This is a genomic window from Roseivivax jejudonensis (genome assembly GCF_900172265.1).
Classification (GTDB): Bacteria; Pseudomonadota; Alphaproteobacteria; order Rhodobacterales; family Rhodobacteraceae; genus Roseivivax; species Roseivivax jejudonensis.
On the sequence record NZ_FWFK01000009.1, the window covers coordinates 1 to 95938 of the forward strand.

A 95938-nucleotide genomic window follows, 5' to 3' on the forward strand; every position below is an offset into this window, starting at 1 on the left:
ATCGCGCCGATCGCGATGGAAGACGGCCTGCGCTTCGCCATCCGCGAAGGCGGCCGGACCGTCGGCTCGGGCGTCGTCTCGAAGATCCTCGAGTGATCGGACCGGGACGCCGACAGGCGTCCCGACCGTTTGCTCCGCCGGGTGCGCCCCCGTGGCGCACCCGTCTCATTCAAGGGTTCGACGAAGGGGCAGGGTGGTCTTGCCTCCTCCTCTCAACTCTCACTAGCCGATGAAGGCCTACGATAATGCAAAGCCAGAACATTCGGATCCGGCTCAAGGCGTTCGACTACCGCGTGCTGGACGCCAGCACGCAGGAGATCGTGAACACCGCCAAGCGGACCGGTGCCGACGTGCGCGGCCCGATCCCGCTGCCGAACAAGATCGAGCGGTTCACCGTCCTCCGCGGGCCCCACGTGAACAAGAAGTCGCGCGACCAGTGGGAGATCCGTACCCACAAGCGTCTGCTCGACATCGTCGATCCGACGCCGCAGACGGTGGACGCGCTGATGAAGCTCGACCTCGCCGCCGGCGTCGACGTCGAGATCAAGGTGTAAGGAGGGCAAGGTATGATGCGCTCTGGAATCATCGCACGGAAGGTCGGGATGACCCGGATCTTCCAGGACGACGGGAAGCAGATCCCGGTGACCGTCCTGCAACTCGACAAGCTGCAGGTCGTGGCCCAGCGGACCGTCGACGCGCATGGCTACTCGGCCGTGCAGCTCGGCACCGGCACGATCAAGGCCAAGAACGTCTCGAAGCCGATGCGCGGCCATTTCGCCGCCGCCAAGGTCGAGCCCAAGCGCAAGGTCGCGGAGTTCCGCGTCGCGCCGGAGAACCTGATCGAGATCGGTGAGGAGATCACCGCCGACCACTACTTCGAGGGCCAGTTCGTCGACGTCAGCGGCACCTCGATCGGCAAAGGCTTCGCCGGCGCCATGAAGCGGCACAACTTCGGCGGCCTGCGCGCCTCGCACGGTGTGTCGATCAGCCACCGCTCGCACGGTTCGACCGGCCAGTGCCAGGACCCCGGCAAGGTCTTCAAGGGCAAGAAGATGGCCGGCCACATGGGCGCCGTCCGCGTGACCACGCAGAACCTGCAGGTCGTGAAGACGGACGCGGATCGCGGCATCATCATGATCAAGGGTGCCGTGCCAGGCGCCAAGGGCGGCTGGGTCACCATCAAGGACGCGGTCAAGAAGCCCGTGCCCGACGGGATCATCCTGCCCGCCGCTCTGAAGTCGGCCGCCGACGAGGCCAAGCGTGCCGCCGAGGAAGCCGCGAAGGCTGCCGAAGAAGAGGCCCGCGCCGCCGAGGAGGCCCGTCTGGCCGAAGAAGCGGCGCAGCAGGAAGCCGCGCTGAAGGAAGCCGAGGCGGATATCGCCGACGAGTCGTCCGATACCGACAATTCGGACGCCGAGAAGAAGGACGGTCAGGAATGAAACTCGACGTGATCAAACTGGACGGCGGCAGCGCCGGGTCGGTGGATCTCGCGGACGAGATCTACGATCTCGAACCGCGCGCCGACATCCTGCACCGGGTCGTGCGCTGGCAGCGCAACAAGGCGATGCAGGGCACCCATTCGACGCTCGGCCGCTCGGACGTGAGCTACTCGACCAAGAAGATCTACCGCCAGAAGGGCACCGGTGGCGCTCGCCACGGCGACCGCGGCGCGCCGATCTTCCGCAAGGGTGGTATCTACAAAGGCCCGACGCCGCGCAGCCACGCGCACGAGCTGCCCAAGAAGGTGCGCCGGCTCGGGCTCATGCACGCGCTGAGCGCGAAGGCGCGCGAGGGCAACCTCGTGATCCTCGAAAGCGCGGAGACCGACGGCAAGACCAAGACGCTCGCCAAGGCCGTGAAGGATCTCGGCTGGAAGCGCGCGCTGGTCATCGACGGGGCCGAGGTGAACGACGATTTCGCCCGCGCCGCGGCGAATATCGACGGGCTCGACGTGCTGCCGTCGATGGGCGCCAACGTCTACGACATCCTCAAGCGTGACACTCTGGTGATCACCAAGGCGGGGATCGAAGCACTGGAGGCTCGTCTGAAATGAACGCGAAGGCAGAGCACTACGACGTGATCCGCAAGCCGGTCATCACCGAGAAGTCCACGATGGCGTCGGAAAACAACGCCGTGGTCTTCGAGGTGGCGATGGACTCGACCAAGCCGCAGATCCGCGACGCGGTCGAGGCGCTGTTCGGCGTAAAGGTGAAGGCGGTGAACACCGCCATCCACAAGGGCAAGGTGAAGCGCTTCCGCGGCCAGAAGGGCCGCCGCGCGGACACCAAGAAAGCCTATGTCACGCTCGTCGAGGGCAACACCATCGACGTGACAACCGGCCTCTGATAGGAGGCTGCGAATCGTGACGTGGCCCCGGGCCTGACCCCGGGGCCACGTCGCTTTTCCACCGGGCGGATCCGCCCGGCCACCACCGGGGACCTTCGGGGCCCTACATCCGACGCCGGGCGCCCGATCGAGATCGGGTCCGGCCGACACATAGGCGAGGCGCCCGCTCGGGGCGACCGCGCCGCTTGCAAAACGGAAGACAGAAAGCATGGCACTCAAGTCGTACAAGCCGACGACGCCGGGCCAGCGCGGGCTGGTGCTGATCGACCGTTCGGAGCTGTGGAAAGGACGTCCCGTCAAGGCGCTCACCGAGGGCCTGACGAAGAAGGGCGGTCGCAACAACACCGGACGGATCACCGCACGCCGCCGCGGCGGGGGCGCAAAGCGCCTTTACCGGATCGTGGACTTCAAGCGTCGCAAGTTCGACATCCAGGGCACCGTCGCCCGGATCGAATACGACCCCAACCGCACCGCCTTCATCGCGCTCGTCCAGTACGACGACGGCGAGCAGGCCTACATCCTCGCGCCCCAGCGCCTCGCCATCGGCGATCGCGTGATCTCGGGCCAGCGCGCGGACATCAAGCCGGGCAACGCGATGCCGTTTTCGGGCATGCCGATCGGCACGATCGTTCACAACATCGAGCTGAAACCCGGCAAGGGCGGCCAGATCGCGCGCGCGGCGGGCACCTACGCCCAGTTCGTCGGTCGTGACGGCGGGTACGCCCAGATCCGTCTGTCGTCGGGCGAACTGCGCATGGTCCGCCAGGAATGCATGGCGACCGTCGGCGCGGTGTCGAACCCCGACAACTCGAACCAGAACATCGGCAAGGCCGGCCGCACCCGCCACATGGGCAAGCGTCCGTCGGTCCGCGGTGTCGTGATGAACCCGATCGACCACCCGCACGGCGGTGGCGAGGGGCGCACCTCGGGCGGCCGTCACCCGGTCACGCCGTGGGGCAAGCCCACCAAGGGCGCGCGCACGCGGGATACCAACAAGGCGTCGCAGAAGCTCATCATTCGCTCGCGTCACGCTCGGAAGAAGGGTCGCTAACACATGACACGTTCCGTCTGGAAAGGTCCGTTCGTCGACGCCTACGTCCTGAAAAAGGCCGAGGCCGCGCGCGAATCGGGCCGCAACGAAGTCATCAAGATCTGGTCGCGTCGGTCGACCATCCTGCCGCAATTCGTCGGCCTGACCTTCGGCGTCTACAACGGGCACAAGCATGTGCCGGTGAACGTCTCCGAGGACATGATCGGCCAGAAGTTCGGCGAGTACTCGCCCACCCGCACCTATTACGGGCACGCGGCGGACAAGAAAGCGAAGAGGAAATAAGCCATGGGCAAGGATAAGAATCCCCGCCGCGTGGCGGACAACGAGGCGATGGCGAAGCTTCGCATGCTGCGCACCAGCCCGCAGAAGCTGAACCTCGTCGCGGCGCTCATTCGCGGCAAGAAGGTCGACAAGGCCCTGAACGACCTGACCTTCTCGAAGAAGCGTATCGCCGTCGACGTGCGCAAGTGCCTCCAGTCGGCCATCGCCAACGCCGAGAACAACCATGGTCTCGACGTGGACGAACTGGTCGTCGCCGAGGCATATGTCGGCAAGAACCTGGTGATGAAGCGCGGTCGCCCGCGGGCCCGCGGCCGGTTCGGGCGCATCATGAAGCCGTTCTCGGAAATCACCATCAAGGTGCGTCAGGTCGAGGAGCAAGCCTAATGGGTAACAAGACCAATCCGATCGGCATGCGGCTCCAGGTCAACCGCACCTGGGACAGCCGCTGGTACGCCGACACCAAGGACTACGGCAATCTGCTGCTCGAGGATCTGAAGATCCGCGAGTTCATTCACGACGAGTGCAAGCAGGCCGGCGTGGCGCGCGTGATCATCGAGCGTCCGCACAAGAAGTGCCGCGTGACCGTTCATGCCGCCCGCCCGGGCGTCATCATCGGCAAGAAGGGCGCCGACATCGAGTCGCTGCGCAAGAAGCTCGCGCGGATGACCGCCTCGGAACTGCACCTCAACATCGTCGAGGTCCGCAAGCCCGAGCTCGATGCGCGGCTCGTGGGCGAGTCGATCGCGCAGCAGCTCGAGCGCCGGGTGTCGTTCCGCCGCGCGATGAAGCGCGCGGTCCAGAACGCGATGCGCATGGGCGCCCAGGGCATCCGTGTGAACCTGTCGGGCCGCCTCGGCGGCGCCGAGATCGCCCGGACCGAATGGTACCGCGAGGGCCGCGTTCCGCTGCACACGCTGCGTGCCGATATCGATCACGCGTCGGTCGAGGCCGAGACTCCCTATGGCATCATCGGGATCAAGGTCTGGATCTTCAAAGGCGAGATCATGGAGCACGATCCCCAGGCGCGCGACCGTCGCACGCAGGAGCTCCAGGACGGACCTGCACCGCGCGGTGCCGGCGGCCGTCGCTGAGGAGGACTGAGAGATGCTTCAACCCAAACGCACGAAGTTCCGCAAGCAGCAGAAAGGCCGGATCAAGGGCGAAGCCAAGGGCGGCTCCGACCTCAACTTCGGCTCCTACGGCCTGAAAGCGACCCAGCCCGAGCGCGTCACCGCGCGCCAGATCGAGGCGGCCCGCCGTGCCATGACGCGCCACATGAAGCGTCAAGGCCGCGTCTGGATCCGCATCTTCCCCGACACGCCCGTGTCGGCGAAGCCGATCGAGGTCCGGATGGGCAAGGGCAAGGGCTCGGTCGATCGCTGGGCCTGCAAGGTCAAGCCCGGCCGGGTGATGTTCGAGATCGACGGCGTCGGCGAGGACATCGCGCGCGAGGCCCTGCGCCTCGCCTCGATGAAGCTGCCGATCAAGACCCGGATCGTGGCCCGCGAGGACTGGTGATCCGGCGCATCTGCGCCGCAGGATAATTTGGCGCCTCCCGTCGCATCCGCGGCGGGGGGCGTTTTCCGTTTCGCCGCATGGCTTTACCGATCGGAACAGGACAGGGGGGGCGGCATGGCGCTCTACCGGATGGCGTTTGCCGGACAATCGACGTTCGGGGCATTCGAGGTGGCGGCGACCGTCGCGGCCGAGGATGTCGACACAGCCGAGGCCCGGTCGCGGCTGGCGATCTATCGCGCCTGGACCGATGCCGGGCACGCGCGGAGCGGGGACGGAGCGATGCCGGACCTCGCGCTGACCGATGCCGAACGGCTGTCACTGCTGTCGCGCGCCACTGCGTCCGAGGGTGTCGGCACGTTCGACTTCCGCGGCGAGGGCCAGCCGCCGGTTTCCACCGCGCGCAGGCTTCGCTAGGAGAGGCGCGATCGCAGCTTTCGCAGGGGCCCTGCCATGTCCGATATCCGCTCGCTCTTCGCCACGCGCCTCTATCGGGCACGCCTGTCGGACCACGGCCCGTCGATCGACGCGCGGGAGCTCGAGGCGTCGTGCCTGTCCATCGCCGAGGATGACGAGGCCGGGCAGGAATGGTGCGAACGCGAAGGCTATCCCGGCTACACCTCCTACGCCTCGCTGACCGATCTGCCCTGGCGGTTCCCGATCTTCGCCGAAGTGGTGAAGGCGCTCGACGCGCATGTGGCGGCTTTCGCGCAGGACCTGCAGTTCGATCTCGGCGACAAGGGGCTCGTGCTCGAGGACATCTGGATCAACGTTCTGCCCGAGGGCGGCTCGCACGGCTCGCACATTCACCCGCATTCGGTGATATCGGGCACCACCTACGTCGCGATGCCCGAGGGAACGAGCGCGCTCAAGCTCGAGGATCCGCGCCTGCCGATGATGATGGCCGCACCGACCCGCACGCGCGACTGCCGCGACGAGCTTCGCAGCTTCGTCTACGTCGCGCCGGAGGCCGGCGACGTCCTTCTGTGGGAGAGCTGGCTGCGCCACGAAGTGCCGATGAACATGGCCGAGGAGGATCGGATCTCGGTCAGTTTCAATTACAAGTGGGAGTAGCCGCAGGGGCGTAACGGCCCGCCATTGCCGATGTCGCGGTATTCGGGGTTGCCAAACGGCAGGATCCGCTGTACGCGACGCGCTCATCCACGGACTCCACCGGAATCAGGGTGACCCTCGCATAGGGGAGGGGCTCTCCGGTGATGTTGAGAGAAAGGGGCGACATGAACGCCAGCGACCTCCGTGACAAGACCCCGGACGAACTCCGGGACCAGCTTGTCCAGCTCAAGAAAGAGGCCTTCAACCTGCGGTTCCAGCAGGCGACCGGCCAGATGGAAAGCACCTCGCGCATGCGCAGCGTCCGCCGCGACGTCGCGCGCGTGAAGACCATCCTGAACGAAAAGGCGGCCGCGGCCGCCACGACCGAGTAAGGGGACACAGAGAATGCCCAAGCGTATCCTGCAAGGCACCGTGACCTCGACCGCCAACGCCCAGACGGTGACGGTTTCGGTCGAACGCCGCTTCAAGCACCCGGTGCTTCAGAAGACGATCAAGAAATCCAAGAAGTACCGCGCCCACGATGAGGGCGACGCCTTCAACGTCGGTGATTTCGTGATGATCCGCGAATGCGCGCCCAAGTCCAAGACCAAGCGCTGGGAGGTCATGACCCCCGAGATGATCGAGGATCACGAGAAGAAGCGCGCCGAGAACGCCCAGTACGAGCGTGAGCGCTGGGAGGCCAAGCAGGCCGGAACCGAAGCCGCCCACTGAGTGGGCGCAGCCGGGGCCCGGCTCGGGCCCCGGACCAGATCAATCGAAACCCCGGAGAGTTAACCAGAACAGCTCCGGAAGGTCGGGAGAAACGCCATGATCCAGATGCAGACCAATCTGGATGTCGCTGACAATTCGGGTGCCCGAAAAGTTCAGTGCATCAAGGTCCTGGGTGGCTCCAAGCGCAAGTATGCGTCCGTGGGCGACATCATCGTCGTCTCGGTCAAGGAAGCCATCCCGCGCGGCCGCGTGAAAAAGGGCGATGTCCGCAAGGCCGTCGTCGTGCGCACCGCCAAGGAAGTCCGTCGCGAAGACGGAACCGCCATCCGCTTCGACCGCAACGCGGCGGTGATCCTCAACAATGCGGGCGAGCCGATCGGCACCCGTATCTTCGGCCCCGTGGTGCGCGAGCTCCGGGCGAAGAACTTCATGAAGATCATCTCGCTGGCTCCGGAGGTGCTCTGATGGCTGCGAAACTCAAGAAGGGCGACAAGGTCGTCGTGCTTGCCGGCAAGGACAAGGGCAAGGAAGGCACCATCACCACGGTGCTCCCCAAGGACGGCAAGGCGATCGTCGACGGCGTGAACATGGCCGTCCGTCACCAGCGCCAGACCCAGACAAATCAGGGCGGCCGTCAGCCGAAGGCGCTGCCGATCGACCTGTCGAACCTCGCGCTGCTCGACAAGAACGGCAAGCCGACCCGCGTCGGTTTCCGCGTCGAGGGCGAGAAGAAGGTGCGCTACGCCAAGACCACGGGGGACGTGATCGATGCTTGATACCGCGACCTACACCCCGCGTCTGCGTCAGCAGTTCCGCGACGACGTCAAGGCCAAGCTCAAGGAAGAGTTCGGCTACAGGAACGACATGCAGATCCCGCGGCTCGACAAGATCGTGCTGAACATCGGCTGCGGTGCCGAGGCGGTGCGTGACTCCAAGAAGGCCAAGTCGGCCCAGGAGGATCTCACCCGGATCGCGGGCCAGCATGCCGTCGTGACGAAGGCGAAGAAGTCGATCGCCGGCTTCCGCGTGCGTGAAGAGATGCCGCTCGGCGCGAAGGTCACCCTGCGGGGCGACCGGATGTACGAGTTTCTCGACCGGCTGATCACCATCGCGATGCCGCGCATCCGCGACTTCCGCGGGGTGAAGCCGAGCTTCGACGGCCGCGGCAACTTCGCGATGGGCATCAAGGAGCACATCGTCTTCCCCGAGATCGATTTCGACAAGGTCGACGAGGTCTGGGGCATGGACATCATCATCGCCACCACGGCGAAGACCGATGCCGAGGGCAAGGCGCTTCTGAAGCACTTCAACATGCCGTTCACGAGCTGAAGGAACCTAGGACATGGCAAAGAAATCCATGGTCGAACGTCAGAAGAAGCGTGAGCGGCTCGTGGCACAATACGCCGCCAAGCGCGCTTCTCTGAAAGAGATCGCAAACGACGAATCCAAGCCGATGGAAGAGCGGTTCAAGGCCCGCCTCAAACTGGCGGAGCTGCCCCGCAACTCCTCGCCCACGCGGCTCAACAACCGCTGTCAGCTGACGGGGCGTCCGCACGCCTATTACCGCAAGCTGAAGATCAGCCGGATCATGCTGCGCGACCTCGGCAACAAGGGCCAGCTTCCGGGCATGGTCAAGTCGAGCTGGTAAGGAGGGGCTGAGACATGAACGATCCGATCGGTGATATGCTCACCCGCATCCGCAACGCCGGCATGCGCGGCAAGTCGACGGTGTCGACGCCCGCGTCCAAGCTGCGCGCCTGGGTGCTCGATGTCCTCGCGGACGAAGGCTACATCCGTGGCTACGAGAAGACGACCGACAAGAACGGTCACCCCGCGCTCGAGATCTCGCTCAAGTACTACGAGGGCGAGCCGGTGATCCGCGAGCTCAAGCGCGTCTCGAAGCCCGGCCGCCGCGTCTATCTCGGTGTCCAGAACATTCCGCAGGTCCGCCAGGGTCTCGGCGTGTCGATCGTCTCCACGCCCAAGGGCGTCATGAGCGATCACGCGGCGCGCGCCCAGAACGTGGGCGGCGAAGTGCTCTGCACGGTATTCTAAGGAGGCCTGACAATGTCTCGTATTGGTAAGAAGCCGGTCGAGCTGCCCTCGGGTGTCTCCGCATCCGTGTCGGGCCAGACGATCGAGGTGAAGGGGCCGAAAGGCACCCAGAGCTTCACCGCCACCGACGACGTGACCATCGCGGTCGATGACAACCTCGTCACCGTGACGCCGCGCGGCAAGTCCAAGCGCGCGCGTCAGCAGTGGGGTATGTCCCGCACCGTGATCTCCAACCTCGTCCACGGGGTCCAGAACACCTTCAAGAAGGATCTGGAGATCCAGGGCGTCGGTTACCGGGCGCAGGTTCAGGGCAACGTCCTGAAGCTGAACCTCGGCCTGTCGCACGACGTCGACTTCCCCATTCCGGAAGGGATCACCATCACCGCGGCGAAGCCGACCGAACTCACCGTCGAGGGTCACGACCTTCAGCAGGTGGGGCAGGTGGCCTCGGACATCCGCGATTGGCGGCGCCCGGAACCCTACAAGGGCAAAGGCATCCGCTACAAGGGTGAGTACATCTTCCAGAAGGAAGGCAAGAAGAAGTAAGGACGGCGAACATGGCATACGACAAGAGAGTGCAGTTCCTGAAGCGCCGTCTGCGCGTGCGGAACAAGTTGCGCGCGGTGAACGAGGGGCGGATGCGCCTGTCGGTCCACCGCTCGAACAAGAATATCAGCGTTCAGCTGATCGACGACGTGAACGGCGTGACCGTCGCGGCGGCCTCGACGCTTGAGAAGGACCTCGGCGTCGTCGGCAAGAACAACGTCGAGGCGGCCCAGAAGGTCGGTGCGGCGATTGCCGAGCGCGCCAAGAAGGCGGGCGTCGAAGAGGCGTATTTCGACCGTGGCGGCTTTCTGTTCCACGGTCGGGTGAAGGCCGTGGCGGACGCCGCGCGCGACGCCGGCCTCAAGATCTGATGCGAGGGCGGGGGAGACCCCGCCCCGTGCATTTGGCGGTCTCGGGCCGCCGCGTCGCGGGCATCGCGCGGGGTCGTTCCCCCGGCGCCCGCAACAAGAGCAGGCGGCCCGCGCCGCCTCGATGATCGGGGGCCTGTTAATGGTCACTGCGATTGGATCAGCCGGGCGCCAGCGCCCATGACGAAAAGGATGCCTGAATGGCAGAACGTGACAACAGACGGGGCGGCCGCCGCGATCGCGACGAGGCCCCCGAATTCGCCGATCGCCTCGTTGCGATCAATCGCGTCTCGAAGACGGTGAAGGGCGGCAAGCGCTTCGGCTTTGCGGCGCTCGTCGTCGTGGGCGACCAGAAGGGCCGTGTCGGCTTCGGCAAGGGCAAGGCCAAGGAGGTCCCCGAGGCGATCCGCAAGGCGACCGAGCAGGCGAAGCGCAAGATGATGCGCGTGCCGCTGCGCGAAGGTCGGACGCTGCACCACGACATCAACGGCCGTCACGGCGCGGGCCGCGTCGTGATGCGCACCGCACCGCAGGGTACGGGTATCATCGCGGGTGGTCCGATGCGCGCCGTGTTCGAGATGCTGGGCGTCCAGGACGTCGTGGCGAAATCGAACGGGTCGCAGAACCCCTACAACATGATCCGTGCCACGCTCGAGGGCCTCTCGCGCCAGCAGAGCCCGCGCCACGTGGCGCAGCGCCGCGGCAAGAAGGTGTCCGACATCCTGCCCAAGCGGGACGAGGCTCCGGATCACGGCGACCCGCAGACCATCCTCGCCGAGGAGGCGTAATCCATGGCCAAGACCATCGTCGTGAAGCAGATCGGCTCGCCGATCCGCCGCCCCGAGATCCAGCGCAAGACGCTGATCGGCCTCGGGCTCAACAAGATGCACAAGACGCGCGAACTCGAGGATACGCCGGCGATCCGCGGCATGATCCGCAAGATCCCGCATCTCGTCGAGATCGTCGAAGAGCGCGGCTGAGGCAGCGCCCTTTCGAAGCGAACAGAAGACCCCCCGCCGGACGACCGGCGGGGGTTTTTTCGTGTCGGGGGGCGGGCGTCAGACCTGGACGCTGATCTTGCCGAAATGCGCGCCGGATTCCTCGTGCCGGAAGGCGTCGGCCAGCTCGTCGAGCGGGAAGCTGCGGTCGAGCACCGGGTGGAGGCCTGTGGTTTCCATTGCGCGGACCATGTCCTGCTGGTGGCGCCGGCTTCCGACGATGAGCCCCTGAAGACGCTGGTGCTTGGCCATCATCGCGGCTGTCGGAATCTCGCCCGTGCGCCCGGTCAGGACGCCGATCAGCGCCATGTGTCCGCCGATGCGGCAGGCCTGTATCGACTGTCCCAACGTGGCCGGGCCCCCGACCTCGATCACGTGATCGACACCGCGTCCGTCGGTGGCGTCGGCGATGGCAGCGCCCCACTCCTCGGTGTCGCGGTAATTCACGACATGGGCCGCCCCCATCTGGGTCAGCCGCTCGGCCTTGTCGGGCGACGATGTCGTGGCGAAGACCCGTGCGCCCATAGCCCTGGCGATCTGCAGCGCATAGATCGACACGCCCCCGGTGCCGAGGACGAGCACGTCGTCACCGGCCTTCAGCCCGCCATCGACCACAAGGGCGCGCCACGCCGTGAGGCCCGCGGTGGTGATGGTCGCGGCTTCCTCGTGGCTCCAGCCTGCCGGCGCACGGGTGAACGACGTGGCCGGGGCGACCACCACTTCGCGCGCGAAGCCGTCGATGCCGTCGCCGGGCGTGGTCGAAAAATCCGCGATCGGCGGCGGCCCGTCGATCCAACGCGGAAAGAAGGTCGATACGACCGCGTCGCCCACGGCGAAATCGGTCACGCCGTCGCCGATGGCTTCGACATCGCCGGCCCCGTCGGACATCGGGATGCGCCCGTCCTCGGTCGGCATGTTGCCCGAGACGACGCCGTAATCGTGGAAATTGAGCGAGGAGGCGCGGACACGAACGCGGATCTCGCCGGGGCCGGGGTCACCGGGATCCGGCGCCTCGGTCACCGACAGGCGATCGAGGCCGCCGGGCTTGGCGAGTGTCATTGTCTTCATGGAGTCCTCCGCAACTGGGCATCGTGCCGGGCGGAGGTAATCGCGGGCCGCGCGGGATCAAACGCGCGGCCCGTGACGCTGCGAAATCAGGCTGCCCGGCGCTGGCGCGAGCGACGCGGCCGACGAGCTGCGGGTTTGCCGCCGCCGCCCGGCTTGCCGCCGCCGCCGCCGCGGCGCTTTTTCGGCGCGGAGTCGCGCGGAGCGGACCAGGGTTCGCCACCGGCGACCGGAATCTCGCGGCCCATCACCTTTTCGATGTCGCGCAGCTCTCCCATCTCGGCGGGTGCGCAGAATGCGATGGCGGCGCCGTCACGCCCGGCCCGGGCGGTGCGGCCGATCCGGTGCACGTAGTTGTCCGGCACGTTGGGCAGATCGAAGTTGTAGACGTGGCGGACCTCCGGCACGTCGATACCGCGGGCGGCGACGTCCGTGGCGACCAGCACGCGCAGGTCCCCGGCGCGGAAGCCCTTGAGCGCGCGTTCGCGCTGGCCCTGGCTCTTGTTGCCGTGAACCGAGGCGGCGGCAAAGCCCGCCCGGTCGAGCGTCTTCATCAGTCGCTCGGCGCCGTGCTTGGTGCGCGCGAAGACCAGCGCCGACTCGTCGCGATGCGCGTCGAGCATGTCGATCAGGAGCGACGCCTTTTCGGCCTGCTCGACGAAATGCACGCTCTGCTCGATCTTGTCGGCGGGCTTGCCCGGGGGCGCCGTTTCGATCCGGACCGGATCGGTCAGGTATGCGCTCGCGATCTCGCCCATCAGCTTGGGCATGGTCGCGGAGAACAGCATCGTCTGACGCTCCGCCGGAAGCAGTTTCGCGATCTGGCGCAGCGCATGGATGAACCCGAGGTCGAGCATCTGGTCGGCCTCGTCGAGCACCAGGAACTCGGTGCGGTCGAGGCGGACCGACTGACGCTCGAGGTGGTCGATGAGCCGGCCCGGCGTGGCGACGAGGATGTCGCAGCCGCGCGAGAGCTTGTTGACCTGCGGATTGATCGAGGCGCCGCCGACCACAAGCTCCACGCGCACCGAGGTGCCCGCGGCGTAGGCGCGGAGGTTGTCGAGGATCTGCCGCGCAAGCTCGCGCGTCGGTGCGAGGACGAGGCCGCGCACCGTCTTGGGGGCGGGGCGTCCCTCCATCCGCATCAGCGCGGAGACGAGGGGCAGGCCGAAGGCCGCGGTCTTGCCGGTGCCGGTCTGGGCGAGGCCCATGACGTCGCGACCATTCATCGCTTCGGGGATGGCGCGGGTCTGGATCGGGGTCGGGTCGGTGATGCCCATCTCGGTGAGATTGCGGGCGAGGCGGGGCGGCAGCCCCAGCATGTCGAAATCCAAGGGATATGTCCTGTCATGGCGCGGCATGAGCCGCTCGTCGGTCGGCGCCCGCATCCCGGTCCGGGGCGGGCGGTCGCGTTCGGGTGAACCCGCCGATCGACGCGCGGCCGGATGCCGTCGCGTCGCCTGCGGGCGTCGGACCCCCGCGTGAATTGGGAACCAGGTTGAAATGTCGCGCTGCGCCCCGGGCCCGTGGCCACTTCGGGGGGCGTCGCCTGCTCACGCGGCAGGACTGGCGCATGGCGTGCAGATAGACAGGCGTCGTAGTGAAGTCAATCCGCGCCGGACGCGGGTCTTGATCCGGCCGACGGGCCATTCTATACGCGCCCGGTGATCCCGCCCGGGGTCACGACTCGTACACATGCAAAGCCGTGGTCGGCCCGCTTCCGTCGCTCGGGGGCCGCATCCGGCAAGGAGAAGCGACATGAAACTGCACGAACTGCGCGACAACGACGGCGCGGCCCGCAAGAAGAAGCGCATCGCGCGCGGCCCCGGCTCCGGCAAGGGCAAGATGGGCGGCCGCGGCATCAAGGGCCAGAAATCCCGTTCGGGCGTGGCGATCAACGGCTACGAGGGCGGCCAGATGCCGCTCTACCAGCGCCTTCCCAAGCGCGGCTTCAACAAGCCCAACCGCAAGTCCTATGCCATCGTGAACCTCGGCATGATCGCCAAGTTCGTCGAGGCGGGCAAGATCGACGCCGGCGCTCCGGTCACCGAAGAGGTGCTGGTGCAGTCGGGCCTCGTCCGCCGCAAGCTCGATGGCGTGCGCGTTCTCGCCAAGGGCGAACTGACCAAGCCGGTCAATCTCGAGGTGTCCGGCGCGTCCAAATCGGCCGTCGAGGCGGTCGAGAAGGCTGGCGGCTCGATCAAGGTGACCGCTCCGGTCACGGCGGATCAAGCGGCCGAATAAGGAGTTGTGGGGCGCGCGCGCGCCCTTTACATCTCCCCTGAGTTTTCCGGCGCCGCCCCGAGCCCGCACACGCTCGCGGGCGGCGTTCGTCTGATAAAGAAGGACGCTCCATGGCTTCCGCAGTCGAACAGATGGCCGCCAACACGAGCTGGGCAGCTCTTGGCAAGGCCACCGACCTCCGCAACCGCATTCTCTATACGCTCGCGCTGCTGTGCATCTTCCGCCTCGGGACGTTCATCCCCGTGCCCGGGATCGATGGCGTCGCGCTGCGCGAGTTCATGGAGGGCGCGGCCGCGGGCATCGGCGGAATCCTCACCATGTTCACGGGCGGGGCGCTCGGTCGGATGGGCATCTTCGCCCTCGGCATCATGCCGTACATTTCGGCCTCGATCATCGTTCAGCTGCTGGCGTCCATGGTGCCCGCTCTCGAACAGCTCAAGAAAGAGGGCGAGCAGGGGCGCAAGAAGATCAACCAGTACACGCGTTACGGCACGGTGCTGCTGGCGACGTTCCAGGCCTACGGCCTGGCGGTCAGTCTCGAGGCCGGCGATCTCGTGACCGATCCCGGCTGGTATTTCCGCGCCTCCACGGTCATCACGCTGGTCGGCGGCACGATGTTCCTGATGTGGCTGGGTGAACAGATCACCGCCCGGGGCGTCGGCAACGGCATCTCTCTGATCATTTTCGTCGGCATCATCGCCGAGGTTCCGGCGGCACTGGCCCAGTTCTTCGCCTCCGGTCGTTCGGGCGCGATCAGCCCGGCGGTGATCATCGGCGTCATCGTCATGGTCGTCGCGGTGATCATGTTCGTGGTTTTCATGGAGAGGGCGCTACGAAAGATCACCATCCAGTACCCGCGCCGCCAGGTCGGCATGAAGATGACCGAGGCACAGAACAGCCACCTGCCGGTCAAGGTGAACCCGGCGGGCGTGATCCCGGCGATCTTCGCGTCGTCGCTGCTGCTGTTGCCGACCACGATCTCGACGTTCTCGGGCTCCGAGACGGGTGTCGTGATGTCGACACTGCTTGCCTATTTCGGGCCGGGTCAGCCGCTGTACCTTCTGTTCTTCGCGGCCATGATCGTGTTCTTCGCCTACTTCTACACGTTCAACGTGTCGTTCAAGCCGGATGACGTGGCCGACAACCTGAAGAACCAGAACGGCTTCGTGCCCGGGATCCGTCCGGGCAAGCGGACCGCGGAATACCTCGAATACGTGGTGAACCGTGTTCTCGTTCTCGGGTCGGGCTATCTCGCTCTGGTCTGTCTCCTGCCGGAGATCCTGCGCAACCAGTTCGCCATCCCGTTCTACTTCGGCGGCACGTCGGTGCTGATCGTGGTGAGCGTGACCATGGACACGATCCAGCAGGTCCAGAGCCATCTGCTGGCGCATCAGTACGAAGGTCTTATTCAGAAGTCGCAACTGCGCGGCAAGGGTAAGGGCCGCAAGAAGGGGGGGCCGGCTCGGCGATGAACATCATACTTCTCGGACCGCCGGGCGCGGGGAAAGGCACGCAGGCCAAGCGCCTCGAAGAAACCCGCGGCATGATGCAACTCTCGACCGGCGACATGCTGCGCGAGGCCAAGGACTCCGGCTCCGAGATGGGCGAGAAGGTCGCTGCCATCATGGCCCGCGGGGATCTCGTGACCGACGACATCGTCATCGGCCTGATCCGTGAGAAGCTCCAGACCGAGACGGCAAACGGGTTCATCTTCGATGGCTTTCCCCGCACGCTGAAGCAGGCCGACGCGCTCGGCGAACTGCTCGACGACATGGGCCAGACACTGGACCACGTGATCGAACTGCGCGTCGATGACGATGCGCTGGTGGAGCGGATCACGGCCCGGTCGACCTGCGCCAATTGCGGCGAGGTCTACAACGACAACTCGAAGCCGATCCCGGCCGATGGCGCGTGCGAGAAATGTGGCGGCACGGAGTTCAAGCGGCGCGCGGACGACAACGCCGAGAGCCTCAAGAAGCGGCTTATGGAATATTACAAGCAGACCTCTCCGCTGGTGGGCTACTATTACGTGAAGGGTCAGTATTCTCGCGTGGACGGCCTCGCCGAGATCGAAGAGGTCCAGAAGGCGCTCGAGGAGCGGCTGGCCGGCTGACCTTCGACACATGCGGCAGGGCGAACCTTTCCTTGCCGCATGCGTTTTCCTTTGGTGGATGCAACACCGGAGGACGAGATGCGCATTATGATCCTGTCCATGGCCGTGCTTGCGATCGGCGCACTGCTGATCGCACTCAAGCCGCTGCTCGGCGGCGCCCCGATCGAGAATGCCGAGGTGCCGGGCGTGTTCCCGGAGTGGATTGCGCCGGTCGGATATTTCACCATGCTCGTCGGTGCCGCGGGCCTCTTCATCGGCTGGACGCGCGCCCGATCCGCACGCTGAAGCGGCCGAATTCGCCGGCGTGGCCGGGCCAAACAGCGGGGTGTCAAGCAGCCCTTGACGCCCCGGATGAATCGCACTACCCACCGCCATCTCTAGCAGAGAATCGCGTTTGCGGCGCGCTGTCGCGCGTGCAGCAGATCACCTGAACGACCTACGGCCCGGAGGCGCTTCGCCAAAGGGCCATATGTTGTGAAAAAAGGTTCTGGCGTTACGGAACCGCAACGAGAGGAATACCGGTTTGGCACGAATTGCCGGCGTAAACATCCCCACAGCGAAGCGCGTGCCTGTCGCGCTTACCTACATCCACGGAATCGGCCCGTCCGCCGCGAAGGCGATCTGCGATGCCGTGAACATCGACGCGGCCCGCCGCGTCAACGAGCTGAGCGACTCCGAAGTCGTCGCCATGCGCGAACATATCGACGCGAATTACACCGTCGAGGGTGACCTGCGCCGCGAGGTGCAGATCAACGTCAAGCGCCTGATGGACCTTGGCTGCTACCGCGGCCTGCGCCATCGCCGCAATCTCCCTGTGCGCGGTCAGCGCACGCATACGAATGCCCGGACCCGCAAGGGACCGGCAAAGCCGATCGCCGGCAAGAAGAAGTAAGGGAGACCGAGGCAAATGGCACGCGATACCCGTACCCGCGGAGGCAAGAAGAAGGTCTCCAAGAACATCGCCGCCGGCGTGGCGCATGTGAATTCCAGCTTCAACAACACCAAGATCCTGATCTCGGACGTGCAGGGCAACGCGATCTCGTGGTCGTCCGCAGGCACGATGGGCTTCAAGGGCTCGCGCAAGTCGACGCCCTACGCCGCCCAGCTCGCCGCCGAGGATGCCGGCAAGAAGGCCCAGGAGCACGGCATGAAGACCCTCGAGGTCGAAGTGCAGGGTCCGGGGTCCGGCCGGGAATCGGCGCTGCGCGCGCTGGCTGCCGTCGGGTTCAACATCACCGCGATCCGCGACGTGACCCCGATCGCCCACAACGGCTGCCGCCCGCCCAAGCGTCGCCGGGTCTGACAGCAGACGAAGTTCGAGCCGGGGCCGCGATTTCTCGCGGCCCCGTGCTGCCGCTTTAACCTCGGGCGTCTTCGGCCTTTAGGACATGGGGCCGGGACAGGAATGGAGGTCTGACATGATCCACAAGAATTGGGCCGAGCTGATCAAGCCCACACAGCTCGAGATCAAGCCCGGCAACGATCCGACGCGGCTCGCCACCGTCGTGGCCGAACCGCTCGAGCGCGGCTTCGGTCTGACCCTCGGCAACGCGCTGCGGCGCGTTCTGCTGTCTTCGCTGCAGGGCGCGGCGATCACGTCGGTCCAGATCGACAACGTCCTGCACGAGTTCTCGTCCGTCGCGGGCGTCCGCGAAGACGTGACTGACATCGTCCTGAACCTCAAGGGCGTGTCGCTGCGGATGGAAGTCGAAGGTCCGAAGCGGCTGTCGATCTCGGCCAAGGGCCCGGGCGTCGTTACCGCGGGCGATATCTCGGAGTCGAACGGCATCGAGATCCTGAACCGCGATCACGTGATCTGCCACCTCGACGACGGCGCCGACCTGTTCATGGAGCTGACCGTCAATACCGGCAAGGGCTACGTGTCGGCCGACAAGAACAAGCCCGAGGATGCGCCGATCGGCATGATCCCGATCGACGCCATCTACTCGCCGGTCAAGAAGGTCGCCTACGACGTTCAGCCGACCCGCGAGGGCCAGGTTCTGGACTACGACAAGCTGACCATGAAGATCGAGACGAACGGGGCGGTCACGCCGGAGGACGCGGTGGCCTACGCCGCGCGCATCCTGCAGGATCAGCTGTCGATCTTCGTCAACTTCGACGAGCCCGAGAGCGCGAGCCGCGACGATTCCGACGATGGGCTGGAGTTCAACCCGCTCCTTCTCAAGAAGGTCGACGAGCTCGAGCTGTCGGTCCGGTCGGCGAACTGCCTGAAGAACGACAACATCGTCTACATCGGCGACCTGATCCAGAAGACCGAGGCGGAGATGCTGCGCACCCCGAACTTCGGCCGCAAGTCGCTGAACGAGATCAAGGAAGTGCTGTCGGGCATGGGGCTGCACCTCGGCATGGATGTCGAGGACTGGCCGCCCGACAACATCGAGGATCTCTCGAAGAAGATGGAAGACACGTTCTGATCCATCGCCGGGGCCGCCCGGCATCGCAGCACGCGCCGCGGCCGGATCGGATCCGGCCGGGGCGACCCGCACCAGGGCAATTCCGCCCCAAGGAGAGCGGCTCTCACGCAGGGGCCGCCAGACAAAGCAAAATCTGAAGGAGACACGACATGCGTCACTCGAAGGGCTACCGCAAGCTCAACCGCACCCACGAGCACCGCAAGGCGCTGTGGGCCAACATGGCCGGCTCGCTGATCGAGCACGAGCAGATCAAGACGACCCTGCCCAAGGCGAAGGAACTTCGCCGCGTGGTCGAAAAGCTCGTCACTCTCGGCAAGCGCGGTGACCTGCACGCCCGCCGCCTCGCCGCGGCGCAGCTCAAGCAGGACATCCACGTCGCCAAGCTGTTCGAGGTTCTCGGACCCCGCTACGCCGAGCGTCAGGGCGGCTATGTCCGCGTTCTGAAGGCCGGCTTCCGTTACGGTGACATGGCGCCGATGGCGATCATCGAGTTCGTCGACCGCGACACCGAGGCGAAGGGCAAGGCCGACCGCGAACGGGTCGAGGCCGAAGACGCCGCCGACGCCTGATACGGGCGCGATCCTAGAGATTTCATGAAGGCCCCGCGGTGCACGCGGGGCTTTTTCGTTTCTGCGGGCGGCTGCGGGGGCGGCTATTCGGACCGCTCACGCCGAAGCTTCGCGAAATACTCGACGCGCTTTTTCAGATCGCGCTCGAAGCCACGCTCCACCGGCGCGTAGAACGCCGCGCGGTCCATGTCGTCGGGAAAGTAGTCCTGCCCCGAGAACCCGTCTTCGGCGTCATGGTCGTAGGCGTATCCGGATCCGTAGCCCTGATCCTTCATCAACGACGTGGGCGCATTCAGGATATGCTTCGGCGGCATCAGCGACCCGGTCGATTTCGCCGCGCGCCGCGCGGCCTTGTAGGCGGCGTAGGCGGCGTTCGATTTCGGTGCGAGAGCGAGGTAGATCACCGCCTGCGCCAGCGCGAGTTCGCCCTCCGGAGATCCCAGACGTTCGTAGGTCTGCCAGCCCTCGAGGCAGAGCCGCTGCGCTTCGGGATCGGCGAGCCCGATATCCTCGACCGCCATGCGGGTGATGCGCCGGGCGAGGTAGCGCGGATCCTCGCCCGCCTCGAGCATCCGCGCGAACCAGTAGAGGCTGGCATCCGGATCAGAGCCGCGCACCGATTTGTGCAGGGCCGAGATCAGGTTGTAGTGACCGTCGCCCGACTTGTCGTATTGCGCGGCCCGGCGCATCAGTCGCGTGCGCAACGCACCTGTGTCGAGCTCGCCATCCACGCGCCAGGCGGCCACCTGTTCCACGAGGTTGAGGAGCGCTCGCCCGTCCCCGTCGGCCATCTCCAGCAGCGCGCGGCGGGCATGTGCGTCGAGGGGCAGGGGGCGATCCATCTCGGTCTCGGCGCGCGCGGCAAGCTGCTCGAGCTCCGCGTGGCTCAAACGCTCCAGCACCAGCACCTGCGCCCGGCTCAGAAGCGCGGCATTGAGCTCGAACGACGGATTCTCGGTGGTGGCGCCCACGAGAAGGATCGTGCCGTCTTCCATGTGCGGCAGGAAGCTGTCCTGCTGCGCCTTGTTGAAGCGGTGGATCTCGTCGACGAAGAGAAGGGTGCCCTGGCCGGTGCGGCGGCGTTGCTTGGCCGCCTCGAAGACCTTCTTGAGTTCGGCCACGCCCGAGAAGATCGCGCTGATCTGCACGAAATGCAGGTCCGTCTCGTCGGCGAGGAGGCGCGCGATTGTTGTCTTTCCGACACCCGGAGGCCCCCAGAAGACGAGGCTGGACAAGGCGCCGGAGTCCAGCATCACGCCAAGCGGCCCGTCCGGGCCGATGACCTTCGTCTGGCCGATGACCTCGGACAGGCGCGTCGGCCGCAACCGGTCGGCGAGGGGTCGCGGCGCGCGGCCCTCGGGCGCAGGATCGCCCGGCGCGGGATCGAAGAGGTCGGCCATCAGAGACGGAACCGCAGCAGCCGGCGGCGCCCGTCGCGCAGGATCTCGACGGCCAGTCGTGGCGCCCCGGCGGCCAGCGCCGGGGCGACGTCGCCGGGGCCGCCGACGGCGAGCCCGTTGACCGCGCGCAGGATGTCGCCGCGCCGCAGACCGGCGCGCGCGCCCCAGGGGCCGGGATCAAGCACCGCCACCCCGTCGGTCATCAACGGCAGGTCCAACTCGGCGATCACGGCCGGATTGACGCGGGCGACCGAAAGCCCGGGCAGCACCGTTCGCTCGCCCAGCGACTGCGCCGCGCGGGGCGGCGTCTCGGGCGGGGCGGCGAGGGCCACGGTGATCTCGCGCTCTTCGCCCTGACGGACGACGGTCACGCGGCTCTCGGCGCCGATGCCGCGCACCGAGAGGTGATACAGAACCTCGGCCGGGGTGTTCACCGGCTTGTCGTCCACCGCGACGATCAACGCGCCGGGCAACAGGCCGGCGGCGGCGAAGGGGCTTTGCGGATGGACGTCGGACACCAGCACGCCCTGCGGCACACCCTGTCCGAGACTCGCCGACAGATCGGCATCGACCGGCTGTCCGGTGATCCCGGCCCAGGGCCGGGCGAACTGTTCGTGACCGGCCTCGGCCTGCGCCACGAACTGGGCGACGAGCGCGGCCGGAATCGCAAAGCCGATACCGTTCGATCCGCCCGAGCGCGACAGGATCGAGGTGTTCACCCCGATCAGACGCCCCTGCATGTCGATCAGCGCACCGCCCGAGTTGCCGGGATTGATGGGGGCATCGGTTTGGATGAAATAGCCGCGGCCGGTGCCCGTCGCGGTGCCCGACCGCGCCAGGCCCGACACGATCCCGGACGAGACCGTCTGGCCCACGCCGAACGGGTTGCCGATGGCGAGGACCAGCTCACCCACCTCGACCGCGTCGCTGTCGCGCAGCGGCAGGTGTGGCATGTCCTCGGCGCCTTCGAGACGCAGGATCGCGAGATCCGCCTCCTCGTCTCCGAGAAGCACCCGCGCGGCGTATTCGCGGCGGTCGTTCAGCACCACGCGAATATCCTCGGCCTCGCCCACCACGTGGTAGTTCGACACCACGATGCCGTCCTCCGACAGGATCACGCCCGATCCGAGAGAGTTCTGAACGCGCGGCCGCCCGCGCCCGAGATCGCGAAAGAAGTCGCCGAAGAACGGGTCGTCGGCAAAGGGAGAGCGCTGCGCGACCACGCGCCGGGCATAGATGTTGACCACGGCCGGCGCGGCTTCGCGCACGAGCGGCGCGAAGGACAGCGCGATTTCCGCGCGGCTCGACGGCACGCGCACGACCTCATCCGCCCGGACGGGCAGCGCGGCGGCGCAGAGTGCGACGAGCAGCGACAAAATGGCGTTTCGGGTCATCCGGCTTGGTCCTCCGTCTTCGATATGTCGGCCCGGGACGGCGAAGACAAGACGCCTGATCGGGGGAGGGGTGTGGCGACCGATGGAGGGCCGGGAGTGCACCGCAGCGCCGGTTTCGGCGGTATCCCGGTGCCCCGGGCAACCGCGCACGCAAACCTATGACTTCGGCCCCGGCGTTCGGTCGACAGGCGCGCCGCCGCCTATGCATTCGACGACTGACACGCCATCGACGATTGCAAACCGAAGCGCCGATGATAATGTCGCCCCGTTCGGAAAGACGAGGGAAGTCGGTGAAAGGCCGACGCTGCCCCCGCAACTGTAAGCGATGAGCAGGCTTTCGTGATGCCACTGGCCACGCGGCTGGGAAGGCGGAAGCCGTGCGATGATCCGCGAGCCAGGAGACCTGTCGCCGGACGGACCAGAAACGAGGGGCGGAGGGCCCCTGAAAAGGAGATATCATGTTTCAACGCACTCTGTTCGCGACCGCGATCGCGGCCGCGTCCGTAATGCCGGCGTTCGCACATCACGACGGCGACACGGCCAGCACCAGCGGCATCGTGGTCAGCCACGCCCACACCGTCGAGGTCAGCGCGACCGCGCATTCGATGGACGTGTTCCTGACCATCGAGAACACCTCGGACGTGGCCGTGACGCTCACCGGCGCGTCGGTCGATTTCGCGGCCGACGGCGTGTTCCAGGCGCCGTCCGTGGACGACAGCGGCAAGATGTCGGTGCGGGAGGTGACGGCGCTCGAGATCGCGCCCGGTCAGGTTCTGACCATGCAGCCGAGCGGCGTCCACGTCGTGTTTCACGACGTGAAGCGCGCCTTCGAGGCCGGCGAGCACTTCCACGCCGACCTGACCTTCGAGGACGTCGGCACGCTGGAGATCGAGGTCGAGGTCGAAGCGGGCGATCACGACCTCGAGCACGACGCCGAGACCAGCTGACCCGACAGCCCGGGGCTGTTCGACATACTGTTCTTCAAGAGGCCCGGCGCGACATCGCCGGGCCTCTTTTCGCTCGGCCGGGCGGTTCGGACCGCGGTCGGTGCCACGCGCCCTCGAGGCCCGTAGCCCGCGGATCGGTCCGCGAGACGCTTCGGGCCGATCCGCGGAACGCATCTGCCCGTTCCGTTGTGCTTCGGGGAAGGTCGATCCGGTGACCGGACTGGCGCCGCTTTCAGAGCCCGATCATCTCTGCCTGGCGCACGATCACCTCGGCTTGCTTGATCGAGGCGATGTCCACCAGGCGCCCCTTGTAGACCGTGGCGCCCTGGCCGCTCTTCGTGGCCTCTTCCATCGCCGCGAGGATCTCGCGCGCTTCGCTCACCGCGTCTTCGGTGGGCGTGAAGACCGCGTTGGCGAGGGCCACCTGCTTGGGATGGATCGCCCATTTGCCGACCATGCCGAGCGTGGCGGAGCGCAGCGCCTGCGCGCGGAAGCCCGCGTCGTCCGAGAAGTCACCGAACGGGCCGTCGACCGGCAGGACGCCATGCGTGCGGCAGGCCGCGACGATGGCCGCCTGCGCCCAGTGCCACGGATCGGCCCAGTAGTTCTGGCCGTCGCGATGCATGTAATAGTTGTCCTGCGTGCCGCCGATCCCCGTCGTCGCCATGCCCATCGATGCGGCGAAGTCGGCGGCGCCAAGGCTCATCGCCTGCAGCCTTGGCGAGGCGGCAGCGATCTCTTCGACATGGCTTATGCCGGCGGCGCTTTCGATGATGACCTCGAAGCCGAGCGGCTTCGTCCGGCCGGCGGCGCGCTCCACCGCGGTCACGAGGGCGTCGACCGCGTAGAGATCCGCCGCGCAGCCGACCTTGGGGATCATGATGAGATCGAGCCGGTCGGCACCGTTCTCGATCAGTTCGACAACATCGCGGTACCAGTAGGGGGTGTCGAGGCCGTTGATCCGCACCGACAGTGTCTTGTCGCCCCAGTCCACGTCGCCGATCGCCGCGATCACGTTCGCCCGCGCCGTGGCCTTGTCGTCGGGCGCGACCGAATCCTCGAGATCGAGGTTGATGACGTCCGCATCCGAGGCGGCCATCTTCTCGAAGATCTGCGGCCGCGAGCCGGGTCCGAAGAGCTGACAGCGGTTGAGCCGGGCGACCGGAGCGGGCTGGATGCGGAACGACATGGAACCTCGCGCAAGAATGTTTCGCAAATTGCTCCCTGACGGATAGAAGTCTGCGCGAGCGGGATCAAGCGGGTTTTCTGCACCTGCAGCATGGCCGCGTGTGGCGCCCGCGGGCGCCGGCCGCGGTGCCGTCTCGCCGGGCAAAGCGGCCTGTCAGGCGCCGAAAAGCGCCGCGAGGCGTTGGAAACCGCCGGGATTTGCGACACGTTCTGCACGATAGAACCTCGGTCTGCGCCGGGGACGACCGAACGAGGACGCCGATGATCGAGACACCGTATCTGCTTTTCCTGGGGGACGCGCCCGATCCGCTCGCCGCGAAGGTGGCGCAGGGAATCAAGGATTGGCGACCGGACAATTGTGTCGGCCAGTTCCGAATGTCGGGCTGCAAGGCCGACATGAACCTGCCCGACATGACGCTGGAGGAGGCGAAGGCGGCCGGCGCCAAGACGCTGGTGATCGGCGTCGCGAACCGCGGCGGCAAGATCTCGGCGGCCTGGAAGGAGGTGCTGATCGATGCGCTCGACCAGGGCTTCGACCTCGCCTCGGGGCTGCACAACCTGCTGCGCAACGAGACGGACCTGACGGAGAAGGCCGCGGCGACCGGCCGCGCGCTGCACGACGTGCGCATTCCCGAGGTCGAGTACCCGATCGCCAACGGCGAGAAACGGCGCGGCAAGCGGGTGCTGGCGGTCGGCACCGATTGTTCGATCGGCAAGATGTACACCGCCCTCGCGCTCGACCGCGACATGAAGGAGGCGGGGCTGAAATCGTCGTTCCGCGCGACCGGACAGACCGGCATCCTGATCACCGGCGAGGGCGTGCCGCTCGATGCCGTGGTCGCCGATTTCATGGCCGGCGCGGTCGAGTGGCTGACGCCCGACAACGACGACGACCACTGGGACGTCATCGAGGGGCAGGGGAGCCTGTTCCACGTGTCCTATTCCGGTGTGACGCTGGCCCTCATCCACGGCGGACAGCCCGACGCGCTCGTGCTCTGCCACGAGCCGACGCGCACGCATATGCGCGGTTTGCCGGGCTATGCGCTGCCCTCGCTCGAGGCGCTGCGCGACATGGCACTCGAACTCGCGCGCGTGCCCAACCCCGGCTGCCAGGTGATCGGCGTGTCGGTGAACACCGCGGCGCTCGACGATGGCGAGGCCGAAGCGTATCTGCGCCAGGTCGAGGACCGGATGGGCCTGCCGGCCGTTGATCCGTACCGCCACGGCACCGCGCCGCTGGTCGAGGCGCTGAAGGCGATGTGAGCGCGGACGCACCGGCGGCGCGCAGGATTGCGGCCGTCGTTATTCGAGTATTTTTCGCCAAGAAGAAGGACAGGGCGCATGAAAGTGGACGTGACGCGCGACGTCTTCCGGCTGGCCGAGGCGTTCACCATCTCGCGCGGGTCGCGGACCGAGGCGAAAGTGCTGACCGTGCACGTCACCGATGGCGGCGTCACCGGGCGGGGCGAATGCGTGCCCTACGCGCGCTACGACGAGACGCTGGAGAGCGTCGAGGCCGAGATCCACGCGCTGCCCGATCGGTTCGACCGCGCGGTGCTGCAGGATCTGCTGCCGGCGGGCGCGGCGCGCAACGCCGTCGATTGCGCGTTGTGGGACCTCGAGGCGAAAGCGGCGGGCACGCCCGCTTGGGCGCTTGCGGGCCTTGCGCGGCCCGGGCCGGAGATCACCGCCTTCACGCTGTCGCTGCAGGACGCCGACAAGATGCGCGCGGCGGCGGCGAAACACGCGCACCGCCCGCTTCTGAAGGTCAAGCTCGGCACGCCCGACGACATGCCGCGGCTCGAGGCGGTGCGCGCCGGCGCGCCGGCGGCACGCATCATCATCGACGCCAACGAAGGCTGGAGCGCAGAGGTCTACGCCGATCTCGCGCCGCATTTGCTGCGGCTCGGCGTCGAGCTGGTGGAGCAGCCGCTGCCCGCCGGCGACGACGAGACGCTTCGGGGCCTGGATCGCCCGGTGCCCGTCTGCGCCGACGAAAGCTGCCACGACCGCGCGTCGCTGGCGGCGCTCGAGGGCAAGTACGACATCGTCAACATCAAGCTCGACAAGACCGGCGGGCTGACCGAGGCGCTCGCGCTGCGCGCGGAGGCCGAGCGGCGGGGCTACGGCGTCTTCGTCGGGTGCATGGTGGGCTCCTCGCTGGCCATGGCGCCGGCGGTGCTGGTCGCGCAGGGCGCGGCGGTCACCGATCTCGACGGGCCGCTGCTTCTGGCCGAGGACCGCGACCCGCCGCTGCACTACGACGCGGACGGCGTGCATCCGCCCGACCCGGCGCTCTGGGGGTGAGGGCGCGCCCGCGTTTGCCGCGACAGGGGCCGGGCTTGACCGGCGCCGCGGGTTGGCGCACCTGTCACGACATCCGAACCGGAGGATCCGCACCATGACCCGTACCGTCTACGTCAACGGAGAATACCTGCCCGAGCACGAGGCGCGGGTGTCGATCTTCGACCGCGCCTTCCTCATGGCCGACGGGGTCTACGAGGTGACAAGCGTGCTTGGCGGCAAGCTGATCGATTTCGACGGCCACGCGCGGCGGCTCGAGCGTTCGCTCGGCGAACTCGAGATGAAGAGCCCGGTGACGCCGGAGCAGCTGCTCGAGATCCACCGCGAACTGGTGCGCGTGAACGAGATCGAGGACGGGCTGGTCTACCTGCAGATCACGCGGGGCGCCCCCGGCGACCGCGATTTCGCGTTTCCCGACCCGGACACCACCGACCCGACGATCGTTCTCTTCACGCAGTCGAAGCCGGGGCTGGCCGACAGCGCGGCGAGCCGCGAGGGGATCAAGGTGATCTCGATCGACGATCACCGCTGGGGCCGGCGCGACATCAAGACCGTGCAGCTTCTCTACCCGTCGATGGGCAAGATGATGGCCAAGAAGGCCGGCGCCGACGACGCCTGGATGGTCGAGGACGGCGCGGTGACCGAAGGCACGTCGAACAACGCCTACATCGTCGTCGGCAACAAGATCGTCACCCGGCAGCTGTCGACCGACATCCTGCACGGCATCACCCGTGCCGCTGTGCTGCGTTACGCGCGCGAGGCGCAGATGGAGGTCGAGGAGCGGCCGTTCACGATCGCCGAAGCGCAGTCCGCGGACGAGGCCTTCGTCACCTCGGCCTCGGCCTTCGTCATGCCGGTGGTCGAGATCGACGGCGTCGCGCTCGGCGACGGCAAACCGGGCCCGCGCGCGCGTCGTCTGCGCGAGATCTACCTCGACGAAAGCCGCAAGGCGGCGATCTGACGGGATCGGCCGGGCGGATGCCGCCCGGTTGCGCGTGCGCCTAGACCGCGCGCGACGCCGTGTCGGCGGCCGGCGCGTCGGCCGAACGGGTGAAGCCGCGAAAATAGGCGTAGACGAGCGCGGCCGCCACGGCCACGAGCGCGGATTTCGCGGCGAAGTCCGCGGTGAGACCGCCCCCGAGCGCCGCCGACAGCGCCGAGACGAGATCGCCCACAAGCGTGAGGGCTGCCACGAACATCGCCGCGTGCGCCAGCCAGTCCCGCACCGCCGAGCGCCGGAGCGACCGGTCGGCGCGCGCGGCGCGCGCCACCCGCAGGTTCAGCACCAGGAACAGGGGTGCGAAAACGGCGAGGCTCGCCACAGCCGAGCGCACCCGCCAGGTCCCGAAAGACGGTGGCGCCGAATCCTGGCCCAGCCAGCCGTCGATGAGGGCAAACCCGAGCGACAACGCCTGGACGACGGACACAGCAAGCGCCACGAACATCAGTCCGTAGACCAGCGCTTCGCGCGCCGAGACCGCCGGCCGGGGCCGTGGCACCGGCAGCGGAAAGTCACCCGCCGCCCAGTCGCCGAGCGCCTTGTCCGCCTCCGCCCGGGACCAGCCCGCGGCGGTGAGCGCGCGGGCCACCTCGGCACGCCCGTGCCCGGCCTTCAGCGCATCGGCGACGAAGGCGGCAAGCCGATCCTCGGATCGCATGTCAGCCCTTGGAACCGACGTTTTCGGAAAAGCTCTTCTCGAAGGCGGCCTGCGTGTCGGGCGACGCGTCGGTCTGGTAGTTCGCCTTCCATTCCGACATCGGCATGCCGTAGAAGATCTCGCGCGCCTGCTCCTTGTCCATGTCGATGCCGCGCGCGTTCGCGGCCTCCTGGTACCAGCGCGACAGGCAGTTCCGGCAGAAGCCGGCGAGGTTCATGATGTCGATGTTCTGTACGTCCGTCCGCTCTTCCATCAGGTGCTGGCGCAGGCGGCGGAAGGCGGCGGCCTCGAGTTCGATGCGGGTCTGGTCGTCCATGTCTGTCACCTCCGGATGCTGTCCCAGACATCGGCCTTTTGGCGGCCCGCTTCAAGACGCGGCGGGGCCGGGGCGTGGGCATCGCGGTATCGTGCCGGGAGCCGATCAGGGCTTGCCAAGCGTCCCTCGCGTCGCGCAGGCAGGAGGCAGAGAGCGGCGGGGGTCAAATCGACGGTGGCCCCGAGCCGCCGTTAGCGATAACGATGCGATCGGGGCCGGCCGGAGCCGGTGTCCGGAGACGATTGCGGGCTACGGCCGGAGAGACACGAGCGCGGCCGCGGACCGAAAAGACCGAGCGGAACGGGAGATCCCATGAGACGTATGCGAAACGTGAAGATCGTGGCCACGCTGGGCCCGGCCTCCTCGGACTACGCGACGATCCGGGCGCTGCACGAGGCCGGTGCCGACGTGTTCCGGCTCAACATGAGCCACGGCACGCACGACGAGATCGCCGCGCGCCACGCGATTATCCGGCAGGTGGAACGCGACCTCGATTCGACGATCGCGATCCTCGCCGACCTCCAGGGGCCGAAGCTGCGCGTGGGCCGCTTCGCCAACGGCGAGGAAGAGCTCGAGGAAGGCGCCGCCTTCCGGCTCGATCTCGACGATGCGCCCGGTGACGTGCACCGCGTGCACCTGCCGCATCCGGAGATCTTCGCGGTGCTCGAACCGGGCGCGGCGCTTCTCGTCAACGACGGCAAGATCCGCCTTCGGGTCGAACGCTGCGGATCCGACTTCGCCGAATGCACGGTGACGGTCGGCGGCACAATCTCCAACCGCAAGGGCGTGAACGTGCCGGACGTCGTGCTGCCGCTCGCGGCGCTATCCGACAAGGACCGCTCGGATCTCGATTTCGTCTGCGATCTGGGGGTCGACTGGCTGGCGCTGAGCTTCGTGCAGCGACCCGAGGACGTGACCGAGGCGCGCGAGCGGGCCCGCGGCCGCGCGGCGATCCTGTCGAAGATCGAGAAGCCGGCCGCGGTCAAGAGCTTCGACGCCATCCTCGCCGCGTCGGACGGGATCATGGTCGCCCGCGGCGATCTCGGGGTGGAACTGCCGGTCCAGAACGTGCCGCCGATCCAGAAGCGTCTGACACGGGCCTGCCGCGCGGCCGCCAAGCCCGTGATCGTCGCCACGCAGATGCTCGAATCGATGATCGAGAGCCCGATGCCCACGCGGGCCGAGGTGTCCGACGTCGCCACCGCGATCTACGAGGGCTCCGACGCGATCATGCTGTCGGCCGAAAGCGCCGCCGGCCAGTACCCGGTCGAGGCGGTGCGGACGATGGACAACGTCGCGCAGGAGGTCGAGGGCGACCCCAACTACCGCCAGATCATCGATGCGCAGCGCGGCGCCGAACGCGCCACGGTGGCCGACGCCATCGTCGCCGCCGCGCGCGAGATCACCGAGACCACCGACGTGAAGGCGATCTGCTGCTACACCCAGTCGGGCACGACGGCGCTCCTCGTCGCCCGCGAGCGGCCCCCGGCGCCGATCCTCGCGCTCAGCTCGGTGCAGTCCACCGCGCGGCGCCTCGCGCTCAGCTGGGGCACGAAGTGCGTCATCACGGGCGAACTCGACCGGTTCAAGTCGGCGGTGGTCAATGCCGCCCGCGCCGCGCGCAAGCTCGGCTACGCCGGAACGGAGGACCAGATCGTGGTGACCGCGGGCGTGCCGTTCAACACGACGGGCACGACGAACATTCTTCGCGTCGCGCCCTGCGACGAACGTTTGATCTACAACACCGATCCGGAGTAGCATTCGCTCGGCGCCTGGGGATCACCGGCGGCCCGTTCCGCGGGCCGCGCTCTTTTGGGGTGTGCCTCGCATGGGACCCGATCTCGCTCTGACGCTCGGCCTCGTTCTGGCCGTGTTCGCCGTGCCCTCCGTCGCTTCCGCATTGTCGGACGGGCGCAGCCCCCGCATCTCCTCTCTCGTGGTCGCGATCTCCGGCGGGCTCGTGATCTACGCGCTGCGCGCCAAGCAGGGCGGCTACACCCTGGGCGACATTCCGGACGCGATCTACCGCACGCTGTCGAGCTTCATGGGCTGACGACCCGGCGCGGCGCGCGCGGCATATGCCAGGTCGCGCACCCGATATCCGCCGCTTGCATTCCTTCGCCGTCTGCTCTATCGCGACGGCTCGCACGAACCTGCGCGCGGCCGGCCGGATCGGTATGCCGAGTCGCGCGGTTATCTCTGACCGTCAGGAGACCGAAATGCCGAAGATGAAGACCAAGTCGAGCGCCAAGAAGCGCTTCAAGGTGTCGGCGGGGGGCAAGGTCATCGCCGCCCAGGCCGGCAAGCGCCACGGCATGATCAAGCGCACCAACAAGTTCATCCGCGACGCGCGCGGCACGACCACGCTGTCGAAGCCCGACGCGAAGATCGTCAAGGGCTACATGCCCTACGACCGCTGAACGAGAAGGAGCCTGAAGCATGTCCCGTACCAAAGGCGGAACCGTCACCCACGCGCGCCACAAGAAGATCACCAAGGCGGCGAAGGGCTATTACGGCCGGCGCAAGAACACCTTCAAGGTGGCGCGCCAGGCGGTCGACAAGGCGAACCAGTACGCCACGCGCGACCGCAAGAACCGCAAGCGCAATTTCCGCGCGCTCTGGATCCAGCGCATCAACGCCGCTGTCCGCGCGCATGACGAGGCGCTGACCTATTCGCGCTTCGTCAACGGCCTGTCCAAGGCCGGGATCGAGGTGGACCGCAAGGTGCTCGCCGATCTCGCCGTGCACGAGCCCGAGGCTTTCGGCGCCATCGTCGAAAAGGCGAAAGGCGCACTCGCGGCCTGATACCACGGGTCTCGAGGCCGTCATTCGAGGGCGCGTCGCTTCCGGGCGGCGCGCCCTTCGCGTTTCCGGCACGACCCTCGGCGCGCGTGGGTCGACGCGCTTCGATCCTCCTTCATCTTGCCGAAAAACCCCGGGGGTGCGGGGGCAGAGCCCCCGCGCGTCGGTCCCGGCCCCGCGCCCGAGCCTGTCAGCGCTGCCGGATCCGCGGGTCGAGCGCGTCGCGCAGCCCGTCGCCCATGTAGTTCACGCCCAGCACCGTGAGCGAGATCGCGATGCCGGGCAGCAGCACCCGCTCGGGATACTCGACCATCCGCGGCACCGCGTCAGCGAGCATCTTGCCCCAGGTGGGGAAGTCCGAGGGAAACCCCACGCCGAGAAACGACAGGGCGCTTTCGGTGATGATCGCCGTGGCGAGGCCCAGCGTCGCCGAGACCATGATCGGCGACAGCACGTTGGGGAGGAGGTGGCGCAGCATGATCCGGCCCGGCGTCGTGCCGAGGGAGCGCGCCGCCAGCACGAACTCGCGTTCCTTCAGCGCGAGGACGTCGCCGCGAACGATGCGCGCGGTCGGCATCCACGAGGTCACGCCGATCACCGCGACGATCAGGATGAACATGCCGCCCTCCGGCCCGAAGGAGGCGCGCAGCGGTTGCCGGAACAGCGTCACCGCCACGAGCAGGAGCGGCAGGATCGGCAGCGCGAGAAAGAGGTCGGTCAGGCGCATGAGCACGCCATCGAGGCGCCGGAAAAACCCGGCGACCACCCCGATCGCCGTGCCGATCACCAGCGACAGGAGCATAGCCGCCCAGCCCACGGCGAGCGACGCGCGCCCGCCCGCGATCATCTGCGCGAGCATGTCGCGGCCCAGGTTGTCGGTCCCGAAGGGATGGGCCCAAGACACCGAGGCGTCGGCCGCCCAGAGCCCTGTCCAGATCGGCCGGAGGTTCTTGGCGCGGATGTCCAGCGTCTGCGGATCGGTGGTCCAGATCAACGGGCCGACCAGCACCGCAAGCGTGACGAAGACGAGAAAGCCGCCGCCCGCGACCGCGCCGCCGTGGCGGGCGAACTGTGCCCAGACGTCGCGCCAGCGGCCACGCGGTGGCTCGTCGGGGCCGTCGTCGCGCAACGCCTCGGTGAAGCCGGTCTCAGTCATAGCGGATCCTCGGGTCGAGCAGGCCGTAGAGGACATCGGCGATGAGGTTGAACACCACGATCAGCACCGCGAAGATGAAGGTCAGGGTCATGACCATCGGCAGGTCGTTGGCGAAGAGCGCCGTGATCAACAGCTGGCCGATCCCGTTCACCTTGAAGATCGTCTCGGTGATGATCGCGCCTCCAAAGATCGACGGCACGCCGAGCGCGATCACGGTGACCACGGGGATCATCGAGTTGCGCACCACGTGCACGCCGACGACCACCGCCTCCGGCAGCCCCTTGGCGCGGGCCGTGCGGACGTAGTCCTGACGCAGGTTGTCGAGCGTGGCCGCCCGCATGTAGCGCGCGAACTGCGCGGTGATCTGCAGCGCCAGCACCATCACCGGCATGATCATCTGGCGCAGTTGCACCACGAAGCTGTCCCAATCGGTCACCCGGTGCGTCGTATCGTAGATCGACGGCAGCCAGCCGAGCCCGACCGAGAAAATCACGATCAGCAGTGGCCCGGTGAAGAAAGGCGGGATCGAGAAGCCGACCATGGTCACGAAGGTCCCCGCCTGGTCGAACACCGAATACTGCCGATAGGCCGAGTAGATGCCGATCGGCAGCGAGATGAGGATGCCGACGACATAGGCCAGCCCGACGACCCAGAGCGTCTGCGGAAGACGCTGCAGCACGATATCGAGGACCGGCGAGCGGGTCTGCCAAGAGATCACGCGCAGCTCGCCGGAATAGAGTGCGGTGTCGGGCAGCCAGCCCAGCAGCCAGCTTTCGCGCGTCGCCCAGTCGACGAAGATCTGCGGCTCCAGAACGAAGAGCTGCCAAAGCCACTTGCCGTATTGCACGAGCGGCGGCTCGCCCAGCCCGAGCGCCTCGCGCATCTGCGCGCGCACCTCCGGCGGCACGGTCAGCGGCACCTGCGCGAGCGGATCGCCCGGCGCAAGCTGCAGCAGCATGAACACGACGAAGCTGATGAAGATCAGCGTCGGCACCGCGAGGATCAGTCGGCGGATCGTGTAGGTCAGCATCGGTGCACACCCGTGGCCGCCGACGCGGCCGCTCTGTCGCCTGGTCGGCCGTATCGCCAGGTCGCGTGCCGCCGAAACGTCCGAAGACGGCGCGGTCTCGGCGGTCCGGTGCGTTTCGACGCCTGCGCCAAGTGGTCCGCCGGCCGGCGGTGCGCATCGGCGTTGGCGCGCCGCGCGTCCGGCGGGTCCTGCACGGGGCAGGGTGCGCGCCGGATGGCCGGACCGGCCCGCTGGCCGCGGTCGCCACTCCGGGACGGCGTGATCTGCACCGGTGGCCGGCGCAGCCAGCCCGCCGGGCCGAAGGCTTTCCCCCGGGTCCGGCCAGGCAGGGCCGTCGCGGGCCCGACAGGCGACCGGAGGGGGATCAGCCCTCCTCGCGGGTCCAGTCGGCGATGTTCCACAATTCGCTGTCCCAGACGTTCAGCACGACCCCGCCGAGCGTGTTCGACTTGGCCGACACCCGACCGCGGTGCACGAGCGGCACGATGACCATCGAGTCGGCGGTGAGCATGTCGTTCAGCGTCTTGGCGATCTCCTGCCGGCGCGCGGGCTCCGCCGTCTGCGCCAGCTCGTCCAGAAGCGCGTCGTATTCCTCGCTGCAGAAGCGGTTGATGTTGGTGCCCTGCCACTGGGTATCGGGCTTGGGCTCCTCTCCGCAGCGATAGCGCGCGAGGTAGCTCTGCGGGTCGGTGCCGTCGAAGAGGTTGGCGTACATCTCCACGTCGGCATAGAACTTCTGGAACGTGTCCGGGCTGGCGGGATCCGCGCCGAAGAACACCGAGCCGTCGATGTTGCGCAGCTCCGTCTCGACCCCGATCTCGGACCACCACTGCTTGATCAGCGCCTGGAAATCCTGCCGCACCGCGTTGGTCGAGGTCTGGAAGACGAGCGACAGGCGCTCGCCGTCCTTCTCGCGCACGCCGTCGCCGTCGCTGTCGGTCCAGCCGGCCTCTTCGAGAAGCGCGCGGGCGCCCTCGATGTCCTGTTCGAGACAGGCGGTGTTGTCCGAGGCGAAGCTTTCGGGCGCGGCGACGAGGTTGCAGGTCGGGCGCCCGGCCTGGCCGTAGCCGACCTCGGTCAGAAGCTCCCGGTCGATCGCCATCGACAGAGCGCGGCGCACCGGTTCCTCGGTCAGGAAGGGATGCGGGTGCGCGACGGTCGATCGCTCGCCCTCGGGCAGGTCGGGCGACGGATCGGTCAGGTTCATCTCGATCCGCTCGACCAGTGTGCCGAACGCGGCGATGATCTCGCCCTCGCCGGATTGCGCCATCTGGTCGAGGACGTCGGGGGCGAGCTGCGTGTTCCAGGCGTAGTCGTATTCGCCGGTCTCGAGCACCGCGCGCGCCGCCGCCATCTCGTCGCCGCCGCCCTTGAAGGTGACTGTTGCGAAGGCGGGCTTCTCGGGGTCACGGTAGTTCTCGTTGGCGGCAAAGGTGATCACGTCGTTCGGTCGGAAATCGGTCACCACGAACGGTCCGGTCCCGATCGGCGCGAAGTTCTCTTCGGTGCAGGACACGGCCGCGGCGCCGAGGCAGTCCTCGAATTGCGCCTTCTGGATGATCGGTGCCTGCGCCCCGACGAAGGGACCGTACGGAAACGGCTTCGGCGCGTCGAAGGTCACACGCACGGTGTGTTCGTCGACGGCCGTGACATCGGCCACACCGTCGTAGTTCGACCGCCATGAACAGCCGCCCTCGGGCGACATGCAGAACGCGGCGCTGAACACCACGTCCTCGGCGGTCATGGGCGTGCCGTCCGACCACAGGATGTCGTCGCGCAGGGACCACGTGATCGTGGTGAGATCCTCGGAGACGCCGCCGTTCTCCAGCGTCGGGACCTCGGTCGCGAGGTAGGGCACGAGCGTCGCGGTCTCGTCGTAGCGGGCGAGCGGTTCGAGAACGAGGCTCGCGGCCTGCACGTCCTTGGTTCCGCTCGAGAGGTAGGTGTTCAGAATGGACGGGGCCTGATGGTAGAGGATACGGACCTCGCCGTCCGATCCGCGCTCCGCGGCGGCCGGGCTGGTCAGAAGCGCGCCGGCGGCGGCCCCTGCGAGAAGGGTCTTGAGCGTCATCGGGATCTCCCTGTCCGGCGGTTCATGCGCCGCCTGTCTGTTCTGGTTCCGATCGGTCGGACCCGGCGCTAGTCGCTACCGGCCCGCGGGAAGATCGAAACAGAGATTCACGAAAAAGCAAGCCTCGCGCCGCGCGTGGCGTGTTTCGGGGAACGGGCATCGGTCGCAGGCGCCCGGAAAACGGCCGCTCGCCAGCTCGGGCGTCCGACGCGGCACCGCGAGGTTTGACAGCACACGGCGTCGCTTCCTACCGTGGCACGTCTCCGTCCGGAACGCGCATGCTCGACACCTCTTCCTCCTCTGACGACGCCGTGCCCGTTGCGCGCATCGACGGGCTGCGCGTGATGTTCGCGACGCGCCGGGGCGCCATCGAGGGCGTGCGGGACGTGTCCTTCGACATCGGCGCCGGAGAAACTGTCTGCGTCGTCGGCGAAAGCGGATCGGGGAAGTCGGTTTCCGCGCTGTCTTTGATGCGACTCGTGGAATTCGGTGGCGGCGAGATCGCCGGCGGGCGCGTCCTTTTCGACCGCGGGTACGGCGCGGCGCCGGTGGACCTCGCGCAGCTCGACCAGGCGGCGATGCGCGCGATCCGGGGCGCCGAGATCGGCATGATCTTTCAGGAGCCGATGACGGCGCTGAACCCGGTCTTTACCATCGAACGGCAGCTGACCGAGGGGCTGAGACGACACGAGCGGTTGCGCCGTGGAGCGGCACGGAGCCGCGCGCTCGAGTTGCTGCGCGAGGTCCGGATCCCCGAACCCGAGCGACGGCTTACCCAGTATCCACACGAATTGTCGGGCGGCATGCGCCAGAGGGTCGTCATCGCGATGGCGCTGGCCTGTTCGCCGCGCCTGCTGATCGCCGACGAGCCGACGACGGCGCTCGACGTGACGATCCAGGCCGAGATCCTCGCCCTGATCGACCGGTTGAAGCGCGAGCGTGGCACGGCGGTCCTGTTCATCACGCACGACATGGGCGTTGTGGCCGAGATGGCCGACCGCGTGGTCGTCATGTTTCGGGGCGAGAAGGTCGAGGAGGGGCCGGTCGCGCAAATCTTCGATGACGCCGCACACCCTTATACCCGCGCGCTCCTCGCGGCGGTGCCGCGCCTGGGCGCGATGCGGGGCACGGACGCGCCGGTGCCGATGCCGCTGGTGGGCCGCGACGCCGTATCGGCCGAGCCGGTGCGCGGCACCGACACGCCGCTTCTCGAGGTGCGCGGGCTGACCACGCGGTTCCCGGTGCGCGGCGGGCTGCTCCGGCGGCGCGTCGCGCAGGTGCACGCGGTCGAGGATATCGGCTTCACGCTGAACCGCGGCCAGACGCTCAGTCTCGTGGGCGAGTCGGGTTGCGGCAAATCCACGGCGGGGCGCTCGGTCCTGCGGCTGGTGGAGCCGATGCGCGGGTCCGTCACCCTCGACGGGCAGGACGTGCTTGCGATGTCGGGGGCGGACCTGCGCCGCACCCGGGCAAGGATGCAGATGATCTTTCAGGATCCTTTCGCGTCGCTGAATCCCCAGATGCCGCTTCTCGAACAGGTGGCGGAGCCGCTCCGCAACTTCTCCTCGATGGGTGAGGCCGAGCGCGAGGCGCGCGTGGCAGAGCTCTTCGACCGGGTCGAACTGCCGCGGTCCTTCATGCGGCGCTATCCGCACGAATTGTCCGGCGGGCAGCGTCAGCGCGTGGCGATCGCGCGTGCGCTGGCGCTCGAGCCGAAGCTGATCGTCGCCGACGAGGCGGTTTCCGCGCTCGATGTAAGCGTGCAGGCGCAGGTTCTGAACCTCATGCTCGAGCTGCAGGCAGAGCTGGGTCTGTCCTACCTGTTCATCAGCCACGACATGGGCGTGGTCGAGCGCGTCAGTCACAAGGTCGCAGTCATGTATCTCGGCCGGATCGTCGAGATCGGGCCGCGCCGCGCGGTGTTCGAGGACCCGCGCCATGCCTACACCAAGGCGCTGATGGCCGCCGTCCCGGTGGCCGATCCGCGCGCACGGCGGACCCGCACGCCGTCTTTCAAGCCGATCCCGTCGCCCATCCATCCGCTCGGCCACGAACCCGGACCGGCAGAGTATGCCGAGGTTGGTCCCGGCCACTTCGTGATGGTGTCGGACAGCGGATACTGATCCGCGGCCGTTCGGCGCGGATCGTTCAGGCGGCCGGCAGGCGGCGCTCGACGATCTCGGCCCACCAGGAGCATCCCGCCGGAATGGTCTCGTCGTTGAAATCGTAGTCGGGCGAGTGGACCGACGCCGTGTCGCCATTGCCGACGAGGATGTAGGCGCCGGGCCGTTCCTCGAGCATGAAGGCGAAATCCTCGCCACCCATCACGAGATCGGCCTCCTCGCAGTCGCCGGCGACCGCGCGCGCCACGTCGGCGGCAAAGCGGGTCTGTTCGTCAGAGTTCACCATGACCGGATAGTTGCGCACGTACTCGACGCGGGCCTCGGCGCCGAAGGCGGCGGCGACGGATGTCGCGATCGCCGTCAGGCGCTCTTCGGCCAGGTCGCGCATCTCGGGCGACAGAGTGCGCACCGTGCCCCTCATGTGCACCTTCTGGGGGATCACGTTGAAGGCGTCTGACGAGGTACGGAACGACGTCACGGAGACCACGATCTGCGCGACCGGGTCGGCGTTGCGGCTTGCGATCGTCTGCAGCGCGCTGACGATCTGCGCCGCGGCGACCGTCGTGTCGATCGTCTCGTGCGGCTTGGCGGCGTGGCCGCCGCGGCCCTCGACCTCGATGTCGAACAGGTCGGTGGCGGCGAAGAACGCTCCGGGCCGGATCTGGAACTGGCCGACCGGCACGCCGGGCCAGTTGTGCATGCCGTAGACCTCCTCGATTCCCCAGCGGGTCATCAGGCCGTCCTCGCACATCTCGCGGCCGCCCCCGCCGCCCTCCTCGGCAGGCTGGAAGATGACCACCACGGTGCCGTCGAAGTTGCGGGTCTCGCACAGGTATTTCGCCGCGCCGAGCAGCATGGCGGTGTGTCCGTCATGGCCGCAGGCATGCATCGAGCCGTCGGTCTGCGACGCCCATTCCGCCCCGGTCGTCTCGTGGATCGGCAGGGCGTCCATGTCGGCGCGCAGGCCGATGGTCCGGCCCGATCCGGTCGCGCGGCCGCGGATCACGCCGACCACGCCGGTGCGCCCGATGCCCTCGGTCACCTCGTCGCACCCGAAGTCGCGCAGGCGCTGGGCCACGAGGCCGGCCGTGCGGTGCGTCTCGAACAGGATCTCGGGGTTCCGGTGCAGATCGCGCCGCCACTCGGTGATCTCGGAATGCATCTCGGCAAAGCGGTTCTTGACCGGCATGACACGGGGCTCCGGGGAAAAGGGAAGGACCGCGCAAGAGTGCACGAGCCGCGGGTCGCCCGCAAGGCGGCGGCGCCGGTCGCGTCAGTCCTCGGCGGGCGGGGTCTCCATCCCGACCTGGACCGCCGGCCGGGCGAAGAACCGCTCCAGGTATCCGGGCACGTTGGTCAAATCGTCGAACCCGACCATGTCTTTCGCGCCGTAGAAGTCGAGCGCGTTGATCCACGGCGCGATCGCGATATCGGCGATCGAGTAGGGGCCGGCGATCCATTCGCGCTTGTCGAGCTCGCAGTCGAGAACCTTGAGCAGGCGCTTGGCCTCGCCGATGTAGCGCTCGCGCGGGCGCGGATCCTCGATGTCACGGCCACCGAGCTTCACGAAGAATCCGAGCTGGCCGAACATCGGGCCGACGCCGCCCATCTGCCACATCAGCCATTGAATGACATGCGCGCGTTCGCTCGCCGTATCGCCCAGGAACCGGCCGGTCTTTTCGGCGAGATAGATCAGGATCGCCCCGGATTCGAACAGACCGAGCGGTGAGCCGTCCGGGCCGTCGGGGTCGATCAGCGCCGGGATCTTGTTGTTCGGGCTGAGAGACAGGAACTCGCGGCTCTTGACGTATTCGTCGCCGAGCGGGACGCGATGCGCCTCGTAGGGCAACTCCATTTCCTCGAGCGCGATCGACGCCTTCACGCCGTTCGGCGTCGGGAAGGCGTAGAGCTGGATGCGGTCTGGATGCGACGGCGCCCAGCGTTCGGTGATCGGAAAGGCGGACAGGTCGGCCATGATGCGGTCTCCGGGCTCAGACAGGGATGCGTTGCGGCAGAGCTAAGCCGCATCGCCGCCGCGAACAGCCGCGGCGGGCCGATTCCGCGGAGCGCGGCGGACAGGGTGTGCGAGGGCGGGCGCGGTCTGCGCCTGACCGTCGTGGCGGCGAGAGGCCCCTCGCAAGAGCGCGGCGGAAAAACTGTCCAAAACGTCATGCGGTCGTGATACCGCATATCGGCGGCGATCGGTGCCGCGGTCGCGTGAACGGTGGGAGACGCGCAATGATTCAGGAATTCCGGGACTTCATCGCCAAGGGCAACGTCATGGACATGGCCGTGGGCATCATCGTCGGCGCCGCGTTCACCGCGATCGTCACGTCGCTGGTGGCCGATCTGATCAACCCGATCATCGGGATCTTCACCGGCGGAATCGATTTCTCCGGGTGGTTCTACGTGCTGGGCGAGGCGCCCGAGGGCGGCTATGCGAGCGTCGCCGCCGCGCAGGAGGCCGGGGCGGCCGTCTTCGCCATCGGCAACTTCCTCATGGCAGTGATCAACTTCCTGATCGTGGCCTTCGTGGTCTTCATGCTGGTCAAGATGGTCAACCGCATCAAGTCGGCCGCCGAGCGCCCCGACGAGGTCGCGCCGGAGGTGGATACCGGACCCTCCGAGCTTGACGTGCTTCTGGAAATCCGCGACGCGCTGAAGCGGTCGTAGGGCCGGGCCCGGCGCCCGGGCCCCACGGCCCGGGCGCCGCGCGCCGGGACGCAGGCAGGCAGGAACGGGACCGACAGGCGCATGACACGGGCGGCCCGGTTGGCCATGATTTCGCTTCTCGTGGGGCTCTGCGTCCTGGCGCTGAAGCTTGTCGCGTGGCGGGTAACCGGATCGCTCGCCATCCTGTCGGACGCGCTGGAGAGCATCGTCAACATCGGCACCGCCGCGATGGCCCTGTGGGCGGTGCGTGTGGCCGCGCGTCCGCCGGACGCCGAGCATCCGTTCGGGCATCACAAGGCGGAGATCCTGTCGGCCACCGCCGAGGGCGTGCTGATCGTCCTCGCGGCGGTCTTCATTCTCGATGCGGTACGGACCGGGTTGGCCGAGCCCGCGATGCCGCAGGCGACATGGACCGGCCTCGGCCTCGTCGCGGTCGCCGCCGCGCTCAACGCCGGCTGGGCTCTGGTGCTCATCCGGCGGGGTCAGGCGTTGCGCGCGCCTGCGCTCGTCGCGGACGGGCGGCACCTGCTGGCCGACGTCGTCACCTCGGCCGGGGTTGTCGCCGGGGTGGCCGCAGCTCGCGCCACCGGCTGGTGGTGGCTCGACCCGCTGATCGCCGCGTGCGTCGCGTTCTACATCCTCTGGGCGGGCTGGCGCGTGATCCGGGCGTCGGCCTCCGGTCTTCTCGACGAGAGCCTGTCCGAGGCGGAGCAGGCGGCGCTGCATCGCATCATCGCCGCGCAGGGCGACGGCGCGGTCGAGGCCCACGATATCCGTACCCGCCACGCCGGACCCGCGCGGTTCGTGGAATTTCACCTCGTCGTTCCCGGCGCCATGCGGGTCGAGGACGCGCACGGCATCTGCGACCGGATCGAGGCGGGCATCCGCGAGGAGATGCCGGGCGCGCGGGTGCTGATCCATGTCGAGCCCGAGCACAAGGCACACGAGACAGGTGCGCTGGTGCTCTAGACGCCGGTCGGCACGCGACAGATGGCACAGCGAGGGGCGCTGCCCCTCGCGCTCCCCGGAGTACTTGGACCAAGAAGAAGGGCGCGGCCGGGTGGTCTTGGGGGCGTGGCGCGCCGCGCGCCGCGAAGGAACCGGGCCGAGGTGACGGGCGGGGCCGGGCCGTCCCGTGGTGGCCGCGCGGGGAGGGGCGTGGCGGAAGGTTCAGCGGGCTGTGGGTCCGGGGCGGCGTTCGGCCGCCCCGGGAGGAGGTCAGGCGGCCTTGACCACGACCTGGGGCGAGGTGACGTCGATGCCGAGCGCGCGGCCGACCGCGAAATAGGTCAGCTTGCCGGCGTGGACGTTGAGGCCGTTTAGCAGGTTCGGATCGTCGAGGCAGGCCTGCTGCCAGCCCTTGTCGGCGATCGCCAGCATGAAGGGCAGGGTGGCGTTGCCGAGTGCCAGCGTCGAGGTGCGCGCGACCGCACCCGGCATGTTGGCCACGCAGTAATGCATGATGCCGTCGACATCGTAGACCGGATCCTGGTGCGTGGTGGCGCGCGAGGTCTCGAAACAGCCGCCCTGGTCGATGGCGACGTCGACGAGGACCGCGCCGGGCTTCATGTCGGAGAGGTCGGCCCGGCTGACGAGCTTGGGCGCGGCGGCCCCGGGAATGAGCACCGCGCCCACCACCATGTCGGCGGCGCGGACCTGCTCGGCCGTGTTGGACTGGGAGGCGTAGAGCGTCTTGAACTCGCCGCGGAACATGTCGTCGAGCGCCTTGAGCCGCGGCAGCGAGCGGTCGAGGACCGTAACGTCGGCGCCCATTCCGGCGGCGACGCGCGCCGCGTGGGTGCCGACGACGCCGCCGCCGATCACCGCGACCCGTGCCGGCAGCACGCCTGGCACGCCGCCCATGAGCACCCCGCGCCCGCCATTGGCCTTCTGCAGCGTCCAGGCGCCCATCTGCGGCGCAAGCTTGCCGGCGACCTCCGACATCGGCGCGAGGAGCGGCAGGCCGCCGCGATCGTCGGTCACCGTCTCGTAGGCGATACAGGTCGCGCCGGATGCGATGAGATCGTGCGTCTGGTCGGGATCCGGGGCGAGATGCAGATAGGTGAAGAGGATCTGACCCTCGCGCAGCATGCCGCGCTCGACGGCCTGCGGTTCCTTGACCTTCACGATCATGTCGGCCTCGGCGAAGATCGCCTCGGCACTGTCGGCGATGCGTGCGCCGGCGGCCGTGTAAACGGCATCCTCGAAGCCGGCACCGGTGCCGGCGCCGGACTGCACGATGACCTCGTGGCCGTGCGCCACCGCCTCCGCGGCGGCAGCGGGTGTGACCCCGACACGGAATTCCTGCGGCTTGATCTCGGTCGGGCATCCGATCTTCATGGCGGCCTCCTCTCTGTCTGGGTCTCCATCGGCTCCTGAGGTGCAAGATGGGCGCGCACGCTTGCAATTTCACCGCAAAGACGATGCGATGTGAGCGCCCACAATGCGCGAGTCTTCGGCATCTCGTCGCAAAAACGGGAGGATGTTGCGTGAGAGGTGCGCTCGACGACACGGATCTGCGGATTCTCCGGCTGCTGCAGCGGCGCGGGCGGATCTCGAATGCCGAGCTTGCGGAGGCGGCGCACCTGTCCGCCTCGGCCTGTCACCGCCGGGTCCAGCGGCTCGAGGCGGAGGGGTTCATCGCCGGCTACGTGGCGCTTCTCGATCACCGGAAGCTGCGCCTGCCGGCGACGATCTTCGTCGAGATCACCCTGTCGGGGCAGTCCGACGATGTGCTCGACGCCTTCGAGACCGCGATCCGCCGGGTGCCCGACGTGCTCGAATGCCACCTCATGGCGGGATCGGCCGACTACCTGCTGAAGATCGTCGCGGAGGACACGGAGGACTTTGCCCGCATCCACCGCCAGTATCTGACGCGGCTGCCGCATGTCACGCGGATGCAGTCCAGTTTCGCCCTGCGCACGGTGTCCTCGACGACCGCTCTGCCGCTTTGAACTGGTCCGCGCGCGCGCCTGCGCTATGTCGTCGCAGCATCGTGACACGCAATCCGAACAAGAGCCCGCGAGAACGGGCGGTCAGGGACCGATATGCATGACAAGATGAAGCAGGAGCCGCTCCTGTTCTTTCCGAAGGTCAACCGACGCGTCTTCGGCGTTTCGGCGATCCTCATTCTCGGCTTCATCGTCCTCGGGGCGCTGTTCAGCGAGACCGCGGGCACCGTGTTCTCGACGATGCAGGGCTGGCTTGCCGGGAATTTCGGCTGGGCGATGATCCTGCTGGTCAACATCCTCCTGATCGCGGTGATCTATCTCGCGTTCGGGCGCTACGGCGACATCCGGCTGGGACGGATGAACGAGGAACCCGCCTACGAACTGTTTTCGTGGACGGCGATGCTGTTCTCGGCGGGAATCGGCATCGGGCTGATCTACTGGGGGGCCGCGGAGCCGCTCTACCACTACTTTTCGCCGCCGGTCGGCGAGCCCGAAACCGAGGCGGCAGCGCGCCAGGCGATGACGCTGTCGTTCCTGCACTGGGGATTCCACGCCTGGGCGATCTACGCGATCGTTGCGCTGAGCCTTGCCTATTTCCATTTCCGCAAGGGTCTGCCGCTGACGATCCGCTCGGCACTCTACCCGCTCCTCGGCGACCGGATCTTCGGGCCCTGGGGCGACGCGGTCGATATCCTCGCGGTCTTCGGCACCATGTTCGGCATCGTCACGTCGCTCGGTCTCGGCGCGATGCAGATCAATTCCGGGCTCGGCGAGGTCTTCGGCATCGAGCAGTCGCCGGTGGTGCAGATCCTTGTCATCGCGGGGATCACCGCGCTCGCCACGATGTCGGTCATCGCCGGCCTCAACGGCGGCATCAAGCGGCTGTCGAACCTCAACATCCTGTTGTCGATGGTCTTTCTCGCCTTCATGCTGGTCGTCGGGCCGACGCTGTTCATCTTCGACACCTACGTGCAGAGCTACGGCGCCTATGTCCGCGACCTCGTGCAATGGGGCACCTGGGCCGAAGCCTGGACCGATGGCGGCACGTGGCAGAATTCCTGGACGATCTTCTACTGGGCCTGGTGGGTCAGCTGGGCACCCTTCGTCGGCGTGTTCGTGGCGCGCATCAGCCGCGGCCGCACGATCCGAGAGTTCCTGATCGGGGTGATGCTGCTGCCGTCGTCCATCATGTTCTTCTGGTTCTGCGCGTTCGGCGGCACGGCGCTGCAGATCTCGCTCGGCGGCGATCCGGCGCTGGTCGAGGCGACGCGCGAAAGCTACGGCGACGCGATGTTCGCGCTGCTCGACTACTTCCCGGCGTCCGAGCTGATGTCTGGCTTCGCCATCGTGCTCATCGTCCTGTGGTTCGTGACCTCGTCGGACTCGGGCTCCTTCGTCATCGACATGCTCACCGCCGGCGGCGATCCCGATCCCCCGAAGGTGCAAAGGATCTTTTGGGCGGTGAGTGAAGGCGCCGTGGCGTCGGTGCTGCTGCTCGCGGGCGGATTGTCGGCGCTGCAGGCGGCGGCGGTGATCGCCGGCTTCCCCTTCGCGGTGGTGGTGTTCCTGATCCTCATCGGTCTTCTGAAGGCGCTGTCGTGGGATCCGCTGATGGTCTACCGCCACAACCAGAAATACCGCAGCGACGCCGAGGCGGATCATGCGATGCCGGACGAGCTCCCGGGCGAACTTTACGGATCGGACCCGACGCCGCCCCCGGGGGCGGAGCCGCGCCCGGCCGAGTGATCCGCGAACGCCCCGCTCCCCCGGCGGGGCGTTCGTTTTCCGAAGCGCCGACCCATCCGCCCTTGCCTTCGCCGCCTCCGCACGCGACCGTGCGGGTCCGCGCGAGGGAGGGCAGGGATGCAGAGTGACTACGTCATCGTCGGGGCCGGGACGGCGGGCTGCGTGCTGGCGCGCCGCCTCAGCGACCGCGGCCACAGCGTCACGCTGCTCGAGGCCGGAGGACGCGACAACTACCATTGGGTGCATATCCCGATGGGCTATCTCTACTGCATCGGCAATCCCCGCACCGACTGGATGTTCCGGACGGCCGAGACCCCGGGCCTCAACGGACGGTCGCTGCTCTATCCCCGCGGCCGGATCCTCGGCGGCTCGTCGGCGATCAACGGGATGCTCTACCTGCGCGGACAGGCGGCGGATTACGACGGCTGGCGGCAGCAGGGGCTGACCGGCTGGGGCTGGGACGATGTCCGGCCCTACTTCCTGCGGTCCGAGGATTATGTCGACGGCGCGTCGGACCATCACGGCGCCGGCGGGCCCTGGCGGATCGAGAACCAGCGCTTGCGCTGGGACGTGCTCGACGCTTTCGCCGACGCGGCCGAAGTCGCGGGCATCCCGCGAACGCCGGACTTCAATACCGGCGACAACGAGGGCGTGGGCTATTTCAAGGTCAGCCAGAAGCGCGGGTGGCGCGTCTCGATGGCCGGCGCGTTCCTGCGCGGCGCCGACCGGTCCCGCCTTCGGATCGAAACCGGCGCGCAGGTGCGCGAGATCCTGTTCACCGACGGCCGCGCGACGGGCGTCGCGTTCGACCGCGACGGTGCGCGCATCGAGGCGCGGGCCTCGGCGGAGGTGATTCTCGCCGCGGGGGCGGTGGGATCGCCGCACCTGCTGCAGCTTTCGGGGCTCGGGCCGGGCGAATGGCTCTCCGAACACGGTGTCGCGGTGCGCCGGGACGTTCCGGGCATCGGCCGCAATCTCCAGGATCACCTGCAACTGCGCTGTTCCTGGCGGCTCGGCGGCGGGGCGAAGACGCTGAACCAGCTGGCCGGCTCTTGGATCGGCAAGGCCCGCATCGCGCTCGAATACGCGCTCTTCCGCTCCGGTCCGATGTCGATGGCACCGTCGCAGCTCGGCGCCTTCGCGCGCTCGCGCCCCGATGTCGCCACGCCGGATCTCGAGTACCATGTCCAGCCGCTGTCGCTGCCGGCCTTCGGCGAGCCGCTCGATCCGTTCCCCGCACTCACCGCGAGCGTCTGCCACCTGCGCCCCGAAAGCCGCGGGCACGTGCGGTTGACCGCGCCGGATCCGGGCGCCGCGCCGGAAATCGCGCCGAACTACCTCTCGACCGAGGGCGACCGCGCGGTCGCGGCCGATGCGATCCGGCTCACCCGCCGGATCATGGCCGGCCGCCCCATGGCGCGTTATGTGCCCGAAGAGATCAAGCCGGGCCCGGACGCGCAGAGCCCCGAGGAGCTGGCCCGCGCGGCCGGAGACATCGGCACGACCATCTTTCATCCCGTCGGCACCGTGCGCATGGGTGCCGATCCGGCGGCGCCGCTCGATGCCCAGCTCTGCCTGCGCGGCGTTCCGGGTCTGCGCGTGGTGGATGCCAGCGTCATGCCCCGGATCACCAGCGGCAACACCAACGCGCCCACCGCGATGATTGCCGAGAAGGCCGCCGACATGATCCTCGCCGCGGCGCGCGCCTGAGGCGCGCCGCCCGATCCTTCATCTTGCCATAAACCCCGGGGGTGCGGGGGCAGAGCCCCCGCGGATCACCGCCCGGACCGGATCGCGGGGGCGATGTGCCGGCGGACCGACACGACAGGCCCCCACACGACGGGCGCGACACGACGAAACCCCGGACACGACAAACCCCCGAAGGCATCCGCCCCGGGGGTCGTCACATCTTCATACGTGTTCGAAGAGCTGCCTCAGAGGAGACCTTCGCGTTGCGCCTTCTTGCGCGCCAGCTTGCGGGCGCGGCGGATCGCTTCGGCCTTCTCGCGCGCTTTCTTCTCCGACGGCTTCTCGAAATGCTGCCGCAGCTTCATCTCGCGGAAGACGCCTTCGCGCTGGAGCTTCTTCTTCAGGGCGCGGAGCGCCTGATCGACGTTGTTGTCGCGAACACTCACCTGCATGTGGTTGTCACCACCTTTCTAGGTTGGAGTTTCAAGGAAGTGCAGGAGGTGGCCGTATACCAACTCCCCGCTAGCTTGTCCAGTATCCGGGCCGAGACCCGCCGCAGAAACGGAGTGAACCCCTCATGTCCGACGCCCAGAGCCCCGGCACCCCGGCCGGAGACCCGACCGACGCGCTGCTCGACGCCGCGCTCATGCATGTGCCCTTCGACGGCTGGACCGAGACCACGGTCCGCGCCGCGACCGAGGATGCCGGCATCGACCGCGCGGTGGCGCGCGGCCTGTTTCCGCGCGGCCCGATCGACATGCTGATGGCCTTTCACGCGCGCGGCGACCGGCGCATGGCCGAACGGGTCGCCGCCGCGTCGCTCGACGGGCTGCGCTACCGCGACAAGGTCGCGCGGGCCGTGCGCCTGCGAGTCGAGGCGCTCGAGGATCGCGAGGCGGTGCGCCGCGGAATGACGCTGTTTTCTCTGCCGATGCACGGCGCTGACGGCACCCGCGCGCTCTGGCGCACCGTCGACGCGATCTGGACCGCGCTCGGCGACGGGTCGGACGATCTCAACTGGTATACCAAGCGGGCCACGCTGTCGGGCGTCTACGGCGCGACCGTGCTCTACTGGCTGGGCGATGATTCGCCGGGCAGCCGCGACACCTGGGAATTCCTTGACCGGCGCATCGACGGCGTGATGCGCGTCGAGAAGGCCAAGGCGACGATGCGCAAGATGCCGGTCGTGGGCCAGCTCATGGGCCTGCAGGATCGCGTCGCGAGCCGGGTGAGCGCGCCTGCGCGGCGCGACGACATCCCCGGCCAGACCGACGCCGCGCGGCCGTCGGGCGGTGCGGAGTGACCCGAGCGTCGGATTGACGCCATCTCCGCCCCGGCCCATCGTGGCCGCTGGCGAGCGCGGGCGCTCGTCGGACCGGGCAGAGGAGCGGGCGATGAGCACGATGCGCGTGGTGGAGATCGAGGCGGCAGGCGGGCCCGAGGTCCTCAAGCCGGGACGCCGCGAGGTGCCGGAGCCGGGCCACGGGCAGGTCCTTCTGAAGATCGCCTATGCCGGCGTGAACCGGCCCGACGCGCTCCAGCGCGCGGGGCTTTATGCACCACCGCCCGAGGCCAGCGACCTGCCCGGTCTCGAAGCCGCCGGCGAGGTCGCGGCGATCGGACCCGGCGTGACCGAGCTCTCGGTTGGCGACGCAGTCTGCGCGCTGCTGCCCGGCGGCGGTTACGCCGAGTATGCCGTGACGCCGGCCGCGCATTGCCTGCCGGTGCCGAAGGACATGGACCTGCGCCGTGCCGCGTGCCTGCCCGAGACGTATTTCACCGTCTGGTCCAACGTCTTCCAGCGCGGCGGGCTCGAGGCCGGTGAGCGGTTTCTCTGCCATGGCGGCTCTTCGGGGATCGGGACGACGGCGATCCAGCTCGGGCGGCATTTCGGCGCACGGGTTTTCGCGACCGCCGGGTCGGCCGACAAGTGCGCGACGTGCACCGAGCTCGGCGCCGAGCGCGCGATCAATTACCGCGAGGAGGATTTCGTGGAGATCCTCCGCGAGGAAGGCGGCGCCGACCTGATTCTCGACATGGTCGGCGGCGACTACATCCCCCGCAACGTGCGCGCGCTGGCGGACGATGGCCGGCTGGTGCAGATCGCGTTCCTGTCGGGCCCGAAGGCGGAGCTGAACTTCGCGCAGGTGATGACGCGGCGGCTGACGATCACCGGCTCGACCCTGCGCCCTCAGAGCGACCTCGCCAAGGCCCGCATCGCCGAGGCGCTACGCCGGCACGTCTGGCCGCTGCTCGACGCCGGCACCGTCGGGCCGATCATGGATTCGGAGTTTCCGCTGGACGCGGCGGCCGACGCCCATGCGCGCATGGAGAGCTCGGGCCATATCGGCAAGATCGTCCTGAAGATCGACTGAGCAGTCGCGCGGCCCGCCGCCGAGAACGGGCCGCAACAGGCACCCCTGAAGGAGACACGACATGGCCAAGACCGTCATCATCGAGCAGACCGGCGGACCGGAGGTCCTGAAGGTCGTCGATCGCGACGTGGGCGCACCGGGCCCGGGCGAGATCCGGATCCGGCACGAGGCCTGCGGGCTGAACTTCATCGACACCTACCAGCGCAGCGGGCTCTACAAGCTCGACCTGCCGCACGCGCTGGGGATGGAGGCCGCCGGCATCGTAGACGCGGTGGGAGAAGGGGTCACCCACCTCGCGCCCGGAGACCGTGCCGCCTATGCCGCGATGCCCCCCGGCGCCTACGCCGAGGCGCGCGTGATGCCCGCGACGCAGGTCTGCCCGCTGCCCGAGGCGATCTCGTTCGAGGAGGGCGCCGCCATGATGCTCAAGGGGCTCACGGTGCAGTACCTCTTCCACCGCACCTCGCCGCTCGGCCCCGGCGACACGGTGTTGTTCCATGCCGCGGCCGGCGGTGTCGGCCTGATTGCCTGCCAATGGGCGCGGTCGGAGGGGATCCGCCTGATCGGCACCGCCGGCGGGCCCGAGAAGTGCCGGTTGGCCGAGGAGCACGGGGCCGAAGCCTGCATCGACTACCGGTCCGAGGACTGGGTCGCGCGGGTGCGCGAGTTGACCGACGGCAAGGGCGTGCAGGCGGTGATGGACGGCGTGGGCAAGGACACCTTCTCCGGCTCGCTCGACTGCCTCGCCCCGCTCGGAATGATGATGTCCTTCGGAAACGCGAGCGGTCCGGTGCCGCCGGTCGATATCTCGCAACTGGCGGCAAAGGGCTCGCTCAAGGTGACGCGCCCGACGCTCTTCACCCACATCGCCGATCACGCCACCTGCCAGGAGATGGGGCGCATGCTGATGGAGAAGGTCGGCGGCGGTGACGTGCGGATCCGGATCGATCAGCGCTTCGCGCTCGACGACGTGACAGAGGCGCACCGTGCGCTCGAGGCGCGCCGGACGACCGGCTCCACGATCCTGACGGTCTGAGGCTGCCCCCCCACGGCGGGCGTCGCGCTCAGCCGAGCGCGCGCCAGCCGATGTCGCGGCGGCATATACCTTCGGGCCAGTCGATCGCGTCGACGAGTGCGTAGGCCCGGGACTGCGCCTCGGCGAGCGTGGCGCCGCGCGCGGTGCAGTTCAGAACGCGCCCGCCCGCGGCGACGATCCGTCCGTCATCGCTCGCCGTGCCCGCGTGAAAGGTCATGCGGCTGCCGTCCTCGGGCAGCGCCTCCAGCCCGCCGATGACCGAGCCCTTGCGGTAGGCGCCGGGATAACCCTCGGCGGCGAGGACGACCGTCATCGCGTGATCGTCGGCCCAGTTCACCTGCGCCTCCGACAAGCGCCCCTCGGCGCAGGCATGGATCAGATCGAACGCCTGCCCGCCGAGCCGCATCATCAGGACCTGGCATTCGGGATCGCCGAAGCGGACGTTGTATTCCACCAGCCGCGGCGCCCCGTCCTCGATCATCAGGCCGACATAGAGCACGCCGCTATAGGGCATTCCGCGGCGCGCCATTTCCGCCATCGTCGGGCGCACGATCTCCTCGAGCGCGCGCGCCTCGACCTCCGGCGTCATCACCGGGGCCGGGGAATAGGCGCCCATGCCGCCGGTATTCGGCCCGGTATCGCCCTCGCCGATCCGCTTGTGATCCTGCGCGGTGCCGATCGGCAGGCAGGTCTCGCCGTCCACAAGCACGAAGAACGACGCCTCCTCGCCGGTCATGCATTCCTCGATCACCACCTCGGCACCGGCGGCGCCGAAATCGCCGCCGAACATCGCGTCGATCGCCCCGAGCGCCTCCTCGGTGGTTTCCGCGACGATCACGCCCTTGCCGGCGGCGAGCCCGTCCGCCTTGACCACGATCGGCGCGCCGGTGGCGCTCACGTGCGCGCGGGCTGCCGCGGCGTCGTCGAACCGGGCCCAGGCCGCGGTGGGCGCGCCGACCGCCGCGCAGATCTCCTTGGTAAAGGCCTTCGACGCCTCGAGCCGTGCCGCCGCCGCCGACGGCCCGAACACGAGGATCCCCGCCTCGCGCAGGCGGTCGGTAACCCCGGCGGCCAGCGGCGCCTCGGGTCCGACGATGACGAGGTCGACCGCGTGCTCTCCGGCGAATTCCGCGACCGCGCCGCCATCCTCGATGTCGAGCGTCGCGCAGGTGGCGATCCAGGCGATCCCGGCATTGCCCGGCGCCACGATCAGCTTGTCGCATTTCGGGTTCTGCAGCGTCGCCCAGGCCAGCGCGTGCTCGCGCCCGCCGCCGCCGAGAATGAGGATGTTCATGGCCTGCGTGCCCCTGTCCTGCCTGCGCCCGCCCATAGCGGCGCACCCGGTGTCGTACAAGTGTCACGGAACCGGCGCAGCCCGGCCCGGTTGCGCCTCGGAGACCGACAGGAGGGCGCGGCCATGATGGAACAGACCTATTTCGTTACCAGGACGCCGGAGATCGACGGCGTGCATTTCGTCCACAGCGACAAATGCCAGGTGTTTCCGGACATGCAGACAGAAGAACTCGGCACGTTCGAAGGCTGCGAGGCCGCGATGGACGTGGCGCGCGGACGCTACGATCCGATCAACGCCTGCGCGCTCTGCTGCCCGAAATGCTACGTCAAGCGCGGCGACGCGGACGCCGCCGCCTGAGCGCCGCTTTTCTCCGCCGCGCCGCGCCGCTAGTCTGCCGCCCGAGGCAAGCGGAGGCAGCATGAACCTGATCGAGGACGCGGACGACGGGGCGCCCGGCAACACGCCCGAGTTTTCGGTCTCCGAGATCTCGGGCGCGGTCAAGCGCGTGATCGAGGGCGAGTTCGGCCATGTCCGGATCCGCGGCGAAGTCGGGCGCGTCTCGCGCCCCCGCTCGGGCCACGTCTATCTCGATCTCAAGGATGACCGTGCGGTCATTTCCGGCGTGATGTGGAAGGGGGTCGCGGCCCGCCAGGACACGCAGCCCGAAGAGGGGCTGGAGGTCGTGGCGACCGGCCGGCTCACCACCTTTCCCGGCCAGTCCAAGTACCAGATCGTGATCGAGGAGATCCGGCCGGCGGGGCAGGGCGCGCTCATGGCGATGCTGGAAAAGCGCCGGGCCGCGCTCGCCGCCGAAGGTCTCTTCGACCCCGCGCGCAAGCGCGAACTGCCGTATCTGCCCGAGATCGTCGGCGTCGTCACCTCGCCCTCGGGCGCGGTGATGCGCGACATCCTGCACCGGCTGCGCGAACGCTTCCCGCGCAAGGTGCTGATCTGGCCGGTCGCGGTGCAGGGCGCCGCCTGCGCACCCGAGGTCGCCCGCGCCATCGAGGGGTTCAATCGCCTGACGCCCGGCGGTGCGCTGCCGCGCCCCGATGTCCTGATCGTCGCGCGGGGCGGCGGCTCGGTCGAGGATCTCTGGGGCTTCAACGAAGAGGCCGTGGTCCGCGCCGCCGCCGCCTCCGCGATCCCGCTGATCTCGGCGGTGGGCCACGAGACCGACACGACGCTGATCGATTTCGCCGCCGACCGGCGCGCGCCGACCCCCACCGCGGCGGCCGAGATCGCGGTGCCGGTCCGGCGCGATCTCCTCGCCGCGCTGTCGGATATCGGCGCGCGGATGACCCGCGCGGCCGGCTACCGGCTCGAGGTCCGCGGCCAGCGGCTGCGCGATCTTTCGCGCGCGCTGCCCCGGCCCGAGACATTGATCGAGGCCGCGCGGCAACGCCTCGACGTCGCCGGCGACCGGTTGCCCGCCGCGCTCACACGCTCGGTCCAGGCACGGCGCGTGACGCTGTCCGAACGCGCGGGCTCGCTCCGCCCGGCGGCGCTGCGGTCGCGCACCGCCGATGCGCGGCGCGGCCTCGGCGCGCTCGCACCCCGGATCGCGCCGGCGCTCGCCCGCCTCGTCGCCGCACGGCGCGAGGCGCTCGGCCGCCGCACCGACCGGCTCGACCCGCGCCCGCTTCGCACCCGCATCGCGCATCACGACGAGCGCCTCGCGGGTCTCGCGCGCCGGCTCGACGCCGCCTTCGTCGAGGCGACGGCCGCGCGCCGCACCCGGCTTGATGCGCTCGACCGCCTGCGCGAGACGCTCGGGTACCGCGAAACGCTCCGACGCGGCTACGCGGTCGTGCGCGGCGACGGCCACGTGGTCACGACGAAACCGGCCGCCGAGGCCGCGAGCGGCCTCGAGATCGAGTTTCACGACGGTCGCCTGCGGCTCGGCGGCGCCGCGCCGCGCGGCCCCTCTCGCAAGAAGGGAGCCCCCGAGCAGGGCTCCCTCTTCTGACCGGTCCGCACTCCGGTCCTTCTTCTTGGTCCAAGTACTCCCGGGGGTGTGGGGGCAGAGCCCCCACGGATCCCGCCGGGTCAGGCCGCCTCGACCTGCGTCTCCGGGCCGAACCGCCCGTAGAAGGTCTGGTTCTTCTCGGCCATTTCGCGCAAGAGCGCCGGGCACTCGAACCGGGCGCCGAACCTCTCGCTCAGCCGGTCGCAGGTCTCGGCCGCGAACGGCGCGCCGATGATGTCGAGCCAGGAGATCGGTCCGCCCGACCACGGCGCGAAGCCCCAGCCGAGGATCGCGCCCACGTCGCCCTCGCGGATGTCGAGAAGCACGTTCTCCTCGAGCGCCCGCACGGCCTCCAGCGCCTGCGCGAACAGGAGACGATGCTGCACCTCGATCAGGTCGGGCTGCGTCTCCGCGCGCGGGAAACGCGCGTCGAGGCCCTCCCAGAGACCCTGCCGCTTGCCCTTCTCGTCATAGGCGTAGAAGCCAGCATTGGCCTTGCGGCCGAGCCGGCCCTCGCTCTCCATCCAGAAGACGATCTCGTCGACCGCCTCGTCGGGATAGGCGTCGCCCATCGCCGCCTTGGTCGCGCGGGCGATCTTCGCGCCGAGGTCGATCGAGGTCTCGTCCACGAGCTGCAGCGGTCCCAGCGGCATGCCGACCTGCTTGGCCGCGTTCTCGATCAGCACCGGGTTCACGCCCTCGCCGAGCATCCGGATCCCCTCGTTGATGTAGGGGATGATGCAGCGATTGGCGTAGAAGAAGCGCGCGTCGTTGACGACGATCGGCGTCTTGCGGATCTGGCGCACGAAGTCGAGCGCCTTGGCCACCGCGCGGTCGCCCGTCTCGCGCCCCTTGATGATCTCGACCAGCATCATCTTCTCGACGGGCGAGAAGAAGTGGATGCCGATGAATTGCTCAGGCCGCTTGGACGCTTTCGCGAGGTCGCTGATCGGCAGGGTCGAGGTGTTGGTGGCGAAGATCGCATCCTCGCCCAGCACCGCCTCGACGCGCTCGGTCATGTCGGCCTTGACCTTCGGATCCTCGAAGACGGCCTCGACGATGAGGTCGCAGCCCTTCAGGTCATCGACGGATTCGGTCGGGGTGATGAGCCCCAGAACCTGCGCCTTCTTCTCTTCGGTCGCCTTCTTCTTCTTGATGCCCTCGTCCATGTATGACGCGGAATAGGCCTTGCCCTTCTCCGCTGCCGCCATGTCACGGTCGAGCAGGACGACCTCGATTCCCGCCTGGGCCGAGACGAGGGCGATGCCCGCGCCCATCATGCCGGCGCCGAGCACGCCCACGCGCTTGACCGTCTCGTCGGCCACGTCCGGGCGGTTCGCGCCCTTCTCGAGCGCGCCCTTGTTGATGAAGAGGGAGCGGATCATCGCACCCGAGGACGGGTTCATCAGCACGTGCGTGAACCAGCGCGCCTCGATCTTGAGCGCGGTGTCGAACGGCACGAGCGCGCCCTCGTAGACCGCGGACAGAAGCGCCTTGGCCGCCGGGTAGACGCCCTGGGTCTTGCCGTGCACCATCGCCGAGGCGCCGACGAAGGTCATGAAGCCCGCCGGGTGATACGGCGCGCCGCCGGGCATCTTGTAGCCCTTCTGATCCCACGGCTTGACGATGTCGGCGTCGTTGGCGCTCAGCACCCATTCCTTCGCCGCGGCGAGCGGGTCGGCGACGACCTCGTCGACGAGGCCGGCCTTCTGCGCCTTGATCGGATCGCTGAGCTTGCCTTCGAGCAGGAACGGCGAGGCCGCCATCGCCCCCATCTTGCGTACGAGGCGCGTCGTGCCGCCGCCGCCGGGGAAGATGCCGACCATGATTTCCGGCAGGCCGATCTTGGCCTTCGGATCCGGCGTCACGAAGATACGGTGGCACGCCAGCGGCAGTTCGAGCCCGATGCCGAGCGCGGTGCCGGGCAGAGCGGCCGCGATCGGCTTGCCGCCCTTCTGGGTCTTGGGATCCATCCCCGCGAGTTCGATCTTCCGCAGCACGTGGTGCAGGCCCATCACGCCGTCGAAAAGACCCCGCGCAGGCGCGTCGCCGGCGGCGTCCTTCATCGCGGCAATGGCGTTGAGGTCCATGCCGGCGGCGAAGCTGTCCTTGCCGGAGGTGATGACGATGCCCTTGACGCTCTCGTCCCCGAGCGCGTCGTCGATCAGGCCATCGAGGTGCTGTCCGGCGTCCATCGACAGCACGTTCATCGATTTTCCGGGGCAGTCCCAGGTGATCACCGCGACGCCGTCAGCGCCCTTGTCCATGGTGAAATCGGTCATAATCTCGGTCTCCCTCCGCGCGCTCACACGCGCTCGATGATGGTCGCGGCGCCCATGCCGGACGCGACGCAGAGCGTGGCGAGGCCGGTTTCCCGGTCACTGCGCTCCATCTCGTCCAGCAGCGTGCCGATGATGATCGCCCCCGACGCGCCGAGCGGGTGGCCCATGGCGATGGCGCCGCCGTTCACGTTGAGCTTGCCGTGATCGACGTCGAAGGCCTGCATGAAGCGCAGAACGACCGACGAAAACGCCTCGTTCACCTCGAAGAGGTCGATGTCGGAGATCGACATGCCGCTCTCGCGCAGGATCTTCTCGGTCGCCGGCACGGGGCCGGTCAGCATGATCGTCGGATCTGTGCCGATCTTCGCCGTCGCCTTGATCCGGGCGCGTGGCGTCAGCCCGTGCGCCTCGCCCCATTCCTTCGAGGCCACCAGCACGCCTGCGGCGCCATCGACGATGCCCGACGAGTTGCCGGCATGATGGATGTGATTGATCTTCGCCAGGTGCGGGTACTTGAGGATCGCCACCTTGTCGAAGCCGGGCATGGTCTCGCCCATGTCCTTGAAGGACGGGTTGAGCCCGCCCAGGGACTGCATGTCGGTGCCTGGGCGCATGTACTCGTCCCGCTCGAGAATCGGCAGGCCGTTCACGTCGCGCACGGTGTGGATCGATTTCTCGAACCGGCCCTCCTCCCAGGCCTGCGCGGCGCGCTTCTGGCTTTCGACGGCGAAGGCGTCGGCGTCGTCGCGGCTGATGCCGTACTCGGTCGCGATGATGTCCGCCGAAATGCCCTGCGGCACGAAATAGCTGTCCATCGCGATCGAGGGATCGACTGCGATCGCGGCACCGTCCGAGCCCATGGCGACGCGGCCCATCATCTCGACGCCGCCGGCGATGTAGGCCGCGCCCGCCCCGCCGCGCACCTGGTTGGCGGCGAGGTTCACCGCCTCCATGCCGGAGGCGCAGAAGCGGTTGATCGAAAGCCCGGGAATGCGCTCGTCCAGCATCGAGGCGAGAACGGCCGTCCGCGCGAGGCAGCCGCCCTGTTCGCCGACCTGCGTGGCGTTGCCCCAGATCACGTCCTCGACGTCGTAGCCGTCGAGATGGTTGCGCGTGGCGAGGCCGTCGAGCACCTGCGCCGAGAGCCGCGCGGCGGTCACCTCGTGCAGCGCGCCGTCCTTGCGGCCCTTGCCGCGCGGCGTGCGGATCGCGTCGTAGATATAGGCGTCGGTCATGTTGCCTCCTTGGTCGGTGCGTTCGGCGGGAAGGCCCGCGGCATGAGATCGTAGGGATGCGCCCAGCCGGGCTGTTCGGACAGCCGCGCCAGCCAGGCGTCGATATGGGGCCAGTCCGCCCGGACGAAACCGAACGGTTCTGGATAATAGAGATAGCCGCAGCAGGTCAGATCGGCGTTGGTGAGCGCGTCGCCGACGATCCAGTCGCGTCCGTCGAGATGCGCGTCGAGCACGGCATAGGCGCTGCGCAGCCGGTTCGCGGTGAAGTCGATCACCGCCGTCGGGCGCTTCTCCTCGGGCAGGAAATTCATCAGGAAACGCAGCATCCCGGCCTGGGAGCTCAGCTTGTGATTGTCCCAGAATTGCCAGCGCAGGATCTCGCGCGCCTCCTCGAGCGACGCGCCGCCGAACCGCCCGGTCCGATCGCTGAGATAGGCCTGGATCACCGCCGATTGCGTGAGGTGCGTGTCGCCGTCCACGAGCACGGGCGCTTCGCCCATTGCGTTGACGTCCCGGCGGTACGCATCGCTCCGGGTTTCGCCGTTGAAAAAGTCGATGAACTCCGGCGTCCAGTCGACCCCCTGCATCGAAAGCGCGAGCGCCGCCTTGTAGGAGTGTCCGGATTCACCGAAGCAATGCAGTCGGATCGTCATGCGACATCCTTTCCGTGGCGCGGGGCGGTGGCGACGGGAGCCTCCGGCTGGAGTATTTTCGCCAAGAAGAAGCCGCGGCGCGTCGAGCTTAGGCGCCCGTTAACCCAAATCAGGCCAGTCTGGCGCCGCGGTACAGGCTGGAGAGCCGATGACCGCCCAAGGAGAAGCCTCGCCGGCCGGCCTGCATTCCGCCTCGCGGTCGGGCCCGTCGGCGAGGTGGACCGGCTGCTGCCCGCGCTGTCAGACCAGGGTTCGATGTACGGTCCGTCTTCTTCTTGGCGAAAATACTCTCGCCGAAGGCATCCGAACGCCTGCGGAAAGCACGACGAGGGAGTGGAATGCTCCGGGGTGCCGCTGTCGCGGATCGACATAATCGACAGACTCCTCCATTCCTCTGTCACCGTTTCCGGGCATCGAGTTCCGCATTGAACAGGCGCAGCCGATGGCCCAGCGCCTCGTCGTCGGTCACGCTGTCGAAATGCTCGAACAGGAAGGACAGCGCCTCGCCCTCGTCGAGGCCGGCCTCGGCGGCGAAGCGCTTGAGGCGCCGGTAGCCGTCCTCGGTCATGGCGACCGGGAAGCGGCGGGTGAGGCGGAAACGCTTGGGCATCGGGCTCTCCTTCGGGGACGGGACCGGGCGGCGGTGCGCCGCCCGGCTCACCGTCGGATCAGAAGTGCGCCGCGTCCAGTTCCATCACCGGCGCTGCGCCGCTCTCGATGCGCTTGAGATGCATGCCGGTCGCGGGCAGCTGGCGCGCCATGTAGTAGCGGCCGGTGGCGAGCTTCGCGGCGTAGAAGTCCTTGTCCGAGGCGCCTGCATCGAGCGCGGCGCGCGCGGAGACGGCCATCTTCGTCCACATCAGCCCGAGGCAGACATGCCCGAAGAGATGCATGAAGTCATAGGACCCCGACAGCGCCGCGTTGGGGTTCTTCATGCCGTTCTGCATGAAGTACATACCGGCCGTCTGGAGATCCTTCGAGGCCGCCTTGAGCGGCTCGAGGAAGTCCCGGTCGATCGACTCGTCCCGGCCCTTCATCGCCGCGATCTCGGCCTTGATCATGTCGAAGAACGCCATGACGTGCTTGCCGCCGTCCTGCGCGAGTTTTCTGCCCACGAGGTCGAGCGCCTGCACGCCGTTGGTGCCTTCGTAGATCATGGTGATGCGCGCGTCGCGGACGAACTGTTCGAGGCCCCATTCGCGGGTGAAGCCCGAGCCGCCCAGCGTCTGTTGCGCCAGCACCGTCGTCTCGAAGCCCTTGTCGGTCAGGAAGCCCTTGATGACCGGCGTCAGGAGCGAGATCAGCCCCTCGGCATCCGCGTCTTCGTTGCGATGCGCGCGGTCGATCATCTGCGCGCCCCAGAAGACGAAGGCGCGCGCGCCCTCGACGAAGCTTTTCTGGGCCATCAGGTTCCGGCGCACGTCGGGATGCACGATGATCGGGTCGGCCGGGCCGTCGGGATTCTTCGTGCCGGTGACATCTCGCCCCTGCAGGCGGTCCTGCGCGAAGGCGAGCGCGTTCTGGTAGGCCACCGCACCCTGGGCGTAGCCTTGCAGGCCGACGCCGAGCCGCGCCTCGTTCATCATGGTGAACATGGCGCGCATGCCCTTGTGCAACTCGCCCACGAGGAAGCCACGTGCGCCGTCGTAGTTCATCACGCAGGTGGCGTTGCCGTGGATGCCCATCTTCTCCTCGAGGCCGCCGCAGCTGACCGCGTTGCGGTCGCCGAGGCTGCCGTCCTCGTTCACGAGGAACTTCGGCACGATGAAGAGCGAGATGCCCTTCACGCCGTCGGGGCCGCCCGGCACCTTGGCGAGCACGAGGTGGATGATGTTCTCGGACAGGTCGTGTTCACCGGCGGAAATCCAGATCTTGGAGCCGGTGATCGCGTAGGAGCCGTCGTCCTGCGGTTCCGCCTTGGTTCGGATCAGGCCGAGATCGGTGCCGCAATGGGGCTCCGTCAGGTTCATCGTGCCCGACCAGATGCCGTCGATCATGTTCGGCAGGTAGGTCTGTTTCTGCTGCGCCGAGCCGTGGGCATGAATTGCCGAGTAGGCGCCGTGGGTCAGGCCCTGGTACATGTTGAAGGCCATATTGGAGGACACGAACATCTCGCCCACCGCGCAGTTCAGCACGTAGGGCATGCCCTGGCCGCCGTATTCGGGATCGGCGTCGAGCCCCATCCAGCCGCCGGCGCGCATCTGCTCGTAGGCATCCTTGAAGCCCTCGGGGGTGCGCACCACGCCATTCTCGAGCGTGCAGCCCTGGCGGTCGCCGACGGGATTGAGCGGGGCGAGCACGTTCTCGGACAGCTTGCCCGCTTCCTCGAGGATCGCGGCGGTGGTGTCGGCGTCGAGATCGTCGTAGCCGGGGATGTCCTGCTCGTGAATCTTGAGAACCTCGTGCAGCACGAAGCCCATGTCCTTGGTCGGCGCGTGATAGATCGGCATGTCGGGGCTCCTCCCGTCTGGAAACTTACTCGGCGGCCTTTTTCGGCTGGTTCAGCGAAGACAGCATCTTCTCGCCCCAGCGCATCTGCTCCTCGAGCTCGGCGATCGCGGTATCGAGATCGGCGCGCTGCGATTTCAGTTCCGCAAGACGCGCCTCGGCGACCTCGTAGGTCTTGGACAGCTGCGTCGCCTGTGCATCGCCCATGTGGTAGAGGTCGAGCAGCTGGCGGATTTCCTCGAGGCTGAAGCCGAAGCGCTTGCCGCGCAGGATCAGCTTGAGCCGCGCGCGGTCGCGCTTCGTGAAGAGGCGTTTCTGGCCCTGGCGGACCGGAAAGATCAGCTCCTTAGATTCATAGAAGCGCAGCGTCCGCGGCGTCACCTCGAAAGCGTCGCACATCTCGCGGATGGTCATGGTGGTGTCGTCGGTCATACTTTTCCTGAGACTCTCGCTGGTGTCATCCGGCGGATGTGCGAGGTTCCGCGGCGTCTTACAACGGGGTTCGAGGTTGACGTAAGTTCAACGTCACGTCACTTCGCGCTTGACGTAAGATCAGCATCGGTCACGCCGGTCGCAGGGCAACTTCCTTGCGCCCGTCCGGCGGTCGCGGCCGACGCCGCGCTGCGCAAGAAAGGTGCCAAAGGGACCGGATCGCGAGACTCAGCGCGGTCGGGCCGCGACGCCTCGGCACGTGCGGGGCTCAGCCCGAGAGGGAGGCGGCGGTCTCGTCGCGCAGGGCCTTCAGCTCGTCCATGGCGGCGTCGAGCTGGCGGCGCTGGTCCTCGAGTTCGGACATCTGGCGGTCGGCGAGCTTGATCCATTCCCGCATCTGCGCCTCGGTGCCTTCCTTCTCGTAGATCAGCAGCCACTGGCGGATGTCCTCGAGCTGGAAGCCGAAACGGCGGCCGCGCATGATGAGCGTCATGCGCGCGATCTCGCGCGGGCCATAATAGCGCGCGCGGCCCTGACGTTCGGGCTGCAGCAGCTCGATATACTCGTAGTACCGCAACGTGCGCGGGGTCACGTCGAACTTCGCGCACATCTCCTTGAAGCTGAGGCGGGTGTCGGTCATCGCAGGTCCCGGGTTGCGGCTGGGGCAAAGGTAGGCGCCGCCACCACCGAGGGCAACCGCCGCGGCGCGGTCGACTTCGCCCCTGTCGCGGTGCGCGGGCCCGGTCCGTGCGCGACGGGTTGAAGCCGGCCGCACCACGGGCGCATAAAGGCGGCGTTGACCGCAGGAGCCCAATCCCCATGACCGCCGACAAGGCGCGGATCGCGCGCCAGTTCATCGAGACGATCCCGCATGCGCAGGCGCTGGGCATGACGATCACCGAGATCGGCGACGGCTTCGCGCGGATCGAGATGCCCTACGACGCGCGGCTCGTGGGCGATCCGCAGACCGGCGTGATCCACGGCGGGGCGGTCTCGGCGCTGATGGACACCGCCGGCGGTGCCGCGGTGATGAGCCATCCGGAGGCGCCGGCCGGCACGGCGACGATCGATCTCAGGATCGACTACATGCGCGCGGCGCAGCCCGGGCAGACCATCGTCGCGGAAGCCACCTGCTATCACATCACCCGCGCGGTCGCCTTCGTCCGCGCGACCGCGACCGACGAGGACACCGCGCGTCCCGTCGCGGCGGCGACCGGCGCCTTCACCGTGGAGCGCACGTCGTGAGCCGGCCCCGTCCCGAACCCGTCCAGGTGGTCAAGCAGCGCCGGGACGCCGCGCTCACTGCGCTGGCGGGCGGCGTGCCCTACATCCAGTTTCTCGGGATCCACTTCGACCGCCGCGGCGACGAGCTGACCGCCGTGCTGCCGTTCCGCGACGAACTGATCGGCAATCCGTTCCTGCCGGCGATCCACGGCGGCGTCACCGCGGCGTTCCTCGAGGTCACGGCGGTCATCTCGCTGAGCTACCTGTGGCTGTGGGAGGACGTCGAATCCGGCCGGATCGAGGTGGAGGCGCTGGAGGCCGGGCATCTGCCGCGTCTGCCCAAGACCATCGATTTCACGATCGACTACCTTCGCTCGGGCCTGCCGCGCGACGCTTATGCACGCGCGCGGATCACCCGCTCGGGCCGGCGCTACGCCAGCGTGCAGGCCGAGGCGTGGCAGGACAACCGCGACCGGCCGATGGCCGAGGCGATGGCGCATTTCCTGATGCCGCGGCGCGAGGACTGAGATGACCGACATCGCGGCGCCGCGCGATGTGACCCATGCGCGCGTCCTGCGGATCGCGCTGCCGATCGTGCTGTCGAACGCGACGATCCCGATCCTCGGCGCGGTCGACACGGCGGTCGTCGGACAGATGGGACAGGCCGCCCCGATCGGCGCGGTGGGCGTCGGCGCGGTAATCCTCTCGGCGATCTACTGGGTGTTCGGCTTCCTTCGGATGGGGACCACGGGCCTCGCGGCGCAGGCCGAGGGCGAGGGCAACCGCGCCGAGGTCGCGGCGATCCTGACACGGGTCCTGATCATCGGGCTGGGCGGCGGCGCGGCGGTGATCGTCGTGCAGCCGCTGCTCTTCGCCGGGGCGTTCCTGATCTCGCCGGCGTCGGCGGAGGTGGAGGCGCTGGCGCGCAGCTACATGGGAATCCGGATCTGGTCGGCGCCTGCGGCCATCGCGATTTACGGGATCATCGGCTGGCTCATCGCGCGCGAGCGCACCGCGGCCGTCCTGGTGCTGCAGGTCTGGATGAACGGGGTGAACGTGATCCTCGATCTGTGGTTCGTGCTCGGGCTCGGGTGGGGCGTCGACGGCGTGGCGTTCGCGACATTCCTGGCCGAGTGGTCGGGGCTGGCGATGGGGCTCTGGCTCTGCCGCGCGGCGTTCCGCGCGCCCGGATGGCGCGACCGCGCTCGCGTGCTCGACCGCGCAAAGCTGGTCCGGATGGCGAAGGTCAACTCCGACATCCTGGTCCGGTCGCTGCTGCTGCAGTCGATCTTCCTGTCCTTTATTCTCATCGCGTCGGATTTCGGCGACGTGACGCTCGCCGCGACGCAAGTGCTCGTGCAGTTCCTGCAGATCACCGCGCACGGCCTCGACGGTTTCGCCTTCGCGGCCGAGGCGATGGTGGGGCAGGCGCTTGGCGCGCGGGCGGTTGCCACGGTCCGACGCGCGGCGCTGTTGTCGTCTCTCTGGGGGCTCGTGCTCTGCGGTCTTTTGTCCGCGAGCTTCTGGGCCATCGGGCCGTGGCTGATCGATGTCATGGCGGACGTGCCCGAGGTGCAGGCAGAAGGACGCGTCTACCTGCCGTGGATCGTGGCGGTGCCGGTGATGGGCCTCGCCGCTTGGATGCTCGACGGTGTCTTCATCGGCGCGACGCGGACAGCCGACATGCGCAACATGATGATCCTGTCGGCGGCCGGCTACTACGCGGCGCTCCTCGTGCTGGTCCCGGCCTTCGGCATGCACGGGCTCTGGGCGGCGATGCACGCGTCGTTCGTCCTTCGCGCACTGACGCTCTGGGCACGCTACCCGGCGCTAGAGCGCGCAGCGGCCTGAGCGGTCAGAGCGTCTCGAGCGCGCGGGCGAAGACCGACGCTTCGACGTTGCCGCCGGAGATGGTGACGATCACCGTGTCCGCCTCGACCTCCGGCGAGAAGAGTGCGGCAGCGAGAGCGACCGCGCCGCCGGGTTCGGCGACCACCTTGAGCCGTTGGAACGCCAGAGCCATCGCGTGCAGGACGTCCGTATCCGACACCGCGAGCCCGGGGCCAGCGAGCCGCGCGAGCACCGGGAACGTGAGCGTGCCCGGTGCCGGCGTGAGCACCGCGTCGCAGAGCCCGGCCTCCGGTCGGCCATGTGGCGTGATCTCTCCGGCCGCGAGCGAGCGTGCCACGTCGTCGAAGCCCTCGGGCTCGACGGTGCGAAGGCGCAGGCCCGGCGCCTCCGCCTCGAGCGCGAGCGCAATACCGGCGGACAGGCCGCCGCCGCCGCAGCACACCAGCACTTCGGCCTCGGTGATGCCGCGCGCGCGGGCCTGTTCGGCGATCTCCAGCCCGCAGGTGCCCTGACCGGCGATCACCTCGGGGTCGTCGAACGGCTTGACCAGTGTCAGGCCACGCGTCGCGGCGAGCTCCGCGCCGATTGCGTTGCGATCCTCGGTCGCGCGGTCGTAGAGCACGACCTCGGCGCCAAGGGCGCGGGTGTTGGCGATCTTGAGCGCGGGCGCGTCCGAGGGCATGACGATGACCGCCGGGGCCGCGAGTTCCTGCGCCGCGCGCGCGACGCCCTGCGCGTGATTGCCGGATGAAAAGGCGATGACGCCGCGCGACAGCGTCTGCGTGTCGAGCGCGGACAGTGCGGCGCGCGCGCCCCGATACTTGAAGCTGCCAGTGTGCTGCAGGCACTCGGCCTTGATCAGCACCCGCCGGTCCGCGATCTCGTCGAGGAACGGCGACGACAAAAGCGGTGTCACCCGCGCATGCCGCGCAAGACGTTCCGACGCCGCGCGGATGCGCTCGATCGTCATCGCAGCATTCCGAGCCAGCGCCCGAGCGCGTCGAGCGCCTCCGGCTCGTCCAGAAACGGGATATGGCCGCGATCGGGCACCTCGACCGCAATCATGTCGGGCCGGCGCGCCTGCATCTCTGCAAAGGTCTCGGGCGCGAGCAGGTTGGAATTGGCCCCCCGGATCGCGCAGAGCGGCAGGCCCGCCAGCGCGTCGAACAGCGGCCAGAGGTCCGGCGCCGGTTGCGCGCCGGATCCCAGCACGGCGTCGCGCAGCCGCGGATCGTAGGGAATGGTCAGGCCATTCGGTCCCTCGCGAAACAGCGTGCGCGCCTCATGCTCCCAGCGCTCCGCCGGGACCGCGGCAAATCCCGGCATCCGCGTGGCCATCGCCTCCGCGGCTTCGGCGTAGCTCTTCCAGACGGGATCGCGGCCGAGATAGTCCTTGATCGTATCGAGCCCGGCCTCGGCAATCTCGGGTCCGATGTCATTGAGCGCGACGGCCGACAGCCGGTCCTTCGCCGTCGCCGCGAGCATCATCGCGATGAGCCCGCCGCGCGACGTGCCGAGGATCGCCGCGCGGGCGATTCCGAGGTGGTCGAGCAGTTCGACCGCGTCGCGCGCCTCCACCGGGATGGTGTAGCTTTCGTGCGGGCCCCATTCGGACTGGCCGCGCCCGCGATAGTCGGGCCGGATGAGCCGCACATCCCTTAGGTGCGGCGCGACGTAGTCGAAGTCGTGGTGGTCGCGGGTAAGGCCGGCGAGGCAGAGCAGCGGCAGACCGTCGCCCTCGTCCTCGTAGTGCAGCGACAATCCGTCGGATGTGGTAAAACGAGGCATCAGGACACGAGCTCCGGCAGGCGGGACAGATCGGGCAGGACATGCGCCGGGCGGCCGGGCAGCCGGTCCACCGGGTGGCCGCCACGGTTGGCCCAGACCGTTTCGAAGCCGTAGGCGGTGGCGCAACCGGCGTCCCATCCGTTCGAGGACACGAACAGGACCGCGTCCTTGTCTACTCCGAAGCGACGGCCGACGAGGTCGTAGACCGCGGCAGCGGGCTTGAAGACGCCGACCTCTTCGACGGACAGCACGGCATCGAGCGAGCCACCGAGGCCCGCGGCGGCGACCGAGCTGTCGAGCATGTCCGGGCTGCCGTTCGACAGGATCGCACAGGTGTGGCCCGATGCTTTCAACGCGCGCAGCATGCCGGGCACCTCGGGATAGGCATCGAGCTCGCGGTAGAGCGCCAGCAGCCGGTCGCGCAGTTCGTCGTCGCCATCGAGACCGCGATTCTCCAGCGCCCAGTCGAGCCCGTCCTGTGTCACCTGCCAGAACGGGCAGTGATCGCCGGTGATCGCACGCAACCACGTATATTGCAGCTGTTTCTGCCGCCAGTCCTCGGCCACGTCCTGCCAGCAGTCGGCGAGAGCCTCGCGGCCCGGCTCGCGCGCCGCGGCGCGGGCGGCGGAGCCCACATCGAACAGCGTGCCGTAGGCATCGAAGATACAGGTGGTGATCGGCATGACTCCTCCGCGCGCGCCACGTCTCGGGCCGGAGCCTTGCACGCGGCGGGCGCGGCGAAAAGAGCAGGGGTGTTCCCATCCCGCGCCGATGCCGCTAGGGGCGAGGCGGGCAGGGGGCGCAGGAGGGCGCGGCATGAACGACAGCGAGACGGATCGCGACGAGGTCCTGGCGGTGGTGGCCGCCTCCGCACCGCGCCGCTGGCTCGGGGTCGGATCGGTCTCGACGCTCGGGGCCTTGCTCGTCGGTCTCGCCTTCGGCACCCCGCTCGGCCCGCTCTGGCAGGCCGGGTTCCTGCTCGGCGGTATCGCCGTGCTCTGGGCCGCGCGCGAGATGTGGCGCGGCACGCGAGCGATCCTGGAGCTGACGCGCGAGGAACTGCGCGAACGCGACGGGGCGGTGCTGGCGCGGATCGAGGAGGTCGAACGGGTCGATCGTTCGATGTTCGCGATGAAGCCGTCGAACGGCTTTCTCCTGGTGCTGAACCGGCCGCGCACGCGAGCGTGGCGGCCGGGTCTGTGGTGGCGCCTCGGGCGCCGCGTCGCGGTGGGCGGCGTGACCTCGGGCGGTCAGACCCGGCCCATGGCCGACATCATCGCCGCGCTGCGGACCGGGCAGATCTGAACCTGCCCGGTCCCCGGCATCATCAGACGCCGCTCGGCTCGATGTTCTGGCTGCCGTCGGTGTTGTCGGCGCAGTTCGACCAGCCGCCCACGTCGCGGAAGTCGCCCGAGTTCGTGTTGCACAGCGTGTCAGCGGTGCCCTGCATGGTGCTGTCGCCGTAGTCGTAGCCGGCGTAGCCGCTCTCGGGGTTCTCCTCGAACAGCACCTGCGGCGCAAAGCGCGGACGGGTGAACGAGTAGGAGCTGATCTCGAAGGTCGACAGGCCCGCTTCGAAGACAGGCTCGTAATCGGTCCACGTCTCCACCAGGACGATCTGGTCGTTGCGGGCCATCAGCGGAAGCTTTTCGGACATGTCGTTGATGTAGCCGTCAAGCTCGGGGCGGATGCCGCGCGATTCGGACCAGAGCACCTCGTAGCTCGGTGCCTCGTTCTCGATGTTCTTCGTCTGCTTCACGACGCTGATTCGCAGGTCGGTGTCTTCCGGGCGGCTTTCCAGCATCGCCAGCACCAGCTCATAGGTGTGGTCGACGTATTCCGGGTTCAGCGGACGCGTCTCGCGGGAGATCATGTCGCCCACGCTGTAGTTCACGCGCTGCTCGAGTGCGGAGCTGCGGCTGGCGTCGTGCCACACCCAGACCCCGCAGAAGATGAACCACAGGATGGGCAGGGCGAGGATCGCCTCGATGTTGACGTCGCCGTTTTCGCGTGTGGCGAAGGCGGCAAAGCGGCGCTTCAGGATGGAAGTCATTGTTCCGGCCTCCTTCAGAGCGGTTCGTGAACGAAGGCGGCCTGGGACTTCAGGTCGAGAAGGCCGGCACCATCGGTTTGCAGGTACTCGGCGAGGCCGAAGCCCGGCGAGACCGGTTCGTACTGGAAGCAGGCGCGAAGCAGCATCAGCTCGTTCTCGCGGCCATACTGGAAGGCGACGGCCGGACGGACCTCATCACCCGCCCCGTAGGTCGAGACATCGGCACAGGCGTAGTCCGAGCTCGGCGGCGTGAAGTTGCGGATGTCGAGCCGGACCATTTCCAGCATGAGGTTCTGCTGGCAGTTCGGCAGGATGATCGCCCGCTCGCAGATGGTATCACGCAGGGAGTCGCGATCGTAGATCGTTCCGGTTCCGAGGCGGACGTCACGCACCGTGGTGTCGAGACCGTGCTCCAGCATCGTGTGCCGCGCCGTCCACATGCCGAGCTCGACGCTCGAGATGATGAGGAACAGGTAGGCCGGGATCCAGATCGCGGCGGCGATTGCCATCGAGGCGGATTCGTTGCGCGCAAAACCGCGCAGGAAAGTAAACGCTTTACGGGTCATTGCACGAGCCTCAGCTGGTTGATCGCACGTGCGATCGAATAGAACGCGTTCTCGATCTCGATGCCCTCCACGCGGTAGAAGTGGGCGGGCGAGGAGGCGCATTGCTGCATCACGTCAGCGCCGTGGTCCTCGACCTCGAAGCCGATCGACCAGATCACGATACCCTTGGCCTTCGCCGCGTCGCAGATGCGGTCGAGAAGCTGGTCGCCCATGTCGGCGTTGTACTTCTGCCAGTAGAAGGACGAGTGATAGTACCGGTTCACGTTGCGCTGGAGGTAGTACCACAGATTGTAGCTGTTCCAGTGCGAGACCTCGGACGACGAGTCGTACGCCCAGTCCTGGAGCCGATAGGAGCGGTCATGCTGGCCGTCGGTCATCAGAACGATGGTCTTGAGCGTCTCTTCGTCGTTCCAGTTCGCCGGGCGGCCGGAAAAGGTGCCCGAGACGTCGCCGTCGGAGATCATTTCGTTGACCAGCGGACGGTGGCCCGGGCTCAGAAGCGCGGTCGCCCACTTCATGCCCAGGAAGATCGAGGTGCCGGCGCGCGGCTGGAACTGGCCGATCTGCCACTTGAGGGCGTTGCCGTCCTGCGTCAGCGGACGGATCCGCTCGTAGGAGTAGCGCGGGCAAATGGTGTCGTCGCGCGCATTCCACCCCGCATAGTTCCACTGGAAGTGCTGGGCCTGCTCGTAGTAGCGATTCATGTCCAGCTCGGTGCTGTCGAACTGGTTGGCGTCGATCTCGAGGCAATGCGAGTAGCCGTGCCGCCAGTTGACGTTGAAGTGCTGCGCCAGGTCCGGACCCGCGTTCACGTGCTCCGAGTAGGGCACGAGCGAGATCGAGATCAGGTCCTCGTTGTCGTCCTCGAGCACCGTGTCGATGAAGGTGTTCGCGGCGGTCTGGAGGTTCGCCATCTTGTTGTTCGAGGCCATCGAGCCCGAGATGTCGAGCACCAGCGAGATCTCCACGTTGGCGATCCGCTCGATGGCCCGGCTCAGGCTGCTGGTCTTGATCGAGTCGAGACCGACGAGCGATGTGAAGTTGGCCGGATCGTTGGACTCGGCCGTGCCGGTCACGTCCTTGTAGTTGAGGCCGGTGTCCGCATCGACGTTCGTCAGCGTGTCGCTCATGTTCATCTTGTCGAAGTAGTCGACCACGACCACCGACGGATCGAGAACCTGTTCGAGGTCCGCCGCGGCGAGAACCGCGCGGTCGAGCGTGTTCTGCATGTTCGTCCGCTTGTATTCGGCGATCATGAAGTCGACACCCAGACCGCCGACCGCGATCACCATCAGGACGGTGAAGATCGACAGGATCGACAGAGAGCCGTCTTCGTCGCGAACGAAATGGTCCGTGTTCCGCCGCAGGCGACGCGCTGCGCGGGCCGTTTTCCCGGACGGAGGCTTCCGTCCGATCCTTTCAAGATCATTGCACATGCCGTACCCTTTTCCCCCGACCAGTCAGTCGTCGAAGATCACACGTATTTTGTTCGGAGCCAGCGCGCCGAAGGCAGACACTGCACGCCGTTCCCGACACACTGCTTCGGTAACCCGGCAAAAATGCGGCACTTTTTCTGCAAAAAGTGGGGCGTAAACCGAGATCCGTGCACGATCGCGGTTCGTCACCGGCTTTGTCCGCCGCGCGGCGACTGTGGCGCCGCAATCCGGCAAGGCTCGGAACCGGCCGCTTGGCGATCCCGCGCCCCGACCTCTGCCGGATTTTCGGGCAGGCGGCGGATGTAAGCGTCGCAAAGCTGGGCTAGGGTGGTCGCGCGGCGGGTCGTCGGGCCGACGCCGCAGACGAAACGAGCGGCCGAGGAGGCGCAATGGAACATATCCCGCTGAACGAACCCACATTCCGAGAGAGCGTCGATCTGATGTTCAATCGGGCGGTGAAGCTGCTCGATCTCAGCCCGGGCCTCGAGGAAAAGATCCGGGTGTGCAACGCGACCTACACGGTGCGCTTCGGGGTGCGTCTTCGCGGGGCGATCCATACCTTCACCGGTTACCGCTCGGTCCACTCCGAACACATGGAGCCGGTGAAGGGCGGGATCCGCTATTCGATGGCCGTGAACCAGGACGAGGTCGAGGCGCTGGCCGCGCTCATGACCTACAAGTGCGCGCTGGTCGAGACGCCGTTCGGCGGCTCCAAGGGCGGGCTTTGCGTGGATCCGCGCGACTGGGACGCCCACGAGATGGAGCAGATCACCCGGCGCTTCGCTTACGAGCTGATCAAGCGCGACCTCATAAACCCGAGCCAGAACGTGCCCGCGCCCGACATGGGCACGTCCGAGCGCGAGATGGCGTGGATCGCTGACCAGTATAACCGGATGCACACGACGGACATCAATTCGCGCGCCTGCGTGACCGGCAAGCCGCTCAATGCCGGCGGGATCGCCGGCCGGGTCGAGGCGACGGGCCGCGGCGTGCAGTTCGCGCTGCGCGAATTCTTCCGTCATCCCGAGGATATCGCCAAGACCGGGCTGTCGGGATCGCTCGACGGCAAGCGGGTCATCGTTCAGGGTCTCGGCAACGTGGGCTACCATGCCGCGAAGTTCCTGAGCGAGGAAGACGGCTGCAAGGTCGTCGCGATCATCGAGCGCGACGGCGCGGTGATGGACCAGGGCGGCCTCGACATCGAGGCGGTGCGCGCGCACATCGCCAGCACCGGCGGGGTCGCCGGCTGTCCGGGCGTCGACTACACCGAGTCCGGCAAGGCGGTGCTCGAGCACGAATGCGATATCCTGATACCGGCTGCGCTCGAAGGTGTCATCAATCTCTCGAACGCCCACCGGATCAAGGCGCCGCTGATCGTCGAGGCTGCGAATGGTCCGGTCACGGCGGGCGCCGACGATATTCTGCGCCAGAGGGGCACGGTCGTCATTCCGGACATGTATGCCAATGCCGGCGGCGTAACGGTGTCGTATTTCGAATGGGTGAAGAACCTCAGCCATATCCGCTTCGGCCGGATGCAGCGCCGGCAGGAAGAGGCGCGGCACCAGCTCATCGTTGACGAACTGGAGCGGCTGGATCGCTACCTCGGCGACGCATGGTCCATGACGCCCGGCTTCAAGGACAAGTACCTCAAGGGCGCCGACGAACTCGAGCTGGTGCGCTCCGGCCTCGATGACACCATGCGGATCGCCTACCAGTCGATGCGCGTGCCGTGGCACGAGCGTTCGGACGTCACCGACCTGAGGACCGCGGCCTACATGGTCGCGATCGACAAGGTCGCGGCCAGCTATCGCGCCAAGGGTCTCTGACGCGCGAAACCTTGCCGTTACAGGCTACGTTACTTTGGCATCGCCGCGTTCCCGACATATGTCGGGGCGCGCATGCCGACGGAGGAAGACATGAAAGGTCGCACGTTTGGTGCCGTGACACTCATCGCCGGCTCGCTCTTGGCGGGCACGGTGCAGGCGCAGGAAAACAAGGCTGAAGAATGCGCGGTGCAGGCCGCGATGGTCATGGCCGTGGTCGAGAGCCGCCGCAGCGGCGCCGCGCCACAGGATGCCGTCCGCGACGTCCAGCAGGGCTTGGAGGGCGATCAGGCCAAGTACGCGTCGGTCGTTCCGGCCGTCGCCGACTGGGTCTACACGCTGCCCGAAGATCAGCTCGGCCCGGATGTGGGCGACAGCTGGACCGAGGCCTGCCTGGCCCGCTGATCGCGCTGTGCGCGGCACCTGTCCGATGGTGCCGGATCGTTGGGCTGACGCCGTTCCGGGCTCTCGACTCGGGGCGGCCGCGGGGCCATATTTCGGCCCATGAGCCTGCCCCCCGGTTTTCTCGACGAACTGCGAACCCGAACGAGCCTGAGCCAGGTCGTCGGGCGCAAGGTGATGTGGGACAATCGCAAGTCGAACCAGGCCAAGGGCGACATGTGGGCGCCGTGCCCGTTCCACCAGGAAAAGAGCGCATCCTTCCACGTCGACGACCGCAAGGGCTTCTACTACTGCTTCGGCTGCCACGCGAAAGGTGACGCCATCTCGTTCGTTCGGGAAACCGAGAACGTGGGCTTCATGGAGGCGATCGAGATCCTCGCCGGCGAGGCCGGGATGCAGATGCCCGCAAAGGATCCGCGCGCGAAGGAAAAGGCGGACCGGCGCACGCAACTGGTCGAGGTCATGGAGACCGCCGTCCGCTACTTCCGCCTGCAGCTCAAGACCGGGGCCGGCACGGCGGCCCGTGACTACCTGTTCGGCAAGCGTGGGCTGTCCGAGGCGGCGGTCGAAACCTTCGAGATCGGGGTGGCGCCGGATGGTTGGCAGGGCCTCTGGGACCACCTGACCGGGCAGGGCATCGCGCCGGAGATGATCCTTGCCTGCGGGCTGGCGCGCGAAAGCACCAAGGGCGGCAAGCCCTACGATGTCTTCCGCAACCGCATCATGTTCCCGATCCGCGACGGTCGCGGGCGGGCCATCGCCTTCGGCGGCCGGGCGATGGACCCGAACGACAAGGCCAAGTACCTCAATTCCCCCGAGACCGAACTCTTCGACAAGGGTCACAACCTCTACAATCTCGGGCCCGCCCGAGAGGCGGCGGGCAAGGGGCAGCCGCTGGTCGTGGCCGAGGGCTACATGGACGTCATCGCGCTGTCCGAGGCCGGGTTCGGCGCGGCGGTCGCCCCGCTCGGGACCGCGGTGACCGAGCCGCAGCTGCAAACGCTGTGGCGCGTCGCGGCCGAGCCGCTGATCGCGCTCGACGGGGATGCGGCCGGCCTGCGCGCGGCCTATCGGGTGATCGACCTCGCGCTGCCGCTTCTGGAATCCGGGCGCTCGCTGCGCTTCGCGATCATGCCCGAGGGCAAGGACCCCGACGACCTCGTGCGCGCGGGCGGTCCGCAAGCGGTGCAGGGCGTTCTCGATGCCGCGGCGCCAATGGTCGATCTGCTCTGGCGGCGCGAGACCGAGGGCCGGGTCTTCGACAGCCCCGAGCGCAAGGCGGCGCTTGATCGGTCGCTGCGCGATGCGCTCAAGCTCATCCCGGACCCTTCGCTGCGCTACCACTACGGCGACGAGATCAAGCGCCTGCGGTGGGACCTGTTCCGGCCCCCGACGCGCAGCGCGGGCGGGACGCCGCGCCGGCTCTGGCGTGCGGGCGGGCCGGCTGCGCCAGCCGCGCCGACGGCCGCGGCGAAGGCGTCCCTGCTCGTGTCGGACGCACGCGCCGAGGAACACATCCGCGAGGCGGTGATTCTGGCCGCGGCCCTGACCACGCCGGCGGTCCTGGGGTCTTTCGATGCCGAGATCGCCGGGATGGACTGCACCGACCCCACGCACACCGCCCTGCGCGACGCGCTTGTGGGGGCGATGCCCGCCACTCAGGAGGAGGCGACGCGTGCGGCGACCGAGGCGATCGGACGTGAAGCTCTTGAATCGTTCCTCGGGGCACCTCATTTGCGCGTGGTGCCGTGCCTGCGCCGCCCCGGTGACGAGGAGGTGGCCGCGCTCACCGTCGCCGAGGAACTGGCGAAACGGAACGCGGCGCGAGGTCGGCGCGACGCCGAGGACGAGGCGGTCGAGGATCTCGAGGCGCATTCCGACGAGGTCGTCACATGGCGGCTGCGGCAGGCGTCCGAGACCTATGCGCGCGCGCAGCGCGCGGCAGGCGAGGACGACATGGACTACGAGACGGGTGCGAACGGTGCCCGAATCGACCGCGGCGAACGCGATGCCTTCGCCGCGCTGATGGAGACGATCCGGTTCGAAAAGGGGCGGCGGTAGCCGCAACGCCGCGATCTGGCAAAGAATCTGCAGGCCCGGGTGTGCGAATCACTTCATCGCGCTATTGATTCGCGATAATCGAATCGCCTGACGCGTGACCCGGTCCCCCGAGAGGAGAGCTGAAACATGGCAGCCAAGGACACCGACGACGCCAAGCCCGACGTTCAGGAGGAGGAAGTGTCGCTCGACATGAGCCAGGCGGCGGTCAAGAAGATGATCGCCGAGGCCAAAGAGCGCGGCTACATCACCTACGATCAGCTGAACTCGGTCTTGCCGCCGGATCAGGTGTCCTCGGACCAGATCGAGGACGTGATGTCGATGCTCTCGGAGATGGGCATCCAGGTCACCGAGGAAGACGAGGAGTCCGAGGACGAGGACGACAAGGGCTCCACCGAGCTCGTGCAGACGTCGTCGAACAAGGACGTGGCGCTGTCGTCGGGCGGGCAGGAAAAGCTCGACCGCACCGACGACCCGGTCCGCATGTACCTGCGCGAGATGGGCTCGGTCGAGCTGCTGTCGCGCGAGGGCGAGATCGCGATCGCCAAACGGATCGAGGCCGGCCGCAACACGATGATCGCGGGCCTGTGCGAGAGCCCGCTGACATTCCAGGCGATCACCATCTGGCGCGACGAGCTTCTCGCCGAAGACATTCTGCTCCGTGACGTGATCGACCTCGAAACGACCTTCGGAAACCAGGTCGGCGAGGATGGCGAACTGGAAGAGGCGGTCGTCTCGAACGAGACCGCAGGAAGCGCCGAGCTTCGCAAGGAAAAGCCCGCCGAGCCGGAATACGACGCCGACGGCAACCCGATCCGCCGCGAGGACGAGGGCGACGACGAGGAAGAACAGGCGAACATGTCGCTCGCCGCGATGGAGGCGGCGCTCAAGCCGCGCGTTCTCGAGACGCTCGACCGCATCGCCGACGACTACGAAGAGCTTGCCGCGATCCAGGACAAGCGTATTTCGGCGACGCTCAACGAGGACGGTTCGTTCTCCGCTGTCGACGAGGAGAATTACCAGAAGCTGCGCGGCGAGATCGTGAAGTTGGTGAACGAGCTTCACCTGCACAACAACCGCATCGAAGCGCTGATCGACCAGCTCTACGGCATCAACAAGCGCATCATGGCCATCGACAGTGCCATGGTGAAGCTGGCCGACCAGGCGCGGATCAACCGCCGCGAGTTCGTCGACGAGTATCGCGGGCACGAGCTCGATCCGGGCTGGATGGAGCGCATGGGCCAAAAGTCCGGGCGCGGCTGGCAGTCGTTCATCGAACGCTCGTCCGACAAGGTGATCGAGCTGCGCGGCGACATGGCCCAGATCGGCCAGTATGTCGGTCTCGACATCAGCGAGTTCCGTCGCATCGTCCAGCAGGTCCAGAAGGGCGAGAAGGAGGCCCGGCAGGCCAAGAAGGAGATGGTCGAGGCGAACCTGCGGCTCGTCATCTCCATCGCCAAGAAGTACACGAACCGTGGGCTGCAGTTCCTGGACCTCATCCAGGAGGGCAACATCGGCCTGATGAAGGCCGTGGACAAGTTCGAGTATCGCCGCGGCTACAAGTTCTCGACTTACGCGACGTGGTGGATCCGCCAGGCGATCACCCGGTCCATCGCCGACCAGGCGCGCACGATCCGCATCCCGGTCCACATGATCGAGACGATCAACAAGCTGGTGCGGACCGGCCGGCAGATGCTGCACGAGATCGGTCGCGAGCCGACGCCCGAGGAACTGGCCGAGAAGCTGCAGATGCCGCTCGAGAAGGTTCGCAAGGTGATGAAGATCGCCAAGGAGCCGATCAGCCTCGAGACGCCGATCGGTGACGAGGAAGACAGCCAGCTCGGCGATTTCATCGAGGACAAGAACGCGGTCCTGCCGCTCGACGCGGCGATCCAGGACAACCTCAAGGAAACGACCACGCGCGTGCTGTCGTCGCTGACCCCTCGCGAGGAACGTGTCCTGCGCATGCGTTTCGGCATCGGCATGAACACCGACCACACGCTCGAGGAAGTGGGCCAGCAGTTCAGCGTGACGCGCGAGCGGATCCGCCAGATCGAGGCGAAGGCGCTGCGCAAGCTCAAGCATCCGAGCCGGTCGCGCAAGCTGCGGTCGTTCCTCGACCAGTAGGAGGCGCCGATGTCGATCCTGTCGCGTCTGTTCGGAGGCGGGGGCGGCGGCGCGAAAACGCCCGCCGCCGAAACCGTGGAGTACAACGGCTACTTCATTACGCCCGAGCCGATCCCGGAGGATGGGGGCTTCCGCCTCGCCGCGAAGGTCGAGAATGCCGCGGGGCAGGTGCATCACCTCGTCCGGGCCGACCTGATCCGTGACCGGCAGGAGGCGGAAACCGCCGCGCTCGCCAAGGCGCGGCAGGCGATCGACCAGATGGGCGACGGCCTGTTCGACTGAGCGGCGTCGCGCTCAGGGCCGGTCGGGCGCGCGCCAATAGCGCCACATGACCTTCAAGCAGTAGAACAGCAGCGCCGCGATCGCGACCAGCGCCGGCAGGCGCGGCGACCAGACGTATCCCCAGACGTCGGAGACGATTCCGCCGATCTTGTCGCCGATCGTCACCATCAGAGTTCCCCAGACGACGGCCGCCATCAGCGTGACCGGAATGTAGGTCGCGCTGCGGATCGGCGTGGCCGTGGCGATCAGCACTGGGGCTACGAACCGCGCGCCCGGAATGAAGCGGAAGATTGCGGTCAGGAGCAGAGGCCGCCCGACGAAGCGCCGGGTCAGCCGCTGCGCGAAGGGATGCGACAGCGCCTTCAGCACGCGCGGATGCTCGCGGAACCCCCGTGCGCCATAGTACGTCACGAGGTCCGTGGTCCATCCGCCGGCGACGACCGCAAGGATCGCGGCGGTTGCCGGAAACACGCCCTTGTGGGCCAGCACGCCCGCGGTGATGGCGACGGTGTCGCCTTCGAGCGCGCAGCCGAGCCAGACGAAGAAGAGCCCGTATTCCGCGATCAGCTGTTCTATGCCGTCCTCCGATTGACCGCCGGCCGCGCATCGCTACGTCGCGCGGCATGCCTGACTTTCGAACCACCTGCCAGATTCACGCCGCCATTTTCGCGGCGCTGTTCGCCATCTACATGCTGGCGCCCGGTCTTTCCTTCATAGCGTTCGACCTCGGTGCGCCGCCCGAGGCGCGGTTCGTCGCGCGGCGGGCCGGCATCATCCTTCTGGGCGTCGCGGCCATCGCCTTTCTCGCTCGCGGGCTGCCGCCGTCGCCGGCGCGGCAGGCCATTGTCGTGGGCCTGATCGTGATCTGGGGCGGTCTCGCCGCGTTCGGCGCGACCGCCATCCTGCGCGGTGTCGTGGGCTGGACGGCCTGGGGCACCGTGGTGGTCGAAGCGGTGCTGGCGATCATATTGGTGCCGCATCTGCGATCGCGTCCAAAAGACGGGTCTGACGCGGGCTGACGCCTGCGCGACCCGCACCGATCGGTCAATCGACCGGCATCACGAAGACTTCCTGCACGTTCGCGCGGCGGTCCGCCTCAAGCGCGAACATGACGGAACGTGCGATATCTTCGGGCTGCAGCTTGTCTGGCTTCGCCTCGTCGAAGAACGGCGTGTCGACCATGCCCGGGGCGACGACGGTGCAACGCCCGCCCCATTCGCGGAATTCCTCGGCGAGGTTGCCGCCGTAGCCATGCACGAACCACTTGGAGGCCGAGTAGACCGACCCCTTGATGTGTTTGCGCCCCGCGGCGGAGCCGGTCAGCACGAGGTGCCCTTTGCTCTCCTTAAGGTGCGACTGCGTCGCTTTCACCGTCCAGAGCAAGCCGAGGATGTTGATGCGCACGAGCGCTTCCCATTCCTCGGGATCCCCAGCCTCAGTGCCGGCAGCCGAAAGGCCGGTGCCGGCATTGGCAAAGGCCGCGTCGATACCGCCGAATGCTTCGGCGAGGCTCGCGGCCGCCTTGCGCTGCTCCGACAGGTCGGTCGCGTCACCGGGCAGGGCCATTGCCGTGTCGCCGAGCTCTTTCACAAGGTCCTCGAGCTTGTCCTGCGACCGGGCGAAAAGCCCGACATTCCATCCGGCCTCGACCGCCGCGCGGGCCGTCGCCGCGCCGATTCCGCTCGATGCTCCGGTGATGAAAAGCGTGCGCGCCATGAAGAACTCCGTTCCTTGATCTGTCCGTGACAGAGAGAAACGCCGCGCGTCCCGATGCGGTTGCATGCGATCATGCGAGACGCAGCGTTTACCGTTTGATCACGGGTTCGATGAAACCATCGGGAGGGGCAGGCCGTTGCTGCCCCGTATCGATTGGGAGAGTAAGCCATGCGCCGCAACGTGATCATCGCCTCGGGGCTTCTGTTTGCCGCCGCCGCTTCGGTCACCGCCACCCAGGCGTTGACGCCATCGGAGCCCGAGGTCATCGAGATCGAGGTTTCTGCAGACGAGCTTCAGGAATGCCGCGAGACGCTTGCGCAAGTGGCGCAGATGCCGGCCGTGACCGATTCCGGGTCGCCGCTTCTGCTCGGCGTTTCCGAGGATCTGCCGTCTGTCCGTTGTGTGGCGACCGAAGCCTGAGCTGACTCTCGCCACTAATCCCGGGACACTGTTGGGCTGTATTCCTGTAAGGTGCCCGGATCATTCAACGACAGATCTTCGGCCCACGTCGTTGCGCAGCAGTTCTTTCGGGACACGCGGCCATCCGGACCGCTGCCACGAGAAAAAAGAGACGCGTGCGACGGGTTCGCGCTTAGTTACTGAACATACTTCTGAAATCGTCGGGTAGAAACCGATCAGGCTGACATGCGTGACGCTCATGCATTCCGGCAGCATTATCTCGGTTGCGCAGCTTTTTCAGGCGATGCGGACACACGCCCTCCGCGCAGCAGTCCAATGCGATTGAATTGTTCCGTATGGGCAGTGGCGCGTTCCTGACGTTGGCTTGCTCACCGCACGCAACCGAGCCACGGTGACCTCATGAGCGCCCCGCATCAAACCGTATTCACCATTGCCACGCGAGGCCCGGGCCTTGTCGAGATCACCGGTGACGTCTGCGGCTGGGTGTCGGGCACCGGGCAGCGCACAGGCCTTTTGACGCTCTTTGTGCGCCACACGTCGGCGAGCCTGCTGATCCAGGAAAACGCGGATCCACAGGTGCGCCGCGATTTCTTGGCGTGGCTCGGCCGGCTAGTGCCGCATGCCGACGATCCGTCCATGTCGTACCTGCGCCACCGGTCCGAGGGTCCCGACGACATGCCCGCCCACATCAAGGCTGCGCATCTGCCTGTGTCGCTATCGATTCCGGTGTTCGAAGGACGGCCGGTCCTCGGTACATGGCAGGGCATCTATCTCGTCGAACACCGCGATGCCCCGCATGACCGGCAGGTGGCTGCGCATCTGTCGCCCTGAACTGTGGCGCGGATGCCCCTCATATTGCGGCGCAATTTCACCCCTACCCAAATTCTGGCCGACCGCCTATAGTCGATGTGGATAAGCGGGGCGCGCACCCCACTGAGGCAGATCATCGAAGGGGGACGGCCATGCGCTGCCCGTTTTGCGGCAATATCGACACGCAGGTTAAGGACTCTCGCCCCGCCGAGGATCATGTCTCGATCCGCCGGCGCCGGTTCTGTCCGGCCTGTGGCGGGCGGTTCACCACCTACGAACGCGTGCAGCTGCGCGACCTCGTGGTCATCAAGACAAACGGCCGACGCGAGGATTTCGACCGCGACAAGCTCGAACGGTCGATCCGCATCGCCATGCAGAAGAGGCCGGTCGAGCCCGAACGCATCGATCAGATGATATCGGGCATCGTGCGCCGGCTCGAGAGCATGGGCGAGACCGACATTCCGTCCAAGCAGATCGGCGAGATCGTGATGGAAGCGCTGGCGCGCATCGACACTGTCGCCTATGTCCGCTTCGCAAGCGTCTACAAGAACTTCCAGGCCGCCGACGACTTCGACAAGTTCGTGAGCGAGCTGCGCCCCGGCGCCGCCGCCGACAAGTAGCGGGGGAGCCGCCGCACCGCATGAGTTCCGCGAGCCTCGACGCGCGCCACATGGCGCACGCGCTCTCCCTTGCTCGGCGCGCGGTCGGACGAAGCTGGCCGAACCCGTCGGTGGGCTGCGTGATCGTGCGCGACGGGCGGATCGTCGGCCGCGGCTGGACCGCGCCGGGCGGGCGCCCCCATGCCGAGACGCAGGCGCTCGCCGCCGCCGGAGAGGCCGCGCGGGGCGCCACCGCATATGTCACGCTGGAACCCTGCGCGCATCACGGCCTGACGCCGCCCTGCGCCGACGCGCTCATCGACGCCGGCATCGTTCGCGTCGTCGCCCCCTTCACCGACCATGATCCCCGGGTTTCGGGGCGCGGCTTCGCCCGGCTGTCGGCTGCGGGGGTCGCCGTGCAGACCGGCGTCATGGCGGACAAGGCGGCCGAACATCATGCGGGTTTCTTCCTGCGGCTGGCCGAGGGCCGCCCGCGGGTGACGCTGAAACTGGCATCGAGCTTCGACGGACGTATCGCCACCGCGACAGGCGAGAGCCGCTGGATCACCGGGCCCGAGGCGCGCGCCGTGGTGCACGGCCTGCGTGCCCGGCATGACGCGGTTCTGGTCGGGGCGGGCACGGCGCGCGCCGATGATCCGGCGCTCACGATCCGCGGTTGGGGCGCGGTGGATCAGCCGGTCCGTGTCGTCGCCTCGCGGCTCCTCGACGTGCCGCTCCTGTCGCAGTTGGCGCGGACCGCGCGCGACGTGCCGGTCTGGATCTGCCACGGGCCCGATGCGCCCGCCGAAACCCGCCGCGCGTGGGAGGGCCTTGGCGCACGGCTGATCGCGTGTCCTCTGTCGGGCCGGCAACTCGATCCGCGCGCGCTCTTGTCGCGTCTGGGCGAGGCGGGGCTGTGCCAAGTATTCTGCGAGGGTGGCGGGACACTGGCGGCAACGCTTCTATCGGCGGGCCTCGTCGACGAACTCGTGGGCTTCACGGCCGGCCTTGCGCTCGGCGCCGAGGGGCAGCCGAGCCTCGGGGCTCTGGGCGTCGATCGTCTGGCCGAGGCGCCGCGCTTCCGGCTCGTCGAGACGCGTGCGGTCGGCGCCGACGTCATGCACCGCTGGCAGCGCAATTGAGGGTGCGCGGGTCGATCGGCCCGCGCACCCCCGGCATCAGTCTTCCATCGCTTCCAGTTCGTCGATCATGCCCGAGATCATCGACAGCCCCTTGTCCCAGAAGGCCGGGTCGCGGGCATCGAGGCCGAACGGCGCAAGCAGGTCGGAATGGTGTTTCGACCCGCCCGCGCGCAGCATCTCGAAATACTTGTCCTGGAAGCCTTCGGGCCTGTCGCGGTACTCCGCATAGAGCGCGTTCACCAGCCCGTCGCCGAACGCGTAGGCATAGACGTAGAACGGCGTGTGCACGAAGTGCGGGATGTAGGCCCAGAAGGTCTCGTAGCCTTCCATGAAGTCGAAGGCGGGCCCGAGGCTTTCGCCCTGAACGCTCATCCACAGCGCGTTGATGTCGTCCGGGGTCAGTTCCCCGCCGCGCCGCGCGTCGTGCAGCTTGCACTCGAAATCGTAGAACGCGATCTGGCGCACCACGGTGTTGATCATGTCCTCGACCTTGCCGGCCAGGAGCACCTTGCGTTCGGCCGGTTCGGTGGCGTTGGCCAGCATGCGCTGGAAGGTCAGCATCTCGCCGAAGACCGACGCGGTCTCGGCCAGCGTGAGCGGCGTCGAAGCCAGCATCTCGCCCTGTCCGGCGGCCAGCACCTGGTGCACGCCGTGCCCGAGTTCATGGGCGAGCGTCATCACGTCCCGCGGCTTGCCGAGGTAGTTCAGCAGAACGTAGGGGTGCACGTCCGTGACCGTCGGATGCGCGAAGGCGCCCGGCGCCTTGCCCGGCGTCACCGCCGCATCGATCCAGCCCTTCTCGAAGAACGGCTGCGCGATCTCCGCCATCTTGGGGTCGAAGGCGGAATAGGCGTTCATCACGGTTTCGCGCGCCTCGTCCCAGCCGATCACGCGGTCGGACGACATCGGCAGCGGCGCGTTGCGGTCCCAGATCTGCATGCGGTCCAGTCCCATCCACCGGCGCTTCAGCTCATAGTAGCGGTGCGACAGCTTGGGATACGCGCCGACGACAGCGTCGCGCAGCGCTTCCACCACCTCCGGTTCGACGTCGTTGGCAAGGTGCCGGCCGGTCTGTGGCGTCGGCATGCCGCGCCAGCGATCCATCACTTCCTTCTCCTTCGCCTGCGTATTGTGCACGCGCGAGAAGGTTCGGATGTTGTTGGTAAAGACGGAGGCCAGGGCGCGCGCCGATGCCTCGCGTGTCGAACGGTCCTGCTCTGTGAGGCCGTTGAGCGTCGCTTCGATGCCCTGCACCTCTCCGTTCACCTCGAACTCGAGGCCCGAGATCGTCTCGTCGAACAACCGCTCCCATGCGTCGCCGACGACGCCCATGTCGTGCAGGAACCGCTCCATCTCGTCCGAGAGCTGATAGGGCTTCATCGCGCGGACGCGGTCGAAGGCCGGCTTGTAGCGTGCAAGCTCGGCATCCTCGAAGAGCGCGGCGTAGGCGTCGTCCGGGACGCGGTTGAGCTCGAGCGTGAAAAAGACGAGCGGGGTGGTGTAGCCGGTGATCTTCTCCTGCATGTCCGACAGCATCTTGGTCCGCGCCGGATCGGTCGTGTCCTGGTAGTAGCGCAGTCCGGCGAAGGACATGATCCGCCCTGCGACGGCCTCGATCCGCTCGTGCCGGTGCACCATCTCGAGAAAGCCCGCCGGATCGAGCCCGGCGATCTTGCCCTCGTAGTCGTCGGCAAAACGCTTGCAGGCCTCCTCGAGCCAGTCGAGATCGCGCTTGAGCTCGGGTGCGTCGGGGCCGGCATAGAGATCGGTCAGATCCCATTCCGGCAAATCGCCGAGATCCCGGCCGCCCGAGGCGGCATTGGCGTCGAAGAGCGGGCGAAGCGTCATGCGAAGTCTCCTCTGGTTTCCTGTCAGGTAGGCGTGCGGCGCACGCGGGCGCAAGGGTCGTGCCTGGTCTTTCTGGCGTCGATGTGCGCACGTTTTGCGCCGATTGCGCGGCGTGCCGTCGTGCGCCTTCAGCCGTAGGCGGCGAGCATCTCCTTGAGATCCGCCAGAGTGTTCGCTTCCGCCACCGGCTTGTCCTCGCGCCAGCGGCTCATTCGCGGGAAGCGCAGTGCGACACCCGACTTGTGCCGCGGCGAGGACTGTATGCCCTCGAACGCGATCTCGAAGACGTGGACCGGCCGGACCTGCCGCACCGGGCCGTAGCGTTCGACCGTGTTCTTGCGAACCCAGGCCGTGATGCGCCGGAACTCGGCGTCGGTCAGGCCGGAATAGGCCTTGGTGAACGGCACCAGCGTGTCTCCATCCCAGACGGCGAAGGTGAAGTCTGTGAAGAGGTTGGCGCGACGCCCCGACCCCTGCTGCGCGTAGATCATCACCGCGTCGATCACCAAGGGATCGAGCTTCCACTTCCACCAGTCGCCTTTCTTGCGGCCGGCGAGATAGGGGCTGTCGCGACGCTTCAGCATGACCCCCTCGGCGCGGAAGTCGCGCGCCGTGGCACGCTGCCGCGCGAGGTCGTCCCAATCGTCGAACGCGATGCGCGGAGACGGGCGCAGCGGCGCTTCGTCTGGCAGGCCGTCGATCAAAGCCTCGAGACGGGTTCGGCGGTCAGCCATGGGCGCCTCGCGCAGGTCTTCGCCACCATCCTCGAGCAGGTCGTAGGCCAGCATCAGGACCGGCGCCTCGGTCAGGAGCTTCTTCGGCACGGTCTTGCGGCCGATCCGCTGCTGCAAGGTGTTGAACGGCATCGGCATCACCGCCTCGGCGTCCCAGGCCGCGATTTCGCCGTCGATCACGGTGCCGTCGGGAAGGAAATCGCGGGCCCGTGCGAATTCGGGAAAGCGGTCGGTCATCAGCTCCTCGCCGCGCGACCAGACGTGGTGCTCGCCACCTCGGACCACGAGCTGCCCGCGGATCCCGTCCCATTTCCACTCGGCTTGCCATGCCGCGGGGGCGCCCAGCGTCTCGGGCGGATCGTCGAGTTGGTACGCGAGGTAGAACGGGTAGGGGCGCGAGAGGTCGGCGCTGGCGTCCTCGGCCTCGATCAGTCCGTGGTAGGTCACGTCGTCGGGGGTCCAGCCGCCCATGAGCTTCAACGCCAGAACCGCCTCGTCCTGGCCGGTGGCCTGCGCCAGCGCGCGGGTCATCAGCTTCTGGCTGACGCCGATGCGCCAGCCGCCGGTCAAAAGCTTGTTGAACAGAAATCTCTCGGTCGCATCGAGCTGATCCCACGCCGCGAGGATTCGATCGCGCCGCACGTCGATGTCGACCTGCGCCAGCGCGCGCAGATCGGAGATCCAGTGCGAGAGGGGACGATCGGTCTCTTCCGCCGCGGGCGGCAGGACGAGCGCGATCGTTTCGGCGAGATCGCCGACGATCGGGTAACTTTCCTCTAGAAGCCACAGCGGCACCCCGGCCCGCTCCGCCGCCCATTCGCGAAGCTGCGTCGTGGTGACCGCGCGCTTCGGGCGGCGCCCGGAGAACAGCGCGATGGTCCAGAGCTTGTCATCGTCCGGCGCGGTGCGAAAGTATTCCGCCAGCGCCTTCGTCTTCACGGTGGTGCGCGTGGTCTGATCGACGGCGGTGAACAGCGCGGCAAAGTCCTTCATGCCGCGGCCGTGTCGGACGACGTGGCCGCGCCGTCGTCGTCCTCGTCGGTCCCGAACTCCGTCGGAACGACCTTGGCGTTCCAGCCCTCGGCGGCCAGCCATCGCGCGAAGATGTCCGTGTAACCATGTGTGACAAAGACATTTTCGGCGCCGGTGTCGCGAATAGCGTCGACCAGTCCGGCCCAGTCGGCGTGATCGGACAGCACGAAGCCACGATCGGCGGCCCGCCGGCGGCGCACCCCGCGCAGCCGCATCCAGCCCGATGCGAAGGCAGTGGAGGAGGGCCCGAACCGCCGGGCCCAGGGCGTCCCGAGTGCCGAAGGCGGCGCGAGAACGAGAGGCCCGGCGAAGCTCTTGCCATCGGTTTCCGGCACGACCTGTATCGTCTCGGGCAGCGCATAGCCCTGCGCGCGCAACACGCCGTTCGTGCCCTCGACGGCGCCGTGGGTCAGGATCGGGCCGATTTCGGGCTCGACGAGCGCGAGGAGGCGCTGCGCCTTGCCAAGCGAATATGCCCCGAGGATCGACGCGCGACCCTCATCGGCGTTCCGGCGCCACCAGGCGTTGATCTCGGCCGCAACGCTCTCTTGACTGTCCCAGCTGAAGACCGGCAGGCCGAAGGTGCATTCACTGATGAAGGAATGGCAGCGAACCGTCTCGAAATCCTCGCAGAATCCGTCCGCCTCGGTCTTGTAGTCGCCGGAGACGACCCAGACCTCGCCCCCGACCTCGACGCGGATCTGCGCCGACCCCGGAATGTGGCCCGCGGGGTGGAACGACACCGTGGCATCTCCGATCCGCCGTGGCTCACCGTAGGCAATCGTCTCGAGCGCGATGTCGCCAAGCCTGTAGCGCATCACCGGTGCGGCGGCGGCGGTGGCGAGATAGCGGCGATGCCCGTCGCGCGCGTGGTCGGCGTGGCCGTGCGTGATCAGCGCGCGATCCACCGGCCGCCACGGGTCGATGAAGAAGTCGCCGGCGGGACAGTATATCCCGCGGTCGGTGAATGTCAGGACAGGCTCTGTCATGGGCCGAAGGATAGCGCGGGTCGGACATCGCGCCAGCGCACGGAGAGTCCGCGAGGGGTCAGCCCGCGGCGCGGTCGCCCGCGTACGTCGTGTTGGCAAAATGCGCCACGATCGCCTCGGTGATCTGACGACGCACGGGTGGGCGGTCCATCAGCACCTCGTGCTCGCCGCCCTCGATCACCTCGAGCCGACCGCCCGGCCAGTTCGCCATGCGCGCGCGGATCCGTGGCACGTCGACGATGCGCTCGTTCGACCCAACAAAGGTGACGCACGGCACCCGCGGTGAGGGCAGTCGCGACAGCACCCGGCATTCGGCCAGCGCCTGGTGCAGCCAGCGCAGCGATGGCCCGCCGAGTTGCAGGCCCGGTTCGGCGGCGACCTGGCGGCGCATGTACTCGAACATCTCGGTGTCGGTGGTCAGCAGGTTGTCGTCGAACGCCTGGTCGAGGATGTAGGCCTCGGGCTTCGTGCCCGGGGCGTAGACATGGCCGAGCCCGACCCGCGACACCGACCACCCCAGCACCCACGCGACGGGGCGCAGCGACGGCGCGATGCGGATGCCCCACATCGGCCCGGTGAAGGCGGCGGCGGCCACGGGCAGCCCGCCGACAAGTGCGCGGAGCCCGATGGCCCCACCCATCGAATGCGCGATGAGAAAGTACGGTTCGGGAAGGTCGAGCGAGCGCGCCGCACCCAGCAGCGCGTCGACGTCTTTCTGGTAGTCCTGGAAGTCGACCACGTGCCCGGTTCGGGTATCGGGCAAGAGCCGGTCGGCGAGGCCCTGACCCCGCCAGTCCACCGCAACCGTGTGCAGGCCGTGCGCCGCGAAATCGGCGGCCGTCCGGCCGTATTTCTCGACGTATTCGGTGCGGCCGGGGAACAGCAGCACGGTGCCCCATGCATCTTCGGCCGCCGGAAAATGCGCCGCCCGCAACCGCACCCCGTCGATCGCGTCGAGCCAGAAGGCGCGGGTGCCCTCCGGTCCTTCGGCGAGTTCGTCGAGGAACGGCGCGGGCTCGTGCATCAGTTCAAGACCTGCGCCAGTTGCATCGCCTTGCCCATGTCTCCCTCGATCGCGAGCTTGCCGGACATAAACGCTGAGGTCGGATCGAGATCGCCGTCGAGGATCTGCTTGAAGGTGTCCGCGTCGGCCCGAAGCGTGACATCGGCCTCTTCGTCGCCGGCGCGCGCGCCGGAGCTGTCTAGCATGAAGGCGCCCTCGTTCTCGATCTCGAACTTGGCCGTCGAGTCGAAGCCCGAGACATCCTTTTCGTTCATCTTGTTGACCGCTTCGGTCACGACGTCGCTCATTGCGCACTCTCCTTCAATTGAACGACGGACGGCTGGCGTTCCCCGTCGTGGGCGCTATCATTCGACCATGCTTCTGCGTGGCCCGAAATTCAAATCTGCCGTTGCGGCATGGTCCGCCATAGTCATGATTTCCCTACCGGTTGCCGGTTGGGCACAGGCAGGGTCCGAGCGATCTGACGAGCTCTTGGCCGAACTGGCCGCGGCCGAGGATGCGATCGCCGCCGGGAAGGCGGAGCGTGCCCTGCGGCTCGAATGGTCGAAATCGGGCTCGGCGGCGATGGACCTGTTGCTGAAGCGCGGGCGCGACGCGCTCGAGGTCAACAATACCGAGGCGGCGATCGAGCACCTGACGGCGCTGACCGATCATGCGCCCGACTTCGCCGAAGGGTGGCTCACGCTCGCCACGGCATACTACGCCGAAGAAATGTTCGGCCCGGCGGCCCGCGCTCTCGAGCGGACGCTGGCGCTCAACCCCGAGCATTTCGGCGCATTGCAGGGGATCGGCGCGATCTACGACAACCTTGAACGTCCCGAGCTTGCCTACGAGGCATATGCCGCGGCAGCCCGCCTGCGGCCGCACGACGAGGAACTCGACGCCGCACTCGAACGTCTCCGCCGAGACGCGACGGGCTGGAAGCTCTGATCCGGTTCTGTCAGGACTGACGGTAGAGACGGGCACGAAGGCCTTTACATGACAGAGCGCGCGCGGGTCGCGGCCGTCCTCGGCCCGACAAACACGGGCAAGACCCACTACGCGATCGACCGGATGCTGGGCTACCGGACCGGCATGATCGGTCTCCCGCTACGGCTCCTGGCGCGCGAGGTGTACGACAAGATCGTTCGCGCGCGGGGGCCTTCCGTCGTCGCCCTCATCACCGGGGAAGAGCGGATCGTGCCGCCGCGGGCGACTTACTGGGTCTGCACCGTCGAGGCGATGCCCGAGGGCATGGGCTGCGACTTCGTCGCGATCGACGAAATTCAACTCTGTGCCGATCCCGAGCGCGGGCATGTCTTTACCGACCGTTTGTTGCGGATGCGGGGGCTGCGCGAGACCGTGTTCATGGGCGCGCACACGATGCGGGGCGCCATCGCCGCACTGGTTCCGGGCGTGGAATTCGTGCGGCGCGAACGCATGAGCCAACTGAGCTACACAGGTTCGAAAAAGATAAGCCGCCTGCGCCCCAGAACCGCGATCGTCGGCTTTTCGGTTGAGAATGTATACGCCACGGCCGAGCTTCTGCGGCGACAGAAGGGCGGCGCGGCGGTCGTCATGGGCGCGTTGAGCCCGCGCACGCGCAATGCGCAGGTGGCGCTCTACCAGAACGGAGAGGTCGATTTTCTCGTCGCGACGGATGCCATCGGCATGGGCCTGAACCTCGACATCGACCACGTCGCGTTCTCGTCCCTGTCGAAGTTCGACGGCAGACGCATGCGCCCGCTTGCCCCGAACGAGCTGGCGCAGATCGCCGGGCGGGCCGGTCGCGGGATGTCCGACGGCACCTTTGGCGTGACAGGCGAGGCGCAGCCGCTCGACGATGACACCGCCGAAGCGATTGTCGACCACAGGTTCACTCCGATCCGCAAACTCAACTGGCGCAACGCGAATCTGAGCTTCGCGTCGGTCGAGAAACTGATCGCGTCGCTGGAGGCGTCCCCGACCGACGAACGTCTGACCAAGGCGCGCGAAGCGGACGATCTCGTCGCGCTCCGGGCGTTGTCGCGCGATGCGGAGGTCACCGCTCGCGCCTCTGACCCCAAATCGGTTCAACTATTGTGGGACGTGTGCCGGATCCCGGACTTTCGCGGCATCAGCCACGCGGAACATGCGGGGCTTTTGCAAGTTATATTCGGGCACCTGCACCAGACGGGGCGGGTGCCGGACGATTTCATCGCATCGCAGGTGCGCAGGATCGACCGGACCGATGGCGATATCGACATGCTGTCGAAGCGGTTGGCATATATCCGCACATGGACCTACGTCGCACAGCGCAGCGGCTGGGTCCGGGACGAAACGCATTGGCGGGACGAAACCCGCGCGGTAGAAGACAGGCTGTCGGATGCGCTCCATGAGCGACTGACGCAAAGGTTCGTAGACCGGCGGACGAGCGTGTTGCTTCGCCGGTTGAAGCAGAAGGAGGCCCTCTTGGCCGAAGTGAACGACAAGGGCGAGGTCACGGTCGAAGGCGAATTCGTCGGCCGGCTCGAAGGATTCCGGTTCCGGCACGATCAGGATGCGCAGGGGCAGGAAGCCAAGACGCTCAAGACCGCTTCGTTGCAGGCGCTCGCCCCGCATTTCCATCTGCGTGCGGACCGGTTCTACAACGCACCCGACACCGAGATCGATTTCACCGAGCAAGGTGGCCTCATGTGGGGCGATCAGGCTGTGGGCAAGCTGGCGGCCGGAGACGACCCGCTCAAGCCGCGTGTCGTCGCCTTCGTCGACGACACCGCCGGCCCCGACGTCCAGCAAAAGGTCGAGCGCAGGCTTCAGCACTTCATCGACCGCAAGATCGCGGCTCTGTTCGAGCCGCTGATGAACATCCAGAAAGACGAAACGCTCACCGGCCTCGCGAAGGGTTTCGGCTTTCGCATGGTCGAGGCGATGGGTGTCATCCCGCGCGGGCAGGTCGCAGACGAGGTCAAGGCGCTCGATCAGGATGCGCGAGGCGCGCTGCGCAAGCACGGAATCCGGTTCGGCCAGTTCACCATCTTCATGGCGGCGCTGCTCAAGCCCGCACCGACACGCCTGCGGCTCGTGCTCTGGTCGCTGGCGAATGGTCTCGACACGTTCCCGGAGGCGCCGCCGCCGGGGCTCGTGACGGTTCCGGAAACGCCCGGCCTCGCCACCGATCACTATGCCGTCATGGGATACCGCCGCGCCGGTCAGCGGGCGATCCGCATCGACATGCTCGAGCGCCTGGCCGACATGATCCGCGGCGAGGACACGCGCGGCGGCTTCGAGGCAACCGCAGACATGCTGTCGATCACCGGTCTGACGTTGGAACAGTTCGCCGATCTGATGCAGGGCCTCGGGTACCGGGCTGAACGCGGCGAGCGGACCAAGATGCGCGCCGTGGACCAGACGATCCCGACCGACGAGGGTGATGCGCACCAGGCGGCGGTGCCCGAGGTGGGCGCCTCGGCCGAAGAAGAGGCCGCTGCACCGGATCCCGAGGCTGAAGGGCGCGATGCGCCGGATGAGCCTGTCTTCGACGCCGCGAACGCAACCGCACCCGGGGCGATCACGGAACAGCCTCAGGTCGATCCCGAGAGCCCGGCAGAGGCCGAGGCGGAGCAGATCCCCGATGCCGATCTCGCGCCGATCGCCGAAGAGCCGGTCGACACCGCGCCGGAAGCGCCTGTCGCCGACGTTCCGGCAGAGGAAGTGCCGATCGGCACGCCGCCGGACGCCGACGTCGCCGATCCGGAGATCGAGGTATACTACACGTTCACCTGGGCGGGGAACCGCGGCGGCAACCGAGGCCGTCAGGGGCAGGGGCGCGCCGAAGGCCGCAATGCCGGATCGGACGCAAAAGGCCGGGGAGGCCCGGGCGCAAAGGGCAAGGGAAAGCCGAAAGGTGGCAAAAAGCCCCAGCGCGACGATCGCGGCGGTGCCAAGTCCGCATCTTCGAAGCCGGAGAAGAAGGATCGTATCGATCCCGACAACCCCTTCGCCGCCGCTCTGATGGGGTTCAAGGACCGCTCGTAAGTGGCCGAGGCGTCGCCCAGGCTGCGTGTCGACAAGTGGATGTGGCACGCGCGTTTCTTCAAGACGCGAAGCCTCGCGGCCAAGGTCGTGACCGCCGGCAACGTGCGTCTGAACGGGACGCGGATCGCCAAGGCAAGCGTGGCCGTCGGCGCGGGCGATGTTCTGACGTTTCCACAGTCGCGAGACGTGCGCGTTGTGCGCGTTGTCGCGCTCGGCGAACGGCGCGGACCCGCCCCGGAGGCGAAGGCACTCTACGACGATCTGTCACCGCCCGAGCCGCGTGCGCCCGATCCGTCGCGGCCGGTGCCCGAGGCCGGCGGTCGGCCGACGAAAAAGGCGCGTCGCCAGCTCGATCACACTCGCGGAGGAGCGCTTGATTGAGCCCCGGCGATGGTCTAGCTGAACGTTCAAAGGAACAGGAAGACCCATGACCTACGTCGTCACCGACAATTGCATCGCCTGCAAATACACCGACTGCGTCGAGGTCTGCCCCGTCGACTGCTTTTACGAGGGTGAGAACATGCTCGTAATCCACCCCGACGAGTGCATCGACTGCGGCGTGTGCGAACCGGAATGCCCGGCCGACGCCATCCGCCCGGACACCGAGCCGGAGATGGAGAACTGGGTCGAGTTCAACCGCAAGTATTCCGAGCAATGGCCCGTCATCGTTACGAAAAAGGATCCACTTCCTGAAGCGGACGAGCGTGACGGTGAAGAGGGCAAGATGGACAAGTACTTTTCGGAGGCGGCCGGCGAAGGCGGCTGACGCGATTCGCGCGGGCATGCGCGGCACTTCGCCGAAACCGCAACGAAGCTGCTGACAGACAAGGATTTTCCACGTTTTGCGCGGGCGCTGGCAAAGTGCCCGCCGAAGTGCTATATTTGTGTAACAAATGAGTACGTCGTGTGCATATGACCACCGGGCGCCTGAGCCCCCGGACGTTTAGAATCCTGTCGTCGAGTATTGGGTGAACGGAAACCTCTCGTTTCCGCTCGCCCTTCGTGTCGCCCGGACACACGCGGAGCTGCCGAGGAACCTGCATGACCAAAGTCAAGAAGTCCGAATTCTCTCCCAACGACTACGTCGTATATCCTGCGCACGGCGTTGGCCAGATCATGTCGATCGAGGAGCAGGAGATCGCCGGGATCAAGCTCGAGCTGTTCGTCATCTCCTTCGAGAAGGACAAGATGACGCTGCGGGTGCCCACGCACAAGGCGACAGAAGTCGGCATGCGCTCGCTGTCGTCGCCCGACGTCGTGAGCCAGGCGATGAAGACGCTGAAAGGCAAGGCGAAGGTCAAGAAGGCTATGTGGTCGCGCCGCGCCCAGGAATACGAGCAGAAGATCAATTCCGGCGACCTGATCGCCATCGCGGAGGTCGTGCGCGACCTGCACCGCGCGGACGACCAGCGCGAGCAGAGCTACTCCGAGCGCCAGCTTTACGAGGCGGCGCTCGAGCGTCTGACCCGTGAAGTCGCCGCGGTCACTGGCGGTGACGAGGTCGCGGCGGCCAAGCAGGTCGACGAGGTTCTGGTCTCGCGCGCCGCGTAAGACTCCGAGCCCAATCTATCTCAGGGCCGTGCCGCGAGGCACGGCCTTTTTCGTTGCGGGATGACGTAGGCCTCAGGCCGCGTTGTCCTTCCGCTCCAGAACCGAGAAGAGCGCGGTTTCGAGCTCTTTCTCGAGCTCCTGGGCGCGGGCGATGTATTCGGGGTTGTCCTTGACGGCGAGCCCGGGTTTCCAGTGCGTCGCGAGTTCGCGCACGATCATGCGGTCGTGGTGATAGAAGGTCTTTTGCGCCTCGGACGCCTCGAATTCGGTCAGTCCGACGTTTTCCAGCACGTAGCGACCCGCGCGCATGGAGCTGTCAAAGAGCTCGCGCACGATGTCGTCCGCGCCGGCCTGGTAGAGCTCGTAGACATGGACCCTGTCGCGCGCGCGCGCGACGATATGAAGATCCTCGCCGCGGATCCGCCGGGCGTAGGCGACAAGTTGGTTGGTGGACTTCGGATCGTCGAGTGCGGCCACCAGCACCCGCGCCTTGTCGAGGCCCGCGGCGTGCAGGAGGTCCGGCCGGGTCGGGTCGCCGAAATAGCCCTTGAAGCCGAAGCGCCGCATGACCTGGATCGTCTCCATATCGTGATCGACGACGACGGTGGAGAACCCCGAATTGGTCACCATGCGGTTCACGATCTGGCCGAAGCGGCCGACGCCGGCGATGATGACCGGCGCCTCCTCGGAGATCTCGTCCGCGTCCTGCGTCTCGCCGTCGTCAGCCATGCGCTTCGACAGCCATTCGTAGCCGATGAAGAACAGCGGCGTGAGCAGCATCGACAACGCGATCACGAGAAGCAGCTGCGCCCCGAGCGCGGCGCCGAGCACCGATTGCTGGAGCGAGAAGGACACCAGGACAAAGCCGAACTCGCCGGCCTGGGCGAGCCCGAGCGTGAACAGCCATTGGTCGCGCCCGCGCAGGCCGAAGGCCCGGCCAAGGCCGTACAGGATCGTGCCCTTGAGCACCATGACCCCGAGCGCGAGCCCGAGAAGCGTGAAGGGCGCGTCGAAAAACGTGCCGAAGTCGATGCCGGCGCCGACGGTGATGAAGAAAAGCCCGAGCAAGAGGCCCTTGAAGGGCTCGATGTCGCTCTCGAGTTCGTGCCGGAACTCGCTGTTGGCCAGCACAACGCCCGCGAGGAACGTTCCGAGCGCGGGCGACAGGCCTACGAGGATCATCAGGAACGCGATCCCGAGCACGATCAGCAGCGACAGAGCGGTGTACATCTCGCGCAGGCGGGCGGAGTGGATGAAGCCGAAGACGGGCCGGATCAGGAACGCGCCCGCAAGGATGATCGCCGCGATCGCTCCGAGCGTGACGAGAGCGACGCCCCAGCCCGGCAGTCCCTCGACGAGGCTCATCGTATGGTGCGCGTCCTCGGCCGAAGACCGTGCGATCGAGCCGTCCTCCGACAGCGTCGCCGTGCCCACGCCCCCGAGAAGCGGGAGAACGACGAGCATAGGGATCACCGCGATATCCTGCGTCAGCAGAACCGAAAAGGTCGAGCGTCCGCCGGTCGTCTGCATCAGCCCCTTTTCCGACAGCGTCTGCAGAACGATCGCAGTGGAGGACAACGCAAAGATCATGCCGACCGCGATGGCCGGCCCCAGCGCCAGGCCAAAGAGCGTGGCCGCGCCGGTCACCGCCGCGCCGGTGATGAGGATCTGAAGCCCGCCGAGACCCACGAGCTTCTGCCGCATGTCCCAGAGCGCCCGTGGTTCGAGCTCGAGTCCGATCAGGAACAGCATCATCACAACGCCGAACTCGGCGAAGTGCTGCAGGTCGGAGGTCGCGGTGATGAGGCCCAGGATCGGCCCGATCACGATGCCGGCGGCGAGGTAGCCCAGCACCGAGCCGAGGCCGAGCCGCGCCGCGAGCGGCACCGCGATCACCGCCGCGGCGAGGAAGATGGATGCCTGGTAGAGAAAGGTTTCCATGTCGCCTCGTCGCCTCCGATGCCCGCCGCGCGGATGATGGCGCGATGCGGGGCGCAAGGGCAACCGGCAACCCCGGATCGCGACCGAGCGCCGCGCACAAATGCCCGTCGAGGCGTCAGACGGGGTAGGGCGCGTCGGGTTTCGTCTGATCCATGACGATCTGGCTCTGGACGCGCGCCACCGTCGGGTGGGTCAGGAGCACCTCGTGGATCAGCCGGTTCAGCGCGGGAAGATCTTCGCAGAAGACGCGCAGGAGATAGTCGGCCTCCCCGGTCAGGGTCCAGGCCGAGATGATCTCGGCCCGCGTTCGCAGAAGCCGCGCAAAGCTCTGGCCGTGCTCCGCGCCGTGGGCGCGCAGCTGCACCTGCACGAAGGCCTGAACCGCGAGCCCGAGCCGCGCCGGATCGAGCCGCGCGATGTAGCCGCGAATGTATCCCGCCGCCTCGAGCCTCTGGCGCCGGCGTCCGACCTGGCTCGCCGAGAGGTGGAGGCGACGGCCGAGTTCCTCGGCCGTCAGGTGCGCGTCCTGCTGCAGCTCAGACAAGAGCTTCAGATCGGTCTCATCGAGCGTTGCGCGGGAGTCTTGCATGATGCGCAGGTTATGCGCGGCGGATCCGGCATGAAAGGGCGAAACGGAGACCGGAATGCGCGGACGCCGCAAGAACGCCCTCTTATCTTGAATACCGACACGATCGAGGAGGACCGACATGGGACCGTTTCCGCACGACGCACCCAAAGCCCGCATCACCGCCGAGAACCCCGCCGGGACCGACGGGTTCGAATTCGTGGAATTCGCGCATCCCGAACCGCAGGAGTTGCGCGATCTCTTCGAGCGGATGGGCTACACGCATGTCGCCAATCACAAGGCCAAGGCGATCGAGCTTTGGCAGCAGGGCGACATCACCTACGTCCTGAACGCCGAACCGGGCAGCTTTGCCGCGCGCTTCGTCGAGGAACACGGCCCCTGCGCCCCGTCGATGGCGTGGCGCGTGGTCGACGCCCGGCACGCGCTGGATCACGCCGTGAAGCTCGGCGCCGAGGAGTACGAAGGTGACGACAAGACGATGGACGTGCCGGCGATCAAGGGCATCGGCGGATCGCTCATCTACTTTATCGAGGATTACTACGACACCTCTCCCTACAATTGGGAGTTCGACTGGATCGCCACGTCGAAACCCGAAGGCGTCGGGTTCTGGTATCTCGATCACCTGACCCACAACGTGTTCACGGGCAACATGGACACGTGGTTCAAGTTCTACGGCGACCTGTTCAACTTCAAGGAGATCCGGTTCTTCGACATCGAGGGGAAGTACACGGGCCTCTTCAGCCGCGCGCTGACCTCTCCGTGCGGGAAGATCCGCATTCCGATCAACGAGGACCGCGGCGAGACCGGGCAGATCGTGAACTACCTCAAGAAGTACAACGGCGAAGGGATCCAGCACATCGCCGTCGGCGCGAAGGACATCTACGACGCCACCGACGCGATCGCCGCGAAGGGGCTCAAGTTCATGCCGGGGCCGCCCGACACCTACTACGCGCAGAGCCACGATCGCGTTCAGGGCCACGAAGAGCCGACCGAGCGGATGAAGACGCACGGGATTCTCATCGACGGCGAGGGTGTGGTCGACGGTGGCGAAACGAAGATTCTGCTGCAGATCTTCTCCAAGACCGTGATCGGGCCGATCTTCTTCGAGTTCATCCAGCGCAAGGGTGACGACGGCTTCGGCGAGGGCAACTTCAAGGCGCTCTTCGAGTCGATCGAGGCCGAAGAAATGGCACAGGGCGAATACGGGTGACCTGCTCCCCTGAAACCTCCCCACTCTGAGGTTAGTCTGTTCCTCGACAGAGGAGATGAACGATGAAGCGCAGCAGGTTCAGCGAAGAACAGATCATTGGCATCCTGAAGGAGCACCAGGCCGGGCTGAGCGCGGCGGAGCTCTGTCGGAAGCACGGCGTGAGCGAGCCGACGTTTTACAAGTGGC

General features: G+C 67.6%; 107 protein-coding genes, 1 pseudogene and 1 riboswitch. Of the genes and pseudogenes, 71 read left to right on the forward strand and 37 right to left on the reverse strand.

All coding sequences use genetic code 11. The features are described 5' to 3' along the window. From ROJ8625_RS19200 to rpmD, 23 genes and pseudogenes are all read left to right on the forward strand, one after another. A partial coding sequence (locus ROJ8625_RS19200; protein WP_139196161.1) for an EF-Tu C-terminal domain-related protein occupies nucleotides 1-96 on the forward strand: 96 nt, incomplete at its 5' end. A gap of 149 nt (nucleotides 97-245) precedes the next feature. Beyond that, nucleotides 246-554 carry a 30S ribosomal protein S10 gene (gene rpsJ, locus ROJ8625_RS19205; RefSeq protein ID WP_043773807.1) on the forward strand — a complete coding sequence of 103 codons (309 nt, stop codon included), beginning with the start codon at nucleotides 246-248 and terminating at the stop codon, nucleotides 552-554. Nucleotides 555-566: 12 nt separating this feature from the next. Beyond that, nucleotides 567-1439, forward strand: a complete 873-nt coding sequence (gene rplC, locus ROJ8625_RS19210) for a 50S ribosomal protein L3 (RefSeq protein WP_085793553.1) — start codon at nucleotides 567-569, stop codon at nucleotides 1437-1439. Continuing rightward, entirely contained in the window at nucleotides 1436-2053 is a 618-nt protein-coding gene (gene rplD, locus ROJ8625_RS19215) for a 50S ribosomal protein L4 (protein ID WP_085793554.1), read from the forward strand. Before rplC ends, rplD begins: the two co-directional genes overlap by 4 nt. Then, nucleotides 2050-2346 carry a 50S ribosomal protein L23 gene (locus ROJ8625_RS19220; protein WP_085793555.1) on the forward strand — a complete coding sequence of 99 codons (297 nt, stop codon included), beginning with the start codon at nucleotides 2050-2052 and terminating at the stop codon, nucleotides 2344-2346. Before rplD ends, ROJ8625_RS19220 begins: the two co-directional genes overlap by 4 nt. A 208-nt stretch (nucleotides 2347-2554) precedes the next feature. After that, complete coding sequence (rplB, locus tag ROJ8625_RS19225; RefSeq protein ID WP_085793556.1) at nucleotides 2555-3397, forward strand: 50S ribosomal protein L2; 843 nt, start codon at nucleotides 2555-2557, stop codon at nucleotides 3395-3397. A gap of 3 nt (nucleotides 3398-3400) precedes the next feature. Then, nucleotides 3401-3679 carry a 30S ribosomal protein S19 gene (gene rpsS / locus ROJ8625_RS19230; protein WP_043773797.1) on the forward strand — a complete coding sequence of 93 codons (279 nt, stop codon included), beginning with the start codon at nucleotides 3401-3403 and terminating at the stop codon, nucleotides 3677-3679. A 3-nt stretch (nucleotides 3680-3682) separates the two neighbouring features. Then, nucleotides 3683-4063, forward strand: coding sequence for a 50S ribosomal protein L22 (gene rplV, locus ROJ8625_RS19235; protein ID WP_085793557.1), 381 nt, complete (start codon nucleotides 3683-3685; stop codon nucleotides 4061-4063). Next, nucleotides 4063-4770 (forward strand): 30S ribosomal protein S3, encoded by a 708-nt coding sequence (rpsC, locus tag ROJ8625_RS19240; RefSeq protein ID WP_085793558.1) that lies wholly within the window; start codon nucleotides 4063-4065, stop codon nucleotides 4768-4770. The genes rplV and rpsC overlap by 1 nt, the downstream gene beginning before the upstream one ends. A 13-nt stretch (nucleotides 4771-4783) precedes the next feature. Continuing rightward, nucleotides 4784-5197: a 50S ribosomal protein L16 gene (rplP, locus tag ROJ8625_RS19245; protein ID WP_085793559.1), complete on the forward strand. Its 414-nt coding sequence runs from the start codon at nucleotides 4784-4786 to the stop codon at nucleotides 5195-5197. A 114-nt stretch (nucleotides 5198-5311) separates the two neighbouring features. Beyond that, entirely contained in the window at nucleotides 5312-5611 is a 300-nt protein-coding gene (locus ROJ8625_RS19250; RefSeq protein ID WP_085793560.1) for a hypothetical protein, read from the forward strand. A gap of 36 nt (nucleotides 5612-5647) precedes the next feature. Then, nucleotides 5648-6268, forward strand: a complete 621-nt coding sequence (locus tag ROJ8625_RS19255; protein ID WP_085793561.1) for a TIGR02466 family protein — start codon at nucleotides 5648-5650, stop codon at nucleotides 6266-6268. A gap of 164 nt (nucleotides 6269-6432) precedes the next feature. Further along, nucleotides 6433-6639 carry a 50S ribosomal protein L29 gene (gene rpmC / locus ROJ8625_RS19260; protein ID WP_085793562.1) on the forward strand — a complete coding sequence of 69 codons (207 nt, stop codon included), beginning with the start codon at nucleotides 6433-6435 and terminating at the stop codon, nucleotides 6637-6639. A gap of 13 nt (nucleotides 6640-6652) precedes the next feature. Then, nucleotides 6653-6874, forward strand: a pseudogene (gene rpsQ, locus ROJ8625_RS19265) (30S ribosomal protein S17); the annotation flags it as partial. 201 nt (nucleotides 6875-7075) lie between these two features. Continuing rightward, nucleotides 7076-7444, forward strand: a complete 369-nt coding sequence (rplN, locus tag ROJ8625_RS19270; RefSeq protein WP_085793564.1) for a 50S ribosomal protein L14 — start codon at nucleotides 7076-7078, stop codon at nucleotides 7442-7444. Beyond that, the gene (gene rplX / locus ROJ8625_RS19275; RefSeq protein WP_085793565.1) at nucleotides 7444-7755 is read left to right on the forward strand and encodes a 50S ribosomal protein L24; all 312 of its coding nucleotides are present in this window, start codon (nucleotides 7444-7446) and stop codon (nucleotides 7753-7755) included. The genes rplN and rplX overlap by 1 nt, the downstream gene beginning before the upstream one ends. After that, a complete protein-coding gene (rplE, locus tag ROJ8625_RS19280) occupies nucleotides 7748-8308 on the forward strand; it encodes a 50S ribosomal protein L5 (RefSeq protein ID WP_085793566.1) in 561 nt (186 codons plus the stop codon). Before rplX ends, rplE begins: the two co-directional genes overlap by 8 nt. 13 nt (nucleotides 8309-8321) lie before the next feature. After that, nucleotides 8322-8627 (forward strand): 30S ribosomal protein S14, encoded by a 306-nt coding sequence (gene rpsN / locus ROJ8625_RS19285; protein WP_085793567.1) that lies wholly within the window; start codon nucleotides 8322-8324, stop codon nucleotides 8625-8627. A gap of 14 nt (nucleotides 8628-8641) precedes the next feature. Further along, a complete protein-coding gene (rpsH, locus tag ROJ8625_RS19290; RefSeq protein WP_085793568.1) occupies nucleotides 8642-9034 on the forward strand; it encodes a 30S ribosomal protein S8 in 393 nt (130 codons plus the stop codon). A 12-nt stretch (nucleotides 9035-9046) separates the two neighbouring features. Next, nucleotides 9047-9580 carry a 50S ribosomal protein L6 gene (rplF, locus tag ROJ8625_RS19295; protein WP_085793569.1) on the forward strand — a complete coding sequence of 178 codons (534 nt, stop codon included), beginning with the start codon at nucleotides 9047-9049 and terminating at the stop codon, nucleotides 9578-9580. An 11-nt stretch (nucleotides 9581-9591) separates the two neighbouring features. Continuing rightward, nucleotides 9592-9951 (forward strand): 50S ribosomal protein L18, encoded by a 360-nt coding sequence (gene rplR / locus ROJ8625_RS19300; protein ID WP_085793570.1) that lies wholly within the window; start codon nucleotides 9592-9594, stop codon nucleotides 9949-9951. Between the two features lie 197 nt (nucleotides 9952-10148). Continuing rightward, a complete protein-coding gene (gene rpsE, locus ROJ8625_RS19305) occupies nucleotides 10149-10736 on the forward strand; it encodes a 30S ribosomal protein S5 (RefSeq protein ID WP_085793571.1) in 588 nt (195 codons plus the stop codon). 3 nt (nucleotides 10737-10739) lie between these two features. Further along, on the forward strand, nucleotides 10740-10928 hold the full coding sequence (rpmD, locus tag ROJ8625_RS19310; protein WP_085793572.1) for a 50S ribosomal protein L30: 189 nt from the start codon (nucleotides 10740-10742) through the stop codon (nucleotides 10926-10928). 78 nt (nucleotides 10929-11006) lie between these two features. Here the strand turns inward: rpmD and ROJ8625_RS19315 are convergent, their stop codons facing one another. Both ROJ8625_RS19315 and ROJ8625_RS19320 read right to left on the reverse strand, forming a co-directional pair. Next, nucleotides 11007-12014, reverse strand: a complete 1008-nt coding sequence (locus ROJ8625_RS19315) for a zinc-dependent alcohol dehydrogenase family protein (RefSeq protein WP_085793573.1) — start codon at nucleotides 12012-12014, stop codon at nucleotides 11007-11009. An 86-nt stretch (nucleotides 12015-12100) separates the two neighbouring features. Then, entirely contained in the window at nucleotides 12101-13345 is a 1245-nt protein-coding gene (locus ROJ8625_RS19320; RefSeq protein ID WP_370738491.1) for a DEAD/DEAH box helicase, read from the reverse strand. Nucleotides 13346-13769: 424 nt separating this feature from the next. Between ROJ8625_RS19320 and rplO the strand changes: the two genes are divergently transcribed. The 8 genes from rplO to rplQ all read left to right on the forward strand — a co-directional run bounded on the left by rplO (nucleotide 13770) and on the right by rplQ (nucleotide 19372). After that, nucleotides 13770-14255: a 50S ribosomal protein L15 gene (gene rplO, locus ROJ8625_RS19325; RefSeq protein WP_085793574.1), complete on the forward strand. Its 486-nt coding sequence runs from the start codon at nucleotides 13770-13772 to the stop codon at nucleotides 14253-14255. 110 nt (nucleotides 14256-14365) lie between these two features. Next, nucleotides 14366-15727: a preprotein translocase subunit SecY gene (gene secY, locus ROJ8625_RS19330; RefSeq protein WP_085793575.1), complete on the forward strand. Its 1362-nt coding sequence runs from the start codon at nucleotides 14366-14368 to the stop codon at nucleotides 15725-15727. Next, entirely contained in the window at nucleotides 15724-16368 is a 645-nt protein-coding gene (locus tag ROJ8625_RS19335; RefSeq protein WP_085793576.1) for an adenylate kinase, read from the forward strand. The genes secY and ROJ8625_RS19335 overlap by 4 nt, the downstream gene beginning before the upstream one ends. A gap of 78 nt (nucleotides 16369-16446) precedes the next feature. After that, the gene (locus ROJ8625_RS19340; RefSeq protein ID WP_085793577.1) at nucleotides 16447-16653 is read left to right on the forward strand and encodes a hypothetical protein; all 207 of its coding nucleotides are present in this window, start codon (nucleotides 16447-16449) and stop codon (nucleotides 16651-16653) included. A gap of 238 nt (nucleotides 16654-16891) precedes the next feature. Further along, nucleotides 16892-17260, forward strand: coding sequence for a 30S ribosomal protein S13 (gene rpsM / locus ROJ8625_RS19345; protein ID WP_085793578.1), 369 nt, complete (start codon nucleotides 16892-16894; stop codon nucleotides 17258-17260). 15 nt (nucleotides 17261-17275) lie between these two features. After that, a complete protein-coding gene (rpsK, locus tag ROJ8625_RS19350) occupies nucleotides 17276-17671 on the forward strand; it encodes a 30S ribosomal protein S11 (RefSeq protein WP_043845728.1) in 396 nt (131 codons plus the stop codon). 115 nt (nucleotides 17672-17786) lie between these two features. Beyond that, entirely contained in the window at nucleotides 17787-18803 is a 1017-nt protein-coding gene (locus ROJ8625_RS19355) for a DNA-directed RNA polymerase subunit alpha (RefSeq protein ID WP_085793579.1), read from the forward strand. Nucleotides 18804-18952: 149 nt separating this feature from the next. Then, a complete protein-coding gene (gene rplQ / locus ROJ8625_RS19360; RefSeq protein ID WP_085793580.1) occupies nucleotides 18953-19372 on the forward strand; it encodes a 50S ribosomal protein L17 in 420 nt (139 codons plus the stop codon). Nucleotides 19373-19455: 83 nt separating this feature from the next. Here rplQ and ROJ8625_RS19365 read toward each other — a convergent pair whose 3' ends face one another. Further along, entirely contained in the window at nucleotides 19456-20772 is a 1317-nt protein-coding gene (locus ROJ8625_RS19365; RefSeq protein WP_085793581.1) for a replication-associated recombination protein A, read from the reverse strand. Beyond that, nucleotides 20772-22166: a trypsin-like peptidase domain-containing protein gene (locus ROJ8625_RS19370; protein WP_085793582.1), complete on the reverse strand. Its 1395-nt coding sequence runs from the start codon at nucleotides 22164-22166 to the stop codon at nucleotides 20772-20774. Before ROJ8625_RS19370 ends, ROJ8625_RS19365 begins: the two co-directional genes overlap by 1 nt. A gap of 235 nt (nucleotides 22167-22401) precedes the next feature. Continuing rightward, a riboswitch (cobalamin riboswitch) is annotated at nucleotides 22402-22591 on the forward strand. Nucleotides 22592-22624: 33 nt separating this feature from the next. Here ROJ8625_RS19370 and ROJ8625_RS19375 point away from each other — a divergent pair. Next, nucleotides 22625-23113: a copper chaperone PCu(A)C gene (locus ROJ8625_RS19375; RefSeq protein WP_085793583.1), complete on the forward strand. Its 489-nt coding sequence runs from the start codon at nucleotides 22625-22627 to the stop codon at nucleotides 23111-23113. A gap of 232 nt (nucleotides 23114-23345) precedes the next feature. Here the strand turns inward: ROJ8625_RS19375 and ROJ8625_RS19380 are convergent, their stop codons facing one another. Then, the gene (locus ROJ8625_RS19380) at nucleotides 23346-24302 is read right to left on the reverse strand and encodes an L-malyl-CoA/beta-methylmalyl-CoA lyase (protein ID WP_085793584.1); all 957 of its coding nucleotides are present in this window, start codon (nucleotides 24300-24302) and stop codon (nucleotides 23346-23348) included. Between the two features lie 260 nt (nucleotides 24303-24562). On the opposite strand from ROJ8625_RS19380, the gene dgcN reads away from it, so the two are divergent. The 3 genes from dgcN to ROJ8625_RS19395 all read left to right on the forward strand — a co-directional run bounded on the left by dgcN (nucleotide 24563) and on the right by ROJ8625_RS19395 (nucleotide 27566). Beyond that, nucleotides 24563-25564, forward strand: coding sequence for an N-acetyltransferase DgcN (gene dgcN / locus ROJ8625_RS19385; protein WP_085793585.1), 1002 nt, complete (start codon nucleotides 24563-24565; stop codon nucleotides 25562-25564). A gap of 78 nt (nucleotides 25565-25642) precedes the next feature. Further along, complete coding sequence (gene dgcA / locus ROJ8625_RS19390) at nucleotides 25643-26608, forward strand: N-acetyl-D-Glu racemase DgcA (protein WP_085793586.1); 966 nt, start codon at nucleotides 25643-25645, stop codon at nucleotides 26606-26608. A 94-nt stretch (nucleotides 26609-26702) separates the two neighbouring features. Continuing rightward, the gene (locus ROJ8625_RS19395; protein ID WP_085793587.1) at nucleotides 26703-27566 is read left to right on the forward strand and encodes a D-amino-acid transaminase; all 864 of its coding nucleotides are present in this window, start codon (nucleotides 26703-26705) and stop codon (nucleotides 27564-27566) included. A gap of 40 nt (nucleotides 27567-27606) precedes the next feature. Here ROJ8625_RS19395 and ROJ8625_RS19400 read toward each other — a convergent pair whose 3' ends face one another. Together ROJ8625_RS19400 and ROJ8625_RS19405 are read right to left on the reverse strand one after the other, a co-directional pair. Further along, on the reverse strand, nucleotides 27607-28263 hold the full coding sequence (locus ROJ8625_RS19400; protein WP_085793588.1) for a DUF5671 domain-containing protein: 657 nt from the start codon (nucleotides 28261-28263) through the stop codon (nucleotides 27607-27609). 1 nt (nucleotide 28264) lies between these two features. Continuing rightward, nucleotides 28265-28579 carry a DUF1244 domain-containing protein gene (locus tag ROJ8625_RS19405; RefSeq protein WP_085793589.1) on the reverse strand — a complete coding sequence of 105 codons (315 nt, stop codon included), beginning with the start codon at nucleotides 28577-28579 and terminating at the stop codon, nucleotides 28265-28267. Nucleotides 28580-28891: 312 nt separating this feature from the next. Here ROJ8625_RS19405 and pyk point away from each other — a divergent pair, with 312 nt between their 5' ends. From pyk to rplT, 4 genes are all read left to right on the forward strand, one after another. Beyond that, nucleotides 28892-30337: a pyruvate kinase gene (gene pyk / locus ROJ8625_RS19410; protein WP_085793590.1), complete on the forward strand. Its 1446-nt coding sequence runs from the start codon at nucleotides 28892-28894 to the stop codon at nucleotides 30335-30337. Between the two features lie 70 nt (nucleotides 30338-30407). Then, nucleotides 30408-30632 carry a hypothetical protein gene (locus ROJ8625_RS19415; RefSeq protein WP_085793591.1) on the forward strand — a complete coding sequence of 75 codons (225 nt, stop codon included), beginning with the start codon at nucleotides 30408-30410 and terminating at the stop codon, nucleotides 30630-30632. A gap of 166 nt (nucleotides 30633-30798) precedes the next feature. Beyond that, nucleotides 30799-30999 (forward strand): 50S ribosomal protein L35, encoded by a 201-nt coding sequence (gene rpmI, locus ROJ8625_RS19420; RefSeq protein WP_085793592.1) that lies wholly within the window; start codon nucleotides 30799-30801, stop codon nucleotides 30997-30999. Between the two features lie 19 nt (nucleotides 31000-31018). Next, nucleotides 31019-31384, forward strand: coding sequence for a 50S ribosomal protein L20 (rplT, locus tag ROJ8625_RS19425; protein ID WP_085793593.1), 366 nt, complete (start codon nucleotides 31019-31021; stop codon nucleotides 31382-31384). A 187-nt stretch (nucleotides 31385-31571) separates the two neighbouring features. On the opposite strand, the gene ROJ8625_RS19430 is transcribed toward rplT, so the two are convergent. The 3 genes from ROJ8625_RS19430 to ROJ8625_RS19440 all read right to left on the reverse strand — a co-directional run bounded on the left by ROJ8625_RS19430 (nucleotide 31572) and on the right by ROJ8625_RS19440 (nucleotide 35638). Further along, nucleotides 31572-32537, reverse strand: a complete 966-nt coding sequence (locus ROJ8625_RS19430; protein WP_234984323.1) for an ABC transporter permease — start codon at nucleotides 32535-32537, stop codon at nucleotides 31572-31574. Next, nucleotides 32530-33567, reverse strand: coding sequence for an ABC transporter permease (locus ROJ8625_RS19435; protein WP_085793595.1), 1038 nt, complete (start codon nucleotides 33565-33567; stop codon nucleotides 32530-32532). Before ROJ8625_RS19435 ends, ROJ8625_RS19430 begins: the two co-directional genes overlap by 8 nt. A gap of 364 nt (nucleotides 33568-33931) precedes the next feature. Beyond that, entirely contained in the window at nucleotides 33932-35638 is a 1707-nt protein-coding gene (locus ROJ8625_RS19440; RefSeq protein ID WP_085793596.1) for a peptide ABC transporter substrate-binding protein, read from the reverse strand. 278 nt (nucleotides 35639-35916) lie between these two features. On the opposite strand from ROJ8625_RS19440, the gene ROJ8625_RS19445 reads away from it, so the two are divergent. Continuing rightward, nucleotides 35917-37761, forward strand: coding sequence for an ABC transporter ATP-binding protein (locus ROJ8625_RS19445; RefSeq protein WP_085793597.1), 1845 nt, complete (start codon nucleotides 35917-35919; stop codon nucleotides 37759-37761). Between the two features lie 25 nt (nucleotides 37762-37786). Here the strand turns inward: ROJ8625_RS19445 and ROJ8625_RS19450 are convergent, their stop codons facing one another. Both ROJ8625_RS19450 and ROJ8625_RS19455 read right to left on the reverse strand, forming a co-directional pair. Beyond that, nucleotides 37787-38950, reverse strand: a complete 1164-nt coding sequence (locus tag ROJ8625_RS19450) for a M20 aminoacylase family protein (RefSeq protein WP_085793598.1) — start codon at nucleotides 38948-38950, stop codon at nucleotides 37787-37789. Nucleotides 38951-39034: 84 nt separating this feature from the next. Then, the gene (locus tag ROJ8625_RS19455) at nucleotides 39035-39736 is read right to left on the reverse strand and encodes a glutathione S-transferase family protein (RefSeq protein ID WP_085793599.1); all 702 of its coding nucleotides are present in this window, start codon (nucleotides 39734-39736) and stop codon (nucleotides 39035-39037) included. A 263-nt stretch (nucleotides 39737-39999) separates the two neighbouring features. Between ROJ8625_RS19455 and mscL the strand changes: the two genes are divergently transcribed. Both mscL and ROJ8625_RS19465 read left to right on the forward strand, forming a co-directional pair. After that, nucleotides 40000-40434 carry a large conductance mechanosensitive channel protein MscL gene (gene mscL / locus ROJ8625_RS19460; RefSeq protein WP_085793600.1) on the forward strand — a complete coding sequence of 145 codons (435 nt, stop codon included), beginning with the start codon at nucleotides 40000-40002 and terminating at the stop codon, nucleotides 40432-40434. Nucleotides 40435-40515: 81 nt separating this feature from the next. Next, nucleotides 40516-41403, forward strand: a complete 888-nt coding sequence (locus ROJ8625_RS19465; RefSeq protein ID WP_085793601.1) for a cation diffusion facilitator family transporter — start codon at nucleotides 40516-40518, stop codon at nucleotides 41401-41403. Between the two features lie 249 nt (nucleotides 41404-41652). On the opposite strand, the gene ald is transcribed toward ROJ8625_RS19465, so the two are convergent. Beyond that, complete coding sequence (ald, locus tag ROJ8625_RS19470; RefSeq protein ID WP_085793602.1) at nucleotides 41653-42774, reverse strand: alanine dehydrogenase; 1122 nt, start codon at nucleotides 42772-42774, stop codon at nucleotides 41653-41655. A gap of 149 nt (nucleotides 42775-42923) precedes the next feature. Here ald and ROJ8625_RS19475 point away from each other — a divergent pair, with 149 nt between their 5' ends. From ROJ8625_RS19475 to ROJ8625_RS19485, 3 genes are all read left to right on the forward strand, one after another. Continuing rightward, nucleotides 42924-43388, forward strand: a complete 465-nt coding sequence (locus tag ROJ8625_RS19475; RefSeq protein ID WP_234984324.1) for an Lrp/AsnC family transcriptional regulator — start codon at nucleotides 42924-42926, stop codon at nucleotides 43386-43388. Nucleotides 43389-43481: 93 nt separating this feature from the next. Beyond that, a complete protein-coding gene (locus tag ROJ8625_RS19480) occupies nucleotides 43482-45131 on the forward strand; it encodes a BCCT family transporter (protein ID WP_085793603.1) in 1650 nt (549 codons plus the stop codon). Nucleotides 45132-45248: 117 nt separating this feature from the next. Further along, on the forward strand, nucleotides 45249-46841 hold the full coding sequence (locus ROJ8625_RS19485; protein ID WP_085793604.1) for a GMC family oxidoreductase: 1593 nt from the start codon (nucleotides 45249-45251) through the stop codon (nucleotides 46839-46841). Nucleotides 46842-47065: 224 nt separating this feature from the next. On the opposite strand, the gene rpsU is transcribed toward ROJ8625_RS19485, so the two are convergent. Next, nucleotides 47066-47272 carry a 30S ribosomal protein S21 gene (rpsU, locus tag ROJ8625_RS19490; protein ID WP_007818122.1) on the reverse strand — a complete coding sequence of 69 codons (207 nt, stop codon included), beginning with the start codon at nucleotides 47270-47272 and terminating at the stop codon, nucleotides 47066-47068. A gap of 125 nt (nucleotides 47273-47397) precedes the next feature. Between rpsU and ROJ8625_RS19495 the strand changes: the two genes are divergently transcribed. The 3 genes from ROJ8625_RS19495 to ROJ8625_RS19505 all read left to right on the forward strand — a co-directional run bounded on the left by ROJ8625_RS19495 (nucleotide 47398) and on the right by ROJ8625_RS19505 (nucleotide 50231). After that, nucleotides 47398-48123 carry a COQ9 family protein gene (locus ROJ8625_RS19495; RefSeq protein WP_085793605.1) on the forward strand — a complete coding sequence of 242 codons (726 nt, stop codon included), beginning with the start codon at nucleotides 47398-47400 and terminating at the stop codon, nucleotides 48121-48123. 91 nt (nucleotides 48124-48214) lie between these two features. Further along, nucleotides 48215-49195, forward strand: coding sequence for an NAD(P)H-quinone oxidoreductase (locus tag ROJ8625_RS19500; RefSeq protein WP_085793606.1), 981 nt, complete (start codon nucleotides 48215-48217; stop codon nucleotides 49193-49195). Between the two features lie 61 nt (nucleotides 49196-49256). Continuing rightward, nucleotides 49257-50231, forward strand: a complete 975-nt coding sequence (locus ROJ8625_RS19505; RefSeq protein WP_085793607.1) for a quinone oxidoreductase family protein — start codon at nucleotides 49257-49259, stop codon at nucleotides 50229-50231. A 28-nt stretch (nucleotides 50232-50259) separates the two neighbouring features. On the opposite strand, the gene purD is transcribed toward ROJ8625_RS19505, so the two are convergent. Then, entirely contained in the window at nucleotides 50260-51525 is a 1266-nt protein-coding gene (purD, locus tag ROJ8625_RS19510; protein ID WP_085793608.1) for a phosphoribosylamine--glycine ligase, read from the reverse strand. A gap of 123 nt (nucleotides 51526-51648) precedes the next feature. Between purD and ROJ8625_RS19515 the strand changes: the two genes are divergently transcribed. Then, nucleotides 51649-51882 carry a hypothetical protein gene (locus tag ROJ8625_RS19515; protein ID WP_085793609.1) on the forward strand — a complete coding sequence of 78 codons (234 nt, stop codon included), beginning with the start codon at nucleotides 51649-51651 and terminating at the stop codon, nucleotides 51880-51882. Between the two features lie 61 nt (nucleotides 51883-51943). After that, nucleotides 51944-53494, forward strand: coding sequence for an exodeoxyribonuclease VII large subunit (gene xseA / locus ROJ8625_RS19520; protein ID WP_085793610.1), 1551 nt, complete (start codon nucleotides 51944-51946; stop codon nucleotides 53492-53494). 80 nt (nucleotides 53495-53574) lie between these two features. Here the strand turns inward: xseA and ROJ8625_RS19525 are convergent, their stop codons facing one another. The 7 genes from ROJ8625_RS19525 to ROJ8625_RS19555 form a co-directional block, all read right to left on the reverse strand. Continuing rightward, the gene (locus ROJ8625_RS19525) at nucleotides 53575-55776 is read right to left on the reverse strand and encodes a 3-hydroxyacyl-CoA dehydrogenase NAD-binding domain-containing protein (RefSeq protein ID WP_085793611.1); all 2202 of its coding nucleotides are present in this window, start codon (nucleotides 55774-55776) and stop codon (nucleotides 53575-53577) included. 23 nt (nucleotides 55777-55799) lie between these two features. Next, nucleotides 55800-57011: an acetyl-CoA C-acetyltransferase gene (locus tag ROJ8625_RS19530; RefSeq protein WP_085793612.1), complete on the reverse strand. Its 1212-nt coding sequence runs from the start codon at nucleotides 57009-57011 to the stop codon at nucleotides 55800-55802. Next, nucleotides 57008-57664 (reverse strand): glutathione S-transferase family protein, encoded by a 657-nt coding sequence (locus ROJ8625_RS19535; RefSeq protein WP_085793613.1) that lies wholly within the window; start codon nucleotides 57662-57664, stop codon nucleotides 57008-57010. Before ROJ8625_RS19535 ends, ROJ8625_RS19530 begins: the two co-directional genes overlap by 4 nt. A 397-nt stretch (nucleotides 57665-58061) precedes the next feature. Then, entirely contained in the window at nucleotides 58062-58274 is a 213-nt protein-coding gene (locus ROJ8625_RS19540) for a hypothetical protein (RefSeq protein ID WP_085793614.1), read from the reverse strand. A 58-nt stretch (nucleotides 58275-58332) separates the two neighbouring features. Continuing rightward, nucleotides 58333-60114, reverse strand: a complete 1782-nt coding sequence (locus tag ROJ8625_RS19545; RefSeq protein WP_085793615.1) for an acyl-CoA dehydrogenase C-terminal domain-containing protein — start codon at nucleotides 60112-60114, stop codon at nucleotides 58333-58335. A gap of 25 nt (nucleotides 60115-60139) precedes the next feature. Next, nucleotides 60140-60544, reverse strand: coding sequence for a MerR family transcriptional regulator (locus ROJ8625_RS19550; RefSeq protein ID WP_085793616.1), 405 nt, complete (start codon nucleotides 60542-60544; stop codon nucleotides 60140-60142). A 268-nt stretch (nucleotides 60545-60812) separates the two neighbouring features. Then, nucleotides 60813-61184, reverse strand: a complete 372-nt coding sequence (locus ROJ8625_RS19555) for a MerR family transcriptional regulator (protein WP_085793617.1) — start codon at nucleotides 61182-61184, stop codon at nucleotides 60813-60815. 179 nt (nucleotides 61185-61363) lie between these two features. On the opposite strand from ROJ8625_RS19555, the gene ROJ8625_RS19560 reads away from it, so the two are divergent. Genes ROJ8625_RS19560 through ROJ8625_RS19570 form a run of 3 tightly spaced genes read left to right on the forward strand, consistent with a single transcriptional unit; the run spans nucleotide 61364 to nucleotide 63619 of the window. Beyond that, the gene (locus tag ROJ8625_RS19560; protein ID WP_085793618.1) at nucleotides 61364-61789 is read left to right on the forward strand and encodes a PaaI family thioesterase; all 426 of its coding nucleotides are present in this window, start codon (nucleotides 61364-61366) and stop codon (nucleotides 61787-61789) included. Further along, nucleotides 61786-62295: a PaaI family thioesterase gene (locus ROJ8625_RS19565; protein WP_085793619.1), complete on the forward strand. Its 510-nt coding sequence runs from the start codon at nucleotides 61786-61788 to the stop codon at nucleotides 62293-62295. Before ROJ8625_RS19560 ends, ROJ8625_RS19565 begins: the two co-directional genes overlap by 4 nt. A 1-nt stretch (nucleotide 62296) precedes the next feature. Beyond that, nucleotides 62297-63619, forward strand: a complete 1323-nt coding sequence (locus tag ROJ8625_RS19570; protein ID WP_085793620.1) for an MATE family efflux transporter — start codon at nucleotides 62297-62299, stop codon at nucleotides 63617-63619. A 4-nt stretch (nucleotides 63620-63623) separates the two neighbouring features. Here the strand turns inward: ROJ8625_RS19570 and ROJ8625_RS19575 are convergent, their stop codons facing one another. Genes ROJ8625_RS19575 through ROJ8625_RS19585 form a run of 3 tightly spaced genes read right to left on the reverse strand, consistent with a single transcriptional unit; the run spans nucleotide 63624 to nucleotide 66090 of the window. After that, entirely contained in the window at nucleotides 63624-64589 is a 966-nt protein-coding gene (locus tag ROJ8625_RS19575) for a threonine ammonia-lyase (protein ID WP_085793621.1), read from the reverse strand. Beyond that, nucleotides 64586-65407: an alpha/beta fold hydrolase gene (locus ROJ8625_RS19580; RefSeq protein ID WP_085793622.1), complete on the reverse strand. Its 822-nt coding sequence runs from the start codon at nucleotides 65405-65407 to the stop codon at nucleotides 64586-64588. Before ROJ8625_RS19580 ends, ROJ8625_RS19575 begins: the two co-directional genes overlap by 4 nt. Then, nucleotides 65407-66090, reverse strand: a complete 684-nt coding sequence (locus ROJ8625_RS19585; protein ID WP_085793623.1) for a haloacid dehalogenase type II — start codon at nucleotides 66088-66090, stop codon at nucleotides 65407-65409. Before ROJ8625_RS19585 ends, ROJ8625_RS19580 begins: the two co-directional genes overlap by 1 nt. Nucleotides 66091-66223: 133 nt before the next feature. On the opposite strand from ROJ8625_RS19585, the gene ROJ8625_RS19590 reads away from it, so the two are divergent. Next, entirely contained in the window at nucleotides 66224-66712 is a 489-nt protein-coding gene (locus tag ROJ8625_RS19590) for a hypothetical protein (RefSeq protein ID WP_085793624.1), read from the forward strand. Between the two features lie 22 nt (nucleotides 66713-66734). Here the strand turns inward: ROJ8625_RS19590 and ROJ8625_RS19595 are convergent, their stop codons facing one another. The 3 genes from ROJ8625_RS19595 to ROJ8625_RS19605 are packed head-to-tail and all read right to left on the reverse strand — an operon-like array spanning nucleotide 66735 to nucleotide 69462. Beyond that, nucleotides 66735-67460, reverse strand: a complete 726-nt coding sequence (locus tag ROJ8625_RS19595; RefSeq protein WP_085793625.1) for a hypothetical protein — start codon at nucleotides 67458-67460, stop codon at nucleotides 66735-66737. Between the two features lie 14 nt (nucleotides 67461-67474). After that, entirely contained in the window at nucleotides 67475-68026 is a 552-nt protein-coding gene (locus tag ROJ8625_RS19600; RefSeq protein ID WP_143535209.1) for a pilus assembly protein, read from the reverse strand. After that, nucleotides 68023-69462, reverse strand: a complete 1440-nt coding sequence (locus tag ROJ8625_RS19605; protein ID WP_085793627.1) for a TadE/TadG family type IV pilus assembly protein — start codon at nucleotides 69460-69462, stop codon at nucleotides 68023-68025. Before ROJ8625_RS19605 ends, ROJ8625_RS19600 begins: the two co-directional genes overlap by 4 nt. A 389-nt stretch (nucleotides 69463-69851) precedes the next feature. On the opposite strand from ROJ8625_RS19605, the gene ROJ8625_RS19610 reads away from it, so the two are divergent. From ROJ8625_RS19610 to ROJ8625_RS19630, 5 genes are all read left to right on the forward strand, one after another. Continuing rightward, a complete protein-coding gene (locus ROJ8625_RS19610) occupies nucleotides 69852-71288 on the forward strand; it encodes a Glu/Leu/Phe/Val family dehydrogenase (protein ID WP_085793628.1) in 1437 nt (478 codons plus the stop codon). Nucleotides 71289-71378: 90 nt separating this feature from the next. Further along, a complete protein-coding gene (locus tag ROJ8625_RS19615) occupies nucleotides 71379-71690 on the forward strand; it encodes a hypothetical protein (protein ID WP_085793629.1) in 312 nt (103 codons plus the stop codon). Between the two features lie 99 nt (nucleotides 71691-71789). Then, complete coding sequence (dnaG, locus tag ROJ8625_RS19620) at nucleotides 71790-73748, forward strand: DNA primase (protein ID WP_085793630.1); 1959 nt, start codon at nucleotides 71790-71792, stop codon at nucleotides 73746-73748. 126 nt (nucleotides 73749-73874) lie between these two features. Further along, nucleotides 73875-75872, forward strand: a complete 1998-nt coding sequence (gene rpoD / locus ROJ8625_RS19625; RefSeq protein ID WP_085793631.1) for an RNA polymerase sigma factor RpoD — start codon at nucleotides 73875-73877, stop codon at nucleotides 75870-75872. Nucleotides 75873-75881: 9 nt separating this feature from the next. After that, complete coding sequence (locus ROJ8625_RS19630) at nucleotides 75882-76154, forward strand: HlyU family transcriptional regulator (RefSeq protein WP_085793632.1); 273 nt, start codon at nucleotides 75882-75884, stop codon at nucleotides 76152-76154. Between the two features lie 12 nt (nucleotides 76155-76166). On the opposite strand, the gene ROJ8625_RS19635 is transcribed toward ROJ8625_RS19630, so the two are convergent. Next, nucleotides 76167-76730: a VTT domain-containing protein gene (locus ROJ8625_RS19635; protein ID WP_085793633.1), complete on the reverse strand. Its 564-nt coding sequence runs from the start codon at nucleotides 76728-76730 to the stop codon at nucleotides 76167-76169. Between the two features lie 47 nt (nucleotides 76731-76777). Between ROJ8625_RS19635 and ROJ8625_RS19640 the strand changes: the two genes are divergently transcribed. Beyond that, nucleotides 76778-77173, forward strand: a complete 396-nt coding sequence (locus ROJ8625_RS19640; RefSeq protein WP_085793634.1) for a hypothetical protein — start codon at nucleotides 76778-76780, stop codon at nucleotides 77171-77173. 25 nt (nucleotides 77174-77198) lie between these two features. Here the strand turns inward: ROJ8625_RS19640 and ROJ8625_RS19645 are convergent, their stop codons facing one another. Next, entirely contained in the window at nucleotides 77199-77870 is a 672-nt protein-coding gene (locus ROJ8625_RS19645; protein ID WP_085793635.1) for an SDR family oxidoreductase, read from the reverse strand. Between the two features lie 168 nt (nucleotides 77871-78038). On the opposite strand from ROJ8625_RS19645, the gene ROJ8625_RS19650 reads away from it, so the two are divergent. The 4 genes from ROJ8625_RS19650 (at nucleotide 78039) to ribD (ending at nucleotide 80841) form a co-directional block, all read left to right on the forward strand. After that, nucleotides 78039-78290, forward strand: a complete 252-nt coding sequence (locus tag ROJ8625_RS19650) for a hypothetical protein (RefSeq protein WP_085793636.1) — start codon at nucleotides 78039-78041, stop codon at nucleotides 78288-78290. Nucleotides 78291-78689: 399 nt separating this feature from the next. Next, nucleotides 78690-79121 (forward strand): secondary thiamine-phosphate synthase enzyme YjbQ, encoded by a 432-nt coding sequence (locus tag ROJ8625_RS19655; RefSeq protein WP_085793637.1) that lies wholly within the window; start codon nucleotides 78690-78692, stop codon nucleotides 79119-79121. A gap of 131 nt (nucleotides 79122-79252) precedes the next feature. Beyond that, nucleotides 79253-79720, forward strand: coding sequence for a transcriptional regulator NrdR (nrdR, locus tag ROJ8625_RS19660; RefSeq protein WP_085793638.1), 468 nt, complete (start codon nucleotides 79253-79255; stop codon nucleotides 79718-79720). 50 nt (nucleotides 79721-79770) lie between these two features. Continuing rightward, nucleotides 79771-80841 carry a bifunctional diaminohydroxyphosphoribosylaminopyrimidine deaminase/5-amino-6-(5-phosphoribosylamino)uracil reductase RibD gene (gene ribD, locus ROJ8625_RS19665; protein ID WP_085793652.1) on the forward strand — a complete coding sequence of 357 codons (1071 nt, stop codon included), beginning with the start codon at nucleotides 79771-79773 and terminating at the stop codon, nucleotides 80839-80841. Nucleotides 80842-80877: 36 nt separating this feature from the next. Here the strand turns inward: ribD and ROJ8625_RS19670 are convergent, their stop codons facing one another. The 5 genes from ROJ8625_RS19670 to ROJ8625_RS19690 all read right to left on the reverse strand — a co-directional run bounded on the left by ROJ8625_RS19670 (nucleotide 80878) and on the right by ROJ8625_RS19690 (nucleotide 86755). After that, complete coding sequence (locus ROJ8625_RS19670) at nucleotides 80878-82689, reverse strand: M3 family oligoendopeptidase (protein WP_085793639.1); 1812 nt, start codon at nucleotides 82687-82689, stop codon at nucleotides 80878-80880. Between the two features lie 128 nt (nucleotides 82690-82817). Beyond that, nucleotides 82818-84416: an ATP-dependent DNA ligase gene (locus ROJ8625_RS19675; protein WP_085793640.1), complete on the reverse strand. Its 1599-nt coding sequence runs from the start codon at nucleotides 84414-84416 to the stop codon at nucleotides 82818-82820. Continuing rightward, nucleotides 84413-85444: a ligase-associated DNA damage response exonuclease gene (locus ROJ8625_RS19680; RefSeq protein ID WP_085793641.1), complete on the reverse strand. Its 1032-nt coding sequence runs from the start codon at nucleotides 85442-85444 to the stop codon at nucleotides 84413-84415. The genes ROJ8625_RS19675 and ROJ8625_RS19680 overlap by 4 nt, the downstream gene beginning before the upstream one ends. A 58-nt stretch (nucleotides 85445-85502) precedes the next feature. Continuing rightward, nucleotides 85503-86468, reverse strand: a complete 966-nt coding sequence (locus ROJ8625_RS19685) for an alpha/beta fold hydrolase (RefSeq protein WP_085793642.1) — start codon at nucleotides 86466-86468, stop codon at nucleotides 85503-85505. After that, the gene (locus ROJ8625_RS19690) at nucleotides 86468-86755 is read right to left on the reverse strand and encodes an SCP2 sterol-binding domain-containing protein (RefSeq protein ID WP_085793643.1); all 288 of its coding nucleotides are present in this window, start codon (nucleotides 86753-86755) and stop codon (nucleotides 86468-86470) included. The genes ROJ8625_RS19685 and ROJ8625_RS19690 overlap by 1 nt, the downstream gene beginning before the upstream one ends. A gap of 184 nt (nucleotides 86756-86939) precedes the next feature. Between ROJ8625_RS19690 and ROJ8625_RS19695 the strand changes: the two genes are divergently transcribed. The 5 genes from ROJ8625_RS19695 to ROJ8625_RS19715 all read left to right on the forward strand — a co-directional run bounded on the left by ROJ8625_RS19695 (nucleotide 86940) and on the right by ROJ8625_RS19715 (nucleotide 92015). Continuing rightward, entirely contained in the window at nucleotides 86940-87398 is a 459-nt protein-coding gene (locus tag ROJ8625_RS19695) for a hypothetical protein (RefSeq protein ID WP_234984326.1), read from the forward strand. Between the two features lie 48 nt (nucleotides 87399-87446). Beyond that, entirely contained in the window at nucleotides 87447-90464 is a 3018-nt protein-coding gene (locus ROJ8625_RS19700) for a helicase-related protein (RefSeq protein ID WP_085793645.1), read from the forward strand. Next, complete coding sequence (locus ROJ8625_RS19705; protein ID WP_234984327.1) at nucleotides 90465-90845, forward strand: RNA-binding S4 domain-containing protein; 381 nt, start codon at nucleotides 90465-90467, stop codon at nucleotides 90843-90845. A gap of 46 nt (nucleotides 90846-90891) precedes the next feature. Next, a complete protein-coding gene (fdxA, locus tag ROJ8625_RS19710) occupies nucleotides 90892-91230 on the forward strand; it encodes a ferredoxin FdxA (protein ID WP_085793646.1) in 339 nt (112 codons plus the stop codon). Between the two features lie 275 nt (nucleotides 91231-91505). Next, nucleotides 91506-92015, forward strand: a complete 510-nt coding sequence (locus ROJ8625_RS19715; protein ID WP_085793647.1) for a CarD family transcriptional regulator — start codon at nucleotides 91506-91508, stop codon at nucleotides 92013-92015. Nucleotides 92016-92087: 72 nt separating this feature from the next. Here ROJ8625_RS19715 and ROJ8625_RS19720 read toward each other — a convergent pair whose 3' ends face one another. Then, nucleotides 92088-93956, reverse strand: coding sequence for a monovalent cation:proton antiporter-2 (CPA2) family protein (locus tag ROJ8625_RS19720; RefSeq protein WP_085793648.1), 1869 nt, complete (start codon nucleotides 93954-93956; stop codon nucleotides 92088-92090). Nucleotides 93957-94071: 115 nt separating this feature from the next. Beyond that, nucleotides 94072-94545: an Lrp/AsnC family transcriptional regulator gene (locus tag ROJ8625_RS19725; RefSeq protein WP_085793654.1), complete on the reverse strand. Its 474-nt coding sequence runs from the start codon at nucleotides 94543-94545 to the stop codon at nucleotides 94072-94074. A gap of 118 nt (nucleotides 94546-94663) precedes the next feature. On the opposite strand from ROJ8625_RS19725, the gene hppD reads away from it, so the two are divergent. Further along, nucleotides 94664-95752 carry a 4-hydroxyphenylpyruvate dioxygenase gene (gene hppD / locus ROJ8625_RS19730; protein WP_085793649.1) on the forward strand — a complete coding sequence of 363 codons (1089 nt, stop codon included), beginning with the start codon at nucleotides 94664-94666 and terminating at the stop codon, nucleotides 95750-95752. Between the two features lie 62 nt (nucleotides 95753-95814). Then, on the forward strand, nucleotides 95815-95938 hold a 124-nt coding region (locus tag ROJ8625_RS19735), incomplete at its 3' end, for a transposase (RefSeq protein WP_143535044.1).

Excerpts from the sequence above, each read along its gene's own strand:
- rpsJ (WP_043773807.1), top strand. The coding sequence starts at position 246 with ATGCAAAGCCAGAACATTCGGATCCGGCTCAAGGCGTTCGACTACCGC.
- rplC (WP_085793553.1), top strand. The coding sequence starts at position 567 with ATGATGCGCTCTGGAATCATCGCACGGAAGGTCGGGATGACCCGGATC.
- rplD (WP_085793554.1), top strand. The coding sequence starts at position 1,436 with ATGAAACTCGACGTGATCAAACTGGACGGCGGCAGCGCCGGGTCGGTG.
- ROJ8625_RS19220 (WP_085793555.1), top strand. The coding sequence starts at position 2,050 with ATGAACGCGAAGGCAGAGCACTACGACGTGATCCGCAAGCCGGTCATC.
- rplB (WP_085793556.1), top strand. The coding sequence starts at position 2,555 with ATGGCACTCAAGTCGTACAAGCCGACGACGCCGGGCCAGCGCGGGCTG.
- rpsS (WP_043773797.1), top strand. The coding sequence starts at position 3,401 with ATGACACGTTCCGTCTGGAAAGGTCCGTTCGTCGACGCCTACGTCCTG.
- rplV (WP_085793557.1), top strand. The coding sequence starts at position 3,683 with ATGGGCAAGGATAAGAATCCCCGCCGCGTGGCGGACAACGAGGCGATG.
- rpsC (WP_085793558.1), top strand. The coding sequence starts at position 4,063 with ATGGGTAACAAGACCAATCCGATCGGCATGCGGCTCCAGGTCAACCGC.
- rplP (WP_085793559.1), top strand. The coding sequence starts at position 4,784 with ATGCTTCAACCCAAACGCACGAAGTTCCGCAAGCAGCAGAAAGGCCGG.
- ROJ8625_RS19250 (WP_085793560.1), top strand. The coding sequence starts at position 5,312 with ATGGCGCTCTACCGGATGGCGTTTGCCGGACAATCGACGTTCGGGGCA.
- ROJ8625_RS19255 (WP_085793561.1), top strand. The coding sequence starts at position 5,648 with ATGTCCGATATCCGCTCGCTCTTCGCCACGCGCCTCTATCGGGCACGC.
- rpmC (WP_085793562.1), top strand. The coding sequence starts at position 6,433 with ATGAACGCCAGCGACCTCCGTGACAAGACCCCGGACGAACTCCGGGAC.
- rplN (WP_085793564.1), top strand. The coding sequence starts at position 7,076 with ATGATCCAGATGCAGACCAATCTGGATGTCGCTGACAATTCGGGTGCC.
- rplX (WP_085793565.1), top strand. The coding sequence starts at position 7,444 with ATGGCTGCGAAACTCAAGAAGGGCGACAAGGTCGTCGTGCTTGCCGGC.
- rplE (WP_085793566.1), top strand. The coding sequence starts at position 7,748 with ATGCTTGATACCGCGACCTACACCCCGCGTCTGCGTCAGCAGTTCCGC.
- rpsN (WP_085793567.1), top strand. The coding sequence starts at position 8,322 with ATGGCAAAGAAATCCATGGTCGAACGTCAGAAGAAGCGTGAGCGGCTC.
- rpsH (WP_085793568.1), top strand. The coding sequence starts at position 8,642 with ATGAACGATCCGATCGGTGATATGCTCACCCGCATCCGCAACGCCGGC.
- rplF (WP_085793569.1), top strand. The coding sequence starts at position 9,047 with ATGTCTCGTATTGGTAAGAAGCCGGTCGAGCTGCCCTCGGGTGTCTCC.
- rplR (WP_085793570.1), top strand. The coding sequence starts at position 9,592 with ATGGCATACGACAAGAGAGTGCAGTTCCTGAAGCGCCGTCTGCGCGTG.
- rpsE (WP_085793571.1), top strand. The coding sequence starts at position 10,149 with ATGGCAGAACGTGACAACAGACGGGGCGGCCGCCGCGATCGCGACGAG.
- rpmD (WP_085793572.1), top strand. The coding sequence starts at position 10,740 with ATGGCCAAGACCATCGTCGTGAAGCAGATCGGCTCGCCGATCCGCCGC.
- ROJ8625_RS19315 (WP_085793573.1), bottom strand. The coding sequence starts at position 12,014 with ATGAAGACAATGACACTCGCCAAGCCCGGCGGCCTCGATCGCCTGTCG.
- rplO (WP_085793574.1), top strand. The coding sequence starts at position 13,770 with ATGAAACTGCACGAACTGCGCGACAACGACGGCGCGGCCCGCAAGAAG.
- secY (WP_085793575.1), top strand. The coding sequence starts at position 14,366 with ATGGCTTCCGCAGTCGAACAGATGGCCGCCAACACGAGCTGGGCAGCT.
- ROJ8625_RS19335 (WP_085793576.1), top strand. The coding sequence starts at position 15,724 with ATGAACATCATACTTCTCGGACCGCCGGGCGCGGGGAAAGGCACGCAG.
- ROJ8625_RS19340 (WP_085793577.1), top strand. The coding sequence starts at position 16,447 with ATGCGCATTATGATCCTGTCCATGGCCGTGCTTGCGATCGGCGCACTG.
- rpsK (WP_043845728.1), top strand. The coding sequence starts at position 17,276 with ATGGCACGCGATACCCGTACCCGCGGAGGCAAGAAGAAGGTCTCCAAG.
- ROJ8625_RS19355 (WP_085793579.1), top strand. The coding sequence starts at position 17,787 with ATGATCCACAAGAATTGGGCCGAGCTGATCAAGCCCACACAGCTCGAG.
- rplQ (WP_085793580.1), top strand. The coding sequence starts at position 18,953 with ATGCGTCACTCGAAGGGCTACCGCAAGCTCAACCGCACCCACGAGCAC.
- ROJ8625_RS19365 (WP_085793581.1), bottom strand. The coding sequence starts at position 20,772 with ATGGCCGACCTCTTCGATCCCGCGCCGGGCGATCCTGCGCCCGAGGGC.
- ROJ8625_RS19370 (WP_085793582.1), bottom strand. The coding sequence starts at position 22,166 with ATGACCCGAAACGCCATTTTGTCGCTGCTCGTCGCACTCTGCGCCGCC.
- ROJ8625_RS19375 (WP_085793583.1), top strand. The coding sequence starts at position 22,625 with ATGTTTCAACGCACTCTGTTCGCGACCGCGATCGCGGCCGCGTCCGTA.
- ROJ8625_RS19380 (WP_085793584.1), bottom strand. The coding sequence starts at position 24,302 with ATGTCGTTCCGCATCCAGCCCGCTCCGGTCGCCCGGCTCAACCGCTGT.
- dgcN (WP_085793585.1), top strand. The coding sequence starts at position 24,563 with ATGATCGAGACACCGTATCTGCTTTTCCTGGGGGACGCGCCCGATCCG.
- dgcA (WP_085793586.1), top strand. The coding sequence starts at position 25,643 with ATGAAAGTGGACGTGACGCGCGACGTCTTCCGGCTGGCCGAGGCGTTC.
- ROJ8625_RS19395 (WP_085793587.1), top strand. The coding sequence starts at position 26,703 with ATGACCCGTACCGTCTACGTCAACGGAGAATACCTGCCCGAGCACGAG.
- ROJ8625_RS19400 (WP_085793588.1), bottom strand. The coding sequence starts at position 28,263 with ATGCGATCCGAGGATCGGCTTGCCGCCTTCGTCGCCGATGCGCTGAAG.
- ROJ8625_RS19405 (WP_085793589.1), bottom strand. The coding sequence starts at position 28,579 with ATGGACGACCAGACCCGCATCGAACTCGAGGCCGCCGCCTTCCGCCGC.
- pyk (WP_085793590.1), top strand. The coding sequence starts at position 28,892 with ATGAGACGTATGCGAAACGTGAAGATCGTGGCCACGCTGGGCCCGGCC.
- ROJ8625_RS19415 (WP_085793591.1), top strand. The coding sequence starts at position 30,408 with ATGGGACCCGATCTCGCTCTGACGCTCGGCCTCGTTCTGGCCGTGTTC.
- rpmI (WP_085793592.1), top strand. The coding sequence starts at position 30,799 with ATGCCGAAGATGAAGACCAAGTCGAGCGCCAAGAAGCGCTTCAAGGTG.
- rplT (WP_085793593.1), top strand. The coding sequence starts at position 31,019 with ATGTCCCGTACCAAAGGCGGAACCGTCACCCACGCGCGCCACAAGAAG.
- ROJ8625_RS19430 (WP_234984323.1), bottom strand. The coding sequence starts at position 32,537 with ATGACTGAGACCGGCTTCACCGAGGCGTTGCGCGACGACGGCCCCGAC.
- ROJ8625_RS19435 (WP_085793595.1), bottom strand. The coding sequence starts at position 33,567 with ATGCTGACCTACACGATCCGCCGACTGATCCTCGCGGTGCCGACGCTG.
- ROJ8625_RS19440 (WP_085793596.1), bottom strand. The coding sequence starts at position 35,638 with ATGACGCTCAAGACCCTTCTCGCAGGGGCCGCCGCCGGCGCGCTTCTG.
- ROJ8625_RS19445 (WP_085793597.1), top strand. The coding sequence starts at position 35,917 with ATGCTCGACACCTCTTCCTCCTCTGACGACGCCGTGCCCGTTGCGCGC.
- ROJ8625_RS19450 (WP_085793598.1), bottom strand. The coding sequence starts at position 38,950 with ATGCCGGTCAAGAACCGCTTTGCCGAGATGCATTCCGAGATCACCGAG.
- ROJ8625_RS19455 (WP_085793599.1), bottom strand. The coding sequence starts at position 39,736 with ATGGCCGACCTGTCCGCCTTTCCGATCACCGAACGCTGGGCGCCGTCG.
- mscL (WP_085793600.1), top strand. The coding sequence starts at position 40,000 with ATGATTCAGGAATTCCGGGACTTCATCGCCAAGGGCAACGTCATGGAC.
- ROJ8625_RS19465 (WP_085793601.1), top strand. The coding sequence starts at position 40,516 with ATGACACGGGCGGCCCGGTTGGCCATGATTTCGCTTCTCGTGGGGCTC.
- ald (WP_085793602.1), bottom strand. The coding sequence starts at position 42,774 with ATGAAGATCGGATGCCCGACCGAGATCAAGCCGCAGGAATTCCGTGTC.
- ROJ8625_RS19480 (WP_085793603.1), top strand. The coding sequence starts at position 43,482 with ATGCATGACAAGATGAAGCAGGAGCCGCTCCTGTTCTTTCCGAAGGTC.
- ROJ8625_RS19485 (WP_085793604.1), top strand. The coding sequence starts at position 45,249 with ATGCAGAGTGACTACGTCATCGTCGGGGCCGGGACGGCGGGCTGCGTG.
- rpsU (WP_007818122.1), bottom strand. The coding sequence starts at position 47,272 with ATGCAGGTGAGTGTTCGCGACAACAACGTCGATCAGGCGCTCCGCGCC.
- ROJ8625_RS19495 (WP_085793605.1), top strand. The coding sequence starts at position 47,398 with ATGTCCGACGCCCAGAGCCCCGGCACCCCGGCCGGAGACCCGACCGAC.
- ROJ8625_RS19500 (WP_085793606.1), top strand. The coding sequence starts at position 48,215 with ATGAGCACGATGCGCGTGGTGGAGATCGAGGCGGCAGGCGGGCCCGAG.
- ROJ8625_RS19505 (WP_085793607.1), top strand. The coding sequence starts at position 49,257 with ATGGCCAAGACCGTCATCATCGAGCAGACCGGCGGACCGGAGGTCCTG.
- purD (WP_085793608.1), bottom strand. The coding sequence starts at position 51,525 with ATGAACATCCTCATTCTCGGCGGCGGCGGGCGCGAGCACGCGCTGGCC.
- ROJ8625_RS19515 (WP_085793609.1), top strand. The coding sequence starts at position 51,649 with ATGATGGAACAGACCTATTTCGTTACCAGGACGCCGGAGATCGACGGC.
- xseA (WP_085793610.1), top strand. The coding sequence starts at position 51,944 with ATGAACCTGATCGAGGACGCGGACGACGGGGCGCCCGGCAACACGCCC.
- ROJ8625_RS19525 (WP_085793611.1), bottom strand. The coding sequence starts at position 55,776 with ATGACCGATTTCACCATGGACAAGGGCGCTGACGGCGTCGCGGTGATC.
- ROJ8625_RS19530 (WP_085793612.1), bottom strand. The coding sequence starts at position 57,011 with ATGACCGACGCCTATATCTACGACGCGATCCGCACGCCGCGCGGCAAG.
- ROJ8625_RS19535 (WP_085793613.1), bottom strand. The coding sequence starts at position 57,664 with ATGACGATCCGACTGCATTGCTTCGGTGAATCCGGACACTCCTACAAG.
- ROJ8625_RS19540 (WP_085793614.1), bottom strand. The coding sequence starts at position 58,274 with ATGCCCAAGCGTTTCCGCCTCACCCGCCGCTTCCCGGTCGCCATGACC.
- ROJ8625_RS19545 (WP_085793615.1), bottom strand. The coding sequence starts at position 60,114 with ATGCCGATCTATCACGCGCCGACCAAGGACATGGGCTTCGTGCTGCAC.
- ROJ8625_RS19550 (WP_085793616.1), bottom strand. The coding sequence starts at position 60,544 with ATGACCGACGACACCACCATGACCATCCGCGAGATGTGCGACGCTTTC.
- ROJ8625_RS19555 (WP_085793617.1), bottom strand. The coding sequence starts at position 61,184 with ATGACCGACACCCGCCTCAGCTTCAAGGAGATGTGCGCGAAGTTCGAC.
- ROJ8625_RS19560 (WP_085793618.1), top strand. The coding sequence starts at position 61,364 with ATGACCGCCGACAAGGCGCGGATCGCGCGCCAGTTCATCGAGACGATC.
- ROJ8625_RS19570 (WP_085793620.1), top strand. The coding sequence starts at position 62,297 with ATGACCGACATCGCGGCGCCGCGCGATGTGACCCATGCGCGCGTCCTG.
- ROJ8625_RS19575 (WP_085793621.1), bottom strand. The coding sequence starts at position 64,589 with ATGACGATCGAGCGCATCCGCGCGGCGTCGGAACGTCTTGCGCGGCAT.
- ROJ8625_RS19580 (WP_085793622.1), bottom strand. The coding sequence starts at position 65,407 with ATGCCTCGTTTTACCACATCCGACGGATTGTCGCTGCACTACGAGGAC.
- ROJ8625_RS19585 (WP_085793623.1), bottom strand. The coding sequence starts at position 66,090 with ATGCCGATCACCACCTGTATCTTCGATGCCTACGGCACGCTGTTCGAT.
- ROJ8625_RS19590 (WP_085793624.1), top strand. The coding sequence starts at position 66,224 with ATGAACGACAGCGAGACGGATCGCGACGAGGTCCTGGCGGTGGTGGCC.
- ROJ8625_RS19595 (WP_085793625.1), bottom strand. The coding sequence starts at position 67,460 with ATGACTTCCATCCTGAAGCGCCGCTTTGCCGCCTTCGCCACACGCGAA.
- ROJ8625_RS19600 (WP_143535209.1), bottom strand. The coding sequence starts at position 68,026 with ATGACCCGTAAAGCGTTTACTTTCCTGCGCGGTTTTGCGCGCAACGAA.
- ROJ8625_RS19605 (WP_085793627.1), bottom strand. The coding sequence starts at position 69,462 with ATGTGCAATGATCTTGAAAGGATCGGACGGAAGCCTCCGTCCGGGAAA.
- ROJ8625_RS19610 (WP_085793628.1), top strand. The coding sequence starts at position 69,852 with ATGGAACATATCCCGCTGAACGAACCCACATTCCGAGAGAGCGTCGAT.
- ROJ8625_RS19615 (WP_085793629.1), top strand. The coding sequence starts at position 71,379 with ATGAAAGGTCGCACGTTTGGTGCCGTGACACTCATCGCCGGCTCGCTC.
- dnaG (WP_085793630.1), top strand. The coding sequence starts at position 71,790 with ATGAGCCTGCCCCCCGGTTTTCTCGACGAACTGCGAACCCGAACGAGC.
- rpoD (WP_085793631.1), top strand. The coding sequence starts at position 73,875 with ATGGCAGCCAAGGACACCGACGACGCCAAGCCCGACGTTCAGGAGGAG.
- ROJ8625_RS19630 (WP_085793632.1), top strand. The coding sequence starts at position 75,882 with ATGTCGATCCTGTCGCGTCTGTTCGGAGGCGGGGGCGGCGGCGCGAAA.
- ROJ8625_RS19640 (WP_085793634.1), top strand. The coding sequence starts at position 76,778 with ATGCCTGACTTTCGAACCACCTGCCAGATTCACGCCGCCATTTTCGCG.
- ROJ8625_RS19645 (WP_085793635.1), bottom strand. The coding sequence starts at position 77,870 with ATGGCGCGCACGCTTTTCATCACCGGAGCATCGAGCGGAATCGGCGCG.
- ROJ8625_RS19650 (WP_085793636.1), top strand. The coding sequence starts at position 78,039 with ATGCGCCGCAACGTGATCATCGCCTCGGGGCTTCTGTTTGCCGCCGCC.
- ROJ8625_RS19655 (WP_085793637.1), top strand. The coding sequence starts at position 78,690 with ATGAGCGCCCCGCATCAAACCGTATTCACCATTGCCACGCGAGGCCCG.
- nrdR (WP_085793638.1), top strand. The coding sequence starts at position 79,253 with ATGCGCTGCCCGTTTTGCGGCAATATCGACACGCAGGTTAAGGACTCT.
- ribD (WP_085793652.1), top strand. The coding sequence starts at position 79,771 with ATGGCGCACGCGCTCTCCCTTGCTCGGCGCGCGGTCGGACGAAGCTGG.
- ROJ8625_RS19670 (WP_085793639.1), bottom strand. The coding sequence starts at position 82,689 with ATGACGCTTCGCCCGCTCTTCGACGCCAATGCCGCCTCGGGCGGCCGG.
- ROJ8625_RS19675 (WP_085793640.1), bottom strand. The coding sequence starts at position 84,416 with ATGAAGGACTTTGCCGCGCTGTTCACCGCCGTCGATCAGACCACGCGC.
- ROJ8625_RS19680 (WP_085793641.1), bottom strand. The coding sequence starts at position 85,444 with ATGACAGAGCCTGTCCTGACATTCACCGACCGCGGGATATACTGTCCC.
- ROJ8625_RS19685 (WP_085793642.1), bottom strand. The coding sequence starts at position 86,468 with ATGCACGAGCCCGCGCCGTTCCTCGACGAACTCGCCGAAGGACCGGAG.
- ROJ8625_RS19690 (WP_085793643.1), bottom strand. The coding sequence starts at position 86,755 with ATGAGCGACGTCGTGACCGAAGCGGTCAACAAGATGAACGAAAAGGAT.
- ROJ8625_RS19700 (WP_085793645.1), top strand. The coding sequence starts at position 87,447 with ATGACAGAGCGCGCGCGGGTCGCGGCCGTCCTCGGCCCGACAAACACG.
- fdxA (WP_085793646.1), top strand. The coding sequence starts at position 90,892 with ATGACCTACGTCGTCACCGACAATTGCATCGCCTGCAAATACACCGAC.
- ROJ8625_RS19715 (WP_085793647.1), top strand. The coding sequence starts at position 91,506 with ATGACCAAAGTCAAGAAGTCCGAATTCTCTCCCAACGACTACGTCGTA.
- ROJ8625_RS19720 (WP_085793648.1), bottom strand. The coding sequence starts at position 93,956 with ATGGAAACCTTTCTCTACCAGGCATCCATCTTCCTCGCCGCGGCGGTG.
- ROJ8625_RS19725 (WP_085793654.1), bottom strand. The coding sequence starts at position 94,545 with ATGCAAGACTCCCGCGCAACGCTCGATGAGACCGATCTGAAGCTCTTG.
- hppD (WP_085793649.1), top strand. The coding sequence starts at position 94,664 with ATGGGACCGTTTCCGCACGACGCACCCAAAGCCCGCATCACCGCCGAG.